The sequence below is a fragment of the Microbacterium sp. A8/3-1 genome (genome assembly GCF_040267695.1).
Taxonomy (GTDB): Bacteria; Actinomycetota; Actinomycetes; order Actinomycetales; family Microbacteriaceae; genus Microbacterium; species Microbacterium luteolum.
In genome coordinates this window covers 3,441,302-3,552,063 of the sequence record NZ_CP158357.1, presented here as the reverse complement: position 1 = coordinate 3,552,063, position 110,762 = coordinate 3,441,302, and the positions used below count along the sequence as shown (strand labels likewise).

113 protein-coding genes, 1 pseudogene and 1 riboswitch (2 of these 115 running past the window's edge) are annotated in these 110,762 nt (G+C 69.9%); of the genes and pseudogenes, 55 read left to right on the top strand and 59 right to left on the bottom strand.

What is annotated here, in order from left to right:
* Positions 1-346 carry the 3' portion of a FadR/GntR family transcriptional regulator gene (locus ABS642_RS17415; RefSeq protein WP_350351106.1) on the top strand. 332 nt of this gene lie to the left of the window's left edge, so 346 of the gene's 678 nt are visible here — the last part of the coding sequence; its start codon lies beyond the left edge, outside the window; the stop codon is at positions 344-346.
* A gap of 125 nt (positions 347-471) precedes the next feature.
* On the opposite strand, the gene ABS642_RS17410 is transcribed toward ABS642_RS17415, so the two are convergent.
* Positions 472-1,155, bottom strand: coding sequence for a transaldolase family protein (locus tag ABS642_RS17410; RefSeq protein ID WP_350351105.1), 684 nt, complete (start codon positions 1,153-1,155; stop codon positions 472-474).
* Between the two features lie 94 nt (positions 1,156-1,249).
* Here ABS642_RS17410 and ABS642_RS17405 point away from each other — a divergent pair, with 94 nt between their 5' ends.
* The 7 genes from ABS642_RS17405 (at position 1,250) to ABS642_RS17375 (ending at position 6,505) form a co-directional block, all read left to right on the top strand.
* A complete protein-coding gene (locus ABS642_RS17405; RefSeq protein ID WP_282215791.1) occupies positions 1,250-2,212 on the top strand; it encodes a ribokinase in 963 nt (320 codons plus the stop codon).
* Between the two features lie 9 nt (positions 2,213-2,221).
* Complete coding sequence (gene rbsD, locus ABS642_RS17400; protein ID WP_282215790.1) at positions 2,222-2,626, top strand: D-ribose pyranase; 405 nt, start codon at positions 2,222-2,224, stop codon at positions 2,624-2,626.
* Between the two features lies 1 nt (position 2,627).
* Positions 2,628-3,458, top strand: coding sequence for a GntR family transcriptional regulator (locus ABS642_RS17395; protein ID WP_350351104.1), 831 nt, complete (start codon positions 2,628-2,630; stop codon positions 3,456-3,458).
* A gap of 43 nt (positions 3,459-3,501) precedes the next feature.
* A complete protein-coding gene (locus ABS642_RS17390) occupies positions 3,502-3,858 on the top strand; it encodes a cytoplasmic protein (protein ID WP_350351103.1) in 357 nt (118 codons plus the stop codon).
* 146 nt (positions 3,859-4,004) lie between these two features.
* On the top strand, positions 4,005-4,760 hold the full coding sequence (locus ABS642_RS17385) for a hypothetical protein (RefSeq protein ID WP_350351102.1): 756 nt from the start codon (positions 4,005-4,007) through the stop codon (positions 4,758-4,760).
* 22 nt (positions 4,761-4,782) lie between these two features.
* Positions 4,783-5,841 carry a PLP-dependent cysteine synthase family protein gene (locus ABS642_RS17380; protein WP_350351101.1) on the top strand — a complete coding sequence of 353 codons (1,059 nt, stop codon included), beginning with the start codon at positions 4,783-4,785 and terminating at the stop codon, positions 5,839-5,841.
* Between the two features lie 148 nt (positions 5,842-5,989).
* Positions 5,990-6,505 (top strand): ACT domain-containing protein, encoded by a 516-nt coding sequence (locus ABS642_RS17375; protein WP_350351100.1) that lies wholly within the window; start codon positions 5,990-5,992, stop codon positions 6,503-6,505.
* Between the two features lie 90 nt (positions 6,506-6,595).
* Here the strand turns inward: ABS642_RS17375 and ABS642_RS17370 are convergent, their stop codons facing one another.
* Positions 6,596-7,288 (bottom strand): FCD domain-containing protein, encoded by a 693-nt coding sequence (locus ABS642_RS17370; protein WP_350351099.1) that lies wholly within the window; start codon positions 7,286-7,288, stop codon positions 6,596-6,598.
* A 166-nt stretch (positions 7,289-7,454) separates the two neighbouring features.
* On the opposite strand from ABS642_RS17370, the gene ABS642_RS17365 reads away from it, so the two are divergent.
* From ABS642_RS17365 to ABS642_RS17350, 4 genes are read left to right on the top strand one after another with little or no spacing between them, the layout of a single operon-like run.
* Positions 7,455-8,690 carry an aminotransferase class V-fold PLP-dependent enzyme gene (locus tag ABS642_RS17365; RefSeq protein WP_350351098.1) on the top strand — a complete coding sequence of 412 codons (1,236 nt, stop codon included), beginning with the start codon at positions 7,455-7,457 and terminating at the stop codon, positions 8,688-8,690.
* A gap of 57 nt (positions 8,691-8,747) precedes the next feature.
* Positions 8,748-10,058, top strand: a complete 1,311-nt coding sequence (locus tag ABS642_RS17360) for a sugar ABC transporter substrate-binding protein (protein WP_350351097.1) — start codon at positions 8,748-8,750, stop codon at positions 10,056-10,058.
* 3 nt (positions 10,059-10,061) lie between these two features.
* Positions 10,062-11,024: a sugar ABC transporter permease gene (locus ABS642_RS17355; RefSeq protein WP_350351096.1), complete on the top strand. Its 963-nt coding sequence runs from the start codon at positions 10,062-10,064 to the stop codon at positions 11,022-11,024.
* Positions 11,021-11,941 (top strand): carbohydrate ABC transporter permease, encoded by a 921-nt coding sequence (locus tag ABS642_RS17350; protein WP_350351095.1) that lies wholly within the window; start codon positions 11,021-11,023, stop codon positions 11,939-11,941. Before ABS642_RS17355 ends, ABS642_RS17350 begins: the two co-directional genes overlap by 4 nt.
* Before the next feature lie 112 nt (positions 11,942-12,053).
* On the opposite strand, the gene ABS642_RS17345 is transcribed toward ABS642_RS17350, so the two are convergent.
* Genes ABS642_RS17345 through ABS642_RS17335 form a run of 3 tightly spaced genes read right to left on the bottom strand, consistent with a single transcriptional unit; the run spans position 12,054 to position 15,125 of the window.
* Positions 12,054-13,067 (bottom strand): aldo/keto reductase family protein, encoded by a 1,014-nt coding sequence (locus tag ABS642_RS17345; protein WP_282215779.1) that lies wholly within the window; start codon positions 13,065-13,067, stop codon positions 12,054-12,056.
* Between the two features lie 54 nt (positions 13,068-13,121).
* A complete protein-coding gene (locus ABS642_RS17340; RefSeq protein WP_350351094.1) occupies positions 13,122-13,616 on the bottom strand; it encodes a hypothetical protein in 495 nt (164 codons plus the stop codon).
* 9 nt (positions 13,617-13,625) lie between these two features.
* Positions 13,626-15,125, bottom strand: a complete 1,500-nt coding sequence (locus ABS642_RS17335; RefSeq protein WP_350351093.1) for a PLP-dependent aminotransferase family protein — start codon at positions 15,123-15,125, stop codon at positions 13,626-13,628.
* A gap of 19 nt (positions 15,126-15,144) precedes the next feature.
* On the opposite strand from ABS642_RS17335, the gene ABS642_RS17330 reads away from it, so the two are divergent.
* A complete protein-coding gene (locus ABS642_RS17330) occupies positions 15,145-15,465 on the top strand; it encodes a hypothetical protein (RefSeq protein ID WP_350351092.1) in 321 nt (106 codons plus the stop codon).
* Between the two features lie 29 nt (positions 15,466-15,494).
* Here the strand turns inward: ABS642_RS17330 and ABS642_RS17325 are convergent, their stop codons facing one another.
* Positions 15,495-17,105: a DUF4407 domain-containing protein gene (locus tag ABS642_RS17325; RefSeq protein WP_350351091.1), complete on the bottom strand. Its 1,611-nt coding sequence runs from the start codon at positions 17,103-17,105 to the stop codon at positions 15,495-15,497.
* A 56-nt stretch (positions 17,106-17,161) separates the two neighbouring features.
* Positions 17,162-17,740 carry a TetR/AcrR family transcriptional regulator gene (locus tag ABS642_RS17320; RefSeq protein ID WP_350351090.1) on the bottom strand — a complete coding sequence of 193 codons (579 nt, stop codon included), beginning with the start codon at positions 17,738-17,740 and terminating at the stop codon, positions 17,162-17,164.
* Positions 17,741-17,806: 66 nt separating this feature from the next.
* Between ABS642_RS17320 and ABS642_RS17315 the strand changes: the two genes are divergently transcribed.
* Complete coding sequence (locus ABS642_RS17315; protein ID WP_350351089.1) at positions 17,807-18,379, top strand: NAD(P)H-dependent oxidoreductase; 573 nt, start codon at positions 17,807-17,809, stop codon at positions 18,377-18,379.
* A gap of 5 nt (positions 18,380-18,384) precedes the next feature.
* On the opposite strand, the gene rlmN is transcribed toward ABS642_RS17315, so the two are convergent.
* Entirely contained in the window at positions 18,385-19,686 is a 1,302-nt protein-coding gene (gene rlmN / locus ABS642_RS17310) for a 23S rRNA (adenine(2503)-C(2))-methyltransferase RlmN (protein WP_350351088.1), read from the bottom strand.
* 71 nt (positions 19,687-19,757) lie between these two features.
* Between rlmN and ABS642_RS17305 the strand changes: the two genes are divergently transcribed.
* From ABS642_RS17305 to ABS642_RS17290, 4 genes are all read left to right on the top strand, one after another.
* Complete coding sequence (locus tag ABS642_RS17305; protein WP_350351087.1) at positions 19,758-20,318, top strand: ribosomal protein L7/L12; 561 nt, start codon at positions 19,758-19,760, stop codon at positions 20,316-20,318.
* Between the two features lie 64 nt (positions 20,319-20,382).
* Positions 20,383-21,021 carry a bifunctional 4-hydroxy-2-oxoglutarate aldolase/2-dehydro-3-deoxy-phosphogluconate aldolase gene (locus tag ABS642_RS17300; protein ID WP_350351086.1) on the top strand — a complete coding sequence of 213 codons (639 nt, stop codon included), beginning with the start codon at positions 20,383-20,385 and terminating at the stop codon, positions 21,019-21,021.
* Between the two features lie 56 nt (positions 21,022-21,077).
* Positions 21,078-21,773: an ankyrin repeat domain-containing protein gene (locus ABS642_RS17295; protein ID WP_344709415.1), complete on the top strand. Its 696-nt coding sequence runs from the start codon at positions 21,078-21,080 to the stop codon at positions 21,771-21,773.
* Positions 21,770-22,519, top strand: coding sequence for a sulfite exporter TauE/SafE family protein (locus ABS642_RS17290; RefSeq protein ID WP_350351085.1), 750 nt, complete (start codon positions 21,770-21,772; stop codon positions 22,517-22,519). The genes ABS642_RS17295 and ABS642_RS17290 overlap by 4 nt, the downstream gene beginning before the upstream one ends.
* A 125-nt stretch (positions 22,520-22,644) precedes the next feature.
* Here ABS642_RS17290 and ABS642_RS17285 read toward each other — a convergent pair whose 3' ends face one another.
* Together ABS642_RS17285 and ABS642_RS17280 are read right to left on the bottom strand one after the other, a co-directional pair.
* Positions 22,645-23,478 (bottom strand): NAD(P)-dependent oxidoreductase, encoded by an 834-nt coding sequence (locus ABS642_RS17285; protein ID WP_282215767.1) that lies wholly within the window; start codon positions 23,476-23,478, stop codon positions 22,645-22,647.
* Between the two features lie 101 nt (positions 23,479-23,579).
* Positions 23,580-24,341 carry an SDR family NAD(P)-dependent oxidoreductase gene (locus ABS642_RS17280; protein WP_350351084.1) on the bottom strand — a complete coding sequence of 254 codons (762 nt, stop codon included), beginning with the start codon at positions 24,339-24,341 and terminating at the stop codon, positions 23,580-23,582.
* A 117-nt stretch (positions 24,342-24,458) separates the two neighbouring features.
* On the opposite strand from ABS642_RS17280, the gene ABS642_RS17275 reads away from it, so the two are divergent.
* Positions 24,459-25,193, top strand: a complete 735-nt coding sequence (locus tag ABS642_RS17275) for an aminoglycoside 3'-phosphotransferase (protein WP_350351083.1) — start codon at positions 24,459-24,461, stop codon at positions 25,191-25,193.
* Between the two features lie 12 nt (positions 25,194-25,205).
* On the opposite strand, the gene ABS642_RS17270 is transcribed toward ABS642_RS17275, so the two are convergent.
* The 3 genes from ABS642_RS17270 to ABS642_RS17260 form a co-directional block, all read right to left on the bottom strand.
* Entirely contained in the window at positions 25,206-25,985 is a 780-nt protein-coding gene (locus ABS642_RS17270) for an energy-coupling factor transporter transmembrane component T (protein ID WP_350351082.1), read from the bottom strand.
* Entirely contained in the window at positions 25,982-27,439 is a 1,458-nt protein-coding gene (locus tag ABS642_RS17265; protein WP_350353458.1) for an ATP-binding cassette domain-containing protein, read from the bottom strand. The genes ABS642_RS17270 and ABS642_RS17265 overlap by 4 nt, the downstream gene beginning before the upstream one ends.
* On the bottom strand, positions 27,436-28,086 hold the full coding sequence (locus ABS642_RS17260) for an ECF transporter S component (RefSeq protein WP_282215762.1): 651 nt from the start codon (positions 28,084-28,086) through the stop codon (positions 27,436-27,438). The genes ABS642_RS17265 and ABS642_RS17260 overlap by 4 nt, the downstream gene beginning before the upstream one ends.
* Positions 28,077-28,188: riboswitch (TPP riboswitch) on the bottom strand. (Overlaps the previous gene by 10 nt.)
* Positions 28,189-28,269: 81 nt before the next feature.
* Between ABS642_RS17260 and ABS642_RS17255 the strand changes: the two genes are divergently transcribed.
* Positions 28,270-30,105 (top strand): D-alanyl-D-alanine carboxypeptidase, encoded by a 1,836-nt coding sequence (locus ABS642_RS17255; protein ID WP_350351081.1) that lies wholly within the window; start codon positions 28,270-28,272, stop codon positions 30,103-30,105.
* A gap of 84 nt (positions 30,106-30,189) precedes the next feature.
* On the opposite strand, the gene ABS642_RS17250 is transcribed toward ABS642_RS17255, so the two are convergent.
* The 3 genes from ABS642_RS17250 to ABS642_RS17240 form a co-directional block, all read right to left on the bottom strand.
* Positions 30,190-32,457 (bottom strand): ABC transporter ATP-binding protein, encoded by a 2,268-nt coding sequence (locus tag ABS642_RS17250; RefSeq protein ID WP_350351080.1) that lies wholly within the window; start codon positions 32,455-32,457, stop codon positions 30,190-30,192.
* On the bottom strand, positions 32,454-34,181 hold the full coding sequence (locus ABS642_RS17245) for an ABC transporter ATP-binding protein (RefSeq protein WP_282215759.1): 1,728 nt from the start codon (positions 34,179-34,181) through the stop codon (positions 32,454-32,456). Before ABS642_RS17245 ends, ABS642_RS17250 begins: the two co-directional genes overlap by 4 nt.
* Before the next feature lie 232 nt (positions 34,182-34,413).
* Entirely contained in the window at positions 34,414-35,475 is a 1,062-nt protein-coding gene (locus tag ABS642_RS17240) for an enoyl-CoA hydratase/isomerase family protein (protein WP_350351079.1), read from the bottom strand.
* A gap of 110 nt (positions 35,476-35,585) precedes the next feature.
* On the opposite strand from ABS642_RS17240, the gene ABS642_RS17235 reads away from it, so the two are divergent.
* Positions 35,586-37,724 (top strand): ATP-binding cassette domain-containing protein, encoded by a 2,139-nt coding sequence (locus tag ABS642_RS17235; RefSeq protein ID WP_350351078.1) that lies wholly within the window; start codon positions 35,586-35,588, stop codon positions 37,722-37,724.
* A gap of 67 nt (positions 37,725-37,791) precedes the next feature.
* Here the strand turns inward: ABS642_RS17235 and ABS642_RS17230 are convergent, their stop codons facing one another.
* The 11 genes from ABS642_RS17230 to ABS642_RS17180 all read right to left on the bottom strand — a co-directional run bounded on the left by ABS642_RS17230 (position 37,792) and on the right by ABS642_RS17180 (position 46,312).
* A complete protein-coding gene (locus ABS642_RS17230) occupies positions 37,792-38,241 on the bottom strand; it encodes a hypothetical protein (protein ID WP_282215756.1) in 450 nt (149 codons plus the stop codon).
* Positions 38,242-38,424: 183 nt separating this feature from the next.
* Positions 38,425-39,747, bottom strand: coding sequence for a glutamate-1-semialdehyde 2,1-aminomutase (locus ABS642_RS17225; protein ID WP_350351077.1), 1,323 nt, complete (start codon positions 39,745-39,747; stop codon positions 38,425-38,427).
* A gap of 30 nt (positions 39,748-39,777) precedes the next feature.
* Positions 39,778-40,755, bottom strand: coding sequence for a porphobilinogen synthase (gene hemB / locus ABS642_RS17220; RefSeq protein ID WP_350351076.1), 978 nt, complete (start codon positions 40,753-40,755; stop codon positions 39,778-39,780).
* Positions 40,752-41,546, bottom strand: coding sequence for a uroporphyrinogen-III synthase (locus tag ABS642_RS17215; protein WP_282215752.1), 795 nt, complete (start codon positions 41,544-41,546; stop codon positions 40,752-40,754). The genes hemB and ABS642_RS17215 overlap by 4 nt, the downstream gene beginning before the upstream one ends.
* A complete protein-coding gene (hemC, locus tag ABS642_RS17210; RefSeq protein ID WP_350351075.1) occupies positions 41,543-42,538 on the bottom strand; it encodes a hydroxymethylbilane synthase in 996 nt (331 codons plus the stop codon). The genes ABS642_RS17215 and hemC overlap by 4 nt, the downstream gene beginning before the upstream one ends.
* An 8-nt stretch (positions 42,539-42,546) precedes the next feature.
* Positions 42,547-43,224, bottom strand: coding sequence for a hydrogen peroxide-dependent heme synthase (gene hemQ, locus ABS642_RS17205; protein ID WP_282215750.1), 678 nt, complete (start codon positions 43,222-43,224; stop codon positions 42,547-42,549).
* A 45-nt stretch (positions 43,225-43,269) separates the two neighbouring features.
* The gene (locus tag ABS642_RS17200) at positions 43,270-43,545 is read right to left on the bottom strand and encodes a hypothetical protein (protein WP_350351074.1); all 276 of its coding nucleotides are present in this window, start codon (positions 43,543-43,545) and stop codon (positions 43,270-43,272) included.
* The gene (locus tag ABS642_RS17195; protein ID WP_282215748.1) at positions 43,532-43,939 is read right to left on the bottom strand and encodes a phage holin family protein; all 408 of its coding nucleotides are present in this window, start codon (positions 43,937-43,939) and stop codon (positions 43,532-43,534) included. Before ABS642_RS17195 ends, ABS642_RS17200 begins: the two co-directional genes overlap by 14 nt.
* A 1-nt stretch (position 43,940) precedes the next feature.
* On the bottom strand, positions 43,941-44,348 hold the full coding sequence (locus ABS642_RS17190) for a hypothetical protein (RefSeq protein WP_350351073.1): 408 nt from the start codon (positions 44,346-44,348) through the stop codon (positions 43,941-43,943).
* A gap of 105 nt (positions 44,349-44,453) precedes the next feature.
* Entirely contained in the window at positions 44,454-45,953 is a 1,500-nt protein-coding gene (locus tag ABS642_RS17185; RefSeq protein ID WP_350351072.1) for an FAD-dependent oxidoreductase, read from the bottom strand.
* A gap of 26 nt (positions 45,954-45,979) precedes the next feature.
* Positions 45,980-46,312 carry a metalloregulator ArsR/SmtB family transcription factor gene (locus ABS642_RS17180; protein ID WP_282215745.1) on the bottom strand — a complete coding sequence of 111 codons (333 nt, stop codon included), beginning with the start codon at positions 46,310-46,312 and terminating at the stop codon, positions 45,980-45,982.
* Positions 46,313-46,379: 67 nt separating this feature from the next.
* Here ABS642_RS17180 and ABS642_RS17175 point away from each other — a divergent pair, with 67 nt between their 5' ends.
* Entirely contained in the window at positions 46,380-47,303 is a 924-nt protein-coding gene (locus ABS642_RS17175) for an NAD(P)H-binding protein (RefSeq protein ID WP_350351071.1), read from the top strand.
* Here the strand turns inward: ABS642_RS17175 and hemE are convergent.
* Positions 47,261-48,286 carry a uroporphyrinogen decarboxylase gene (gene hemE / locus ABS642_RS17170; protein WP_350351070.1) on the bottom strand — a complete coding sequence of 342 codons (1,026 nt, stop codon included), beginning with the start codon at positions 48,284-48,286 and terminating at the stop codon, positions 47,261-47,263. The two genes, ABS642_RS17175 and hemE, sit on opposite strands and share 43 nt — an antisense overlap.
* A gap of 72 nt (positions 48,287-48,358) precedes the next feature.
* Between hemE and ABS642_RS17165 the strand changes: the two are divergent.
* Both ABS642_RS17165 and ABS642_RS17160 read left to right on the top strand, forming a co-directional pair.
* Positions 48,359-49,378, top strand: a pseudogene (locus ABS642_RS17165) (glutamyl-tRNA reductase); the annotation flags it as partial.
* Positions 49,379-49,437: 59 nt separating this feature from the next.
* Positions 49,438-49,677: a hypothetical protein gene (locus ABS642_RS17160; RefSeq protein ID WP_350351069.1), complete on the top strand. Its 240-nt coding sequence runs from the start codon at positions 49,438-49,440 to the stop codon at positions 49,675-49,677.
* 49 nt (positions 49,678-49,726) lie between these two features.
* Here the strand turns inward: ABS642_RS17160 and ABS642_RS17155 are convergent, their stop codons facing one another.
* Positions 49,727-50,065 carry a HepT-like ribonuclease domain-containing protein gene (locus tag ABS642_RS17155; protein ID WP_350351068.1) on the bottom strand — a complete coding sequence of 113 codons (339 nt, stop codon included), beginning with the start codon at positions 50,063-50,065 and terminating at the stop codon, positions 49,727-49,729.
* Entirely contained in the window at positions 50,062-50,505 is a 444-nt protein-coding gene (locus ABS642_RS17150; RefSeq protein WP_350351067.1) for a helix-turn-helix domain-containing protein, read from the bottom strand. Before ABS642_RS17150 ends, ABS642_RS17155 begins: the two co-directional genes overlap by 4 nt.
* Before the next feature lie 73 nt (positions 50,506-50,578).
* Here ABS642_RS17150 and ABS642_RS17145 point away from each other — a divergent pair, with 73 nt between their 5' ends.
* The 3 genes from ABS642_RS17145 to ABS642_RS17135 are packed head-to-tail and all read left to right on the top strand — an operon-like array spanning position 50,579 to position 52,111.
* Entirely contained in the window at positions 50,579-51,172 is a 594-nt protein-coding gene (locus ABS642_RS17145) for an HhH-GPD-type base excision DNA repair protein (RefSeq protein WP_350351066.1), read from the top strand.
* Between the two features lies 1 nt (position 51,173).
* Complete coding sequence (locus ABS642_RS17140) at positions 51,174-51,599, top strand: DUF1801 domain-containing protein (RefSeq protein WP_282215738.1); 426 nt, start codon at positions 51,174-51,176, stop codon at positions 51,597-51,599.
* 11 nt (positions 51,600-51,610) lie between these two features.
* Positions 51,611-52,111 carry a GNAT family N-acetyltransferase gene (locus tag ABS642_RS17135; protein WP_350351065.1) on the top strand — a complete coding sequence of 167 codons (501 nt, stop codon included), beginning with the start codon at positions 51,611-51,613 and terminating at the stop codon, positions 52,109-52,111.
* A 33-nt stretch (positions 52,112-52,144) separates the two neighbouring features.
* Here ABS642_RS17135 and ABS642_RS17130 read toward each other — a convergent pair whose 3' ends face one another.
* Positions 52,145-53,296 (bottom strand): epoxide hydrolase family protein, encoded by a 1,152-nt coding sequence (locus tag ABS642_RS17130; protein ID WP_350351064.1) that lies wholly within the window; start codon positions 53,294-53,296, stop codon positions 52,145-52,147.
* Positions 53,297-53,365: 69 nt separating this feature from the next.
* Between ABS642_RS17130 and ABS642_RS17125 the strand changes: the two genes are divergently transcribed.
* The gene (locus tag ABS642_RS17125; protein WP_350351063.1) at positions 53,366-54,331 is read left to right on the top strand and encodes a WYL domain-containing protein; all 966 of its coding nucleotides are present in this window, start codon (positions 53,366-53,368) and stop codon (positions 54,329-54,331) included.
* Between the two features lie 12 nt (positions 54,332-54,343).
* Here ABS642_RS17125 and ABS642_RS17120 read toward each other — a convergent pair whose 3' ends face one another.
* Positions 54,344-54,826: a hypothetical protein gene (locus ABS642_RS17120; protein WP_350351062.1), complete on the bottom strand. Its 483-nt coding sequence runs from the start codon at positions 54,824-54,826 to the stop codon at positions 54,344-54,346.
* Between the two features lie 22 nt (positions 54,827-54,848).
* Entirely contained in the window at positions 54,849-56,234 is a 1,386-nt protein-coding gene (locus tag ABS642_RS17115; RefSeq protein WP_282215734.1) for a glycine--tRNA ligase, read from the bottom strand.
* A 125-nt stretch (positions 56,235-56,359) separates the two neighbouring features.
* On the opposite strand from ABS642_RS17115, the gene ABS642_RS17110 reads away from it, so the two are divergent.
* Positions 56,360-57,829, top strand: a complete 1,470-nt coding sequence (locus ABS642_RS17110) for a peptide MFS transporter (RefSeq protein WP_350351061.1) — start codon at positions 56,360-56,362, stop codon at positions 57,827-57,829.
* The gene (locus ABS642_RS17105) at positions 57,829-58,242 is read left to right on the top strand and encodes a VOC family protein (RefSeq protein WP_350351060.1); all 414 of its coding nucleotides are present in this window, start codon (positions 57,829-57,831) and stop codon (positions 58,240-58,242) included. The genes ABS642_RS17110 and ABS642_RS17105 overlap by 1 nt, the downstream gene beginning before the upstream one ends.
* Before the next feature lie 10 nt (positions 58,243-58,252).
* On the opposite strand, the gene ABS642_RS17100 is transcribed toward ABS642_RS17105, so the two are convergent.
* Genes ABS642_RS17100 through ABS642_RS17090 form a run of 3 tightly spaced genes read right to left on the bottom strand, consistent with a single transcriptional unit; the run spans position 58,253 to position 60,352 of the window.
* Positions 58,253-58,942, bottom strand: coding sequence for a GNAT family N-acetyltransferase (locus ABS642_RS17100; protein ID WP_350351059.1), 690 nt, complete (start codon positions 58,940-58,942; stop codon positions 58,253-58,255).
* Positions 58,943-58,991: 49 nt separating this feature from the next.
* Complete coding sequence (locus ABS642_RS17095; RefSeq protein WP_350353457.1) at positions 58,992-59,756, bottom strand: alpha-hydroxy-acid oxidizing protein; 765 nt, start codon at positions 59,754-59,756, stop codon at positions 58,992-58,994.
* Positions 59,757-59,800: 44 nt separating this feature from the next.
* The gene (locus ABS642_RS17090; RefSeq protein ID WP_350351058.1) at positions 59,801-60,352 is read right to left on the bottom strand and encodes an alpha-hydroxy-acid oxidizing protein; all 552 of its coding nucleotides are present in this window, start codon (positions 60,350-60,352) and stop codon (positions 59,801-59,803) included.
* Positions 60,353-60,413: 61 nt separating this feature from the next.
* Here ABS642_RS17090 and ABS642_RS17085 point away from each other — a divergent pair, with 61 nt between their 5' ends.
* Complete coding sequence (locus ABS642_RS17085; RefSeq protein ID WP_350351057.1) at positions 60,414-61,853, top strand: MFS transporter; 1,440 nt, start codon at positions 60,414-60,416, stop codon at positions 61,851-61,853.
* A 24-nt stretch (positions 61,854-61,877) separates the two neighbouring features.
* On the opposite strand, the gene ABS642_RS17080 is transcribed toward ABS642_RS17085, so the two are convergent.
* The 3 genes from ABS642_RS17080 to ABS642_RS17070 form a co-directional block, all read right to left on the bottom strand.
* The gene (locus tag ABS642_RS17080) at positions 61,878-62,819 is read right to left on the bottom strand and encodes a serine hydrolase (RefSeq protein WP_350351056.1); all 942 of its coding nucleotides are present in this window, start codon (positions 62,817-62,819) and stop codon (positions 61,878-61,880) included.
* A gap of 113 nt (positions 62,820-62,932) precedes the next feature.
* Positions 62,933-64,915 (bottom strand): M13-type metalloendopeptidase, encoded by a 1,983-nt coding sequence (locus tag ABS642_RS17075; protein WP_350351055.1) that lies wholly within the window; start codon positions 64,913-64,915, stop codon positions 62,933-62,935.
* Between the two features lie 25 nt (positions 64,916-64,940).
* Entirely contained in the window at positions 64,941-65,489 is a 549-nt protein-coding gene (locus tag ABS642_RS17070) for a DUF1992 domain-containing protein (protein ID WP_350351054.1), read from the bottom strand.
* A gap of 49 nt (positions 65,490-65,538) precedes the next feature.
* Here ABS642_RS17070 and ABS642_RS17065 point away from each other — a divergent pair, with 49 nt between their 5' ends.
* Positions 65,539-66,861: an MATE family efflux transporter gene (locus ABS642_RS17065; protein WP_350351053.1), complete on the top strand. Its 1,323-nt coding sequence runs from the start codon at positions 65,539-65,541 to the stop codon at positions 66,859-66,861.
* A gap of 116 nt (positions 66,862-66,977) precedes the next feature.
* Positions 66,978-67,277: a hypothetical protein gene (locus ABS642_RS17060; protein ID WP_350351052.1), complete on the top strand. Its 300-nt coding sequence runs from the start codon at positions 66,978-66,980 to the stop codon at positions 67,275-67,277.
* An 18-nt stretch (positions 67,278-67,295) separates the two neighbouring features.
* Here the strand turns inward: ABS642_RS17060 and ABS642_RS17055 are convergent, their stop codons facing one another.
* Together ABS642_RS17055 and ABS642_RS17050 are read right to left on the bottom strand one after the other, a co-directional pair.
* Positions 67,296-67,763, bottom strand: a complete 468-nt coding sequence (locus tag ABS642_RS17055) for a VOC family protein (protein WP_282215723.1) — start codon at positions 67,761-67,763, stop codon at positions 67,296-67,298.
* Positions 67,764-67,833: 70 nt separating this feature from the next.
* Positions 67,834-68,502: a TrmH family RNA methyltransferase gene (locus ABS642_RS17050; RefSeq protein ID WP_350351051.1), complete on the bottom strand. Its 669-nt coding sequence runs from the start codon at positions 68,500-68,502 to the stop codon at positions 67,834-67,836.
* A 179-nt stretch (positions 68,503-68,681) separates the two neighbouring features.
* On the opposite strand from ABS642_RS17050, the gene ABS642_RS17045 reads away from it, so the two are divergent.
* The 3 genes from ABS642_RS17045 to ABS642_RS17035 are packed head-to-tail and all read left to right on the top strand — an operon-like array spanning position 68,682 to position 70,961.
* Complete coding sequence (locus ABS642_RS17045) at positions 68,682-69,959, top strand: Nramp family divalent metal transporter (protein ID WP_350351050.1); 1,278 nt, start codon at positions 68,682-68,684, stop codon at positions 69,957-69,959.
* 36 nt (positions 69,960-69,995) lie between these two features.
* Entirely contained in the window at positions 69,996-70,295 is a 300-nt protein-coding gene (locus ABS642_RS17040; RefSeq protein WP_350351049.1) for a hypothetical protein, read from the top strand.
* A gap of 33 nt (positions 70,296-70,328) precedes the next feature.
* On the top strand, positions 70,329-70,961 hold the full coding sequence (locus tag ABS642_RS17035) for a metal-dependent transcriptional regulator (protein ID WP_350351048.1): 633 nt from the start codon (positions 70,329-70,331) through the stop codon (positions 70,959-70,961).
* Between the two features lie 37 nt (positions 70,962-70,998).
* Here ABS642_RS17035 and ABS642_RS17030 read toward each other — a convergent pair whose 3' ends face one another.
* Both ABS642_RS17030 and ABS642_RS17025 read right to left on the bottom strand, forming a co-directional pair.
* The gene (locus ABS642_RS17030; RefSeq protein WP_350351047.1) at positions 70,999-72,462 is read right to left on the bottom strand and encodes a Na+/H+ antiporter NhaC family protein; all 1,464 of its coding nucleotides are present in this window, start codon (positions 72,460-72,462) and stop codon (positions 70,999-71,001) included.
* A 16-nt stretch (positions 72,463-72,478) separates the two neighbouring features.
* Positions 72,479-74,095, bottom strand: coding sequence for an amidohydrolase (locus tag ABS642_RS17025; protein WP_350351046.1), 1,617 nt, complete (start codon positions 74,093-74,095; stop codon positions 72,479-72,481).
* A 64-nt stretch (positions 74,096-74,159) separates the two neighbouring features.
* On the opposite strand from ABS642_RS17025, the gene ABS642_RS17020 reads away from it, so the two are divergent.
* The 4 genes from ABS642_RS17020 to ABS642_RS17005 are packed head-to-tail and all read left to right on the top strand — an operon-like array spanning position 74,160 to position 76,417.
* Positions 74,160-74,846 carry a helix-turn-helix domain-containing protein gene (locus ABS642_RS17020; RefSeq protein ID WP_350351045.1) on the top strand — a complete coding sequence of 229 codons (687 nt, stop codon included), beginning with the start codon at positions 74,160-74,162 and terminating at the stop codon, positions 74,844-74,846.
* Positions 74,847-74,855: 9 nt separating this feature from the next.
* A complete protein-coding gene (locus tag ABS642_RS17015) occupies positions 74,856-75,668 on the top strand; it encodes an HAD-IIA family hydrolase (protein ID WP_350351044.1) in 813 nt (270 codons plus the stop codon).
* Positions 75,669-75,671: 3 nt separating this feature from the next.
* Positions 75,672-76,253 carry a YdeI/OmpD-associated family protein gene (locus ABS642_RS17010; RefSeq protein WP_350351043.1) on the top strand — a complete coding sequence of 194 codons (582 nt, stop codon included), beginning with the start codon at positions 75,672-75,674 and terminating at the stop codon, positions 76,251-76,253.
* On the top strand, positions 76,250-76,417 hold the full coding sequence (locus ABS642_RS17005; RefSeq protein ID WP_282215714.1) for a hypothetical protein: 168 nt from the start codon (positions 76,250-76,252) through the stop codon (positions 76,415-76,417). Before ABS642_RS17010 ends, ABS642_RS17005 begins: the two co-directional genes overlap by 4 nt.
* 9 nt (positions 76,418-76,426) lie before the next feature.
* Here ABS642_RS17005 and ABS642_RS17000 read toward each other — a convergent pair whose 3' ends face one another.
* The 9 genes from ABS642_RS17000 to ABS642_RS16960 all read right to left on the bottom strand — a co-directional run bounded on the left by ABS642_RS17000 (position 76,427) and on the right by ABS642_RS16960 (position 86,365).
* Positions 76,427-78,058, bottom strand: coding sequence for an ABC transporter ATP-binding protein (locus tag ABS642_RS17000; protein WP_350351042.1), 1,632 nt, complete (start codon positions 78,056-78,058; stop codon positions 76,427-76,429).
* A complete protein-coding gene (locus tag ABS642_RS16995; RefSeq protein WP_350351041.1) occupies positions 78,055-79,164 on the bottom strand; it encodes a serine hydrolase domain-containing protein in 1,110 nt (369 codons plus the stop codon). Before ABS642_RS16995 ends, ABS642_RS17000 begins: the two co-directional genes overlap by 4 nt.
* Positions 79,161-80,315, bottom strand: a complete 1,155-nt coding sequence (locus ABS642_RS16990; RefSeq protein ID WP_350351040.1) for an enolase C-terminal domain-like protein — start codon at positions 80,313-80,315, stop codon at positions 79,161-79,163. Before ABS642_RS16990 ends, ABS642_RS16995 begins: the two co-directional genes overlap by 4 nt.
* Positions 80,312-80,800, bottom strand: a complete 489-nt coding sequence (locus ABS642_RS16985) for a GNAT family N-acetyltransferase (RefSeq protein ID WP_350351039.1) — start codon at positions 80,798-80,800, stop codon at positions 80,312-80,314. The genes ABS642_RS16990 and ABS642_RS16985 overlap by 4 nt, the downstream gene beginning before the upstream one ends.
* On the bottom strand, positions 80,797-81,987 hold the full coding sequence (locus tag ABS642_RS16980; RefSeq protein ID WP_350351038.1) for an anhydro-N-acetylmuramic acid kinase: 1,191 nt from the start codon (positions 81,985-81,987) through the stop codon (positions 80,797-80,799). Before ABS642_RS16980 ends, ABS642_RS16985 begins: the two co-directional genes overlap by 4 nt.
* Positions 81,987-82,892 carry an N-acetylmuramic acid 6-phosphate etherase gene (gene murQ, locus ABS642_RS16975; RefSeq protein ID WP_350351037.1) on the bottom strand — a complete coding sequence of 302 codons (906 nt, stop codon included), beginning with the start codon at positions 82,890-82,892 and terminating at the stop codon, positions 81,987-81,989. The genes ABS642_RS16980 and murQ overlap by 1 nt, the downstream gene beginning before the upstream one ends.
* A complete protein-coding gene (locus tag ABS642_RS16970; protein ID WP_282215707.1) occupies positions 82,889-83,776 on the bottom strand; it encodes an ABC transporter permease in 888 nt (295 codons plus the stop codon). Before ABS642_RS16970 ends, murQ begins: the two co-directional genes overlap by 4 nt.
* Complete coding sequence (locus ABS642_RS16965) at positions 83,773-84,744, bottom strand: ABC transporter permease (protein WP_350351036.1); 972 nt, start codon at positions 84,742-84,744, stop codon at positions 83,773-83,775. Before ABS642_RS16965 ends, ABS642_RS16970 begins: the two co-directional genes overlap by 4 nt.
* A gap of 73 nt (positions 84,745-84,817) precedes the next feature.
* Positions 84,818-86,365, bottom strand: coding sequence for an ABC transporter substrate-binding protein (locus ABS642_RS16960; protein WP_282215705.1), 1,548 nt, complete (start codon positions 86,363-86,365; stop codon positions 84,818-84,820).
* Between the two features lie 168 nt (positions 86,366-86,533).
* On the opposite strand from ABS642_RS16960, the gene ABS642_RS16955 reads away from it, so the two are divergent.
* The 3 genes from ABS642_RS16955 (at position 86,534) to ABS642_RS16945 (ending at position 88,996) form a co-directional block, all read left to right on the top strand.
* Positions 86,534-87,436: a MurR/RpiR family transcriptional regulator gene (locus ABS642_RS16955; RefSeq protein WP_282215704.1), complete on the top strand. Its 903-nt coding sequence runs from the start codon at positions 86,534-86,536 to the stop codon at positions 87,434-87,436.
* Positions 87,433-88,578: a hypothetical protein gene (locus ABS642_RS16950; RefSeq protein WP_350351035.1), complete on the top strand. Its 1,146-nt coding sequence runs from the start codon at positions 87,433-87,435 to the stop codon at positions 88,576-88,578. The genes ABS642_RS16955 and ABS642_RS16950 overlap by 4 nt, the downstream gene beginning before the upstream one ends.
* Positions 88,579-88,720: 142 nt before the next feature.
* Positions 88,721-88,996: a hypothetical protein gene (locus ABS642_RS16945; RefSeq protein ID WP_350351034.1), complete on the top strand. Its 276-nt coding sequence runs from the start codon at positions 88,721-88,723 to the stop codon at positions 88,994-88,996.
* Here the strand turns inward: ABS642_RS16945 and ABS642_RS16940 are convergent.
* Positions 88,993-89,895 carry an ROK family protein gene (locus ABS642_RS16940; RefSeq protein WP_350351033.1) on the bottom strand — a complete coding sequence of 301 codons (903 nt, stop codon included), beginning with the start codon at positions 89,893-89,895 and terminating at the stop codon, positions 88,993-88,995. The genes ABS642_RS16945 and ABS642_RS16940 overlap by 4 nt on opposite strands.
* The gene (gene pyrE / locus ABS642_RS16935) at positions 89,892-90,452 is read right to left on the bottom strand and encodes an orotate phosphoribosyltransferase (RefSeq protein ID WP_136057453.1); all 561 of its coding nucleotides are present in this window, start codon (positions 90,450-90,452) and stop codon (positions 89,892-89,894) included. The genes ABS642_RS16940 and pyrE overlap by 4 nt, the downstream gene beginning before the upstream one ends.
* Positions 90,453-90,565: 113 nt before the next feature.
* Here pyrE and ABS642_RS16930 point away from each other — a divergent pair, with 113 nt between their 5' ends.
* Genes ABS642_RS16930 through ABS642_RS16915 form a run of 4 tightly spaced genes read left to right on the top strand, consistent with a single transcriptional unit; the run spans position 90,566 to position 94,894 of the window.
* Positions 90,566-90,997 (top strand): heme-binding protein, encoded by a 432-nt coding sequence (locus ABS642_RS16930; protein WP_282215700.1) that lies wholly within the window; start codon positions 90,566-90,568, stop codon positions 90,995-90,997.
* Complete coding sequence (locus ABS642_RS16925; protein WP_350351032.1) at positions 90,994-93,186, top strand: malate synthase G; 2,193 nt, start codon at positions 90,994-90,996, stop codon at positions 93,184-93,186. Before ABS642_RS16930 ends, ABS642_RS16925 begins: the two co-directional genes overlap by 4 nt.
* Positions 93,187-93,195: 9 nt before the next feature.
* Positions 93,196-94,041 (top strand): exodeoxyribonuclease III, encoded by an 846-nt coding sequence (locus tag ABS642_RS16920; protein WP_282215698.1) that lies wholly within the window; start codon positions 93,196-93,198, stop codon positions 94,039-94,041.
* Between the two features lie 49 nt (positions 94,042-94,090).
* On the top strand, positions 94,091-94,894 hold the full coding sequence (locus tag ABS642_RS16915) for a Cof-type HAD-IIB family hydrolase (protein ID WP_350351031.1): 804 nt from the start codon (positions 94,091-94,093) through the stop codon (positions 94,892-94,894).
* Positions 94,895-94,907: 13 nt separating this feature from the next.
* On the opposite strand, the gene ABS642_RS16910 is transcribed toward ABS642_RS16915, so the two are convergent.
* The 4 genes from ABS642_RS16910 to ABS642_RS16895 form a co-directional block, all read right to left on the bottom strand.
* Positions 94,908-95,315 (bottom strand): antitoxin, encoded by a 408-nt coding sequence (locus ABS642_RS16910; RefSeq protein WP_350351030.1) that lies wholly within the window; start codon positions 95,313-95,315, stop codon positions 94,908-94,910.
* A complete protein-coding gene (locus ABS642_RS16905; protein ID WP_282215695.1) occupies positions 95,312-95,779 on the bottom strand; it encodes an XRE family transcriptional regulator in 468 nt (155 codons plus the stop codon). The genes ABS642_RS16910 and ABS642_RS16905 overlap by 4 nt, the downstream gene beginning before the upstream one ends.
* Before the next feature lie 59 nt (positions 95,780-95,838).
* Positions 95,839-97,860 carry a carboxypeptidase-like regulatory domain-containing protein gene (locus tag ABS642_RS16900; protein ID WP_350351029.1) on the bottom strand — a complete coding sequence of 674 codons (2,022 nt, stop codon included), beginning with the start codon at positions 97,858-97,860 and terminating at the stop codon, positions 95,839-95,841.
* A gap of 155 nt (positions 97,861-98,015) precedes the next feature.
* Positions 98,016-98,651 (bottom strand): dihydrofolate reductase family protein, encoded by a 636-nt coding sequence (locus ABS642_RS16895; protein WP_350351028.1) that lies wholly within the window; start codon positions 98,649-98,651, stop codon positions 98,016-98,018.
* A 138-nt stretch (positions 98,652-98,789) separates the two neighbouring features.
* Here ABS642_RS16895 and ABS642_RS16890 point away from each other — a divergent pair, with 138 nt between their 5' ends.
* From ABS642_RS16890 to ABS642_RS16865, 6 genes are all read left to right on the top strand, one after another.
* Positions 98,790-100,055: a sensor histidine kinase gene (locus tag ABS642_RS16890; RefSeq protein ID WP_282215689.1), complete on the top strand. Its 1,266-nt coding sequence runs from the start codon at positions 98,790-98,792 to the stop codon at positions 100,053-100,055.
* Positions 100,052-100,729 (top strand): response regulator transcription factor, encoded by a 678-nt coding sequence (locus tag ABS642_RS16885; RefSeq protein WP_350351027.1) that lies wholly within the window; start codon positions 100,052-100,054, stop codon positions 100,727-100,729. Before ABS642_RS16890 ends, ABS642_RS16885 begins: the two co-directional genes overlap by 4 nt.
* A 70-nt stretch (positions 100,730-100,799) precedes the next feature.
* On the top strand, positions 100,800-101,372 hold the full coding sequence (locus tag ABS642_RS16880) for a class I SAM-dependent methyltransferase (RefSeq protein ID WP_350351026.1): 573 nt from the start codon (positions 100,800-100,802) through the stop codon (positions 101,370-101,372).
* Positions 101,373-101,382: 10 nt separating this feature from the next.
* Positions 101,383-102,576 carry a benzoate/H(+) symporter BenE family transporter gene (locus ABS642_RS16875; RefSeq protein ID WP_350351025.1) on the top strand — a complete coding sequence of 398 codons (1,194 nt, stop codon included), beginning with the start codon at positions 101,383-101,385 and terminating at the stop codon, positions 102,574-102,576.
* Between the two features lie 120 nt (positions 102,577-102,696).
* The gene (locus ABS642_RS16870; protein WP_282215685.1) at positions 102,697-103,590 is read left to right on the top strand and encodes an ATP-binding cassette domain-containing protein; all 894 of its coding nucleotides are present in this window, start codon (positions 102,697-102,699) and stop codon (positions 103,588-103,590) included.
* 62 nt (positions 103,591-103,652) lie between these two features.
* Positions 103,653-104,711, top strand: a complete 1,059-nt coding sequence (locus tag ABS642_RS16865; RefSeq protein WP_350353456.1) for an ABC transporter permease — start codon at positions 103,653-103,655, stop codon at positions 104,709-104,711.
* A gap of 183 nt (positions 104,712-104,894) precedes the next feature.
* On the opposite strand, the gene ABS642_RS16860 is transcribed toward ABS642_RS16865, so the two are convergent.
* Complete coding sequence (locus ABS642_RS16860) at positions 104,895-108,395, bottom strand: bifunctional proline dehydrogenase/L-glutamate gamma-semialdehyde dehydrogenase (protein ID WP_350351024.1); 3,501 nt, start codon at positions 108,393-108,395, stop codon at positions 104,895-104,897.
* 132 nt (positions 108,396-108,527) lie between these two features.
* Here ABS642_RS16860 and ABS642_RS16855 point away from each other — a divergent pair, with 132 nt between their 5' ends.
* A complete protein-coding gene (locus tag ABS642_RS16855) occupies positions 108,528-109,445 on the top strand; it encodes a LysR substrate-binding domain-containing protein (protein ID WP_350351023.1) in 918 nt (305 codons plus the stop codon).
* 81 nt (positions 109,446-109,526) lie between these two features.
* On the top strand, positions 109,527-110,762 hold the 5' portion of the coding sequence (locus ABS642_RS16850) for a glycosyltransferase (protein WP_350351022.1). The gene runs 249 nt beyond the window's last position; 1,236 of the gene's 1,485 nt are visible here — the first part of the coding sequence; the start codon lies at positions 109,527-109,529; the stop codon falls past the right edge of the window.

Here is a 110,762-nt window from a genome sequence, read left to right as displayed (position 1 = left end):
CGGCACCGATGAGGCGATCGCCGAGCTGGTGAGCGAGATCGACGGGATCGATGCCTCCGTCACGATCGAGGAGCTGGTGGAGCACGACATCCGCTTCCACCGGGAGATCGTCCGCATGGCGGGCAACGCCTACCTCGCGAGTCTGATCGAGCACCTCAGCAGCCAGACCGTGCGGGCCCGCGTCTGGCGCGGCCTCACCGAGGCCGGCGCGGTCGAGCGCACCCTGTCCGAGCATCGCGCGATCGCCGAGGCCATCGCGCAGCACGATTCCGCGCTCGCGACCTCCCTGACCACGGCGCACATCGCCGGCGTCGAACGGTGGCTGCGCCAGGCGGCATCCGCCTGAATCGAGCCTCGCGGCGCGCGGCGGCGCAACTTCTGCGGCCATCTCGAGCTTCTGCGGCCGCAATGCCCGGGATTGGCCGCAGAACTTCCGATCGGCCGCAGAACCTGCCCGCCGCCACAGGCGGCTCAGGCCCCGAGACGCCCCATCGCGGCGTCGAACTCGACGGCCGAGCGGTCGCTCACGTCGTGCAGCAGCATCCGCTCGATCACGTCGGGGGCCGCGGTGAAGTACGGCACGCCGAGCATGCGCAGTCCGACGATGTCCTCCGGCGAGCGCAGCGACGCCGCGAGCACGTCGGTACCGCTGCCGACGCAGACCTCCTGCATGCGGGCGATGACGTCTTCCGCGCCGGGGCCCGAGAAGCCGGTCTCGGCGGCGGCATCCCGCATCCGTCCGAGGTAGGGCGCGATGTACCGCACGCCGATGCTCGCGCTCACGAGCGCCTGGGCCACCGAGTAGACGGCGGTGACGAGCACGGTGGCGCCGTCGCGCACGAGAGCGGATGCCGCGGCGAAGCCGTCGGCCGTCGCCGGCACCTTGACCACGACCCGGTCTCCCAGGGTGCGGATGCCCTCGGCGTTGCGCAGGAAGGACGCGGTGTCGCCGCCCCAGGTCTGGAAGAAGATCTCCTGCGCACCTTCGGACTCCCAGCGCGCGTAGAGCTCGGGGATGTCGGCGGCTGTCCTGCCGCCGCGCTCGAGGATGGTCGGATTGGTCGTCACGCCGTGCACGACGCCCGCGGCGAGGAGCCGAGAGACGCGGTCGGTGTCGGCGCTGTCGACGTAGAGGCGGGGGGCGATCGCGGTCATCGGAGCTCCAGACACAGGAACCTGTCGTTACAGGTTCGGATTCGGCTAATGTAATGACAGCTGCAGACGCAAGTCAAAGAGGATCAGGAGCGAGATGTCCCCCGCACTTTCCGGTGATCGCTCCGGCGTCGTCATCGTCGGCAGCGTCACCGCTGATGTGACCACCTTCTCACAGCGACTCCCCGCCAGGGGCGAGACGATCCTCGGCGACGAGTTCACGCTCATGCTCGGCGGCAAGGGCGCGAATCAGGCGGTCGCCGCCGGTCGTTCCGGCGCCCGCACGAGCTTCGTGGGCTGCGTCGGCGACGACCTGTTCCACGACCTCGTGGTCGACGGCCTCGGCGAAGCGGGTGTCGACCTCACGCACCTGCGGACGGTTCCCGGCCCCACGGGCATCGCGCACATCCGGGTCGACGCCTCCGCGCAGAACGACATCGTGATGGTCCCGCTCGCCAACGCCTCGCTGAGCACCGAGCAGATCGACGCGGCGCTCGACGCGCTCGCATCGACGACCTCCGTCCTCCTCACGCAGCTCGAGACGCCGTCGGCCCTCACGGCCCACATCACGGCTCGAGGACGCGAGCACGGCATGACCGTGATCCTCGACCCGGCACCCGCGGCCGAGCTCCCGCCCGAGATCTGGCGGAGCGTCGACATCGTCACGCCGAACGAGACCGAGGCCTCGCTGATCAGCGGGATCGAGGTGACGGATGCCGCGACGGCGGAACTCGCCGGACTCTGGTTCCTCCGCCAGGGCGTCGGCGCCGCGGTGATCACGCTCGCAGGACAGGGCTCCTGCGTGGTGACCGGCGAGGGTGCGACCGTCATCCCGCCGTTCCCGGTCGAGGCGGTCGACACCACGGCCGCTGGCGACGCCTACGCCGGGTACCTCGGAGCCGCCCTCGCGAACGGCAGCACCCTGAACGAGGCCGTGCGCCTGGCGACGGCGGCCGGAGCACTGACCGTCACGAAGCAGGGCGCCTCGCCGAGCCTGCCGCACCGCGCCGAGGTCGACGCCTTCCTCGAGGCGCGGGAATCCGCGACCACCACGAACTGAGGAGAATCCATGCGCAAATCAGCGACCACGATCAATCCCGCGCTCTCGCGGGTGATCAGCGAGACCGGGCACACCGACCTGCTCGTCGTCACCGACGCGGGGCTGCCGATCCCGACCGGCTCCGAGCGCATCGACCTGGCCTACCGCCCCGGAGCACCGGCCTTCCTCGACGTGCTCGACACCGTGCTGGCCGAGCTCGTCGTCGAAGGCGCCACGGTGTCCGCCGAGGTCGCCGAGAAGAGTCCCGAAGTGCTCGACGCCCTGCGTGAGCGCTTCGCCGGGATGGGCTTCGAGATCGAGCTCGTGCCGCACGTGGAGTTCAAGAAGCTGACGCACGGCGCGCGGGCGTTCGTCCGCTCGGGAGAGTTCACTCCCTATGCGAACGTCATCCTGCACGCGGGGGTCGCGTACTGACATGACCGGCACCAGCAGCGATACCGCGACCGACGACACGATCGACCGGCACTCCGCCGCACCGATGTACGACCAGCTGCGCCAGCTGATCATCGACGGCATCGCGCGCGACGGTCTGCAACCGGGCGACCCGCTCCCCGGGGAGCACCGTCTGTGCGAGCGGTACGGCATCTCCCGCACGGTCGTGCGTCAGGCGCTCGCCCAGCTCGAGCACGAGGGGCTGGTCGAGCGGGTCAAGGGCAAGGGCACGTTCGTGTCGCGGCCGCGCACGAGCGAGAGTCTCGTGCACACGCTGGTCGGTCTGTACGACGACGTCGAGCGCCGCGGCGGGCACGTGCACAGCGATGTGCTGCGGCACGAGCGGACGACCGCCGACGACGAGATCGCCGCGGCGCTGGAGCTGCCTGCCGGGTCGCCGGTCGTCGTGCTGGAGCGTCTGCGTCATGTCGACGGCGAGCCGTGGTCGCTGTCGACGACGTGGATGCCGGATGCCGTAGGCGCCGTGACCCTCGACGCCGACCTGACCGAGGCGTCGCTGTACCGCCTCCTGGCCGACAACGGCATCGTCGCGACGCATGGCGTCCGTTCGGCGGAGGCCACGGTCGCGACCCACGAGCAGGCGCAGCTCCTCGGCGTCAGCGCGGGTTCGGCCCTGCTGCGGCTGCGCAGCGTGAGCCGCAGCGCCGACGGGACGCCGATGGAGTACTTCATCGCCTACCACCGCGGGGATCGGTCGCGTTTCGAGTTCCAGCTGCAGCAGGAGCAGTCGCAGGCATCTCTCCTGCACGTCGACGGCGACGGCGGTGCTTCTCCCGCAGGAACGGTCGGCTGAAGAGGGTCTGCCGCCGTCATCCCGCCGGGTGTACCGTCGCCGCATGATCACCGACGATCCCACCCTGACCAACCCGGATCACTACCGCACGCTCTGGGAGAACGAGCACGTCCGCGTCCTCGAGTACACCGACGAGCCCGGCGACAAGACGACGCCGCATGACCACCCGAACAGCGTGATGGTCACCCTCAGCGACTTCTCCCGTCGCCTCAGCGCCGGCGAGCGCACGTTCGACACCTCGCTGCCCTCCGGACAGGCCGTGTGGATCCCCGCGCAGCGCCATTCCGGCGAGAACACCGGGACGACCCCGACCCACACGATCCTCGTCGAGCTCAAAGGCGATGCCGCCGGGGAGCAGTCATCCGGAACCCTGGGGCCCGCGCAGCCCGCGGGCGCCTGACGATCTCTCCTGCACGTCGACGGTGCTGGCGAGATACTCCCCAGGGCACGGCCGCCTGAGCAGATCTGCCCGCACGGTCGACGACGGAAACGGCTACCTTTCGGAAAGAGGCATCCGGCAGGTGCCGTCGATCCAGGGGGAGAACGATGACAGACGAGCAGACGGGGGCAGAGCCGGACAACGTCATTCCGCCTCCACCGGCGGATGCGGGCGGCCAGGCTCCGAGTTTTCCGCCCGTCGTCCCGCTCGCGCCACCCGTGAGTGCGCCCGTTCCTCCCGCGCAGCCCGCTGCGCCCTTACCTCCCTACGCGACTGCGGGCGGCTACCCGGCTCCCGGTCCGGCATACGCAGCTCCGCCTGCCGCCAAGAGCTCGAACGCCCTCGGCATCGTGCTGGCCGTGGTCGGCGGTCTCGTCATCTTCGCGGTTGTCGGCGTGGCGCTGCTCGTCGGGTTCCTCGTCCGCGGGCCGGACGAGGCTTCACCGCCCGCCCCGGTGCCGAGTCCGAGCGCGTTCGCCGAAGACCCGGATAGGCCGTCGGACGACGGCGATGAGCCTGCCGATCCCGACGCGGACGCCTCCGGGATCGCGGATCGGCTCGAGGCGAAGATCGAGGAGTACAAGCGCCTGCGCGACTCCGGGGCGCTCTGGCAGACGATCCCGGACAACGAGTACAACCGCACCGCCGTCACGGCCTTCCTGTACCTGATGACCGACATGAAGGTCGCGACGATCTGGGGGATCGACGAGCAGCAGGCGCAGGAGTACGACGAACGGATGGCGATGCTCGAGGAGCGCCTGCTCGCGCAGCAGCCGCTCGGCGACGACATCAAGATCACCTTGGAGGACAAGGCCTTCACCTACGACGGCGAGACCGGCGAAGGCGGCTACACCGACAAGTGAGCGGGCGCGTTACGCTCGATCCGTGACCTCCTGGACCAGCACCGCGATCGCCCTGCTGGAAGCCGATGCCAATCGCAGCGCCGACACGCATCTGCATCTGTTCCCGCTGCCGCCCGAGTGGGGCATCGATCTGTACCTGAAGGACGAGTCGGTGCATCCGACCGGCTCCCTCAAGCACCGCCTCGCGCGCTCGCTCCTGCTCTACGGGCTCGTCAACGGCCGCATCCACGAGAACACGACGCTCGTCGAGTCATCCAGCGGATCGACGGCAGTGTCGGAGGCGTACTTCGCGCGGATGCTGGGACTCCCGTTCGTGACCGTCGTGCCGCGTTCCACCAGCCAGGAGAAGATCGACCTCATCGAGTTCTACGGCGGTCGCTGCCACTTCGTCGATCGCGCCGAGGACATGTCGCCCGAGGCGCAGCGCCTCGCCTCGGACTGCCACGGTCACTACCTCGACCAGTTCACGTTCGCCGAGCGCGCGACCGACTGGCGGGGCAACAACAACATCGCGGAGAGCGTCTTCAGCCAGCTCTCGCAGGAGCGGCATCCGATCCCCCGCTGGATCGTCGTGGGAGCCGGAACGGGCGGCACGAGCGCGACCTTCGGCCGGTATGTGAAGTACCGCCGCCACGAGACGCAGATCGCCGTGGTCGACCCGGAGGGCTCGGCGTTCTACGACGGCTGGGCCGGCACGGTCGACGCCCCCGCCGGACGCCCGAGCCGCATCGAGGGCATCGGACGGCCCCGCGTCGAGCCGTCGTTCGTACCGAGCGTGATCGACGAGATGATCCGCGTGCCGGATGCCGGTTCGATCGCGGCGATCCGTATGCTGCGCGCACGCACCCTGCACTGGGCGGGCGGGTCGACGGGCACGAACCTCTACGGCGCGTTCCAGCTCATCGCCCGGATGCGTGCGGCCGGCGAGACCGGCAGCGTCGTGACGCTCATCTGCGACAGCGGCGTCCGCTACGCGGGCACCTACTATTCCGACGAGTGGGTCGCAGCCCAGGGCTGGGACCTCGCCCCGCACCGCGCCCGGCTGGAGTCCTTCCTCGAGACGGGAGTCTGGGCCGACTGACGTCCGCGCCCTTGGCCCCCTGACCCGCACCCTGGGCCCCCGACCCGCAACCCTGGGTCCCTGAGCTTGTCGAAGGGCCCCACACGAGGCTTCGACAGGCTCAGCGACCCAGCCGGTCCGTGCCGGTCGACCGCGTTACGCTGGCCGCATGACAACTCTGATCCTCACCGTCGCCGGAGCAGACCGTCCCGGCCTTGTCGCCGCCGTCGCCGATGTCGTCGATGCGCACGGCGGCAACTGGGAGAACAGCTCGCTGGCCGAGCTCGCCGGCACCTTCGCCGGCGTCATCGAGGTCTCCGTCGCCGAAGACCGCGCACCCGAGCTGCAGACCGCGCTGCGAAGCCTGCAGGGTCAAGGCTTGCTGACCCTCGCCGTGCTCACCGGCACCCCAGCCGCAGACATCGAAGACGACCAGCTCCTCACGATCCGGGTGCTCGGCAACGACCGCCACGGCATCGTCCGCGAGATCTCGACCGTGCTGAGCTCGCACGCTCTGAGCATCGAGGAGCTGGCCACCGAGACCCGGGATGCCGCGATGGCCGGCGGGCGCCTGTTCGAGGCATCCGTCACGGCGCGGGTCCCGGCATCCGTCGACCTCGACGCGCTGCGCGCCGACCTCGAGCGCATCGCGGCGGAGATCCAGGTCGACATCACCCTCGCCTGATTGCCGAGCCGCCCCCTTGGGCGCGAACCGGCCCTCTGCGAACGCACAGAAGAGGCCGGTTCGTCCCTAGAGGGGCGGGTCGACGCAGAGCTACTCCGCCTGCTCCTCGACCTCGGTGTACTTGCGCACCCAGTACTCCGTGTACGCGACGTGCGATGACGCCGCCGCAGAGGCAGCGACCGGATCGGCCGCGGCGAGACCGCGCAGGATCGCCCGGTGCCCGGCATCCGAGTGCAGCTTGAGCTCCGCGGCGTCGTGCGCATCGTGGATCCGGTAGGCGCGCGAGCGCGACCGGAGCACATCGATGAGGCTGGTGAGGGCGTCGTTGCCGGCGACCTTCGAGATCGTCATGTGGAACTCATGGTCGAGCCGCGAATGATCATCGAAGTCGTCGCTCTCCTCGATCTCGCCCAGGAGCTCATCGAGCTTCTCCACCGTCTCGGCATCGATGCGTGCTGCGGCGAGCGCCGCGGCGTGCGGTTCGAGCACCCGGCGCAGCTCGGTGAGCTCGAGCACCCCCGCCATCGGCAACAGCCCGACGGTGAGCGACAGGCTCCCGATCAGGTCGGCGGCCCGCAGCTCGCTCACATAGCTGCCCGACCCGTGCCGGGTCTCGAGCACGCCGAGGGCGCCGAGCGTGCGGATCGCTTCACGCAGGGATCCGCGGGAGACGCCGAGCGTCTCGCACAGCTCGCCTTCGCTGGGCAGCCGGTCTCCCGGCCGCAGCGCACCGTCGGCGATGAGCGCCCGCAGTCCGTGCAGCGCTTTGTCCAACGCGCTCATCGTGTTCCTCTCTGGCACTCGGATCTCCTGTGAGTCTGTCGGACGCGAACGACGCGACCAAGTCGTATGACGACTTTATTAAATTATCCGTGATATCTGGTGATCTAGCCAGCGCTATGGCAAAGTTGTGCAACAACTCCCCCCCCCGACGTGTTGAAGAGGACCTATGCAGGCCACCGGTTTCCCCGCCCCGATCCGACTGAGGTCGTTCGACCGCGCGCGGAATGCCTGGCCCCTGGATCCGGCGATCATCCATCTGAACCACGGCTCGTTCGGCGCCGTCCCCACGACCGTCGTCGAACAGCAGGACGCACTCCGACGCAAGGCGGATCTCAGCCCGGTCGAGTGGTTCCCCCGCATCGCCGAACGCGTCCGCGCCGCCCGTGAGCGCACAGCTCCCTTCGTGGGCGCACGCCCCGAGGACAGCGCCTTCGTGCCGAACGCGTCCGCCGCCGCGACCGTGGTCTACAACGCCCTCCGCCTCGAGAGCGGGGACGAGATCCTCGTCACCGATCAGGGGTACGGCGCGATCACGATGGGGGCGCAGCGCCTCGCCCGTCGCTTCGGCGCGACCGTGCGGGTCGTCGAGCTTCCGCTGCTGGGTTCCGACGACGAGATCGTCGAGCGCTTCGCCGACGCACTCACCGCACGAACGAAACTCATCGTCGTCGACCAGATCACCTCCCCCACAGCCCGTCTCCTCCCGACGCGGCGCATCGCCGCACTCGCGGCCGAGCGGGGCGTGCGCACCCTCGTCGACGGCGCCCACGCGCCCGGTCTCGTCGCGGATGCCGCGGCCATCGCCGGCGGCGACTGGTGGTTCGGCAACCTGCACAAGTGGCCCTGCGCTCCGCGCGGCTCGGCCCTGCTCGTCACCGAGACCCACGACCGCGAGGAGCTCTGGCCCCTCATCGACTCGTGGGCCGCGCAGGAGTCCTTCCCGACGCGCTTCGACACGCAGGGCACGATCGACGCGACGACCTACCTCACCACCCCGGCCGCGATCGACTTCATCGAGAGCGAGTACGGCTGGCAGCGGGCGCGCGAGACGATGGCCGTCCTGGCGGATGCCGGTGCCGAGATCATCGCCGAGGGCTTCCGCCCGTACGCGGACGAAGAGCCCCTCACCCCGCTTCCCTCTCCCGTGCCGTCGATGCGGCTCGTCCGCCTTCCCCTCGGCCTCGGTGCCACGCGGGAGGAAGCCGACGCCCTGCGCATGGACCTGCTCGACGAGACCGGCGTCGAGACCGCGTTCACGAGCTTCCGCGGCATCGGCTACTTCCGCCTCTCGGCGCACCTCTACTCCGAGGCCTCCGACTTCGAGGCTTTCGTCGAGCGCTGCATCCCGCAGATCCTCCAGCGCGCCGGCATCCGGCCCGCGGCATCCGTCATCATCCCCTGACCCGCACCCCCACCCGAAACCCGCACCCCACCCGAAACACCAACTGAGAGGCACATCGTGAAGAACAAGATCTTGACGACAGCAGCAGGCATCGGCACCGTCGCCGTCCTCGCGCTCACCGGCTGCTCCGCCGGCGGCGGCCCGTCCGCCGACGGGACCGTCACCCTGCAGATGGTCGAGAGCCTGACCAACCCGGCCCGCACCGACCTCATCCGCGGGCTCCTCGACGAGTTCGAGAAGGAGAACCCGAAGATCAAGGTCAACCTGGTCTCTCCTCCCACCGAGCAGGCGGATGCGAAGATCCAGCAGATGCTGCAGTCCGGCAAGGGCGTCGACCTCCTCGAGGTGCGCGACATCACGGTCGGACCGTTCGCCAACAACGGCTGGCTGTACGACCTGGGCGACGACCTGAAGGACTGGGACGGCTGGGACGCCCTGACCGACAACGCCAAGTCCGCATCGGTCGCCGAGGACGGCAAGAGCTACTTCGTCCCCTACGGCTTCTACGGCCTGTCGCTGTTCTACCGCACCGACCTCGTCGAGAAGGCCGGGTTCGACGGCCCGCCGAAGAGCTGGGAAGACCTGCTCGAGCAGGCATCCGCGATCCAGGACCCGTCGAACAACGTCTACGGCTACGCCTTCCGCGGCGGCCCCAACGCGAACAGCAACGTGGTCGCCGCCATCGAGGCGTACACGATCGACGGCCTGAACGTCGACGATGCCTTCCTGATGAAGGACGGCTCGACGATCTTCGCCGCCCCCGAGGCGCAGGATGCCGTGGACGACTACTTCGACCTCTTCAAGGAGGCATCGCCGCCCTCGGCCGTGTCGTGGGGCTACCCCGAGATGGTGGCCGGCTTCACGAACGGAACCACGGCGTTCCTGCTGCAGGACCCCGAGGTCATCGCGACCGTGCAGGACTCGAACCTCACCGAGGACCAGTGGGACACCGCTCCCCTGCTCACCGGGCCCTCGGGCAAGGCCGCGCAGCCGCTGGCCGTGGCCGGATGGGGCGTCGCCGAGGCGAGCGAGAACAAGGAGGCGGCGGTGAAGCTCGTCGAGTTCCTCTCGTCGGCCGAGCCCGCCACCGAATTCGCGCAGGCGAACAGCCTCGTGCCGATCATCACCGACGCTGCCGACGACGAGTTCTACTCCACGGGCCCGTGGACGAGCTACGTCACCATGACGGAGAACCCCGACACCTACGTCAACGTGCGCCAGCCGCGCGGTGTCAGCTGGTGGACCGAGTGGATCCAGAAGTCCGACCAGGATGTGCAGAACGTGCTCCTCGGCAACATGTCGACCAGCGACCTGCTGGCCTCCTGGGATCAGTTCTGGACCGAGAAGTACGCCGCGGAGAAGGGCTGACCCGTGGCCCTGACCGCTCGTGAGGGAGGCTCCGCCGCCACTGCATCCGTGCAGTCGCGCGGCGGGGGCTCCCCCGGCCCTCGCCGCCGGCAGTTCCGCGGCCGGCATGCGCTGACGCTCCTGGCCTTCATGGCCCCGGCGATCGTCTTCGTGTGCTGGTTCACGTACTGGCCGATGCTGCAGGGCGCCCGCATGGCCTTCCACGACTGGAACCTCTGGGACCTCACGTCGACCCCGTTCGTCGGCTTCGACAACTTCGTCGCGGTGTTCCAGGACCCGGCGTTCCCCGTCGTCGCCTGGAACTCGATCCTCTGGGTGGTCGGGTCCCTCGTCCCGCAGCTGGTGATCGGCTTCCTCATCGCGCTCGCCCTGCGCAAGCGGTTCCGCTTCCGCGGGCTCTACCAGGCCCTCGTGTTCTTCCCGTGGGCCGTGTCGGGCTTCCTCATCGGGATGCTGTTCCGCTGGATGTTCAACGCCGAGTTCGGCGTGGTGAACGACCTGCTGATGAAGGCCGGCCTCATCGACGCGCCGCTCCCCTGGCTCGCCGACCCGAAGCTCGCGATGATCGCCGTGATCGTCGCCAACATCTGGTACGGCGTGACGTTCTTCGCGATCATGATCCTGGCCGCGCTCCAGTCCGTCCCGGACGAGATGCTGGAGGCCGCGAGCCTCGACGGCGCCGGCAAGGTGCGGCAGCTGTTCTCGATCATCATCCCGTACATCGCCGTGACGCTGCTGCTCACGATCCTGCTGCGCGTGATCTGGATCTTCAACTTCCCGGACATCATCTACGCCATGACCAACGGCGGGCCCGCGAACCAGACCCACATCATCACGACCTGGATGATCAACTACACCCAGCAGGGCAACTACGGCCTCGCGAGCGCGATCGGCCTCATCGTCGTCGCGTTCCTGTTCGTGTTCTGCGCGTTCTACCTGATGGCGATGCGGAAGGCCCAGCGATGACCGTCACCGGCACGACAGGCACGGGCAGTTCGATGACGGAGACCCGGCGTCTCACCGTCCCCGACCTGGCAAAGGCTCCGCGACAGAAGCGCCGGGTGACCGCCGGCGGAGTGGTGCGGGTCGTCGGCCTCGGGCTGTGGCTCGTGATCACCCTCTTCCCGCTGTACTGGATCGCACTGACATCGATCAAGTCGCCGGGCACGATCAACCGGTTCCCGATCGAGTACTGGCCCAGCGAGCCCTCGTTCGAGAACTACGTGAGCCTGTTCCAGCAGAGCTCGTTCGCGGTGTTCCTCGGCAACTCGGCCCTGGTGGCGATCGTCGCGGGAGCGGTGGCGACGCTGATCGCCCTGCTCTCCGCCTACGTGATCGCCCGCTTCGAGTTCCGCGGCAAGGGCGCGGTGCTGATCGCGTTCCTGCTCACGCAGATGATCCCGGCGTTCATCGCCCTGGGGCCGCTGTACTCGATGATGACCGACCTGGGCCTGGTCGACACGAAGCCCGGCCTGATCCTCGTCTACATCGCGATCTGCATCCCGTTCTCGACGGTCATGCTGCGCGGCTTCTTCGAGAACGTGCCCGACGCGCTGGAGGAGGCGGCGATGATCGACGGATGCTCCCGCCTCGGGGCCCTGTTCCGCGTGCTGGTCCCGGTCATGACGCCCGGCATCATCGCGGCGTTCATCTTCAACTTCGTGAACTGCTGGAACGAGCTGTTCCTGTCGGTCGTGCTGATGAACACCGACGCGAACCGCACTGTCCCCTCGGCGCTGAACGGCTTCATCTCGACGTTCAACATCGACTGGGGCTCCATGAGCGCCGCCGCGGTCCTCACGATCCTGCCGACCATGGCGATGTTCGCGCTCGCGAGCCGCTGGATCGTGCAGGGCCTGACCGCGGGTGCGGTGAAGGAGTAGCCCCACCTCTCCGCCGAGCCGTCCCTTGCTGTACGAACCGGCCCCTTGTGCACGCGCACAAGGGGCCGGTTCGGTCGTAAGGGGGCGGCTCGACAGAGGAGCAGAGCGGGCGTCAGGTCAGACGAGCCTTCGGCGACACCGAGTACGTGTGCTCGGCGTCGCGGTTGACCGCGTCGCCCAGCGCCGTGTCGATCGCGGCGAGGGTGTCGGCGTCGAGCTTCACACCCGAGGCCTTGACCGTCTCGGCGAGCTGCTCCGGGCGAGAGGCTCCGACCAGCGCCGCGGCGATGTTCGGGTTCTGCAGCACCCAGGCGATCGCGAGCTGCGGCATCGACAGGCCCGCCTCGTCGGCGATCGGCTTGAGCCGCTGCACGGCCGTGAGGATGTCGTCCTGCAGGAAGCTCTTGATGAAGTCGGCGCCGCTGTGCGGGTCGGTCGCGCGCGACCCCTCGGGGACCGGCTGACCGGGAAGGTACTTGCCGCTGAGCACGCCCTGCGCCATCGGCGACCAGACGATCTGCGAGATGCCGAGCTCCTCGGATGCCGGGACGACCTTGCCCTCGATGACCCGCCACAGCATCGAGTACTGCGGCTGGTTCGAGATGAGCTGCACGCCCAGCTGCTTCGCGAGCGCGTGTCCCTCGCGCAGCTGCTCGGCCGTCCACTCCGAGACGCCGATGTACAGCGCCTTGCCCTGGCGCACGACGTCGGCGAAGGCCTGGAAGGTCTCCTCGAGCGGCGTCTCGTAGTCGAAGCGGTGCGCCTGGTAGAGGTCGACGTAGTCCGTGCCGAGGCGCTTCAGCGAGCCGTTGATCGACTCGAGGATGTGCTTGCGGCTCAGGCCGGTGTCGTTCGGGCCCTTCGGACCGGTCGGGAAGTAGACCTTGGTGAAGATCTCGAGGCCCTCGCGACGCTGACCCTCGAGAGCCTTGCCGAGCACGACCTCTGCGGCCGTGTTGGCATAGGTGTCTGCCGTGTCGAACGTGGTGATGCCGGCGTCGAGTGCTGCGTGGACCGTCTTGACGGCGGCGTCGTCGCCGACCTGGGAGGCGTGGGTGACCCAGTTGCCGTAGGTGATCTCCGAGACCTTGAGACCGCTGTTTCCGAGATAGCGATAGTTGACCATGCTCCCACGCTAGTCGCTGCCGGACGGCCCGAGGGCGGGATTCCGTGACCGGTCTCAGGCCGGGGCGGTCGAGGTGCGATTCCGCGTTGCCATGGCGATCCCGCCGACGATCACGACGATCGCCGCGCCCGCGCTCACGCCGTACAGCGGCAGCGCCCAGGGCGAGTAGTCGGCACCGCTGATCCCGAACGTGTCGGCGAGGCCCATGCCGGCGGTGAACGAAGCGGCGAAGTACCCGACGACCCCGCACATGAGGAGGGCGAGGAAGGTCATCCCCGGGACGATCGGCGGCGCCTTGGCGATCATCGAGACGACAGCCACCCCGACGGCCAGCGCCACGCCGATCCCGAGGACGAAGAACACCGTCTGGTGCCCCAGACTCTCGTTCGCCGCGGCCATCTCGACGCGGATCTCCTCGAGCGTCATCCTCGGCGCCGCCGCCAACGGGTTCAGCACGAGGATCTGCACAGCGGCGAGCGCGGCATAGGCGCTGACGGCGAGCACGCCCGCGATCGAGATCCAGAGCGTGTGGCGCGGCATCCGTTTCATGCGGTCATCCTAGGAAGCACGCCCGAGAGTCTCCCGATATTCGCGCCATGCCTCCCCGAGCCGGCGGATGCCCTCGGTGAGCACGTCGTCCGGCGCGGTGAACGGGATCCGGATGTGGTCGTCGGAGGAGACGGATGCCGCGAACGCGGCGCTTCCGGCGATCGAGACGCCGTGCGTGGCCGCGATCCTCGCGAGGGCGTCGGCGGAGCCGGCGGGCAGCGCCACCCAGAGCGAGAGGCCGCCACGGGGCGGATCGACCCGCCAGTCGGACAGATGCTCGGCCATCAGACGCTGGAGGAGACCGAGGCGCTCCTGGTGGATGCGGCTGTTCGCACGCCGCAGCTCCTCGGCGTGCGCGATCAGGTCGAGCGCGATGAGCTGCCCCGGCACGCTGGTCGACTGATCGGCGAGCTGCCGTGCGCCGCGCAGCCGCCGCACGAGCACGGGGTCGGCGCGCAGCCATCCGATCCGCAGGCCCGCCCAGGCCCACTTCGACACGGACTCGACGACGATGATCGGCGCATCAGGGCGCTCGGCCGCGAGGGTGGGCGGCACGACGCCGTCGAAGGAGATGCCGGCGACGACGCGGTCCTCGATCACGGGCACGCCGTACAGCGCGGCGAGCTCGGCGATGCGATGACGCGCGGCCGCGGGCAGACGGGTGCCGGTCGGGTTCTGGTGGTGCGGGTTGAGCGCCACGAGGGCGGGCCGCAGCCGGGCCAGCGCCTGTTCGAGCGCGTCGACGTCGAGTCCGTCCGGCCCCATCGGGATGCCGTGCACCGTGCCGCCGCGCAGACCCACCGAGTCGGTCACCCCCGGCCAGGTGATCTCCTCGGCGAGCACGACGTCGCCCGGTCCGACGAGCGCGTTCACGACGAGGCTGATCGCCTGCTGCGCGCCGTGCGTCACGAGGATCTGCTCGGGAGTGGTCGGTGTGCCCTCCGCCCGGTACATCTCCGCGATGAGCTGGCGCAGGATGGGGAGTCCGGCCGGGTCCGTCTCAGGCAGCAGCGCGAGGTCGAGCCGCGGCTGGTGATCGCGGATCAGCTGCACCGCGAGCTCGGGGATCTGCGGGACGGTCCGCAGCAGGTCGATCGCGTTCGGCAGGGCAGAGAACAGCGCTTCGCCGCGACCCGGTCGGTGCACGGGGGCGACGGATGCCGCGGCCCCGGCGATGCGCGTGCCACTGCCCTGTCGCCGCTCGACGAGTCCGCTCTCGGCGAGGTCGGCGTAGGCCGCGACGACGGTGCCCCGGGACACCGAGCTGGCGGCAGCGAGCGCGCGTTCCGCAGGGAGGCGGTCTCCGGGCCGCAGCTCCCCCGTCTCGATCAGGCCGGCGATCCCCCGCGCGAGTCGGCCGGCGAGAGTGCCGTCGCCGTGCGTCCAGCGCCCCAGGCGCCCGGAGAGCCCCTCGGACGACACCTCGCCGGCCCGGACGAGCACGGTGGATGCACCCGTGTCCGATCCGTGGTCCACTGGCGCCGGATTGGCCCTGTGATCGATGCTCATGAGACCCGATTCTGGACCAATGGACACGTTCTTCGCCACCAGGTCACCGGATATCGGTCCAATCGACCCCGATTGGACCATCGACGCGCTCGTCGAATGGCTCAGCGATGACGCCCGTCAGCACGATTCGGCGCTGCGGCTCCCGCTCGCCCGGATCGAAGCAGAGCTCACCGGCGCACGCTGGACGGGGAGCCCCTCGACTGTCGCGCTGATCCGATCCATCGTCGACGCGGTGATCGGCGATCCGACGATCCGCGACATCCGCATCCGTGATCTCGGATACGCCGCCCCGGAGCCCACGGACTCGTCCTCGCCGGAGCAGCTTCTCCAGCTCGCCTGAGCGCCCGCCGGCCTGCCGGAGCTCCCGAATCAGCCGACGGTCGGTCGGACGAGCTGCTCCTGCTCCTCGAGGGTCTGCGCCTGCGCGCGCTTCTCGGCCAGTTCGCGCTCCTGCGCCTCGGCCGCCTCCGCTGCCTCGCGGCGCTCCGCGCGCGTCTGCGGTTCGCCGGAGCCGGCGGCATCCGCCTGCATCCCCTGCGACTGCGTCGTCACGATCTCGGCGCGGTCCCGGAAGCCCTCGGCCGTCACCTTGTCGAGCGCGACCTGCTTGCGGATGGCCGCGGCCTTCTCGTAGAGGTTCGGGTCGCCGTAGCTCGTCAGGACCTTCACCAGCACGGGCAGCAGCTCGATCATGAAGAACAGGGCCGCGATCAGGATGTGCGCCCACAGGATCGTCGGCTCCTTCTCGCTCAGCCGGTTGAGTCCGCTGATCTGGCTCAGCAGGCCGACCGCTCCCGCGTTGCCCTGCGCCACGGCATCCGCTCGCGCGTTGTAGGCGGCGAGAGCCTGGTCATAGGTGTCGCGCGCACCGGGCAGCTGCGACTGCGCCTGCTCACGGTTCTGCGACTCCGACGCCGACGTGTTCTCCTTGGCGGAGGTGCCCGCGGCGGCGAGCTCGTCGTTCGCGGTGCGCAGCTGCGCAGCCAGGGCGTCGTAGGTCTGCTGCGCCTCGGCGAGCTGCGCCTCGGCGGCATCCGAGCTCGCGCCCTCGCCGTTGACTCCGGTGCAGCCGGGGACCGTGCCCGCTCCCTCGCCGGTGAGCTCGCACTGGTACAGGGTGCGGGCCTGGTCGATGACCGCCTGCTGCGCGGTCATCTTGGCGGTGAGGTCGTCGACCTTCGCCTGCGCCGCGGATTCGGTCGCCGACGACGAGTCCGTGCCGGCGACGATGCCCGTCGCGGCCTGGTTCTCCAGCTCGGCGACCCGGTCGGATGCAGCATCCAGAGCGATCTTCTCCGGACCCGACTCGAGGGCCTCCTGGTCGGACTGCGACTGCGTGATGTTGGTCGAGGCGACCTCGCGCGCGATGTCGTTGTGGAAGATCTGCAGCACGAGCGGCTCGGCGACCACGAAGCCGATGATCGCTGCCATGATCACTCGCGGGATAGCGAGGCCGATGAGCTTCCAGACGTTCCGGGTCGACGCCATGGTCGAGGTCAGGAACCGGTCGAGGTTGAAGATGATGAGCGCCCACACGAGCGCGAGCGGGACGGCCAGCCACATCGCCGCCTGCACCCCGGTGGTCAGCGCGAACAGCATGGAGATCGCCGAGACCAGCGCGGTCCCGGCGAGGACGAAGAACATCTGCACGAAGCGCGGGGTCTCGCCGGGGACGCGATCGAGGATCTCGCCCTCCGCGCCACCGAGGATCGCGAGTGTCCTGGCACGGGAACCGGACGTACGCACGCGGCGCGGCTTGCGGACCCGGGGCTTGCGCGCCGGCTTCGGAGCGGGCTCCGACTGCTCCGGTGTCTCCTCCGAGGGCGCGGTGACGGACACCTCGCGGGTGACGTCGTCGGTGCCGGTGGGCTCGAACTCGCGCAGGAAGTCGAAGTCGTCCGTCTCAGCGTTCGGGTCGCTGTCGAGGATGATCCGACCCTGCGAGTCGTAGCGACCCGGTCGATGGGCGGAATAGGGCATCCCGACAATCTACGAAAGGTCGCCTGTGCATCCCGTGGAAGAAGGCTTTGAACGACTCACAGGTTCGGCTCTCCGAGGAGCCGGTCGACGGTCGCGGCATGCGCGGCGACGGCGTCGTCGAGGGTGAAGTGTCCGGCGGCGGCGAGGGTGCCCAGTCCGTGGATCAGCCCCCACAGCGCCAGCCCGTCGGCGGGGGTGTCGAGTCCGGCCGCGGAAGCCGCTTCGGCGAGCGCGTCTTCGAGACCCTGGATGAGCGGCGCCATGGTGGCGGTCGGCGATCCGGGGACGCACACCGTCGGATCGTAGACGGCGTCGAAGGCGTGCGGATGCTCCACCGCGAAGCGGATGTACGCCGAACCGCCCTCGATGAGGCGGTCGCGGGGAGTGCCTGCCGCGACAGAGGCGGCCCGCACCTGCTCGAGCAGGTCGGCCATGCTGCGCTCGGCGATGGCCTTCAGCAGCCCGAGCCGATCGGCGAAGTGGTGATAAGGGGCGTTGTGGCTGACGTTCGCGGCGCGCGCGACCTCGCGCAGGCTGATCTCGGCAGCAGGCATGCGCTCCAGCAGCTGCATCGCGGCATCCTCGAGCGCGCGGGCGAGATCGCCGTGGTGGTAGCCATCCTTCGAACTTGACATGAGCAACATTGTCTCCTATCTTGACAGTGTCCACCAGCTTGACACTGTCCAGATAGGAACCCAGCCATGCCTGCTCTCGTGATCGACGGCCACCCCGACGCCCGCTCCCTGACCGCCGCGCTCGCGCAGCGCTATGCCGAAGGACACGGCGATGCCCGCGTGCTCGCCCTTCGCGACCTCGACTTCGATCCGCATCTGCGCTTCGGGTACCGCGAGCGGATGACGCTCGAGCCCGACCTCGCCGACGCCAAGCGGGCGCTGAGCGAGGCGCACACCGTCGTTGTGACCACGCCCCTGTGGTGGGGTTCGGTGCCCGCCGTTCTGAAGGGATTCTTCGATCGGGCCCTGCTCCCGCAGCAGGAGTACCGCTACACGAAGCTCGGACTCCCGGAAGGGCTGCTTCCCGCACGTCGCGGCCGCCTGCTCCTGCTCGCGGACACCCCGTGGTACGCCGCGCCTGTGACGGGCATCCCCGCGCAGACGCATGTCGCACGCAACACGATGCGCCTGTGCGGCATCCGCTCTGTACGCACGCACCGGATGCTGGGCGTCAAGGACGCGAACGAGGCCAAGGTCACCCGCTGGCTCGAACGCGCCGAGCTCCTGGGCGCCCGCGACGCCCGTCGCTCAGCGCACTGAGCTCCTCAGGCCATTGCGGCCGAGGCCGCTTCGTCCTCGGTCGTCGCGACCAGCTGGCCGCAGGCGCCGTCGATCTCCTTGCCGCGGGTGTCGCGGAGGGTCGTCGGGATGCCGGCGTCGTTGAGCCGACGCACGAACTCGTTCGTGACGTCTCTCTCGGATGCGGTCCAGATCGAGCCGGGAGTCGGGTTCAGCGGGATCGGGTTCACGTGCACCCACCCGCGTCCGCGCTGGTTGAGCTTCTCGGCGAGGAGATCGGCCCGCCACGCGTGATCGTTCATGTCCTTGATGAGCGCGTACTCGATCGATACGCGGCGTCCGGTCTTCTCGTAATACTCGTACGCGGCGTCGAGCGCCTCGTCGACCTTCCACTTCGAGTTCACCGGGATGAGCTCGTCGCGCAGGTGGTCGTCGGGGGCGTGCAGCGAGAGGGCGAAGGTCACCGGGATGCCCTCGTCGGACAGCTTCTTGATCGCCGGGACGAGTCCGACCGTCGACACGGTGATGCCGCGGGCGCTCATGCCGAGGCCGTCGGGCTGCGGGGCGACCATCGACCGCACGGCATCCATGACGCGCTTGTAGTTGGCGAGCGGCTCGCCCATCCCCATGAAGACGATGTTCGAGACGCGCTCCATGCTGTGGTCGTCGGCCTTCTTGCCGCCGAGGCCACCCTCGGCGATCAGGCGGTTCGCGCGCACGATCTGCTCGATGATCTCGGCGGTCGACATGTTGCGGGTCAGGCCCGCCTGCCCGGTCGCGCAGAACGGGCAGTTCATGCCGCAGCCGGCCTGGCTCGACACGCAGAGCGTGATCCGGCCGGGGTAGCGCATCAGCACCGACTCGACGAGCGCGCCGTCGTGCAGGCGCCAGAGGAACTTGATCGTGTCTCCGCGGTCGGTCTCGAGCCGGCGCACCTCGGTGAGCAGCGGCGGCAGCATCCCGGCGACGAGCTGCTCCCGCGTGTCAGCCGGAAGGTCGGTCATCTGCTCGGGATCCGACGTGTAGTGCCGGAAGTAGTGCGTGGAGAGCTGCTTCGCCCGGAAACCGGGGAGCCCGAGCTCCTTGACCTTCTCGATACGCTCGGCCGGCGTGAGGTCGGCGAGGTGCACGGGCGGCTTGCCCCGCTTCGGGCTCGCGAACTGCAGGAGCGGACGCCCCTCGGCATCCTTCTGCTGCGTCCAGCCCTCGGTCGCCGGGCGCACCTGGGCAGGCTTCGTCGAGCGGACCTTGCCCTGAGCGGGTCGACCCTCGGGGGCGGACGCGGATGCTGCGGGGCGCGTCTCGCGCGTGCGGGGGTTCTCGGTCATACCTTCCAGGGTACGCGGTGGCGGGTGGGAAGGCCCTGGGGCGCGGGCCGGGGTCTCCATAGACTGACCCCATGGACATCGTCATCTGGATCATCGGGCTCGTCGCCGCCCTCATCGTGATCGTGGTGATCGTCTCCGCCGCACTCCGGGGCATGCGCCCGAAGCTGCCCGAGCCGCAGGTGTTCACTCCCTCGCCGACGACCGCCCGCTCGCTGCCGGCCTCGTCTGCGGCCACGACCGCCTCGGGCCTCACGCCGCAGGTGGTCGCCGAGATCGACCGGCTCATCGCGGCCGGTCAGAAGATCCACGCCATCAAGATGTTCCGCGACGCCACCGGCGTCGGCCTGAAAGAGGCGAAGGACCGTGTCGAGCACTGGTCCATCAGCACGACAGCCCCGCACCTCGCCGCCCGTTCGAATGCGGCAGCGGCGTACACCTCGATCACCCCGACCGCGCACACCCCCTCCTCGGTCCGCGCGTCGCTGCCGGCATCCGCCGTCTCCGAGATCGACCGGCTGGTCGTCGGCGATCAGCGGATCAACGCGATCAAGGTGCTCCGCGAGCACACCGGTCTGGGCCTCAAGGAGTCCAAGCTCCTGATCGACGCTTGGATCCCCGGCCGCACCCACTGACACGGCTTGTCATTACAGGTCCGCGTCCGCGAGAATGGGCACAACCCACCCCCGAGGAGAACCGATGCCCGACCGTCTCGACCGCGCCCGCACCACCGGCATCCTCGCCGTGCTCCGCGCTCCCTCCCCCGAGCTCGCACTGGAGGCGTCCGAGGCGATCATCCGCGGCGGCGTCACCGGCATCGAGGTGACGTTCTCGACGCCCGAAGCGCCGGCCGTGATCCGCGAGCTCATCGCCCGCCACGGCGACGCCGCGTACATCGGCGCCGGCACCGTGACCACGCCCGAGCAGGCGACCCTCGCGGCCGACGCCGGAGCCGAGTTCCTCGTCAGCCCCGGCACACTCCCCGACCTGACGCGCGCGATGCTCGACACCGGCCGCGTCGTGATGACCGGCGCGATGACGCCGACCGAGGTCATGGGCGCTCTCGCTCTCGGCGTCGATGTCGCCAAGATCTTCCCCGCCTCTCTCGGCGGCCCCTCCTACCTCGGCGCGCTGCGCGGACCGTTCCCCGACGCCCCGCTCATGCCCACCGGCGGGGTGAGCCCCGACAACCTCGCGGCCTGGTTCGCGGCCGGCGCAGTGGCGGTCGGAGCCGGCGGCGACCTGGCGAACGGCGCGTCGATCGCGGCATCCGACTGGGCGGACATCGAGCAGCGCGCGGCACGGTTCGCGGCAGCACTCGCCGCCGTGCGCGGCTGACGAGCTCGCCGAATACACATTCGGGCGCATCCAGCTTCATTTGGTATACCAGAATGATGAAGAGACGAATGCTGCTCGCGGTGACCATGGCGGTCGGCATGGCACTGACCACCACGGCATGCACCGTCTCTGCTGATCCGCCGCCGTCTTCCGAGGAGTCCTCCGTGCCCGATGCCACCCGTGACCTGCTCGATGCCGCCGGCACCGCCGACGCCGACGCCGTCGCGAAGGCGCTCGATGCCGGCGCCGACATCGAGGCGCGGGACGAGAGCGGGATGACGGCGCTCGTGATCGCCACGAAGGCGAACAACGTCGACGCCGCGCGGGTTCTCATCGAGGCCGGCGCCGACGTGAACGCGAAAGACGACATCCAGGACTCCGCCTATCTCTACGCGGGAGCTCGCGGTCACGACGAGATCCTCCGCCTCACCCTCGACAACGGCGCCGACCTGACGAGCACGAACCGCTTCGGCGGCACGGCACTGATTCCGGCATCCGAGCGCGGTCTGCTCGCCACCGTCCGGACGCTGCTGCAGGCGGGCGTCGACCCGGACCACGTGAACGACCTGAACTGGACGGCCCTGCACGAGGCGATCGTGCTCGGCGACGGGTCGCGCGCATACGTCGACGTGGTGCGTGCACTGATCGACGGCGGCGCGGACGTGACGATCCCGGACGGCGACGGCATCCTCCCCCGTGAGCTCGCCGCGAGCCGGGGCTACGACGCGATCGTCGCCGAGCTCGACCGATGATCGACCTCGATCCGTGGGCATGGGCGGCCCTCGCCGTCGCCGCCATCACGATCGGCATCTCGAAGACCGCGATCCCGGGAGGCAACATCCTGGCGATCGCACTTTTCGCCGCCGTGCTGCCCGCCCGTACCTCGACGGCGGCGATGCTGCTCCTGCTCATGGTCGGCGACGTGTTCGCGTTGATCGCGTACCGCCGTCATGCGCACTGGCCGACGCTGCTGCGTCTCGCGCCCGCCGTGATCGCGGGGCTGCTGGTCGGCTTCGCGTTCCTGGCGCTCGCCGGCGACGGGATCGTCCGGCGCGCGATCGGCGTGATCCTGCTGCTCATGATCGCCGTGACACTGTGGCGCCGGTGGCGGCAGGACAAGACGGATGCCACGGCACCCGCGCCCGGCGGCATCCTGCTCTCCGGCGTCTACGGCACGATGGGCGGCTTCACCACCATGGTCGCCAACGCGGGCGGGCCCGTGATGTCGATGTACTTCCTCGCCACGCGCACGCCCGTGCAGGTCTTCCTCGGCACCTCGGCCTGGTTCTTCGCCATCATCAACCTGGTGAAGGTGCCGTTCCTCGCCGGGCTCGGACTGTTCCACGGCCCCGTGCTGCTGATGGACGCCGTGCTCGCGCCGCTGGTCGTGATCGGCGCCCTCGCCGGCATCCGTCTCGCGAAGCGCATGGACCAGCGCCTGTTCGACCGCATCGTGATCGTGCTCACCGTCGTGGGTGCGGTGTACCTGCTGTTCTGACGGGCGCGCGTCGGACGAGCCCCTTCGACAAGCTCAGGGACCCATCCGCCTGGGTCGCTGAGCCCGTCGAAGCGCGCGGCACCCATAGTTGGGTCGCTGAGCCTGTCGAAGCGTGCTGAGCTCCCTCAGTCGAGGAAGATGTCCGGGAACAGCGCCGAGTCGGGCGTCCCCGGGATCGCGGCGTAGCCCGAGAAGTCGGTCACGCCGTCCGCCTCGAGCACATCCTCGACGATGAGCGTCTGCCCGGTGTACGACGCGGCGGGCTTGAGCAGCACCGCGTAGGCGGCATCCGCGTAGACATCGGCCGTGCGGCTCGCCGCCATGACCTTGTCGCCCCCGAGGAGGTTCTGCACCGCGGCGGTCGCGATCGTCGTGCGCGGCCAGAGCGTGTTGGCGGCGATGCCGTCGCGCGCGAACTCCGCGGCGAGGCCGAGCGTCACCATCGTCATGCCGAACTTCGCGAGCGTGTACCCGGTGTGCGCGCCGAGCCACTTCGGCGTCGGGTTGAGGGGCGGCGAGAGCGACAGGATGTGCGGGTTCTCGGCATCCTTGAGGATCGGGACAGCAGCACGCGAGAGCATGAACGTTCCGCGCACGTTGACGTCCTGCATGAGGTCGTACTTCTTGGCGCCGAGCTCGAGCGAGCGCGACAGGTCGATCACGCTGGCGTTGTTGATCACGATGTCGATGCCACCGAACTCGCCCTGCGTCTTCAGGACGGCCTCGGTGATGTCGTCGTCGTCGCGCACGTCGCCGACGATCGGCAGCGCCTGACCGCCCGCGGCCCGGATCTGCTCTGCGGCCGAGTGGACGGTGCCCTCGAGCTTCGGATGCGGGGTGTCGGTCTTCGCCAGCATCGCGATGTTCGCGCCGTCTCGCGCCGCACGCAGCGCGATCGCGAGGCCGATGCCGCGGCTTCCGCCCGACATCAGGATGGTCTTGCCTGCCAGTGTGCTCATGTCGTTCCTTCTCTGAGGTCGTTCCGGTCGCAGTTCATGCCGCCCGCGCGCCGCGGAGGCGACGGAAAGTGCGACCGGAGCGGAATCGGGATGCCGGTCGTCTACTTCGGCGCCATGCGGATGGCGCCGTCGAGACGGATGGTCTCGCCGTTGAGGTAGCCGTTGTCGACGATGTGCTCCACCAGCGCGGCGTACTCGTCGGGACGGCCGAGGCGCGACGGGAACGGCACCTGCTGACCGAGCGAATCCTGCGCCGCCTGCGGCAGCCCCATCAGCATCGGCGTCTCCATGATGCCGGGGGCGATCGTGCACACGCGGATGCCGTAGCGGGCGAGCTCGCGGGCGACCGGCAACGTCATGGCGTGCACGCCGCCCTTGGACGCGGAGTAGGCGGGCTGGCCGATCTGGCCGTCGAAGGCCGCGACGCTCGCGGTGTTCACGATGACGCCGCGATCACCGCTCTCGGTGGGCTCGTTCTTCGCGATGACGGCAGCGGCCTGCGAGGTGACGTTGAACGTGCCGACGAGGTTGATGCGGACCACGCGCTCGAAGTCGGCGAGGACGGCCGGGTTCCCCTCGCGGTCGAGCACCTTGGCGGGCGGGGCGATCCCCGCGCAGTTCACCACGACGCGCAACGGTGCGGCAGCCTGGGCTGCGGCGACGGCATCCCGGACCTCGTCGGCGCTGGTGACGTCGGCCGGCACGAAGAGCCCGCCGAGCTCCTCGGCGATCTCCGCACCCTTCGACGAGGCGAGGTCGACGATGGTGACGTGCGCCCCCGCCGACGTGAGCCGTCGTGCTGTGGCGAGTCCGAGCCCGGACGCTCCTCCGGTGATGAGAGCACCCTGTCCGCTGACCTGCATCTGTTCTCCTTCGAACCTGTGCGACTGCTGCTTCTGAAACGCAGTCTCAGCCTACGTGGTTCTCCGTGCAGTCACGAAGCCGGGCCCGGCCATCGCATCCTGCGTCAGGATGGAGGTATGTCATTTCCCACCGAACAGGTCGCCGTTCCCGAGAAGGTCCGCCAGCTCGCGCGTGGTGCCGACCTGGTCTGCGTCTGGGACAACGATTATGGCGGGCTCACCTTCCGAGCGACAGATGCGGGCGAACCGTTCTACATCAAGTGGGGTCCGCGCAACCTCGAGTTCAGTCTGCAGGACGAGGCCGAGCGGATGGCCTGGGCCTCCCGCTGGATCGCCGTGCCGACCGTGCTCGAGCAGGGCCAGGACGACACGCACGAGTGGCTGGTGACCGCGGCGATCGACGGCCTCAGCGCCGTGGACCCGCGGTGGGTGGCCGAGCCCGCGATCGCCGTGCGCGCTGTCGGCGAGGCCCTGCGGGCGATGCACGACGCCCTCCCTGTCGACGAGTGCCCCTGGGAGTGGAGCATCGCCTCCCGCATCGCGAACGCCGAACGCCGGGGAATCGAGGTGCCGGATGAGCTGCGTACCGCTCCGCCCGTCGATCGCCTCGTCGTCAGCCACGGCGACGCCTGCTGCCCGAACACTCTCGTCGGCAACGACGGGCGCTGGATCGCCCACGTCGATCTCGCGCTGCTCGGGACCGCCGACCGCTGGGCCGACATCGCGGTCGCATCGATGAGCACCGAATGGAACTACGGCACCGGCTGGGAGGACGCGCTCATCGAGGCCTACGGCATCGAACCCGACCGTGAGCGCCTCGCCTACTACCGGGATCTCTGGAACGCGACCTGACGTCGGCTCCGCTCAGCTCCAGACGAAGCGGAAGGTGCCGAGGATCACGGCGGCGGCGAGCGCGAGCGCCATGATCGCGAGGCCGCCGAGCACGGCGATCGCATCCCGCGGATGGAGGCGGGACGGCCGTGACCAGGTGCGGGGGATGCCGGAGCCGAAGCCCCGAGCCTCCATCGCCAGCGCGAGCTTCGAGCCGCGGCGCACGGCGAACACGAGCAGCACGAAGGCCATTGAGAAGAACCGTCGCAGGGCGCCGCTGTCGCCGACGCCGCGCGCCCGGCGGGCGAGACCCATGGTCCGCCAGTCGTCGAGGAAGAGTCCGAGCATCCGCGTGCCGGCGAGGATGCCGAGCACGAAGCGGCTCGGCAGCTTCGCGACCTGCGAGAGCGCATCAGCGAGCTCCGTCGGATCCGTCCCGCCGAACAGCAGGATCGTCGGGAGCCCGAGGGCGATCACGCGCAGACTGACCGCGATCGCGAGGACGATCGAGCCCTCGCTGATGGTCGCGAAGCCGAAGGTCCAGTAAATGCGACCGGCCGGCTCGGCGTAGAGCAGCATGCTGATGCCGGCGATCGGAGCGAAGATCATGATCGGCAGCAGGCGCTTCAGCACGGTCGGGAGACGCAGCCCGGTCAGCGGAAGGCACAGGAGCTGCAGGCCGATCGCGACCAGCGCGCTCGTCACGTCGATCGACGCGAACAGTGGTACGGACAGCAGTACGGCGAGCAGCAGCTTGGTCACCGGGTTGACGCCGTCGAGCCACGCCGTCCTGGCAGTCTCCGTCGTGGTCACGACACGGCTCCCAGCTCGATCCGGTGTCCGCCGAGGTGCCGGATCACCGCATCGTCGTGGGTGACCGCGACGATCGAGCGGCCGCGCGCGATCTCCTCCTGCAGCAGGGCGACCAGGGAGATCCACCCGCGGCGGTCCTGCCCGAAGGTCGGCTCGTCGAGCACGATCACCTCGGGCGCCCCCGCGAGCACGGTCGCCACCGAGAGGCGCCTCTTCTGCCCGCCCGAGAGCGAGAACGGATTGGCCAGCGCGAGAGGCGCGAGGCCGAGCCGCTCCAGGAGTTCGTCGACGACGGCATCCGTCCGCTTCTGCGTCCACCCGAGCGCACGCGGTCCGACGGCGAGCTCGTCGCGCAGGGTCTGCGCGAGGAACTGGTGCTCGGGTTCCTGGAACACCATGCCGATACGGGTGAGCAGCTCGCGCGAGGTCCAGCGGATGGGACGGACCCCGCGTCGCCCGGCGAGTTCGGGAGCGGCGCGCACCTCACCGTCGTGCTCGGGGATGAGACCGGCGAGGGTGAGCGCGAGCGTCGACTTGCCCGCGCCGTTCGGTCCGGTGATCACGGTCGCGTTCGCACGCGGAACATGGAGCTCGAGCCCTGCCTGCACCACCACGCCGGGTTCCCTGGCGACCGCGAGCCCGGATGCCGAGAGCGCGTCGGATGCCGTCACGTGCTGCAGCACGGGAAGGTCGATGCCGCGGTCGGGCACCCACACTCCGGCGTCGGCGAGCGCGGCTCCGTGATCGGCGAACACCTGATGCGGCGGGCCGTCCGCGAGCAGGCCCCCGTCGGCTGCGAGCACGATCACCCGTGACATCAGGTCGACCCAGACAGGGGTGCGGTGCTCGACCACGATCAGCGTCGCGCCGGTCGTGGCGACAGCGCGCTCGACGCTCGCCCGCACCTCGTGCACCCCCTCGGGGTCGAGGTTCGCGGTGGGTTCATCGAGCAGGAGGAGTCCGGGGCGCATGGCCAGCACGCCGGCCAGCACGAGCCGCTGCTTCTGCCCGCCCGACAGCGCCTTCGTCGCGCGGTGAAGCGGAACATCGAGGCCCACGGCATCCATCGCCTCGGCGACCCGGCCGGGGATCTCGGATGCCGCGACACCGAGGTTCTCGCAGCCGAAGGCGATGTCGTCGCCCACTTTGGACAGCACGATCCCGGCGTCCGGATCCTGGAGCACCAGGCCGACCTGTCCGCGCCGCGATTCGGGAGCGGCCCCGTCGATGAGCAGGGAACCGTTGCGCTCGCCTTCGTCGGCATCTCCGAGCACGCCGGCGAGTCCGGCGAGCAGCGTCGACTTCCCGGCACCGGAGGCACCGAGGAGGAGGACGCGCTCGCCCGGCTCGATCGTGAAGCTCACGTCGGTGACCGCCGGACGCTTACGACCGGCGTACCGCCACCCCCAGCCCGCGGCCTGCACGCGGGCCGGGGCGGCGACACTCACGCTCAGACCTCGCGCACGTGCTCTCGCCCGACGGCGAAGCGGCTCAGGGCACCGGTCACCGCCAGAGCGCGCACGAGCAGCCAGCCGAGCACACCCGCGAGGATCGCTCCCGACACGACGACGCTGACCAGGTAGATCGTGTTGAACTCGAACGACTTCAGGATGTTCGGCGAGCTGCCGTAGAAGAGCTCGAACACCCATGCGGCGGCGGCCGCACCCATGCCGGCGAGCGCGGCGACGACGATACCGAAGCGACGGTAGAAGAACAGGGCGAAGATGATCTCCGCGCCGAGCCCCTGGACGAGTCCGGAGAGGACGGTGGAGATGCCCCAGACGTTGCCGATCAGCATCGAGACGATCGCGGCGACGAGCTCGACGACCAGGGCGGCACCGGGCTTGCGGATCACGAGTCCGCCGACGACTCCGCCGAGCAGCCAGATGCCGACGGCGATGCCGCCGAGGCCCGGTGTCAGGGCGTCGGCCGCACCGAACCAGGCGTAGCCGATCGTGTTCCAGCCCCAGAAGACCAGGCCGATCGCGACGCCGAGGACGGCGGCCACGACGATGTCGACGACGCGCCAGCGGTAGAGGCCTGCGGCGGGTGTCTGACCCTGCGTCTTCGTGGACGCGGATGTGGACGTGGACGTACTCATCTGAACTCCTCCCTGCGCTGGCATGACCCAGATCAGGTTCGACGGTCGAAGCGCGATTCGCTCCCTCTCAGCCCGGCTCGCCGGACTCCCGTGGTTGTGCTGACGATCCTACCGCGTCCCGACACTCTGTTTCCTCGGGGGCGCTCCGCCGCGATCGCCGCCGGGATTGGGTACCGTAAACGAGTGACCCCTTCTGATCCCGCCGACGAGGCGACGGGCGTCCTGGGCGATGGCGTCCCCACGGACGCCTCCCCCGACGCCGATCGCGCCGCGTTCCCGTTCGGGACGGATGCCGCCACGCGCACGCCGGACCAGGCCTCGGCCTTCGCGACCGACGCCCTGTTCGCCGGGGACGCTCCGCCGCCGTCGTCGACGCACACCTCGCCCCTTGCGGCCTCTGCCGTCGCGGTCGATGCCCTGTTCACCGCGGATGCGTCGCGTCCGCGGACCAGCTCCACCGAGGCCGACGCCGAGGTCGCATCCACCGAAACCGCAGCCGCCGAGAACGTCGCGGCCGCCGAGGTCACGGCCGCCGAGAACGTCGCGGCCGACAGCACTGTCGCTGTTGCGGAACCGCCCCTCTTCAAGCCGCGCGTCGATGCGCCGACGACGACGCTCCCTGCCGAGACCGCGACAGTGCCGGAGCCTCCCGCGCAGTGGGCCGATGAGGCTGCCACCGCCACGGCCCTGACCTGGGTCGACAGTTCCGCCGTCGCGCAGCATACGACCGTGGCGACGCTCGACGAGGACGCCGAGGACGAGCAGGCGGACGGGCTGCTGCGGGACGCCAACCTGCGGCCTGCGATCGCACGTCCCGGACTGCTGGTGCCGCTCGGAGTGCTCGCCGGGGTGATCGCCGCATATGCGGGAACGACGCTGCTCTGGCCGCTGCACGAGGTTCCTCCCACGGTGCAGGCGATCGAGTTCGACACCATCCCCGCCCCGGCAGCGACTCTCACCTGGCCGGCGCAGGGCAGCGCGGCCGTCGGCGTCGCCGGTGTGAGCTCCGCCGCTTCCACTCCCGATGCTGCGAGCATCGCGAGCATCACGAAGGTCGTCACCAGTCTGATGGTGCTGGATCGGATGCCGCTCGCCGTGGGCGAGCAGGGTCCGGAGTTCTCCTTCGACAGCGACGACGAGGACGAGTACTGGGAGTACCGCAGCTCGGATCAGTCGGCCCTGGATGTGCCGGTCGACGGCGTGCTGACCGAGTATCAGATGCTGCAGGGCACGCTGATGGGCTCCGCGAACAACTACATCGACCGCCTCGCCTCCGAGATCTGGGGATCGGACGAGCAGTTCGCGAATGCCGCGGCCGTGTGGTTGCGTGAGCGCGGGCTCGGCGGCATCACCGTGGTCACGCCCTCGGGTTTCGACGAGGGCAATGTGGCGACCCCTGATGCCCTGCTCAAGCTCGGCGAGTGGGCGATGAAGAACCCCGTCTTCGCGGAGATCGTCGGCACGCCGTCGGTCGACCTGCCGGGTGCCGGCACGGTGATCAACACGAACGGGATGCTCGTCGACCCCGGTGTCGTGGGCATCAAGACCGGATCGCTGGTCGGTTGGAACCTGCTGACGGCGAAGGAGCTGGCGATCGGCGACACCACCGTGCATCTGTACGCCGCGGTGCTGAATCAGGCCGACGACGAGCAGCGCCTCGCCGCGACGCGCGCGCTCTTCGCCGAGACCGAGGCCGCACTGCAGACTCAGGCACCGGCGGTCGAGAAGGGCACGGTCGTCGGAGAGGTGACCACGCTCTGGGGCGAGAAGGTCGAGGTCGTCACCGACGATGACGCCCACGTCGTGCTCTGGAACGGGGCGCTCTCGACAGCGACCGCGGAATTCGACCTGGGCGACGAGCGCGAGGACAACGGCACCGTGGGAACACTGACCACATCGGGCCCCGTCGACTCCGTCACGACGCCGCTCGTGCTCGCGGAGGACATCGAGGGACCGAGTCCCTGGTGGCGGCTGACGCACCCGCTCCAACTGCTCGGCATCCACTCGGACAAGCCCTGAGCGGCCCTCCCGTCCTGACCTGCTTGTCACAGCACGACGCCCCACCCCGGAAGATCGGGATGGGGCGTCGTGCTGTGCGGGTGGTCAGGCTCGGCGACCGGAGCCGTCGGCACCGTCCTCCATCAGACGCTGAGCGGCCGCGGCCTCCGCGGTCGGCGACTGCGCTCCGACCGACGCACCGGACTCGGCGTCATCCGCCTCAGCCTGAGCGCTGTCGTCGGCGTCGCCCGTGACGACGACCGGGGTCGTCCCGGTGAGGGCGTCTTCTGCGTCGATGTCGGTCGCCGCCTGCTCGAACTGCGACTGGTACAGCCGCCAGTAGGCGCCCTGAGCGGTGATGAGCTCGTCGTGCGTGCCCTTCTCCACGATGTCGCCGTGCTCCATCACGAGGATGAGGTCGGCGTCGCGGATCGTCGAAAGGCGGTGCGCGATCACGAACGACGTGCGTCCCTGTCGGAGAGCGGCCATCGCGTGCTGCAGCAGCAGCTCGGTGCGGGTGTCGACAGCTGACGTCGCCTCATCGAGGATGAGGATCGACGGCTGCGCGACGAACGCCCGGGCGATGGTGATGAGCTGGCGCTCACCCGCCGAGACGTTCGACGCATCCTCGTCGAGGACCGTGTCGTACCCCTCGGGGAGGGCGTGCACGAACCGGTCGACGTACGTCGCCTTCGCGGCCTCGAGAACCTCGTCGTCGGTCGCGGTGGAGCGACCGTAGCGGATGTTCTCTCGGATGCTGCCTGCGAACAGCCACGGGTCCTGCAGCACCATGCCGGTGCGGGAGCGCAGGTCGTCGCGGGTGATCTCGGCGATGTCCTGACCGTCGAGCATGATCCGGCCACCGCTGAGCTCGTAGAACCGCATGATCAGGTTGACCAGCGTGGTCTTGCCCGCGCCGGTCGGTCCGACGATCGCGACGGTCTGCCCCGGCTCCACGCGGAAGGACAGGTCCTGGATGAGCGGGCGCTCCGGCGTGTAGGAGAACGCGACGTTCTCGAACTCGATGACGCCCTTGCCGTCGACGAGCTCGGGAGCATCCGCATCGTCCGCCTCCTGCTCGTCGGCGTCCAGCAGCTGGAAGACGCGCTCGGCCGACGCGGTGCCGGACTGCACGACCGCGGCCATGCCGCCCAGTTCGGACAGCGGCTGCGTGAACTGCTGCGAGTACTGGATGAACGCCTGCACGTCGCCGAGACGGAGCTGACCGTTCGCGACCATCAGACCTCCGAGCACCGCGATGCCCACGTAGCTGAGGCTGCCGACGAACATCATCGCCGGCATGATGATGCCGGAGAGGAACTGCGCCTTGAAGCTCGCCTGGAACAGCTCCTCGTTCTCGTCCTTGAACTTCTCCAGCGCATCGTTCTCGCGCCCGAACACCTTGACGAGGGCGTGCCCCGAGAAGGCCTCCTCGACGCGGGCGTTCAGTCGTCCGACCTTGCGCCACTGGGACCCGAAGGCCTTCTGCGAACGCGGACCGATGACGCCGAAGATCACAGCCATCAGCGGCAGCGTGATGAGGGCGACGAGCGCCAGCTGCCAGGAGATCGAGAACATCATGACGAGCACGCCGACCACGGTCAGCACCGACGTCAGGGCTCCGGAGAGCGACTGCTGCATCGTCTGCGTGATGTTGTCGATGTCGTTCGTGACGCGAGAGATCAGCTCACCACGCTGCACCTTGTCGAAGTACGACAGCGGCAGACGGTTGATCTTCGCCTCGACCGATTCCCGGAGGCGCCACATGGTGCGGACCATGATCACGTTGATGACGTAGCCCTGGATCCAGGTCAGGAATGCCGCCGCGACGTAGATCGCGAGGACAGCGGCGATGATCCACCGCAGCGCCTCGAAGTCGACGCCCTGGCCGACCGTGAAGTCGCCGAGTGCTCCGACCTGGTTGGCGAAGTCGTCCTGACCCGCGCTGCGCAGCGCTTCGACGACGACGTCCTGCGACGTGCCGGCCGGGAACCCGGGGAAGTCGCCGTTGGGCTGCCCGAGCTGGATGGAGATGAACCCCTTGTAGACGAGGTTCGTCGCCTCGCCGAGCACCTTGGGTGCGGCGACCGTGAGGACGACGCCGATCGCGCCGAGGATCGACACGAAGACGAACCAGATGGCCGAGGGCTTGAGGAGCCCGATCATGCGCGTGAAGCTCGCGCCGAAGTTGTCGGCCTTGCCCGGTGCGACGCTGTCCCAGTCGCCCGAGTTCTGGCGCGCCTGCTCGGCGAGCTCTGCCTCGTACTTCTCTTCCTCGGTCAGTTCGACCTCGGCGACGGCGGCAGCCGCCTTGCCGCGGCCTCTACGAGCCTGGGCCCCTGAGCTTGTCGAAATGTCGTTCTGCTCGCTCATGCGTCCACCCCCAGCTGCGATTCGACGATCTCTCGATAGGTCTCGCTCGTCTCGAGCAGTTCCTCGTGCGTTCCGACGCCGACCATGGTGCCGCCTTCGAGGACGACGATGCGGTCGGCATCCGTGATCGAGGAGACGCGCTGCGCGACCACGATCTTCGTGACGTGCGGCAGCTCCCGCCAGAGCGCCTGCCTCAACCTCGCGTCGGTCGTCAGATCGAGAGCCGAGAACGAGTCGTCGAAGACCAGGACCTTCGGCTGGTGCACGATCGCGCGGGCGATCGCGAGCCGCTGGCGCTGTCCGCCGGACACGTTCGTGCCGCCCTGCGCGATGCGCGACTCGAGTCCGTCGGGCATCTCCTCGACGAAGTCGCGGCCCTGCGCGATCTCGAGCGCGTGCCAGAGCTCTTCGTCCGTCGCCTCTTCGCGCCCGTAGCGCAGGTTCGAGGCGACGGTGCCGGTGAAGAGGAACGGACGCTGCGGCACGAGGCCGATGCTGTCCCAGAGCGCTTCGACGTCGGCGTCGCGCACATCCGTGCCGCCGACGTGCACGGCTCCTCCGGAGACGTCGAAGAGACGCGGGATCAGCGAGACGAGGGTCGTCTTGCCCGATCCGGTCGATCCGACGATCGCGACCGTCTCACCGGGCTGCGCACCGAAGCTGATGCCCTTGAGCACCGGGGCGTCCGCACCGGGGTACGTGAACTCGACGTCGTCGAACGCCACGGCACCGGGTGCGGGGAAGGCGGTGACGCCGTTCTCCGGACGGACCATGGTGGACTCCGAGTCGAGCACCTCGCCGATGCGCTCGGCCGAGACAGCGGCGCGCGGGATCATCATCGCCATGAAGCTGGCCATGATGACGCCGCCCATGATCTGGCCGATGTACTGCATGAACGCGAACAGCGTGCCGACCTGCACCGTGCCGTTGTTGACCTCGATGCCGCCGAACCAGATGACCGAGACGACGGTGACGTTGAGGATCAGCATGAACAGCGGGAACAGCAGCACGAACAGCGAGCCGACCTTGCGGCCGACGACCATGATGTCGGTGTTCGCGCCGCGGAAGCGCTCCTCCTCGATGCCCTCGCGCACGAAGGCCCGCACGACGCGGACGCCGGTGAGCTGCTCGCGCATGATGCGGTTGACGTTGTCGAGCTTGCCCTGGTAGCTGCGGAACAGCGGCACCATGCGCCCGATGACCAGAGCCGCGAGGATCAGGAGGGCGGGCACCGAGACGGCGATGAGCCAGCTGAGGCCGACGTTGGTCTGGACGGCGAAGATGATGCCGCCGATCGCGAGCAGCGGCGCGGTGACGAGCATGGTCGCGCCCATCATCGCGAGCATCTGCACCTGCTGCACGTCGTTCGTGTTGCGCGTGATGAGCGAGCCGGCGCCGAACACGGAGACCTCGCGCTCGGAGAAGCCGCTGACCTTGCCGAACACGTCGGCGCGGATGTCGCGACCGGCGCCCATCGCCGCGCGGGCGGCGAAGTAGGTGGCGGTGACCGAGGCGATGATCTGGCCCAGCGAGACGGCGAGCATGAACAGGCCGGTGTTCCAGATGTAGCCGGTGTCTCCCTGCGCGACGCCCTTGTCGATGATGTCGGCGTTCAGGCGCGGGAGGTAGAGGGTCGCGGCGGCGCTGGCGAGCTGGAACACCAGCACGCCGAGCAGGAGCCACCTATAGCGAGACAGATAGCGGACGAGGATTTTTCCCAGCACAGGCGGACTTTCTAGGAAGGATGGAGTGGCAGGTTTCTCGACAGACGGATGCCGACCGACAACCGGCCACAAGACAGAGTGCCACGAACCGCGGACATTCGTATCCCCCTTTGGGAGGACCTTCGCTGACAGCGAACCGCCTCCGAGCGGGGGCGCGATTTCTGAACACGGGCGAACAACGCTCGAGTTGTATTCGCGCGGATGGAGACGGTCTCCTCGCGAGGATGGAGACTCAGAAGAGCGGATGCTCCGGCACGTAGTCGCGCGCGCCGGCGCCGGCATCCGGTTCCAGCTCGGCGAGCGTGGGCGGCTGCCACTTCGGATCGCGGTCCTTGTCGACGAGCTGCGCGCGGATGCCCTCGACGAGATCCGGATGCTCGTTCACGAACCACAGCACGCGGCGGTACTCGCCTTCCAACGCCGCACGCAGGTTCGGGAAGCCCCGCGCTTCGCGCACGGCGTCGAGCGTGACGACGAGCGCGGTCGGTGCGAGCTCTTCCAGGAGGTCGGCCGTGGCGGCGGCATCCGTCGTCCCCTGTCCCCGCAGGCGCTCGACGATCTCGACCACCGTCGGCGCGGAGAACGCCTCGTCGATCCATGTGCGCGACGCGGGGAGCTGCGACGGGTCGGGCGTCTCGTCGAACAGCAGCACGATCTCGCTGGGCCCCGTGGGATCGGCGCGGTAGGCGAGCGCCTCGCGCAGGGCGTCGAGTCTCTCCGAGGGGACGAAGTGGTCGGCGAACCCGAGGAGCACGGCATCCGCCCCGTCCATCGTCGAGCCGGTGAGGGCGAAGTACTCGCCGAAGTGGCCGGGCGCACGCCCGAGCAGCCAGGTGCCGCCGACGTCGGGGGTGAATCCGATACGGGTCTCGGGCATCGCCAGCTTCGAGCGCTCGGTGACGATGCGGATCGCGGCGTGACCGGCCAGGCCGATGCCCCCGCCCATCGTGATGCCGTCCGCGATCGCGACGACGGGCTTGCGGTATTCGGCGATCAGCGCGTTCAGCGCATACTCGGCGCGGAAGAACTCGGCGGTTCGCTCGGCCTGGCCGGAGACGATCTGGCCGTGCAGGGCGCGCACGTCTCCGCCCGCGCACATCCCGCGCTCCCCCGCTCCGTCGATCAGGACGATCTGCACGTCGGTGTCGTCGATCCAGGCGGTGAGGGCCTGCGTGAGCAGCTCGATCATGCCGAGGTCGAGCGCGTTGATCGCCTCGGGGCGGTTGAGGGTGAGCCGGCCGAGCGCTCCTTCCTTGCTCATGAGGACGCGGGGCGCAGTGATGGTGTCGGTCACGCGTGCCAGGCTACTCCGTCGGCGCGGGGTCCCAATCCGCACGAAATACGCGATCCGGGCGCTTTTCCGGCAGGATAGGGGGAACTGTTCATTGCAACGAGAGGTCGCGGATGCCCGACGGACAGGTGCTCGAGTTCACGAATGTGACGAAGCGCTTCAATGAGGTGACCGCTGTCTCCGATTTCTCGGCACGAGTCGAGCCCGGCGCCGTCACCGCCTTCCTCGGTCCGAACGGGGCGGGCAAGACCACCACTCTTCGCATCCTGCTCGGTCAGATCCGAGCCACTTCCGGTACCGCCACCATCGGCGGGACCGCCTACGCAGAGCTGCGCCAGCCGCTGCGCATCATCGGCTCCGTGCTCGAGGAGACGGTCTACCGTCCGCGCCGGACCGCGAACCGGCAGCTGACCATCGCCGCGAAGGCGAACGGCATTCCGCTCGCGCGCGTCGGCGAGGTGCTCGCGATGGTGGGCCTCGAGGGCGAGGGCGATTCGCGCATCGGCGGATTCTCGCTCGGCATGCGCCAGCGGCTGAGCATCGCGAACGCCCTCCTCGGAGACCCCGGAGCCCTCGTGTTCGACGAGCCGGCGAACGGACTCGACCCCGAGGGCATCCGCTGGATGCGCCTGCTGATGCGACGCCTGGCCGACGAGGGCCGTACTGTCCTCGTGTCCTCGCACCTCCTCAGCGAGGTCGAGCAGATCGCCGACAACGTCCTCGTCCTGTCGAAGGGGCAGCTGGTGCTCGCCAGCGGCATCGAGACGCTCGCCGACCCGAAGGGCGGCTCGGTGGTCGTGGATGCCGTGGACCGCGCCGCGCTCACGGCCGCTCTGTCGACGGCAGGATTCGACGTCGAGGTGCTGCGCTCCGGACTCAACGTGCGCGGCGGAGACGCCGGAACCGTCGGCGCCGTCGCGGCTGCCGCCGGAATCGCATTGAGCACGCTCGTCCAGCGCGGTCCCACTCTGGAGGACGTGTTCATCGAGCACGTCCGGGGCGGCAGGCCCACCCTGCGTGCCGCGGGTGCTGCGTCGCAGCCCGTCACGGTGGAGAGCGCTGACGCGCCCGCTGCAGGTTTCGCGGCCGGAGCCGTCGCCGCAGGAGTCGTCGGTGTCGCGGGTGCCGCTGCTCTCGACGATGCACCCGAGACGGCGGTGGCCGAGGCAGAGGCTGCTGAGGTTTCTGCCGAGGACAGCGCGATCGAGGACAGCGTCATCGAGGACGTCACCGTCGAGGACATCGCAGTTGCGGACATCACGGTCGCGGACAGTGCCGCCGAGGACAGCGTCGTGGAAGACATCGCTGGCGAAGACAGCGCCGCCGATGACATCGCTGTTGAAGACAGCGCCGTCGAAGACAGCCCCGTCGAAAACAACCCGATCGAAGAAGGCTCGATCGAGGAGCGCCCCGTTGACGGGGAGGGCGACGAGGCTCCGGAATCCGAGACGGTCGACCAGCACGATGCTGACGGCACGTCGCCCGACGATGCCCCTCAGGACGACGCGCCTCAGGACGACGCAGCCGAGGACGCCGCGCCGACGCGCTCGTTCGACGAGATCCTGTTCGGCACGTCGACTCCGGTCGCATCCGAGACCACGGAATCCGATGACGCCGCGCAGGCCGACACCGACCAGCCGACCGACGACGCTCACGCCGGCGTCGAGTTCTTCACAGAGCTCGGCGGCGCTGATGAGACGACCGACAGCGCTTCCGACGCCACGGACACGGAGAACGAGGCCGCGTCGGACGACGAGAACGCCGACCCGGCGCACGACGCAGAGCCGGGCACCGACGCCGCCACCGAGAACGAGAACACCGAGGCGGAGAACACCGAGGCGGAGCACTCGGAGCCTGAGCACGACGAGGCGCAGTCCGGCACGGCCGACGCCGAGGGTTCCGCCGCTGACGGCGACGAGGACCCCCGGTCGGCCGCCGTCAGCTCCATGCTCGCGGCCGCCGCTCGTGCTTATTACGACGACGAGCCGAAGGACTACCCGCAGGACGAGTCCTCCGACGAGGGAACGCACTGGACGGTCGCGTCCACCGGAGTGATCGACAGCGTCCCGACCGCGGGCGAGCCCGCCCCGGAGGGCGAATCCGAGACCGCCGAGGCCGAAACCGAGGCTGCTGAGCAGGACGAGAACCACGACGAGCACGCGGAGAATCACGGCGAGCACGCGGAGAACCACGAGCACGCGGAACACCACGAGAACCACGAGCACCACGGCGACGAGCATCACCACGGCTGAGTCGCCCGCTGACGAGAAAGCCCTCCGCGCCGAAAGGTGCGGAGGGCTTTCTCGATGATCGGGTGGATCAGGCGGGACGCGGACGGATGACCGGCCGGCGGCTCCCCTTCGAGACGGGGGTCGGCGCGGTCGCGACGATCTCCTCGACGTCCGCGGGCTCGGTGGAGACGTCGAGACGGAGCGCCTGAGTGAGCGCGAGACCGTGACGTGTGCTCAGGATCAGCCGGCGGTACTGCTCGTCACCCTCGAGGTCGATCACGACACCGGGTCGTCGGCGACGGATGAGCACGAAGTCGAGGCTTCCCGCCGCCTTCCAGCTGCCAGCCGCGAGCACGCCGGGGATGTGGGTTCCGGGGTTCGGTACCCCGCGCAGCCACGTCCAGGCATCTTCCGTCAGCTGCACCTTGGTGATGGTCTCACGCACGACCTGCAGGTTGCTGCGGTGGAAGGTGGCGGCACGCTCGATCGGCGAGAGCACGACCTCCAGTTGCGTCTGGTCCAGCAGCAACGTCACCATGAACCCAGTCTGCCAGCGCGGCCCTCCCAGTTGTCTGGAAGTTGCTCACAGGAACGCAACGATCCATTGTGGGATCGGACCAGTTGACCGGGATCAGCTCGTGCGCATTCGGACATATCTTCTGACCTGAGCTCGCCCGGCCGGCCGACGCCCGTGCGCGGCCCTCGTCTCCGCTGGCGCTGCCTACGCGTGAGCCGATGCCGCGGCGGCAGCCGCAGCCGGCAGTGCGGCCTCGATGAATCCGAGCTCCTCGTCGCCGTGCGCGGCCGTGAGGAACCAGGCCTCGAAGACGCTCGGCGGCAGTGCCACACCCTGCTCGCGCATGGAGTGGAAGAACGGCGCATACCGGAACGACTCCTGAGCCTGCGCCTCGGCGTAGTCGCGCGGCGCGGTGGCGCGGAAAGACGCGTTGAACAGGTTCCCAGCCGTGGCGACGGCGTGGGTGACTCCGGCATCCGAGAGGGCGGCGTCGAGAGCCGCCACCAGACGAGCGGATGCCGCGTCCACCGTCGCGTACACTTCCGGCGTCGCGAGGCGCAGCGTGGCCAGGCCCGCCGCGACCGATAGCGGATTTCCCGAGAGCGTGCCCGCCTGGTAGACCGGCCCGAGAGGGGCGAGAAGATCCATGACCTCGGCGCGGCCACCGAGCGCGGCCAGCGGCATCCCTCCGCCGACGACCTTGCCGAAAGTGATGATGTCCGGCAGGTACTCCTCGCCTGCCGCGGCCTGCAGGCCCCAGTATCCCGCCGGGTGCACGCGGAATCCGGTGAGCACCTCGTCGAGGATCATCAGCGCCCCGTGCGCGTGCGCGGTCTCCGCGATGAGGCGGTTGAACCCGGGGAGCGGGGCGACGACACCCATGTTCGCCGCGGCGGCCTCGACGATGACGGCCGCGATGCGCGGGCCGTGCTCGGCGAACACGGCCGCCAGTGCCTCCGGGTCGTTGTATCCGATCACCAGCGTCTGGGCGGCGATCGGAGCCGGAACGCCGGCCGAACCGGGGAGCGCGAGCGTCGCGACGCCCGAGCCCGCCTCGGCGAGCAGCCCGTCGGAGTGCCCGTGGTAGTTGCCGGCGAACTTCACGAGCAGATCGCGACCCGTGGCACCACGGGCCAACCGGATCGCGGTCATGGTGGCCTCAGTACCCGTCGATACCAGACGCACGCGCTCGACCGGGCGGACGTCGCCGAAGCGCACCCGGTCGGCGATCAGCGCGGCCAGCTCGACCTCGCCCTCGGTCGGAGCGCCGAACGACAACCCGCGGGTGGCGGCCTCCTGCACGGCGGCGACGACCTCCGGGTGCGCGTGCCCGAGCAGCGCCGGACCCCACGAGGCGACGAGGTCGACATACGCGCGACCCGCGGCATCCGTAACCCGTGCACCCGAGGCCGACGCGAGGAAGCGCGGCGTGCCGCCCACCGAACCGTACGCGCGCACCGGTGAGTTGACCCCGCCGGGGATCACCGCACGGGCAGCGGAGAACAGGTCGTCATTGCGGTCGGTCATCAGGGCCCTTCGAGAGAATGCGCCGGATGCTCAGGCGCGCAGCCAACGGGCGGCTTCCGTCGCCCAGTAGGTCAGAACAGTGTCGGCTCCCGCACGGCGGATGGAGAGCAGGGACTCCAGCACGGCAGCGCGACGGTCGATCCAGCCGTTCGCGGATGCGGCCTCGATCATGGCGTACTCGCCGGAGACCTGGTATGCCCACACCGGAATATTGACGGTGTCGCGCACCTCGCGCAGCACGTCGAGGAAGGCCATCGCGGGCTTGACCATGACGATGTCCGCACCCTCGGCCTCGTCTACGACGGCCTCGCGCACGCCCTCACGACGGTTGCCGGGGTCGAGTTGGTACGTGCGGCGGTCACCCGTCAGCTGCGAGTCCACCGCCTCGCGGAACGGTCCGTAGAACGCGCTCGCGTACTTCGCCGCGTAGGCCAGCAGCAACGTGTCGGTGAAACCCTCGGCGTCCAGCGCCGCGCGGATCACGGCGACCTGGCCGTCCATCATGCCGGAGAGACCGAGCAGCTGCGACCCCGCCCTCGCCTGCGCGAGCGCCATCGACGCGTAGCGCTCGAGCGTCGCGTCGTTGTCGACCGCGCCCTCGGCGTCCAGGACACCGCAGTGCCCGTGATCGGTGAACTCGTCGAGACACAGATCCGTCTGCACGACGAGGGCGTCGCCGACCTCGGCAGCCAGAGCCTCCGTCGCGACGTTCAGGATGCCCTGCGGGTCGTCGGCTCCGGATCCGCGGGCATCTCGCACGGCGGGGACGCCGAACAGCATCACGCCGCCGACACCCGCCTCCGCGGCTTCGACAGCAGCGGCACGGAGAGAGTCGATCGAATGCTGGGCCACACCCGGCATCGATCCGATCGCCACGGGCTCCGTGAGACCCTCGCGCACGAACAGGGGCAGCACGAGCTGCCGCGGCTCCAGCGACGTCTCGCGGACCAGATCGCGGACGGCGCGCGACTGGCGCAGCCGCCTCAGGCGGACCTCGGGGAAGCTCACGGCGCGAACTCGTCGGCCGCGTGCGGAAGAGTGAAGTGCGACACCGCGTCGATGAGCGCGTCGACCGTCTGTCGGTCGGCGACGACCGACACCGGCAGGCCCGCCTTGAGGGCGTCGCGCGCCGTGCGCGGGCCGATCGCGGCGAGCAGCGTCTCGTCGGGGATCTCCGGGAACTGCTCGCGCACCTGCTCGGCGACCGAGCCGCTCGTCACGAGGATCGCGTTGATCCTGCCGTTCTCGACATCCCGGCGGATCCGCTCCGTGACCGGGACGCCGACCGTGCGGTACGCGACGACGCTCGAGACATCGTGCCCCGCGTTCGACAGCTGCACGCTGAGCACGGGCTTCGCGATCTCGCTGCGCAGCGCGAGGATACGACGAGGCTCCGTCTCCAGGGCGATCAGCTGCTCGGCCATCCCCTCGGCGGAGTTGTCCTGCGTCGGCACCAGCGCGACCTCGTAGCCGACAGCCTGCAGGGCCGCCGCGGTGGTCTCGCCGACCGCCGCGATCCGCGTCGTCGGAGGAACGACCGCGCGATGCGCGAACAGCACGTCGACGGTCGTGGCGCTCGTGACCGTCAGCCAGTCGAACGCACCGGCCGCGAGCTGCTCCAGTGCGACGTCGAGCCCCGCCTGGTCGTTGGTCGGGGCGAAGTTGATGAGGGGTGCGACGACCGGCACCGCACCCTGGGCGCGCAGGCTCGCGGCGACGCCGTCGCCCCACGGCCCGCCACGGGGCACGAGGATGCGCCAGCCGTACAGCGGTAGGTCCTGCTTGGTATCGGATGTCATGAGGATTGCTCTCGGGAGACGAGTCCAGCCGCCCCTTGATCGAGCAGCCGACGGGCAACAGTGAACCCCAGCTCGCGCGCTGCGCGCATCGGGTCTGCACCATCGGCAGCATCCGCTCCATTGCCACTGCCGTTCCGACGAATATACTCCCCGTTCAGGGCTTCGGTGACGTCGAGGCCGATCCGCCGCCCTCCATCGGGCGCGTAGACCACTGTCCTGACGCGGATCGCGGCCCCTTCGACCACCGCGTGAGCCGCCATCGGAGCCTGGCATCCGGCATCCAGTCCCTCGAGCACCGCGCGCTCCACCGTGATGGCGAGTCGGGTCGCCTCGTCGTCCAGGGCAGCGAGGGCGGCGAGCAGCTCGTCCGGAGCATCCGTCCGCGTCTCGACAGCCAGGGATCCCTGGCCCGGTGCCGTCGGCCACTCGGCGAGGCCGAGCTCCTCCCGGCGGAGGCGCGAGTCCGTCCCGAGCCGGGAGAGTCCCGCGGCGGCGAGGATCACGGCGTCCAGCTCGCCGGACGCGACCCGCGCGAGACGGGAGTCGACGTTGCCCCGGATGTCGACGACCTCGGCGTACGGCGCCCGTCGGTGCACCTGAGCGATCCGTCGAGGCGAGCCGGTGCCGACCGTGCTGCCCGAACGCAGTTCGTGCAGCGGGATGCCGAGGCGGGTCAGCACCACATCGCGCGCATCCTCGCGCTTCGGCGTCGCCGCGATCATCAGACCGTCGGGAATGGCGGTCGGCAGATCCTTGAGCGAGTGCACGAGGAAGTCGCACTCCCCCGCGAACAGCGCCTCGCGCAGTCGCGTGGCGAAGATGCCCTGGCCGCCGATCTCGGAGAGCGACGCACGGTTCGTGTCGCCTTCGCTGGTGATCGGGACGAGCTCGACCGGGCGCCCCGACACCTTCTCGAGGGCGGCGGCGACGTGACCGGACTGCGCCTGCGCGAGCGCGCTGCGCCGGGTACCCAGGCGGATCGGGGTGCTCATCGGGCGGCCTACTGCAGCACGTCCGCGATCTCGTCGAAGCGCAGACGGCGCCCGGTGTAGAAGGGCACCTCCTCCTTCACGTAGAGACGCGCGTCGGTGTAACGGAGATCGCGCATGAGGTCGACGAGCTCGGTGACGTCGTCGGCCTCGAGCGGCAGCAGCCACTCGTAGTCGCCCAGAGCGAATGCGGCGACCGTGTTCGCGATGACGCCCGTGAATGCGGCGCCCTTGCGTCCGTGGTCGGCGAGCATCTTGCGACGCTCCTCCTCGGGGGCGAGATACCACTCGGGGGTGCGCACGAACGGGTAGAGGCAGAGCCAGTCCTTCGGCTCGACGCCACGGAGGAACCCCGGCACGTGCGCGCGGTTGAACTCGGCGTCGCGGTGCACGCCCATCACGTTCCAGACCGGGAGCAGCGAGCGCAGCAGCTCCGTGCGGCGCAGGCGACGGAGCGCCTTCTGCAGCTCCTCGGCCGTCTCGCCGTGCAGCCACACCATGAGGTCGGCGTCGGCCTTCAGCCCCGAGACGTCATAGAAGCCGCGGACGGTGACACCGGAGTCCTCGACGTACGAGACGATCGTCTCGAGTTCGGTCGAGTCGGACTCGGTGACGGGGACATCGGGATTGCGTCGCCACACGGCCCAGAGGGTGAATCCGGACGGGTTCTCTTCGAGCGCTTCGGACATGTCTCCAGTCTGCCCCCTTTGCCGAGGTCCCGCGAACGCGGGGCGTCAGCGCGAGATCACGCGGGCGATGACCCAGACGAGCCCGCCGACCGCCGCCGCGATGCCGATCACGGCCGCGGCCGCGCCGATCGGGTTGCGGTCGGCGAAGACGCGCGCCTTCGCGATGCCGCGCGTCGATGCCTTCTCGATGCGACGGGGGATGTTGCCCTTGACCTCGATCGCGGCGAGCGCAGCCTTCAGCTCGGCACGCGCGGAGTCCCGCGGATCGACGATGCCCGCCGGAACGACGGTGCGCGGTACGAGCGACTCAGAATTCGTCATCGCCGGCCTCCTTCACGATTCGGATGTCCTGCGCGACCGCCTGAGCGGGATTCTGACGTCGGAGGACCTTGCGGAACTTCAGGATGCCGAGCAGAGCGAACAGCAGCACGGCGACGATCAGGATGCCGAAGACCGCCAGAGCCGACAGCCAGACCGGCCACCACGACGAGAGTCCGGCGATCGCGAAGACGAGGATGACCGGCACGGCCCAGAAGAGGAAGAAGAGCGCGACGAGGAACCAGACGGAACCGATGCCGGCGTCTTTCGCGGTCTTCGAGATCCACGCCTTGGCCGAGTCGATCTCGGCTTTGACGAGATTCGTGACGAGTTCGGGCAGATCGCCGAGCAGCGTCAGCAGACTGTCATCGGCGCGGTCCCGGTATCCGCGAGGCATCTCAGGCGCCGGGCTTCTTCGGAGCAGGCTTCTTCGCCGCCGGCTTCGCAGCGGAGGAGGACGCGTTCGCCTTCGCCTTCACTTCGTCCACGGCGTCGTCGGCGGCGTCGGCCACCTCTTCCGCGGCCTCCTTGCCGGAGGCGATCACGGCGTCGAGCTTCTGCCCGGGAGTGCCGTTGCTCTTGACGGACTTGACGACCTTCACTGCACCTGTCCACAGCGCGCCGGGAACGGCCGCAGCCTTGTCACCGACGAAGCCCTTGACCTTGTCGACCTGCTCCTGCACGGGGTCCAGGTGATAGAGCTTGAGCCACTGCGTCTTGATCTGCTCATACCGCTCGCGCCCGGCACGAGTGCCGAGGACGTAGCCGACGCCGAGTCCTACGACGAGTCCGATCTTCCCCTTCATGGGGTCTCCTCACGTTGTTCGAGTCCTGCGGGTCAGGTACACAGCGTAACCCCGTATGCCGAATTCGGCATCTAAACGACCGAGGGGTTGACACATGGTGGTTGTTCACTCCCACAACAGGGTGCGACGCAGGCGATCGGCCTCGTCCTTCGCGTCCGGGATCACCTGCGCGAGGCCGGTGCCGGCGAGCCAGGCGCCGACGACCGCGAGACCGGGAACGGCCTGCACGGCGGCGCGCGCGGCGGCCCGACGCTCGCCCGATCCGATGATCGAGGCGGGCTGCGACTGGACGTAACGCGCGCGGTGCGCGGCGAGCAGAGAACCAGGGGCGAGAGGCACGCCGAGCAGCGCGGATGCCTCGCGCAGCGCGAGTCCCGCCGCGTCGTCGTCGCTCAGATCCGCGGTCGCGGCGGGCTCGCCCTGCGCGCCGAACGAGACGCGCACGATCTCGCGATCGCCGGCGGCTTCGCGCAGCCAGCCCCACTTCGCGGTGGAGTGCGTGAGCGCCTTGGCGGTGTGGCTGGCCGGCACGGTCAGGACTCCGGTGCCGCGCGGGGCGACGCTCAGGCCCGGCGCATCGAGCAGCAGCGTCACGATCTCGATCTCCGGCGACGACGAAGGCGCAGCGTGTGCGAGGGCGGGGACGCCGGGAGTGAGCAGCGCTCGCGCCGCGGCCTCCGAGGTGGCGACGATGACGGCGTCCGCGGTGAACGAGAGGGGCTCCTCGGCTTCCTCGTCAGTGTCGGCATCGGGATCGGACTCGATCTCTGCGTCGACCGTCCAGCCGGCGTCGGTCCTCCGGACGCTCTGCACGCGCACGCCGGTGCGCACCTCGGCACCGAACCGGTCCAGATCCTCCACCAGCGCATCGACGAGAACGCTCATGCCGCCGACGAGTCCCTCGACCGCGGCGCCCGGTGCCTTCGCGGCACCGCCCGCACCGTCACGGAGCGCCTGCACGGCGCCGGAGAGCGAGCCCACGCGAGTGAGCGCGGCGTTGAGCCCCGGGGCAGCGATGTCGACATCGACATCGTCGGGTGAGGCGGAGTAGACGCCGGTCGTGACGGGGGCGACGAGACGGTCGCGGACCTTGGCGCCCATGCGCGACGCGACGAGCTTGCCGAGGCTGAGCTGATGCCCGATCGTCAGGGGCGGGCGCACCCGGTCGAGATAGGCGCGCCACGCGCCCGACCAGCCGATGACGCGACGCACGTCGTCCTGGAACGGATTCGCCGGGACGCCCAAGATGCCGCCTACCGGGAGCGGCGCGGCGCCCACGCCCGGGATGCCGGCGAGCCAGGCGCTCCCTGCCTCGGGCGCGACGATGCGATCGGTCAGGCCGAGCTCCTCCAGCAGCGCACGCACGTGGCCGCCCCTGGTCGCGAAGCTCTCGGCACCGGCATCCACCGCGACGCCGTCGAGCTGGGCCCGGCGGATCGCGCCGCCGACGGCATCCGCCTCTTCGAGCAGCGTGACCCTTATGCCCACCTTCGCGCACTCGCGCGCCGCGATGAGACCGCCGATGCCGCCGCCGACGACGAGGACGTGCCTCTCGGCGGCGCGAGCGGCGAGGGCGGCGGGGTCGCGGGAGGAGTCGACGGTCATGCCGTCAATTCTCGCATCGGCGCCGATCAGGCCTCGACGGGCGTCGCGGTGCCGCGGCCGCGCTTGCGGACCTCGCGGAGCACGATCTGCTCGGGGCACACCGTGGAGAGGAAGTCGCCGACGGAGAGCGCCAGCCGCTCGCCGACGAGCGAGTAGAGGATGCGGTTGCCGTCGCGTCGCTCGCTCACGAGGCCGGCCTGACGGAGCACGCTCAGGTGCCGGGAGATGGTCGGCCCGCTCGCCGAGAACCGCGAGGCGATCTCGCCGGCCGCGAGCTCGCCGGCTTTGAGGTCCTGCAGGATCTGCCGACGGGTGGGGTGGGCCAGCGCTGCGAAGATGTCTGACGCGCTATCTGCCATGTTTGCAATATAGCACCTTCGCTAGATACTCTTTAGCTGCATAGCTAATAAGCGAAGGAGCGACACCATGAGAGTTGCGATCACGGGCGGAAGCGGGTTCGTCGGGCGGCACCTGGCCGAGCGCTTCGACGACGCGGTGGTGATCTCTCGCCGCAACGGAGTGGAGATCACCGACGTCGACGCCCTCGCCGCCGCCTTCGAAGGGTGCGACGCCGTGGCGCACTGCGCCGGCATCAACCGCGAGATCGGGGATCAGACGTTCCGGCGGGTGCACGTCGAGGGGACGAGGGCCGTCGTCGAGACCGCGCGTCGCGCGGGCGTCCGGCGCATCGTGATGGTCAGCTTCCTGCGGGCACGCCCCGACTGCAGCTCCGGCTATCACGAGTCCAAGTGGGAGGCCGAGGAGATCGTGCGCGGCTCCGGCATCCCGCATACGATCCTGAAGTCGGGGATGATCTACGGCCCCGGCGACCACATGGTCGATCACGTCACCCGCGCCGTGCGGACTCTGCCCCTGTTCTGGACGGTCGGCTACCGCGAGCGCACCGCCCGCCCCGTGCCGATCGACGACGCGGTCGACGTGCTGGTCGCGGCTCTCGAGGGGCGCATCTCCGACCCGACGGTCGCCGTGATGGGGGTCGACGAGGTGACTCTCGGCGAGGCCATCCGCCGCATCGCGCGGGTCGCCGGGCGTCGTCCGGCGTTCCTCCCCGTTCCCGTGTGGACCGTCCGGATGCTCGCACAGCTCACGGAGTGGATCATGGTCGTCCCGCTGGTCGCGAAAGCGCAGGCGCGGATGCTGGCCGAGGGAGTGAGCGAAGCCGCCCCGCCGGCCCCGGAGGTGCCCGTCGGCCTCCGCCCTTCACGCCCGTTCAGCGACGAGCGCATCCGCGCGGCGCTCCCCGAGGGGCGCTTCGGGCTGTCCGACCTGCGGCTCGCCCGACGGATTCAGCGTTCCGCGTGGACCAGTTCGACGATGCGCGTGAGCTGATCGGGGTCGGTCTCGGGCGGAACACCGTGACCGAGGTTGAGGATGTGGGCGCGTGCGGCGCGCCCGCGCTCCAGCACGTCGCGCACGTGCGCCTCGAGCACCGACCAGGGCGCGGAGAGCAGCGCGGGGTCGATGTTCCCCTGCACCGTGACATCCGGTCCGAGGATCGCGGCGGCCTCGTCGAGCGGCTGCCGCCAGTCGACACCGACGCCGTCGGCCACACCGTCGAGGCGCATGTCGCCCAGGAACGGCCCGGTGCCGACGCCGAAGTGGATGGTCGGGATGCCGATGCCCTGAAGGGCGGCGTGCGAGTGCGGCGCGACGAAGGCGCGATAGTCGGCCGGGCTGAGCGATCCCGCCCAGCTGTCGAAGAGCTGCACTACGGATGCTCCGGCATCGCGCTGCGTCTCGAGGAAGCGGCGCGACACCCGGGCGAGCCAGCCGGCGAGGCGGTTCCACGACTCCGGGTCGGCGTGCATCATGGCCCGTGCGCGCAGGTGCTCCTTCGACGGCCCGCCCTCGACGAGGTAGGCGGCGAGCGTGAACGGTGCCCCGGCGAAGCCGATCAGCGGGGTGTCTCCCAACTCGGCCGTGACGAGGCGGACGGCCTCGGCGATGGCCGTCCCGTCCAGCGACTCCGGGTCGATGGCCGTGATCCGGTCGACGTCGGATGCCGTGCGCACCGGGTTCGCGAACACCGGTCCGCGTCCGGGCTCGATCTCGACCTCGACACCCGCGAGGCGCAGCGGGATGACGATGTCACTGAAGAACACCGCGGCGTCGACGCCGTGTCGGCGGACGGGCTGGAGGGTGATCTCGGCCGCCAGGTCGGGCGTGAGGCAGGCGTCCAGCATCCGTGTGCCGACCCGCAGCTCGCGGTACTCGGGTAGTGACCGGCCGGCCTGACGCATGAACCACACCGGGGTGTGGGCGGGGCGGTCGCCTGCGAGGGCGCGCAGCAGCGGAGCGTCGGAGAGGGCCATGACTCCATCCTCCCATCCGGTCGTTATGAGTCCGCGGAGACGTCCTGCCCCAGGCTCCGGTAGAATCGACGGGTGCTGCTGTGTGTGACGGCGAGTCACAAGACCGCCTCCTTCGAATTGCTCGAACGCCTGAGCCGCACCCCCGACGACGTCGCCTCCACTCTCGTGGACATGACACCGTGCGTGCAGGGTGCGGTCGTTCTGGCGACCTGCAATCGTTTCGAGGCGTACGTCGAGATGGATGAGCCGGTCACGGCCGCCGGCGCGATCGGCGTCGAAGCCGTGCTCGAAGCCGTCGAGTCGACGACCGGTGTCCGCGCCGCCGAGTTCGAGGGCGCCTATGCGGTGCACTCCGGCCGTCGGGTCGCGGAGCACCTCTTCTCCGTGGCATCCGGACTTGAATCCGTCGTCTCCGGCGAGGGCGAGATCGCCGGCCAGGTGCGCCGCGCGCTGAAGTCCGCGCGCAAGGACGGCACCACCTCTCCCGAGCTCGAGAGGCTGTTCCAGCGCGCGAGCCAGGCGCAGCGCAAGGTCAAGAACGTCACGGCCCTGGGTCGCGCCGGACGCTCCCTCGTGCGCCTCGCCCTGGAGTTGGCCGACAGCCGCATCGCCGACTGGTCCGCCGAGCGCGTGCTGCTCGTCGGAACCGGGGCCTACGCCGCCGTCACCCTCGCCACGCTGCGCGAACGCGGCGCCGTCGACATCTCGGTGTACTCGCCCTCCGGCCGCGCCGAGGTGTTCGCCGCGAAGCACGGCATCCGCCCCGTCGCCGCCGCCGAGTACGCCCGCGCCGCGGCGCACTCGAGCCTGCTGATCACCTGCACGACCGCGACCGAGCCCGTGCTCGGGCCGGTGCACCTGCAGCACCCGGTCGGCATCGCCGCCGTCGGATGCCCGGTCCCGCCGACGGGCTCAGGAACCCACAGCCAGCTGGTCGTCGACCTCGGCATGCCGCGCAACGTCGACCCCGCCGTCGGCGCTCTCGATGGCGTCGCCCTGCTCGATCTCGAGACGATCCGTCTGCACGCCCCGCTCGAAGAGCTCCAGGCGACGGATGCCGCGCGCAGCGTCGTGCGTGAAGCCGCCGACACGTTCCACGTCGTCGGCGCCCGGCAGAGCGTGACCCCGTCGGTGGTCGCGCTGCGCACACAATGTTCTCGCTCCTCGAGTCCGAGATCGCCCGTGCCCGCGCCCGCGGAGACGAGGACGGCCGCGTCGAGCAGGCGCTCCGTCACCTCACCGGAGTGCTCCTGCACACCCCGACCACGCGTGCGCACGAACTGGCCGCCGCCGGTCGCGCAGACGAGTTCGCCGCCGCTCTGGGGGCTCTCTACGGCATCGACCCCGTCGAACCGGCCGTCGAGCAGGGGCCCGAGTCCTCGATCGCGTAACGGTGCCGCTCTGGACCAGGGGGGGCGCAGACCTGCGGTCCCCCATCGGTCACTCGGCGAGCAACGATGCGATCGCCGCACGCACGCGGGGAAGATCGGCGTTGAGCGTGGCCCACACCGCGTCGTAATCAGTCGCCTCGTAGTGATGCGCGAGCCGATCGCGCATGCGCTTGATGCTCGACCAGGGCACCTGCGGGTTCGCGACGATCGTTTCATCGCTCAGCCGCGCGACGTTCTCACCGATCTTGATGATGATCGATTCGGCCGCAAGCCCCGGTGTGTTGAGATCATCCGAGACGTACCATTCGTGGCCTCGACCGGCGAGTCGCGTGCCGCTGTCGCACAACCGCAAGATCTCACGCAACGACCGTTCGTCCCTATCACTCACGCGGCCACCGCTGACCGGAGGATCGGATGATCAGCGGGGAGCCCTCCGTCTGTGACCACGTCGACCGCGACACCGAGCAGCTGTTCGGCGACGACGGAGAACTCGGCGATCGTCAGCAATCCCACGTGCGGTGCGCGCGTGACAAGGATATCGAGGTCGCTCTGCGTGGTGTCCGTGCCCTGCCCTGCGGAGCCGAACACGCGCACGTTACTCAATCCGTACTCCGCAGCGAGCTCTTTGAGTTCGTCACGATGCCGTTCGAGCGCTTCGTGAGGCAAGGGGCTCATGGCCGACCGCAGCCGATCGACCATCGCCGCAGACGGATTCCGCCGCCCGGACTCGTAAGCCGCGATGTTCGGCTGCGCAACGCCGCTGCGTAGCGCGAGCTGCGCTTGGCTGAGCCCAGCTCGCTCGCGTGACTCACGCAGCGTTTCACTCATATCACGATGATATCGCGCCTGCGGACTCGAGGGAAGGGCGAAAGAGGGCGGTCACCACTGGCAGACTTGCTGCATGGCCCTTCACATCACCGGAGACACCGCCGCCGACGAGCTGCTGACCGACAACCCGCTGGCTCTGCTGGTCGGGATGCTGCTGGATCAGCAGGTGCCGATGGAGACCGCGTTCGCCGGTCCGCTCAAGATCGAGCAGCGCACCGGAGCGACGGATGCCGCCGCGATCGCCGGCATGGCACCCGACGAGTTCCTCGCGGCCTTCCAGCAGACTCCCGCGGTGCACCGCTTCCCCGGTTCGATGGCGACGCGCGTGCAGACCCTGCGCCAGACGCTCGTCGATGACTGGGATGGGGATGCCAGCGCGCTCTGGACCCGCCCTTCGACGGGCTCAGGGACCCAGCCGTCTGGCGCCGAGGTGCTGAAGCGCCTCAAGTCGCTTCCCGGATTCGGCGAGCAGAAGGCCAAGATCTTCCTCGCGCTCCTCGGCAAGCAGTACGGTTTCACGGGCGAAGGCTGGCGCGAGGCAGCCGGCGCCTATGGCGAGGACGGATCGTTCCGCAGCGTCGCCGACATCGTGTCGCCCGAGTCGCTGACGAAGGTGCGGGAGCACAAGAAGGCGATGAAGGCTGCCGCGAAGGAAGCGAAGGCGTGACATGGAGCCGACCGGTACCGACGTCACGGGCCTGATCGCCCGCTCCTCCCCCGCGGTCCGTCGGCGCGATGCCGAGACGCTGACCGCCCTGATGCAGGAGATCTCGGGCCGCGAACCCGCGACCTGGGGCACGATCATCGGCTTCGGCTCCTGCCATTACCGCTACCCGACCGGCACGGAGGGCGACACCGGGCTCCTCGCCTTTGCCCCGCGCAAGGCGTCGACGACGATCTATCTGCTCGACGGCACCGATGCCCACGCCGAGGCTCTCGCGCAACTCGGACCGCACACGACCGGTGTCAGCTGCGTCTACATCAAGGACCTCGAGCAGATCGACCTCGACGTGCTCCGCGGCATCCTGCAGCGCTCGCTCGCGTGGGCGGAGTCCGGCGGCACGGACGAGGTGCAGATCGAGGTCACGAGCTGAGCGCCGTCACGGTGCGCGAAGCCACCGGCGACGACTGGCCGCAGATCTGGCCGATCATCCGCGAGGTCATCCGCGAGCAGACGACCTTCGCCTACGACCCCGGCATGGGCGAGGCCGACGCACGCCGGATGTGGATGCTGGGCGCTCCGGCGCGGACCGTCGTCGCGGTGTCCGACGATCAGGTGCTCGGCACCGCGAACATGTACCCCAATCGTCCGGGGCCGGGGTCGCATGTGGCATCCGCGAGCTTCATGGTGGACGCCGCCGCGAGAGGGCGTCGCGTGGGACGCACCCTCGTGGAGGACATGATCGACTGGGCGCGGCGCGGAGGCTTCGCGGCAGTGCAGTTCAACGCGGTGGTCGAGACGAACGTATCCGCCGTCCACCTGTACGAGGATCTCGGCTTCCGCACGATCGGCATCGCACCCGGTGCATTCCGGCATCCGATCGAAGGCGATGTGGGCCTGCGGATCATGTGGCTCGACCTTCACGACGAGGCCCCGCCCCGCTGAGATCAGCGGGGCGGGGCCTCGGGGCGGTCACGCTCAGCGCAACCCGGCGAAGAACGCGCGGATGTCGCCGGCGACGAGATCCGGACGCTCGAGGGCCGCGAAGTGCCCGCCCTCGTCGAAGCGGCTCCAGTGCACGATGTTCGAGTTGTCTCGCTCGGCGAAGACCCGGATCGTCTGGAAGTCGTCCTTGAACACGGCGACCCCGGTCGGAGCGGCGTTGATCTGCGGCGCCGCGTCCTCGCCACCGTCGGCGCGGGCGTTCTCCAGGTAGCTGCGGCTCATGCCGGATGCCGCGTTGGCGAACCAGTTGACGCTGACCTCGAGCAGGATCTGCTCGAGCGACACGAGCGAGGTGCCGTTGCCGAACGAGTTGAACAGCTCGCTGTACGCGAGCAGCCCGATCGGGGAGTCGCTGATGCCGACCGAGACGGTCTGCGGCCGCGAGGAGTTCATCGTGTTGTACCCGCCGACCGACTGGAACCACTGCATGTGCTCGAGCCCGGCGTAGTCCTGCGGCTCGAGCCGCTCGAACTCGGACGGGTCGCCCGAGGGGAACGAGAACAGCTGCAGCACGTGCAGCCCGAGGAACCCCTCCGGGTTCAGGAGACCGAGCTCGCGCGCGACCATCGCACCGTTGTCGGAGCCGTGGATGCCGTAGCTGTCGTAGCCCAGGCCGCGCATCAGCTGGTCGTACGCCTCCGCGACCTTCGCGGTCGTCCAGCCGACGGAGGCCAGCGGCTGCGAGAAGCCGTAGCCGGGAGCATCCGGGATCACCACGTCGAAGGCGTCCTCGGCGCGGCCGCCGTGCGCCACCGGGTCTACGAGCCGGTCGATCACGTCGAGGTAGTCGACCGCCGATCCCGGGTAGGTGTGCGCGAGCAGCAGCGGCGTCGCGCCCTCCTCGGCGGAGCGGACGTGGAGGAAGTGGATCGTCTGCCCGTCGATCTCGGTCGTGAAGTTCGGGACGGCGTTGATCCGCTCCTGGACGGCTGTCCAGTCGAAGGAGCGCCACGCCTCGATGGCCTCGCGGAGATAGGAGTTGGGGGTGCCGGCATCCCAGTCATCGGTGGGAGAGGGCTGGGGAAGCCGCGTGCGCGCGAGACGATCCTGCAGATCGGTGATCTCGGCGTCGGAGACCGAGACGGTGAAGGGGCGGATGCTGAGGGGAGCGGTTGTGTTGTTCATGTCTCCGACGATATTCGCCCATTAGGTAGGATATGTTCCTAATAAAAGAACCTCCTCGAAGGGATTCTCATGGCCGATCCCACCGCCCGGCTTCTCGCCCTCCTCTCGCTGCTGCAGACGGGCCCTGAGCGCTCCGGGCGCGACCTGGCGGAGCGGCTGGGTGTCTCCTCTCGCACGATCCGGCACGACGTCGATCGCCTGCGCGAGCTCGGCTATCCGGTCGACGCGACGCGGGGAGCCGTCGGCGGCTACCGGCTCGGCGCCGGAGGGAAGCTGCCCCCGCTGCTCCTCGACGATGAGGAGGCCGTGGCCGTCACCGTGGGTCTGCGCGCCGCGGCGGGCATCGCCGGCGTCGAGGAGTCCGGTGCACGCGCGCTCGCGAAGCTCGAGCAGGTGCTGCCGTCGCACCTGCGCCCCGTGGTCGACGCGCTCAAGTCGACCATCGATCGCGCCCCCGAGAACAACGACACCGACGCCCCAGACCCCGTGGTCGATGCGACCGTCCTGCGCGAGATCGCCGGCGCCATCCGCAACGAGGAATGGCTGCGCTTCGACTACCAGGACGCGCCGGTACTGGTGGAGCCCTATCGTCTGCTCACCTGGCATCGCCGGTGGTACCTGGTCGGGCGCGACCCGCAGACCGGCGAATGGCACACGTACCGGGTCGATTGGATGGAACTGCGGATGCCGACCCGACGGCGCTTCGATCCGCAGCCGCTGCCCGGCGGGGACTACACCGCGTTCATGATGCGCACGATCGCCGAGAGCGGCTGGAAGGTCCATGCGCGCCTGCGCATCGACGCATCCGCGGAGTCCGTGCTCGACCGCATCCATCCCGCGGTCGGCGTCGTGGAGCCGATCGACGAGGACCACTGCGTGCTGGTGACCGGCGCCGACAGCCTCGACACGGTTGCGGCCTACATCGGGATGCTGATGATGGACTTCACGGTGGAATCGCCGCCGGAGCTCATCCCCCGCCTGCAGGTGCTCTCGGAGCGCTACGCCCGAGCGGTCGCGGGATCCGCGGCTCCCTGAGTCGGCTCCGGTTCAGCGCAGCACTTCGACCAGCGCGACCCACGACACCACGATCGCGGAGACGATCGCCAGCAGGCAGCCGGCCGCGGCGAGGTACAGCCCCGCGGGGTGTCCGGCCCAGACCAGCGCGCCGGCGGCGAGGTAGGCGAACAGCGGCAGGAAGCCCACCAGGTACTTGAGCGGGCGGGCCTGATCGGCGGGGTCGGGGTCGGTCGCGATGAGCCGCGTCGCGTGCGCCTGGAAGATCGCCGCCAGGACCGTCACGAAGATGGTCACCACCCCGAACCAGAACCGGTCGATCCCGGGCACGAGGCTGATGGCCGAGACCGCCAGGGCGAGCACGAGCGCGGCGATACCTGCCAGCAGTCGTGCGGTGAGCGTGCGCGACTTGATGATCTCGCCGATGTTCACGCTCGAGGCGACGATCACGAGACCCACCAGGGCGGCCGTCGCACCCGCCATCGCGACGTTGAACTCGCTCCACTCCTCGATCATGCCGCCAGCATAGCGGCGGCGATCAGGCGCCCTTGAGACGCTCCGCGAGGTAGGCGTGCAGGCCGTCGATCGAGACGCGCTCCTGCGCCATCGTGTCGCGGTCGCGCACGGTGACGGCGTGGTCGTCGAGCGAGTCGAAGTCGACCGTGACACAGAACGGCGTGCCGATCTCGTCCTGGCGGCGGTAGCGGCGACCGATGGCGCCGGCGTCGTCGAAGTCGACCGCCCACGAGCTGCGGAGGGTGTCCGCGACCTCACGCGCGAGCGGCGAGAGCCGCTCGTTGCGCGACAGCGGCAGCACCGCGGCCTTGACGGGGGCGAGGCGCGGGTCGAGCTTCAGCACGGTGCGCACGTCGGAGCCGCCCTTCGCGTTCGGCACCTCCTCCTCGCGGTACGCGTCGACGAGGAACGCCATCATGGCGCGCGTGAGGCCGAACGACGGCTCGATCACGTACGGGGTGTAGCGCTCGCCCGTGGCCTGGTCGAAGTACGTCAGGCTCGTGCCGGATGCCTCGCTGTGGCTCGACAGGTCGTAGTCGGTGCGGTTGGCGACGCCCATGAGCTCGCCCCACTCCTTGCCGGTGAAGCCGAACTTGTACTCGACGTCGATGGTGCCGGCGGAGTAGTGCGCGCGGTCGTCCTCCGGCACGTCGAACTGACGCATGTTCTCGGGGTCGATGCCCAGATCGATGAACCAGTTCCAGCACGCCTCGACCCAGTGCTCGAACCACTGCTGCGCATCGGCGGGCGGCGTGAAGAACTCGATCTCCATCTGCTCGAACTCGCGGGTGCGGAAGATGAAGTTGCCGGGAGTGATCTCGTTGCGGAACGCCTTGCCGACCTGGCCGATGCCGAACGGCGGCTTCTTGCGGCTCGCGGTGAGCACGTTCGAGAAGTTCACGAAGATGCCCTGCGCGGTCTCGGGGCGCAGGAAGTACATGCCGGACTCGTCGTCCACGACGCCGAGGTACGTCTTCACGAGACCGGAGAAGGCCTTGGGCTCGGTGTACTGGCCCTTCGTGCCGCAGTTGGGGCACGGGATGTCGGCGAGGCCGTTCTCGGCCTTGCGGCCCTTGCGCGCCTCGAAGTCCTCGATGAGGTTGTCGGCACGGAAGCGCTTGTGGCACTGCAGGCACTCGACCAGCGGGTCGGTGAAGGTCGCGACGTGACCCGACGCCTCCCATACGCGCTTGGGGAGGATGATCGAGGAGTCGAGGCCGACCATGTCGCCGCGACCGCGAACGAACGTCTGCCACCACTGCCGACGGATGTTCTCCTTGAGCTCGGTGCCGAGGGGGCCGTAGTCCCACGCAGAACGGGAGCCGCCGTAGATCTCACCGGCCTGGAACACGAACCCGCGGTGGCGGGCGAGGGCGATGACCTTTTCGAGGCGGGACTGTTCGGCCATGGTGGCTCCAATGGTCGGAAGCGGGAGAACCCGTGAGCACGGGCACCTCCATTCTATCCGCCACGATGCGGGGTCCCTCGGCCGAGAACTGGGTCCCTGAGCCCGTCGAAGGGTACCGTCTTGGGATGAGCACTGCGCAGCCGACCGGTCGGACCCGCGACGACGACACCCGATTCTTCGGACAACCCTGGTCGCTGGTCCACATCTTCGGCGTGGAGATGTGGGAGCGGTTCAGCTTCTACGGCATGCAGGGCATCCTGCTCATCTACCTCTACTACTCCGCCACACAGGGCGGACTCGGCATCCCCGAAGCCGTGGCCGGTGGCATCGTCGGCGCCTACGGCGGATCGGTCTACCTCGCCACCATCCTCGGCGCCTGGCTCGCGGATCGACTGTTCGGTTCCGAGCGCGTGCTGTTCGTCAGCGCCATCGTGATCGTCGCCGGTCACATCGCACTCGCGCTGATCCCCGGCGTCCTCGGCGTCGGCGTCGGCCTGGTGCTCGTCGCCCTCGGCTCCGGTGGGCTCAAGGCGAACGCCACCTCGGTCGTCGGAACGCTCTACGCGCCGGACGACACCCGGCGCGACGCCGGCTTCTCGCTGTTCTACCTCGGGATCAACCTCGGCGGCTTCCTCGGCCCCATCCTGACCGGCATCCTGCAGTCGACCCTGGGCTTCCACTGGGGCTTCGGTCTGGCGGCTGTCGGAATGACCCTCGGCCTGGTGCAGTACTCGTTCGGCCGCCGGTCCCTGCCGGCAGCCGCACGTGTGGTGCCGAACCCGCTGCCCTCGTCGCGCTACCGTCTCGTCGTCGTGATCGCGGTCACCGCCGTCGTGCTCATCGCGGTGCTCGTGCTGCTCGGAGTCATCCGCGCCGACAACCTCGCCCCCATCGTCATCGGCGTCACGGTCGTCGCAGCGATCGCGTATTTCACGGTGATCCTGCGCAGTCCCCGCATCGACGCGACCGAGCGGTCGCGCGTATGGGGCTTCCTGCCGCTGTTCATCACCAGCGTCGCGTTCTGGTCGCTGTACCAGCAGCAGTTCACGGTGCTCACGATCTACTCCGACAAGCGCCTGGACCGCTCGCCCTTCGGCTGGGAGATGCCGGTCTCGTGGGTGCAGTCGATCAACCCGGTCTTCATCATCATCCTGTCCGGCGTCTTCGCCGCCCTGTGGACCAGGCTGGGCAAGCGCCAGCCCTCGACGCCGGTGAAGTTCGGTCTCGCCGCGATCATCATGGGCTCGGCATTCCTGCTGTTCCTCCCGTTCGCGGGCGGAGGAGAGAACACCACACCGGTGCTGGCGATCGTCGGCATCCTGTTCGTGTTCACCGTCGCCGAGCTGCTGCTCTCGCCCGTCGGGCTGTCGGCGAGCACGAAGCTCGCTCCGGCCGTGTTCCAGACGCAGATGGTGGCCCTGTTCTTCCTCTCGGTCGCGCTGGGCACCGCGATCTCCGGGCAGCTCGTGGCCTTCTACGACCCGGAGAACGAGGTGCCGTACTTCTCGATCCTCGGCGTCATCGCCATCGTCGTCGGCGTCGGCCTGCTGCTGGCCGTGAAGCCGGTCCTGAAGCTCATGAAGGGCGTGCGCTGATGGAACAGCGCATGAGCTTCCTCACCCTCGCCGTCTCGGATCTGGCACGCAGTCGCGAGTTCTACGTCGACGGTCTCGGCTGGGAGCCGATCTTCTCCGGGGACGACGTGATCATGTTCCCGGTCGCCGACCGGATGATCCTGTCCCTGTGGTCGATCGAGGGGTTCACGGCCGAGATCGGTGAAGCTCCGGCATCCGGGGTCGCGCCGATCACCCTCGCGCACAACCTCGCGACGCCCGCCGAGGTGGATGCCGTGCTGTCCGAAGCCGCGCAGCTGGGCGCACCGGTCGTCTCTGCGCAGCGCCGCGAGTGGGGCGGCTACTCGGGCTATTTCAGCGATCCCGACGGATTCCGTTGGGAGATCGCGGTGAATCCGGGCGAAACCGGAGACTTCGTGCTGCCTCCGCGCTGAGAGCCCTGCGTCACTCGGTGAAGAGGTAGCCCCGCTCGACGTCGAACCCGGCGATGCGGAGGCCGCGACCGAGCAGCCCTTCCATCTCGCCCCGCAGACGCATGCGCCATTCGTGGGCGGCGTCGGGGTCGGAGACGCGCAGCGACTCGATGTCCGCGGGGATCTCGAGGGTCTGGACGACCGTGTCGGATGCCGGGGGCTTCGCGATGTCGGCGAGCGCCCACTCGACGTCGAGGCGGTCGCTCTCGTCGCCCGCGTCGCCGCCGCCGAAGATGCCGTAGCGGTTGACCGAGTATCCGGTGGCCCTGGCTCCCAGCACCGAGAAGAAGAAGTGCGCGTTGCGCGCCACGAGCGGATCGAACGTCCATGTGATGCGGCCGACGTCGCGCGAGAACGCCCACTGCCGCTGGTGCTCCTTGAGCTCGCGGCCCCAGCCGCGGCCGCGGTACTCGGGCAGCAGCGCGGTGATGTGCGAGTGCATCGCACGCCGGGCGGGCTCTCCGAAGAAGGCGATGGATGCGCCGACCATGCGCTCGTCGTCGCCCTCGCCGTCGAAGAAGCCGACGACGTAGTTCCCGGACTGCTGCAGGGCGCGCAGGGTGCCGGCATCGACGACGCGCTGCGGACCCCTGATGGAGTCGAGCAGACCCTGCGCGTCGAGGATGAGTTCAACGGTGTCGAGATCGCGGATGGTTCGCACGAACCCAGTCTGCCCCTCCTCGGCCGGTTCGAGGAATCGGAACCCGCGATCACACCTCGCGCAGTGCGTTCCGATCGAGCTGCGCCACAGAGGTCAGGCCCGCGAGACCCAGGGTGATGTCGAGTTCGGCGAGCAGGTTGCGCACGACCTCGCGCACTCCCGTCTCCCCCGCGATGCCGAGGCCGTAGGCGTAAGGGCGCCCGAGGGCGACGACCGTGGCACCCAGCGCGAGGGCGATGGCGGCATCCGCCCCTCCCCGCACGCCGGAGTCGAAGACGATCGGCACCCGCCCGGCCACGCGTTCGGCGATCTCGGGCAGCACCGCGAGCGTCGGCACCGACTGATCGATCTGTCGGCCGCCGTGGTTGGAGATCCAGATGCCGTCCATCCCGGCATCCAGAGCGCTCTGCGCGTCGTCGGGGTGCACGATGCCCTTGAGGATGATCGGCAGGCTCGTCCATTCCCGCGCCTTCGCCAGATCGTCCCAGGTGACCGCCGGGGTCGAGAACACGTCGAGGAAGGTCTCGACCGCGGCCCGCGGCAGCGGTGACCGCAGGTTGTCGCGCAGCGAGCCGCCTCCGGTGAGCGGCGCGCCCTTCCTCGCGATCGTGAGTGCAGCGGCGACAGCTTTCGGCGTGACCTTCACGGCTGCGGCATCCGCCTTCGGCACCGACGCGCGTTCGCGGACGAGCTGCTGGAAGACCGGGTCGCTCGCGGACTGGGCGATCCCCATCCCCCGAGTGAACGGCAGGTACGCGAGATCGAGATCGCGCGTGCGCCAGCCCAGCAGGTGCGTGTCGAGAGTGACGACGATCGCCTCGCAGCCCGAGGCCTCGGCTCGGGCGAGCAGCGAGCGGTTCAGGAGGCCTCGGCTCGGGCGAGCAGCGAGCGGTTCAGGTCGTCGGACGCCGACCAGTACAGCTGGAACAGGCGGGAGCCCTGCGGCGCAGCATCCGCCACCTGCTCCATCGGGAACGACGCCTGGTTCGAGAGCGTGTACGGGACGCCGACGGATGCCGCTGCCCTGGCCACAGCGAGATCCGCGTCGCCGTGCGCCATCTCCATGACTCCGAGGGGCGCGAGCAGGAGCGGCGTCGGACGCCTCTTGCCGAGGAAGTCGACGCCGAGATCGCGCTCGGAGACGTCGCGCAGCGGACGCGGCCACACCTGCCACCGCCCGAAGGCCGCGCGGTTCGCCGCCATGGTGCGCTCGGCGCCCGCCCCGCCCGCGATGTACGCGAAGGCCTCGGCGCTCAGCGCCTTGCGGGCCGCGGACTCCAGCGCCGCGGAAGCGACGGGCACCGCCGGCTTCGTTCCGCTGATGCCGGCGCGGTAGATGTCGGACTGGGTACGCCGGGAGATGCCGCGGCCGGCGGCGGGATCGTCCGGAGCGACGCTGCTCGTGACCATGACCACATGTTAGTCACGGCCGTTCGACCCCACCGCTCGGGAGCGCCGATAGCCTTGGTCGGTGGGTGCGAACGAGGACAAGGCCAGAAGACGTCTCTCGAGAACCCCGCCGAAGTGGGCGATCGTCGCGGTCCTCGCCTTCGCCGGACTCTGCTCGTCGTTCATGTTCACGCTCGTGGTGCCGCTGCAGGCGGAGCTCCCGCAGCTGCTGAACGCCTCGCGCGAGGACACCACCTGGGTCGTCACGATCACGCTCCTGGTCGCCGCCGTGGCCACTCCGATCTCCGGACGCCTCGGCGACATGTACGGCAAGCGCCGCGTCGTGATCGTGCTGCTCGCCCTCCTCATCGCGGGCTCCCTCATCGCGGCGCTCTCGGGATCGATCGTCGGCGTCATCATCGGACGAGCGCTGCAGGGCGCGGTGACGGGCGTCGTGCCGCTCGGCATCGCCATCATGCGCGACGTCCTCCCGCCCGCACGCCTCGGCACCGCCGTCGCGCTGATGAGCGCCACGATGGGGGTCGGCGGCGCGATCGGGCTCCCGGTCGCCGCGCTGCTCGCCGAGCACGCCGACTGGCACATGCTCTTCTGGCTCGCCGCCGCGCTCGGCGTGGTGGGACTCGCGCTCGTGCTGTTCGTCATCCCGGAGGACGTGCTGCGCTCTCCCGGTCGCCTCGACGTGCTCGGAGCGATCGGCCTCGCGATCGGCCTCACCGGGATCCTCCTCTTCGTCTCCCGCGGCGCGGAATGGGGCTGGACGTCACCCGTGACGCTCGCGTGCATCATCGGCGGCGTCATCGTGCTGCTCGTCTGGGGCTGGTACCAGCTGCGCACGAAGGACCCGCTGCTCGACCTGCGGGTCGCCGCACGGCCCGCCGTGCTCTTCACGAACATCGCCGCGATCGGGATGGGCTTCGCGCTGTTCGGATCGAACATCACGTTCCCACAGCTGCTCGAGATGCCCGCCTCGAGCTCGGGGTTCGGCCTCGACATGGTCGGAGCCTCGCTCATCGTGATGCCCGCGGGCCTGGTGATGATGGTCATCTCGCCGCTCTCCGGTCGGCTGGAGCGCACGGTCGGTCCCCGCCCGCTCTTCACGATCGGCGCCACCGCGATCGTGCTCTCCTACCTGTTCGTGCTGCTGTGGTCGAGCGAGGTCTGGCACATCTTCGTCGCCAACATCCTCATCGGCGTGGGTATCGGCTTCAGCTTCGCGGCCATGCCGATGATCATCATGCGGTCGGTCCCCGCGAACGAGACCGGCGCCTCGAACGGCCTGAACGCCCTGTTCCGCTCGATCGGCACCTCCAGCGCGTCAGCCGTGATGGGCGGGATCCTCGCGGCGATGAGCGTGGATGCCGGCGGGGTCGCCGTGCCCACGCGCGCCGCCTTCGACGTGTGCTTCTGGCTCGCGATCGCCGCAGGCCTCGTCGCCGTGGTGCTGTCGCTGTTCATCCCGCGCCAGCGCAGCGCCGAGCAGCATCCGTCGCTGCCGAGCTGATGCTCCGGCCGAGAGCGACCGCTCTCAGTGCGTGTACTCCATGAGCTCGACGCCGAGCACCCGGAACGCGTCATGGGCGCGCAGGCGGTGCGTGATGGAGAGATCGTCGAAGCAGACGATGAGCGAGTAGGCGATGCCGGCGCGCGGGCCTGCGAGCACGCCGGCCTCGGCGCGCACGCCGCGGTCGCGGCCCGTCTTGTTGATGAAGAGCAGACCGTGCGCATCGTGGTCGTGCGCGAACGGGTCGAGACCCGTGGATGCCGCCACGAGGCTCAGATCCTGGTTGAGGCTGAGCCATTCCGAGACCTGCGCGCTGACGGCGGCGTCGACGACCTGCGAGTTCACGAGCGCTGAGAAGAGACCGGCGAATTCACGGGCCGACCCCACGGCGACCTGAGGAGCGTCATCCGGTCCGCGCTGGTCGCGGAAGCGGTCGAGGAGAGCGGTGCGGCGCAGCCCGAGCGACTCGATGCGCTGACGCACACGGTCGTGGCCGACCCGCTGCAGCAGCGCGTTCACCGCGATCGGGTCGCCGGCGGTCGCGGCCAGCACGGCGAGATCTTCGAGGGGCAGCGCGGGTGCATGCAGGTTCCGCCACAGCCCCGACGTCTCCACAGCTTCCACGACCGTCCGGTCGACGATCTCGAGCGGATCCAGCGTGCCGTTCTCGAAGCCTGCCGCGACCTCGATCAGCAGCGGCACCACGCCGAGTCCCGCGACCGGCATGGTGACATGGTCGTCGCCGGAGAGCACGTGCACATGGTTGTCGAGGTCGACGACATGCACCGAGACCTGCGCCCCGGCATCCGCCAGCTCCTCCAGCGACCGCAGGGTCGAGGTGAACGAGCGGCGCCCGACGGCGGCCCGGCGCGGGAGGCGCCTGCTGGCGCGCTGCGAGCGGCGTCCACCGGCTGAGGCCGGGGCCGAGGAGTTGCGGAACCCTTCGAAAGGCTCGGGAGCGCCCACGCGTGATCCTTAGGGGGGATGGGGATTGCGGGATACCGAGAGGATGCGCTCCCCAGCGGCAGGGATATCGTAACCCCGCCGCCGGGAAGATCGTCACAGACTGCGGTGATCGGTCACCAGATGGTCACCCGGGACTCCTGCGGCAGCCAGAGGGCATCGGCGTCGCTCACGTCGAATGCGGCGTAGAAGGCGTCGATGTTGCGCACGATCTGGTTGCAGCGGAACTCGTTCGGCGAGTGCGGGTCGATCGTGAGGAGCCGCAGGGTCTCGGCGTCGCGACTCTTCTGCTGCCAGACCTGCGCCCAGGAGAGCAGCAGGCGCTGCACGCCCGTGAGCCCGTCGATCACGGGCCCTTCAACGGTCCCTGAGCCCGACGAAGGGTCGAGCGACAGCTCATAGGCCTTCAGCGCGATGCCCAGGCCGCCGAGGTCGCCGATGTTCTCACCGATCGTCAGGGCGCCGTTGACGTGATGCTCCGCGTCGAGCCCCTCGGGCACGAGCTCGTCGTACTGCGCGATGAGCGCCTTGGTGCGCTCTTCGAACGCCGCACGATCGGCATCCGTCCACCAGTCCTGGAGCCGCCCGGAACCGTCGTAACGGCTGCCCTGATCGTCGAAGCCGTGGCCGATCTCGTGGCCGATGACCGCGCCGATGCCGCCGTAGTTCGCCGCGGCGTCTCGCCCTGCGTCGAAGAACGGGTACTGGAGGATCGCGGCGGGGAACACGATCTCGTTCATCGAGGGGTTGTAGTACGCGTTCACCATCTGCGGCGGCATGTGCCACTCGTCGCGGTCGATCGGCTTCCCGACCTTGTCGACGTGGCGGTCGTGCTCGAAGATCGCCGCGCGGCGGACATTGCCGAACAGGTCGTCCCGATCGATCGTGAGGCTCGAGTAGTCGCGCCACACGGCCGGGTGGCCGATCTTGGGGGTGAAGGAGTCGAGCTTGGCCAGCGCGCGCTCGCGCGTCTCGGCGGTCATCCACTCGAGGTCCGTGATGCTCTGCCGGTACGCCTCGATGAGGTTCGCGACGAGTTCGTCCATCGCGGCCTTCGCCGTCGGCGGGTAGTGGCGCTCGACGTAGACCTTGCCGATCGCCTCACTAAGGGCGCCCTCGGTCACCGAGACGCCGCGCTTCCAGCGCTCGCGGATCGTCGGGACGCCGGTGAGCTCGGTCCCGTAGAACGAGAAGTTCTCCTGCACGAAGTCGTCGGTCAGGTACGGGGCCGCGGCATGCACGACCTGCGCGCGCAGCCACGCCTTCCAGTCGTCGAGGCGCTCGGCGGTGAGAAGCGTGCCGAGGCCCTCGAGGTAGCTCGGCTGGGAGACGACGGCCTCGTCGAAGGCTCGCGGGTTGGACGGGGCGACCGCCTCGCGCCAGGGGGCGAGGTCGACGCCGGCGAGCTCCTGGATCTCGGTCCAGTTCTTCAGGTTGTAGGTCGCGACCGCGTCGCGGCTCTTCACGTTGTCCCAGTGGTGGCCGGCCAGCTCGGTCTCGAGCGTGATCGCGCGGTCGGCCTCGGCGGCGGCGTCCGCGATTCCGGCGAGCGCGAGCAGACGCTCGAGGTGCGTGCGGTACTTGGCCCTCGTCTCCTCGAACGTGGCGAGGCGGAAGTAGCTCTCGTCGGGGAGCGACAGGCCCGACTGCACGATGACGGGCACGTAGCGCTCCGGGTCGCCCGGGTCGCCGTCGACGTAGAACCCGATCAGGTGCGCGCGACCGTCGCGGTCGTAGGTGCCGACCGTGCGCAGGAACGAGGGGATGCTGTCGATCGCGTCGATCTCGGCGAGCGTGTCGGCGAGCGGAGCCGTGCCGGCCGCCTCGATGCGCGCGGTGTCCATGAAGCTCGCGAAGAGGTCGCCGATCTTGCGGGCGAGGGTGCCGTCCTCGGCATCCTGCGACTCCTCGATGATCGTCCTGACGTCTTTCTCGGCCTGCTCCGCGAGCAGGTGGAAGGAACCCCAGCGGGCCTTGTCGCCCGGGATCTCGGTGCGAGCGAGCCAGGCGCCGTTCACGTGGCGGTACAGGTCGTCCTGCGGGCGGATGTCGGAGCTGAACTCGTCAAGGGCGAGGCCCACGGGAAGAACGTCAGTCATGCGAACAGCCTATGACGAGCCTCCGTCATTCGGCCCTGCGTATCCCCCAGCGACGGCGGCGACGCTCCGGCTCGGGGGCGGCTGCCGCGGGCCGGGCGGCGCGGCGCTCGCGCCAGGCCGCCACCGCCGCGTCGATGTCGCGCGGCGCCGTGACGACCGGCGGCCCGCCCTGGAGTTGGCGCCGCGCCTCGATCACACGCCGGTTGAAGTCGGCCAGCACATCGCGCACGTCGGACTCCCGACCGAGCAGGTCGAGCTGATCGTCGAGTTCGCGGTCCTCATTGCGCAGCAGGATGGCGGGTGGGCCGAGCCCGGTGAGGTTCTCGGTCTCGATCTTGCGGCGGATCCACCAGTCCGGGTCGTGGTGGGTGCCGAGGCCCTCCAGCGGCTTGCCGGCACCCGGCAGGTCGTCGAACTCGCCGCGGCGGATCGCCACCTGGATCGCGGTCTCGATGAAGGCCGCCCGATCGACGGCGGCCGCGGCGCCCGGGGCGACGCCCTCGTCGTCGTCATCCGTCGAGCCCTGCTGCTGCCGCGCCCGATATCGCGCCGCACTCTCGCGTGGATCCGTCATGATGCACCTCCGCAGCATCCGCGTTCCCTCCCCACCCTAAGCTCGGAGGATGACCGCGCGCCCCTCCCTCAACCGAGAGATCCTGCGGCTCGCCGTTCCCGCGCTGGGCGCGCTGATCGCGGAGCCCGCCTTCCTCATCGTCGACGCGGCTCTGGTCGGGCACCTGGGCACGACGCCGCTCGCCGGACTCGGCATCGCCGGTGCCGTGCTGCAGACGATCGTCGGTCTGATGGTCTTCCTCGCCTACTCGACCACCCCGGCGGTCGCTCGTCGCTTCGGTGCCGGACGGCCGGGCGAAGCCGTGACGGTGGGCGTGAACGGGATGTGGCTCGCTCTCGCGCTGGGTGCGGCGCTCGCGGTCGTCGGCACCGTCGCGTCGCCGTGGCTCGTCTCACTGTTCGGAGCGGGGGAAGCGGTCGCCGAACAGGCGAACGCCTACCTCGTCATCTCGATGTGGGGGCTGCCGGCGATGCTGATCGTGTTCGCCGCGACGGGTCTGCTGCGCGGGATGCAGGACACCGTGACGCCGCTGTGGATCGCCGGGCTCGGCTTCGGTGCCAACGCGCTCCTCAACTGGCTCTTCATCTACGGACTCGGGTGGGGCATCGCCGGATCCGCCGCGGGCACCGTGGCCGCGCAGTGGGGCATGGTCGCCGCGTATGTGCTGGTGGTGCGTCGGCTCGCCACCCGGCACAGCGCGTCTCTCCGCGCGCAGCGGGCAGGCATGCGCAGCACCGCCACCTCGGGCGGCTGGCTGTTCCTGCGCACCGTGAGCCTGCGCGTCGCCCTCCTCGCGACGGTCGCCGTCGCCACGGGCATCGGGACAGAGGAGCTCGCCGGCTGGCAGATCGTCTTCACGATCTTCTCGGCCGCGGCCTTCGCGCTCGATGCGCTCGCGATCGCCGCCCAGGCGCTGATCGGCAAGGAGCTCGGCGCCGGCGACGAGAAGCAGGTGCACCGCGTGCTCGGCCGCACCGTGGCCTGGGGTGCGTGGTTCGGCCTCGCCGTCGGCGCGCTGATCGCCGCGACCTCGGGCGTGCTCGGCATCGTCTTCACCGGCGACCCGGAGATCGCGGCGCTCGTGCAGCCGGCGCTCATCCTGCTGGCCGCCGCACAGCCCGTCGCCGGAATCGTGTTCGTGCTCGACGGCGTGCTGATGGGGGCGAACGACGCGCGGTACCTCGCGATCGCCGGCGCGCTGAACCTCGTGCCGTTCCTGCCCGCGCTGTGGATCATCGCCGCGGTCGGCGTCGATGGCCGTGCCGGCCTCGTCTGGCTCGCGCTCGCGTTCTTCGGCGTGTATCTGCTGGCGCGGCTCGCGACGCTGGGTTGGCGCGTGCGGTCAGGACGCTGGCTCGCCGCCACCGTCTAGTACTGCACCGGAGCGGCTGAAACCGGGTTATTCACAGCCTCCGGCTCCGCGATATACAGCGCTTCCGGCCCCTGGCATCCTCGAATCACGGGAGTCACAATGGGGGGATGCTGGGGATGAATGAACCACAGATCTGGACGCTGATCGGCGTCTTCGCCGCAGGGATGTTCGGCACGATCACGCTGATGTCGACCATGTTCGTGCGCATGATGCAGAACGGGTTCGACGGCGTGAGGAAAGAGTTCAAGAGCGAGTTCGCGGGCGTGCGGACCGAGTTCGCAAATGTGCGAACGGAGTTCAGAAGCGAGTTCGCCGCGGTGCGGACGGAGATCAAGGCCGTGCACGCACGCATCGATCACCTGGACCGCGACGTCAACGCGATCTATCGCCACCTCTTCGGCATCGATCGCGGATGAGCGACCACCCGAAGCGAGTCAGGCGATCTCCAGCTCCGAGATCACGATCTTCTTCATGTGCATGAGCGCCTGGATCTGCTCCGGACGCTGCTGCAGCAGATCGAGTCCGGCCGGGACCACCTGCCAGCTCACGCCGAACCGGTCCTTGCACCACCCGCACGCCTCCGCCTCCGGCACCGCGGACAGCGCCTGCCAGTAGTGGTCGATCTCGGCCTGGTCGGCGCACTCGATCACGAAGGAGACGGCCTCGTTGAACGTGAAGACGGGTCCCCCGTCGATGCAGCCGAACCGCGTGCCGTTCAGGGTGAACTCGCCGTTGATGACCTTCCCGCCCATGCCCTCGAAGTGCTCGCTGAGGTTCTCGTCGGGGTAGAGCGTCACCTGGTCGATCGACGAGTTCGGGAACACCGAGACGTAGTACTCCATCGCCTCCTGCGCGGAGTCGTGGAACCAGAGATACGGACGGATGGGTGTAGGACCTGCCACGTCGGCCTCCTCGATCGGCACTCACGCTACGCCCGCGGGCACCGCGTGTCGAGGGGGTTCCGCCACGCGATCAGTCGGCGTATCTCCGGCACCACTCGTACATGATCACGGCCGCCGCTGCACTGGCGTTGATCGAGCGCGTCGAGCCGTACTGCGTGATCTCGATATGGGCGGATGCCGCGGCGAGCGCCTCCGCCGACAGTCCGGGTCCCTCCTGACCGAACAGCAGCACGCACGTCTGCGGAAGGTCGGCGCGATCCACCGGCACCGCCCCCTCGACGTTGTCGACCGCGATGATCGGGATGCCCTGCTCGGCGGCCCACGCCGCGAACGTCTCGACGTCCTCATGGTGCACGACGTGCTGGTAGCGGTCCGTGACCATGGCGCCGCGCTTGTTCCACCGGCGGCGACCGATGATGTGCACGGTGTCGGCGAGGAACGCATTGGCGCTGCGCACGATCGAGCCGATGTTCATATCGTGCTGCCAGTTCTCGATCGCGACGTGGAACGGATGCCGCTGGGTGTCGAGATCCGCGACGATCGCCTCCATGCGCCAGTAGCGGTAGCGGTCGATGACGTTGCGGGTGTCCCCCGCCGCCAGCAGGTCGGGGTCGTAGTGGTCGTCGACCGGCCAGGCATCCGGCCCACCCGGCCAGGGTCCGACGCCGTACCCGGGCTGCGCCACCGAACCGGTGTGCGAGGTCGGTTCGGCATCCGGTGCGGCCGTCTGCTCATCCATCACGCCAGGCTATCCGCCGCTACAGATGTCGGCCGAAACGCCAGATGTCGGACGCCATCGCCGATTCGGTCCGACATCTGGCGTGTCGCCCGACAAGTGAACCCAGATAGGCACCGTTCCCACTTTTAGGCACACCGAAAACACGCTATGGTTTCGGTGTGCCTAAAACTCCTCCGTCAGTGCTGACACCGTCCGTCCGCACCGCTCCCCGCACCACCGCGCCCCGCAGCCTGTGGCTCCTCGGTCCCGCCCTCGTCGCGGGCGTCGCGTACCTCGACCCCGGCAACGTCGCGAGCAACATGACGGCGGGCGCCCAGTACGGCTACCTCCTGGTTTGGGTCGTGGTCGCCGGCAACGTGATGGCCTGGCTGATCCAGTACCTCTCCGCGAAACTCGGCGTCGTCACGGGCCAGAGCCTGCCCGAGGTGCTGGGAACCCGGCTGCGGCGACCGTGGGCCCGTCGCGCGTACTGGCTGCAGGCCGAGCTGGTGGCAATGGCGACAGACCTCGCCGAGGTCATCGGCGGCGCGGTCGCGCTGTACCTGCTCTTCGACATCCCGCTGCTGCTGGGCGGCGTCATCACGGGTGCCGTGTCGATGATCCTGCTGGCCGTGCAGAGCCGTCGCGGCGCGCGCCCCTTCGAGTTCGTGATCATCGGGCTGATGGTCATCATCACGGTGGGCTTCGTGGCGGGTGTCTTCGTGGCCCCGCCGGACCCCGCGGGCGTCGTCGGCGGCCTCGTGCCCCGCTTCGAGGGGACGGGATCCGTGCTGCTCGCGGCATCCATCCTGGGCGCGACGATCATGCCGCACGCGATCTACGCGCACTCCTCCCTCGCCCGCGACCGCTTCGGCGCGACGACCGCGCACGCGGGCGACGAAGCGGTGCGCACCGAGACCTCGCGCATCCGCCGCCTCCTCACCGCGACCCGCTGGGACGTCTCGATCGCCATGGTCATCGCGGGCTCCGTGAACCTCGGCATCCTGCTGCTGGCCGCGGCGAACCTCGCCGGTGTCGAGGGCACCGATTCGCTGGAGGGCGCGCACGCGGCCCTCGCCGCCGGTCTCGGTCCCGTCGTCGCCACCTTCTTCGCCGTGGGCCTGCTCGCCTCCGGCCTGGCATCGACCTCGGTCGGCGCGTACGCGGGCGCCGAGATCATGCACGGCCTGCTCCACGTGCGCATCCCCCTGCTCGCCCGCCGTCTGGTGACCCTGATCCCGGCGCTCGTGATCCTCGGGATCGGCGTGGATCCGACCCTCGCCCTCGTCCTCAGCCAGGTGGTGCTGTCGTTCGGCATCCCGTTCGCGCTCATCCCCCTGGTGGCGCTCACGGCGCAGCGCCGCACCCTCGGCGCCTGGGCCAACAGGGTGTGGACGACGGCAGCCGGCATCGTGGCATCCGTCCTGCTGATCGCGCTGAACGGCGCGCTGCTCTGGCTGGTGCTCACCGGCGCTTGAGAAAGCGCGGTCCGCGGCGCGGATAGGCTCGATGTCATGTCTGCCGACACCGCCCGCCGCAACGTCCGCCTCCTCAGCTGGAGCGGACTCGCCGCCGGTGTCATCGGCGGCCTGCTGATCGCGTTCCCGCAGGTGCTGCCGGTCGGCGGCCCGTGGGTGCAGCTCGCGCTCGGCATCGCGACGCTCGTGCTGTCGTTCCGCGCCCGTCGGGTCGGCATCGCCGAGGTCCCCGACTACGACGGACGCCTGTCGTTGGCCGCGGCCCTCCTCGGATTCCTCGTCATCTTCTTCGCGGGGCAGGTCGCCTGGGGCGTGCTGGTCGCGGTCGCGAACTGAGCGCCGCCCCCACCCTCATTTAGACTGGCTCCCGTGGCTTCCCCCGCAGCAGACGACTACCTGAAGACCGTCTACGCCCACACCGAATGGCAGGACGCGCCGATCACCCCGTCGGTCCTCGCCGGGAAGCTCGGCATCGCCCCCTCCTCGGTCACCGAGATGGTGAAGAAGCTCGCGGCCGCAGGCCTCGTCTCGCACGTGCCCTACGGCGCGGTGCGGCTGACGGATGCCGGGACGCAGCGGGCCCTCGCGATGGTGCGTCGCCACCGCCTGATCGAGACGTGGCTCGTGCGCGAGTTCGACTACGGCTGGGACGAGGTGCACGACGAGGCCGAGGTGCTCGAGCACACGATCAGCGACCGGCTGCTGGAGGGCATCGACGAGCGACTGGGCCGCCCGCGGTTCGACCCGCACGGCGACGCGATCCCCGACGCCTCCGGAGTGGTCGAGCGCGAGCCCTTCGTGCTGCTGGCGGATGCCCCGGCCGGCCACGTGGGCCACGTGCTCCGGGTGGACGACCGGGATCCGGATCTCCTCCGCGCCCTGGAGGGCGCGGGAGTGGAGATCGGGACCACCCTCGCCGTGACCGCCGACGGCGTGCGCCTGGGCGAGACGGACACCGTGCTTCCGGACGGCAGCGACGACGTGGTCTGGCTCTCGGCCTAGAACGACGTCCGGCGGTCGGCCGCCGGGTCGGCCGCGCTCAGGCTCCGATCACGCCGACGATGAGGTACATCACGAACGACAGGCCCGCCGCGATGCCCGCGTACGGCAGGATCGCGAGCATGAGGTTGTGCGGCTTGATGCCGATCGAGCGCGACGCGAGGATGATCCCGTCCCCGTAGAGGCAGGTCGTGCTGCCCAGTGCGGCACCGGAGAACACGGCAGCACCGGCGAGGATCGGGTCGGCGCCGAGCGCGATCGCCAGTGGCAGCACGACCGGGGTGATGACGGCCGCGAGGTCCCAGAACGAGCCGGTCGCGTACGCGTAGATCCCGCAGACGGCGAACACGATCGCGGGAAGCAACGCCGGTGTGAGCACGGGCTCCGTGACCGCGATGACCCAGTCGGCGAGGTGGAGGGACATGTTCATCTCCTGCACCATGAAGGCGAGCACCGTGAGCACGGCGACGAACAGCATGCTCTCGATGCCGGCGAGCGCTGATTCGAGCACCTCGCGGATCCGCAGGCGTCGCTGGATGAGCGTGATCACGATCGTGACGACGAGGGCGGCGGCCGTGCCCTTCACGACGTTCGCCTCGGTCAGGATCGTGACCCCGACGAGGGTGACCATCGCCAGGAGGAACGGCCAGGCCTGCGGGCGCTTCACCTCGACCTCGGTCTCTAGGGCCGCCGCGACACGCTGAGCGGTCGAGCCGTCGGCATCCGTCGCTCGGATCTCCTGGAGGAGGACCGCCCCCTCGGCCTCGCGCTCCTCCGCGGTCGTGCCGAGCGGGAACACGTCGCCGTCGCGTTCGGCGCGCACGGCGTCGCGCTTGATCGCGCCGATCCGCGGAAGCCACCCCGCGCTCATCAGAAAAGCCACCACGATCGCGATCCAGCCGAAGAAGATGTACGGGATCGCCTGCAGATACGCACCGAAGCCGGATCCCCCGACGGTCACGCCCTGCGCCTCGAAGAGGCCGGAGAAGAACAGCGCCCAGGTCGAGAACGGCACGATCACGGCGATCGGCGCCGCCGTCAGCTTCATGATCGAGCCGAGCTGCGTGCGGGGGACGGCGTAGCGGTCGGTGAGGGACTTCAGCGATGTGCCGACGGTGAGGACGTTCAGGTAGTCGTCGACGAAGAGGACCACGGAGAGGAAGAACGTCAGCAGGGTCGACTTGCGCCGCGAGTTCACGAACCGCTCGGTCCAGCGGGCGAAGTCCGAGACGATGCCGGAGCGCTCGAACAGCGTGATCAGGATGCCGAACAGCACCACGATCAGCAGGAGCCACTGCGCCGTCTCGTTCGCGAGCGACTTGCCGAAGTACTCGACCCAGGTGTCGAAGGCGCCCCAGCCGGTCAGCAGCAGCGCACCGACGAGGGTGCCGCAGAACAGCGCGAAGAGCGTCCTGCGCGTCAGCACGGCGACGAGCAGGATGACCAGGATGGGAAGGAGTACGAAGCCGCCGACGGCGGGGAGTGTTGTCGCCTCAGCGAACATGTTCACCTCGTTGTGATCAGGAGACGACGAGGCCGCCGACGGCGGTCTCGGATACGGGAACGTCGACGAGTTCGTCGGCGGAGACCTGGAGCGGATCGGCATCCCACACCGCATAGTCGGCGCGGTACCCGGGGGCGAGCCGACCGAGATCGACGTCGCCCTGTGCGCGCGCCGCACCGACGGTGTAGCCGTGCAGCGCCTGGTAGGCGGTGAGGCGCTGCTCCGGTTCGAACACCGGAGCGTCGGGAGCGCCGGGCCGTCGACGCAGCATCGCCCAGGCGAGGCCGATCCTCGCGTCGTTCTGCGCGATCGGCCAGTCCGAGCCGAGGGCGACCGCGGCGCCGGCGTCCCAGAAGTCGCGCACCCGCCACGCGCGTGCCGTGCGCTCGGGGCCCAGGCGGTGCGCCCAGTCGTCCCCCGCGTCGGCCTTGCGCCACTGCAGGTGCAGGGGCTGCATCGAGGCGGTGATACCGGCGGCGGCGATGCGCGCCAGGTCGCGATCGGCCGTGGTCTCGAGGTGCTCGATGCGGTGCGGCGCCCCGTTCGCTGCTCTCGGCCCGGCCTGAAGATACGCGTCGACGGCGCTGCCGATGGCGCGGTCGCCGATCGCGTGCGTCGCCACCTGGAATCCGGCCCTGGCGTACGCGTCGACGGTGCGGGCGTAGGCCGCGTGGTCCTTCCAGAACGGCTCGAGGCCTGCTCCCGCGGTGTCCGGCTCGTAGAGCCAGGCGGTTCCGGTCTCGACGACACCGTCGGCGTAGAGCTTCACGAGTCCACCGCGCCAGTGCGCGCCGCCGAGGTCGCGCACTGCGAGGTTCGCCGCCATCCGCTCGGCATCGAACGACGGCTCGTGGTCGACGGCCGACACGATGCGGATGGGGAGGCGCCCGCTCTCGTCGAGCTCGCGCAGCAGGTCGAGGGTGCCGAAGGATCCGTCCATGATGCATCCGCCGGTGAGGCCCGACGAGCCGAGGCCGCGCAGCAGCTGATGCGTCGCGTCGAGGGTCTGCTCGCGGCTGAGCGCGGGGGCGGCGAGGCGGACGGGCTCGTAGGCCGACATCTCGCGGAGCTCGCCCGTGGGCGCGCCGTGGGCGTCGACGACGATGACCGAGGTGTCGGCGAAGTCGCGCGCGCCGGTGATCCCCCCGCGGATGAGACCGGCGGAGCTCGCGAGGGCGGTGTGTCCGTCGTACATCACCAGCAGCGCGGGCAGGCCGCGCACCGCGTCGTCGATCGCGGCCGCCGTGCAGGGCAGCGCGTGGAACACGTCGTAGTCGAGATTCCAGCCGCGCACCCACGGGTCCGCGTCCTCGGCCAGCGCGCGGTCCGCCTCGGCGCGGAGGGCGGCGAGGAGGGCGCGCGCCTCGGTGATCCCGCCGAGATCGGCTCCGACCGCGAGCTCGAGCCCCTGGATCGGATGCAGATGCGCGTCGATGAGCCCGGGCGTCAGCGTCTTCCCACGGTGGTCTCGCACCTCGGTGCCCGCACCGCGGAACTCGGCGACTGTCGCATCGTCGCCCACGGCGAGGATGCGTCCGTCCCGCACCGCGAGCGCGGAGGCGAGCGGGCGACGCGGATCCATGGTGACGATCCGCGCTCCTGTGATGATCACGTCAGCGGCGACAATGGTCATGGCGGGGGCTCCCGGCAGAGGGTTTAATTGAATGAGTTTCAATAAAGTAGCAGAGAACGGGTCCATGACAAAGCAGCAGCGCAGCGCCGGTCGCCCGAGCGCCACCGTCCTGACCGAGGAGAAGATCCTCAAGGCGGCGTTCCGCGTGGCGGGATCGCGCGGACCCGCGCAGTTCACCATGACCGCGCTCGCCGCAGCGCTCGGCGTGCGGACCTCGGCTCTGTACCACCACTACGCGAACCGCGATGCGGTGATCCGCGGGATGCGGGCGCGCATCGGCCGCCTCACCGATCTCGCGCCGCTGCAGGATGCCGATGCCGTGGAGGCGCTGTTCGGATGGGGCGTCAGCTATCGCGAGGCCCTGCTCACCGCACCGGGGGCGATCGTGCTCCTGGCCACGCTTCCGATCGACGCGGATCGGGAGTCCTTCGTGCAGTACGAGGCGGTCACCGATCGACTGCTCGCTGCCGGCTGGCCTTCGGCGCGGACCCTCGACACGATCGTCGCCCTCGAGTCGTTCATCATCGGCTCCGCCCTCGACGCGCTCGCCCCCGGGGACAACATGTCTCCCGGTGCACTGGCCGACGAGTTCCCCCGCTACGCCGAGTCCGAACGCCTCCGCGCGGCGGCCGGCGACGACCCCGCCGCGGCGACCTTCCGCATCGGCTTGCGTGCCCTCATCACCGGCCTCGCCGCCTGGGCCGTCCCGCCCGCGGACATCAGACCTCCGGCGGTCACCCCGTCCCTCTAGGCTGTGCACATGGCCCAACGAGACGACATCGAATGCTGGCTCACCGACATGGACGGCGTGCTCGTCCATGAGAACGACGCCATCCCCGGAGCATCCGAGCTGCTCGCCGGCTGGGAGACCGCCGGCATCCCGTACCTGGTGCTCACCAACAACTCGATCTTCACCGCCCGCGACCTGTCCGCACGCCTCCGCACGAGCGGACTGCACGTGCCGGAGGAGCGGATCTGGACCGCGGCCCTCGCCACCGCATCGTTCCTGCAGCAGCAGCTCCCCGGCGGCTCGGCGTTCGTGATCGGCGAGGCCGGCATCCTCACCGCCCTGCACGACGCCGGTTTCATCATGACCGAGACGAACCCCGACTTCGTCGTCGTCGGCGAGACGCGCAACTACTCGTTCGAGGCCATCACCAAGGCCATCCGCCTCATCATCGGCGGCGCGCGCTTCATCGTCACGAACCCCGACGCGACCGGACCGAGCGCCGACGGCCCGCTGCCGGCGACGGGGGCGATCGCCGCCCTCATCACGAAGGCCACGGGCAAGGAGCCGTACGTCGTCGGCAAGCCGAACCCGATGATGTTCCGCTCCGCTCTGAACAAGATCGGCGCGCACTCGAAGCGCACCGGCATGATCGGCGACCGCATGGACACCGACGTGGTCGCCGGCATCGAGGCGGGCCTGCACACCGTGCTCGTGCTCACCGGCATCAGCGACCAGGCCGAGATCGAGAAGTACCCGTTCCGGCCCGACGAGATCGTGCAGTCGGTCGCCGACCTGCTGCCGCGGATCACCGACACGATCACGACGGTCAAGACGAAGAAGTGACCTGTGGGCGTGCTTGACGAGGGCGAGCGGATCCGCGCGGCGGATGCCGCGGCATGGCGCGCCTGGCTCGAGGAGAACCACGAACGCGCGGCCGGCGTCTGGCTCCTGAGCGTGCGTGGCACGGACGCCGGCGGAGTCGGCTACGAGGACGCCGTGCGGCAGGCGCTCTGCTTCGGATGGATCGACGGCCCGGTGCGCGTCTTCGACGAGGGAAGCGACGACCGCGCCAACGGACAGTGGTTCTCGCCGCGCCGCCCCGGCAGCGGATGGGCCGCGACGAACAAGGCGCGCATCGCCCTGCTCGAGGCGGAAGGGCTGCTCGCGCCGGCCGGCATCCGGGTGCTGGAGGTCGCGAAGGCCAACGGGTCCTGGACGGTGCTCGACGGACCGGAGGCCGGGATCGAGCCCGACGAGTTCGCCGCAGCGCTCGACGCGGTGCCCGCGGCGCGGGAGAACTGGGACGCGTTCCCCAAGTCGGTCAAGAAGTTCGGACTCACGCACATCGCGATGGCGAAGCGGCCCGATACGCGGTCGGCGCGCATCGCGAAGATCGTGGCGGATGCCGCGGAGGGGAAACGCCCATGAACCAGAGCGACGTGCTGTTCCTCGTCGTCTTCCTGATCCTGCTCAGCTCGCTGACGGTGATCATCGTGCAGTTCGTGCGCTCCCGCCGACGCGGCGGCCAGGGCGACGGCCGCGGCGGCAACTGGTGGGAGGGCCCCTGGGACGAGGACGACCCGAAGCGCTGACCGCAGCGCTCAGGACGCCAGCGAGGCCCCCGGGATCGCCGCCAGCAGCTCCTTCGTGTACGGATGCTGCGGATCGTCGAAGATGCGCTCCGGCGTTCCGCTCTCCACGACGACGCCCCGCTGCATGACGTGCACCTCGTCGGAGATCATCCGCACGACCGCGAGGTCATGGCTGATGAACAGGTAGCTGAGCCCGAGACGTCGCTGGAGGTCGGCGAGCAGGTCGAGGATCTGCGCCTGCACCAGCACGTCGAGGGCCGACACCGCCTCGTCGAGGACCACGAGCTCCGGCTCGAGGGCGAGCGCCCTGGCGATGGCCACGCGCTGCCGCTGCCCGCCCGAGAGCTCGTGCGGCAGGCGCTCGGCCATGGCCGCGGGAAGAGCGACCTGCTCCAGGAGCTCCAGGACGCGGGCGTGCCGGGTGGTCGCGGTGCCGATGCGGTGCACCCGCAGGGGCTCCGCGATCGACTGCTCGACCGTGTAGCGCGGGTCGAGCGAGGCGTAGGGGTTCTGGAACACCGGCTGGACCCTCCGGCGCAGCGCGAAGAGCTCCTTGCGGCGGAGTCCGGTCAGATCGAGGCCGTCGAACAGGATGGATCCCGATGTGACGTCCTCGAGGCCCAGCACCATGTTCGCGGTCGTCGACTTGCCCGAGCCCGACTCCCCCACGATCGACACGGTCGTGCCGCGACGGATCGAGAAGCTCACGCCGTCGACGGCGGTGAAGCTCTGCGCCTCGCCCGGCTTCGGCGAGCGCAGCGCGAACTCCTTGCGGAGGTCCCGCACCTCGACGAACGGCGTCTCCGACGCGACGGACTCGCGCTGCGGCAGCGGGTCGCGACGGGACGCGAGGCTGGGCGCGGCCGCGAGCAGCTGCCGGGTGTACTCGTGCTGAGGGTTGCCCAGCACCTCGGCCGAGGTGCCCTCTTCGACGATCTTGCCGCGGAACATCACGACGATGCGGTCGGCGCGCTCCGCGGCGAGCGCCAGGTCGTGCGTGATGAGGAAGACCGCGGTGCCGAGCTGGTCGGTCAGCTCGTCGAGCTGATCGAGGATGCGGCGCTGCACCGTGACGTCGAGAGCCGAGGTCGGCTCGTCGGCGATGAGCAGCCGCGGCGTGCACGCGAGCCCCATGGCGATCAGCACGCGCTGGCGCATGCCTCCGGAGAACTCGTGCGGGTACTGACGGGCGCGGTTGGCGGCATCCGCGATCCCGACCATCTCGAGCAGCTCGACGACCCGTGCCGTCGTGGCGTCGCCCGTGGTGCGGCCGTGCACCTCGAGGGCTTCGCCGATCTGGTCGCCGACGCGCATGAGCGGGTCGAGGTTCGACATCGGGTCCTGCGGCACGAGCCCGATGCCGGCGCCGCGTAGCGAGATCATCGCGTTCTCGCCCAGCTCGGTGACCTCGCGTCCGTCGAAGCGGATGCTGCCGGCGGTGATCACACCGTTCTCCGGGAGGAGTCGGTTGACCGCCGCGGCCGTGGTGGACTTGCCGGATCCGGACTCGCCGACCACGGCGACCGTCTCCCCCGCGGCGACGTCGATGCTGACGTCGCTGATCGCGGTGACCAGCTCGGAGCCGGTCCGGAAGGCGACCGCGAGGCCGGTGATGCTCAGCACGGGCTCGGTGATGCTCATGGTGTTCTCGTTCCTTCGGTTTCACGGGAAGTCGCGGTGTCACGGGATGTCTGGTCGCCCAGGAGTGCGGGGAGAGCTGATCGCCACAGGGTCTCCGTCAGGACCGGTTCGGCGGCGAGGAGGCGGTTGCCGAGCATCACGACGGCGGTGTCTGCGCCCGGGATGATGCCGAGGGCGCAGCCGGTGAAGCCGGGGTGCCACAGCATCCGCTGTTCGTGGGCGTCGACCCGGACCGTGTCGCTGCGCCAGCCGAGCGCCTGGCCGGGGTCGGGCCCGTCGCGGAACAGCTCGGCGACGGCATCCGGATTCCACAGGTCGGTGTGCTGCTCGGGTGCGGCGAGCGCCGTGCCGAGCGTGAGCAGGTCGTCGGCGGTGCTGAACAGTCCGGCGTGCCCGGCGATCCCGCCGAACGCATGGAAGCAGTTGCCGTCGTTCGCCGTCCCGGTGATCTCCTCCTCGCGCCAGGCGAAGTGGCGTCGGGAGGTGAGGATCGGATAGGGCTCGCCCGTGGCCACCATGCGGCGCTCCGCGATGTCGCCGACCGCGGTCGATGCGACCGGGGGCGCCACGGGCCCGAAGCCCGTGCGATCGAGTCCGAGCGGTGCGGTCACGAGCTCGCGGACCGCGGCATCCAGCGGAATGCCAGCGACGGCGGCGACGATGCGGCCGAGCAGCAGGAAGCCGAGATCGGAGTAGTGGCGCCCCTCGTCGAGTGCGTAGCGCAGGGGCAGGGCGTCCATCGCGGCGACCGGGTCGCGCGGGTCCAGATACAGCGGCTGCCATTCCCAGAGACCGGCGCGATGCTGCAGCAGGTGGCGGAGCGTCGTCGGCGGCGCGCACGCGGTGCCGGGAAGGAAGCGTGAGACGAGGTCGTCGAACCGGAGGTCGCCACGGCCGACCAGGGCGAGCACAGCCGTCGTCGTCGCGGCCACCTTGGTCACGGAGGCGATGTCGAACGCGGTCTTCACCGTCATCGGCGTTCCCGCGACGTCGGCGTGACCGCCGGCGGCCACGTCGCGTCCGGACGGCGACGCGATGCCGACCACGACCCCCGCCGGAGCGGAAGACCCTGCCAACACGGCCTCGACAGCCTGCGCGGCGCTCATGCGCGCACCTCCTCGCGGAGTCGGCTGTGAGCGGGCCGGATGTCCGCGAGCACTTCGGCGTCGACGTCGGGCGCGAGCGCATCGATGCCGAATCCCAGGCCGGCGCCGAGCTCGAGCACGTCGCCCTCGGAGCGGATGCCGCCGGTCACGGGCGACCGCCGGAGCCAGAGCGCCGCGTCCAGATCGTGCACCTCGTCGGGGGCCAGGGCCGCCGCGAGATGCGCCGTGGCGGTGACCCCGACCGGAGACTCCATCATGCAGCCGAACACGATGCCGAGCCCGGCTTCACGGGCCGCACGGGCCGCCGCGACGGCCTCGGTCGGACCGCCGGTCTTCGCCAGCTTGATGTTCACGAGGTCGGCGGCCCCGCGGTCCGCGATCGCCCGGACGTCGCGTTCGGTGCGCACGGACTCGTCGGCCATGATCGGGGTGCCGACGGCCGCCGTGACGTTCGCCAGTCCGTCGAGGTCGGATGCCGCGACGGGCTGCTCGACCAGCTCGATGTCGAGCCCTTCGTCTTCGCAGCTGCGGATGACGCGGATCGCCGTGTCGACGTCCCACGCCTGGTTCGCGTCGATCCGCAGCGTGATCGCGGGGCCGATCGCTGCGCGCACCGTGCGGACCCCTGCGACCGTGTCGTGCGCGGCGGAGGCCTTGATCTTGAGGCAGCCGAATCCGGCCGCGACGTGCGCGATCGCCTGTTCCGCCAACTCCGTCGGAGACGCGGTCGAAAGCGTCATGTCCGTGCGCAGGCGCGACGGCGCCGTCGCGCCTGTCCCCAGAAGCGCCTTCGCGACGGACAGCCCCCGCTGTCGCGCGGCGAGATCCGCCACCGCGCACGCGACCGCGCTGCGAGCGGCCGCATTCCCCCAGATCGACCCGGCGATGTCGCCGTCCAGCACAGGGTCGCCGGCTTCCCTTCCGGCGACCGCGGCACCGAGCGGTCCGGTCACCGCGGCGGCGACGCTCTGCGGGCTCTCCCCCGTGACCCGCCAGCTCACCGCCGCCTCGCCCCAGCCGACGCGGCCGTCCGCATCGGTCGCCTCGACGAGCACCACGTCGAGGCGATCCGTGCGGCGCACCGCCGTGACGAAGGGCCGCACCAGCGGCGACGACACCCGCAGCACGCGCATCCGCTCCACGACGCTCATGCCCACTCCCTGCGCATCCGCTGCTCCGGCTCGCCGAAGTCGGACTGGGTGCGGGTCGCTCCGTCGGCCTGCCAGCCGCGGGACTCGTAGAAGCCGATGGAGGGCGCGTTGGCCGCGAAGACCCAGAGCGTGGCGGCATCCGCCCCCGCCGCGCGGAGAGCCTCGGCGGCCGTCGACAGCAGGGCGGTGCCGACCCCGCCGCCGTGCGTGCGCGGCGAGACGTACAGCGAGTGCACTGCCCCCTCGCCGTCGCTCGCGGCGTAGCGGGTGAGGCCGACGACCTCGCCGTCGCGCTCGGCGACCAGCACCTCGCCGACCGGGTCGGCCAGCACACGTCGCCACAGGCCCTCGGCGCGCTCATCGGTCATCGCGTCGATCGCGGATGCGGGCAGGATGCCGCGGTAGCTCTCCCGCCAGCATCCCAGGAACACGCCGAGCACCCCGGACAGGTCGTCCGGGGTCGCAGGGCGCACCTCGATGTTCACGATGCCGCGGCCTCCGCGAGCGTGAGGGAGTCGATGCCGGACACGGGATGCGGCATCACGAGCGGACCGGCACCCGGGGTGATCGTGCCGAGGATGCGCGGCTCCCTCGCCCCGGTCCCGCCGGGGACGATGGCCGAGACGCCGTGCATCGTGCACCAGCCGATCAGCGCGAGGAGGATCGCCTCCTTGCTGTCCGCCGGGGCGCCGAGCTCATCGGCGAGGACGACCCGCGTGCCCGGCAGGGCTGCGCGCAGTCCGTCGAGGATCAGCGGATTGCGGCATCCGCCTCCCGACACCGCGAGGAACTCGATGCCGGCCGTCGCCACATCGCGCGCTACGGTCTGCACCGTGAGCTCGGTGAGCGTGCGCACGACGTCTTCGACCGGGATCTCGCGCCCCTGCGCCGCGAGGTGCTCGTGCACGTAGCCGAGGTGGAAGTGCTCCTTGCCCGTGCTCTTCGGCGGGGTCAGCGCGTAGTACGGGTCGGCGAGCAGCGCCGCGAGCAGCGCGTCGTCGACGTGCCCCGTGCGCGCGATCCTGGCGTCGTCGTCGTACCCGAGCGGGTTGAGACCCTGCTCCACGATGACCGCGTCGACGAGCGCGTTCGCCGGGCCGATGTCGTACGCGACGAGGCCGTCGGGTCGCACGACCGTCATGTTCGAGATGCCGCCCAGGTTCAGGGCCGCCGAGACGCCGGCGTGCGTGCGCAGCAGCAGCTCGTCGAGGAACGAGACCAGGGGTGCGCCGTGCCCGCCCGCCGTGATGTCGCGGATGCGGATGTCGGAGACGACCGGGGCGCCGACGCGCTCGGCGATCCAGGCGGGCTGCCCGATCTGCAGCGTTCCGAGCGCGTGCGCGCCGTCGACCCAGTGGTAGACGGTCTGTCCGTGCGAGCAGATCGCGTCGACGCCGCCGACCTCGGCGGAGATGTCGGCCGCGACCTCGGCGAACGCCTGCCCGATGAGCGTGTCGAGCTCGGCGACCTCGGCGAGCGTGGTCTGCGCGGGCGGGAGCGCGGCGATCAGCCTGGCGCGCAGCTCGGGGGCGTACGGCACGCTCGTCGCGGCGAGGACGGTACCCTGCAGAGCGACACCGGATGCCGAGGGGGCGTCGTTCGCCGTGAAGTCCACGACGGCCGCATCGATCCCGTCGTGCGAGGTGCCGGAGATGACTCCCAGGACGCGCATCAGTTCTCCTCCAGTGCTGTCCGCAGCCGGCCGTCGGCGGCGGTGATCCGTGCGGTGGCCGCGGCGAGGTCCTCGCCGCGGCGGAGCATGATCGACGCGATCTTCACGTCGTAGCCCGCCGTCTCGAGGGCGCCGATCGCGGCTTCCCGATCGACGGCGGCGATCGACTGCACCATGCGGGTGGCGCGCTCGCGGAGCTTGTGGTTGGTCGCCTTCAAGTCGACCATCAGGTTGCCGTAGGCCTTGCCGCCTCGCACCATGACGATGGTCGAGAACATGTTGAGCACCAGCTTCTGCGCGGTGCCCGACTTGAGGCGCGTCGAGCCGGAGAGCACCTCGGGGCCGACCTCGACCTCGATCCCGTGCTCCGCCGCCGCACTGAGCACGGTGGCCGTGTTGCAGGACAGCCCGACAGTCAGTGCGCCGCGCTCCCGCGCACGCCGGATCGCGGCCACGACGTAGGGCGTGCGTCCGCTGGAGGCGATGCCGATCACGGTATCGAGCGGGCCGATGCCCGCCTCGTCGATGGCGTTCGCACCGGCATCGGCGTCGTCCTCGGCACCCTCGACCGGATTCACGATCGCTCCGGGGCCGCCGGCCATGATCGCGAAGACCAGCTCCGGCGGAGTGCTGAACGTCGGCGGGCACTCCGAGGCGTCGACGACCCCGATGCGTCCCGGCGTCCCCGCGCCCACGTAGACGAGCCGCCCGCCGCGAGCCATGCGCTCGGAGGTCGCCTCGATGGCCGGGACGATCTGCGGGAGCGCCCGCTGCACGGCACCGGGCACCGTGGCATCCGCGTCGTTCATCGTCTGCGCGAGCTGGGCGACGCTCATCAGGTCGAGTTCCGCATAGCGCGGGTCGCTCGCCTCGGTGGCGAGTCCGCCGAGATCCTCCATCGTCATCGCTTGCCCCTGTTCCGCGGGTCGAGACTGTCGCGCAGTCCGTCGCCGAGCAGGTTCAGGCCCACCACGAGGAGGACCACGATCACGCCGGGGGCGATCATCGTCCAGGGGGCGATGGTCACGAGCGTGCGCGCCTCGAAGATCATCGATCCGAGCGACGGCGCCGGCGGCGGCGTCCCCAGGCCGAGGAAGCTCAGCGACGCCTCGGTGAGCACGGCCCACGACAGCGAGAGCGTCACCTGCACGATGATGATCGACGTGATGTTGGGCAGCACATGGCGGAACATGGTCGCCATGCGGCTCTGCCCGGTGCTCTTCGCGGCCTTGACGTACTCGACCTCGCGGAGCGACAGCACAGGACCGCGGGTCACCCGGATGAAGATCGGCACGTAGACGATCGCGATGGCCACGGCGATAGTGAACCAGTTGCGCTCGAAGACCGAGGCCAGCGAGAGGGCGAGCAGCAGCGGCGGGAACGCGAAGAGCACGTTCGTGACCGCCGTGATCGCGCCGTCGGAGAAGCCGCGGTAGAAGCCGGCGATCAGACCGCACACCGTGCCGACGACCGTGGCGAAGGCGACGGCGACGAGTGAGATCAGGGCGGAGTTCGCGACGCCGGCGGCCACGCGGGAGAACACATCGCGGCCGAACTGGTCGGTGCCGAACCAGTGCGCACCCGACGGCGGCTGCAGGCGCGACGGCGGGTCCTGAGCGAGTGGATCGAACGGCAGCAGCCCGAACGCCGAGACGATGCTGAGCACACCGAGGAGGACGACGATGACGAGTCCGGTGAGACCGCTCCTGCTGCGCAGCAGCAGCCGCACGCGCTCCATCGTGCGTCCGCCGCCGGGGGCGAGAGCAGGGGTCTGAGAGATGTCGGTCATGCGGCACGCACCCGAGGATCGATGACCCGGTACAGCATGTCGGTGAGCAGGTTGACGATGACGAACGCGAGCGCGATCACCAGCACGGTGCTCTGCACGAGCGCGTACTCCTTCTGCTGGATGCCGAGGAGCACCTGGCGGCCGATGCCGGGGAGCGAGAAGATCTGCTCCACCACGACCGCACCGCCGAGGAGGTAGCCGAACTGCAGGCCCGTCATGGTGACGATCGGCACGAGCGCATTGCGCAGCACGTGCCGGATCTGCAGGCGACGCGGTGGCACGCCCTTCGCGCGCGCCGTGCGGATGAAGTCGTTGGCGCGGATCTCCAGCACGGCGGTGCGCGTGGTCCGCATGATCGGGGCGGCGATGCCGAAGCCGAGGACGATCGACGGGAGCAGCATCTGCTGGAGGTTCAGCAGCGGGTCCTGGAAGAGCGTGGCGAAGCCCTGACCGTTCGGGTTGAACCCGAACGAGGAGGCCAGGATCGCGAGCAGCGCGGTGCCGAGCAGGAACGCGGGGATCGAGAGCCCGGCGAGCCCGACGACCTGGCCGAAGCCGTCGCGGACCGAGTCGGGCTTCGAGGCGGAGAGCATGCCGAGCGGGATGCCGATGGCGAGGGCGATCACGATCGAGAAGATCGCGAGCTCGAAGGTCACCGGCAGGGCGGCGAGGGTGAGGTCGAGCACGCTGGTCTGCGCCCGCGAGGAGAAGCCGAGGTTGCCCGTGAAGATGTTGCCGAGCCACGAGAAGAACTGCACGAACAGCGGCTGGTCGAGACCGTAGTAGGCCTCGAGAGCGGCGCGCTGCGCGGGCGTCAGGGCGGCGGCCTCGGTGCCGAGGCCCGAGCTGATCTGGTCGCCGGGGATGGCGCGCAGCATCAGGAAGACGAAGACGGCCACGCCGAGGAGCGTGCCGAGGGCTGCGAGGATGCGGCGCAGCACGGTGTTGCGGAGGATCTGTCTGAACATGCGAGTGTGAGGCTGCCTGTCGTCGGGGAGGAGGCGGCGCCGGCCGGTCGCGCACCGGCGCCGCATCCGTCCGCTACTTGATGGAGGTCGTCCGCAGGTACTGGAGCGAGCCGTTCACCATCGGAACGAAGCCGTCGACGGACGACGCCGTCGCGGTGTAGGTGTAGCTGGTGAACAGCCAGATCCACGCGGCGTTGTCCTCGAGGTTCTCGGAGACCTGCGCGTAGATGTCCTTGCGCTCATCGGCATCCGCCGTCTGACGGCCCTCGGCGAACAGCGCGTCGAGCTCGGGCGAGGAGTAGCCGGCGACCTTGTTCAGGTTTCCGGTGCTGGTGAAGTACCGGCCGTACATGCCGTCGGGGTCGGGGCGTCCGCCGTTGAGGGCGACCGCGGCATCGAAGTCCGCGGCGATCCAGCGGTCGACGAACGCGCCGGACTCGAGCACCTCGATCTCGAGGGTGATGTCGGCGTCGGCGAGCTGGGCCTTGAGGTTCTGGGCCTCGTTCACCGAGGTGGCGTACTCGCCCTGCGAGACGATCGCGTTGATCGTGACGCCGTCCTCCTTGCCCGCCTTCTTCAGGTACTCGGCCGCCTTGTCGAGATCGCGCTCCGGGCACGGGCGCGCATCGGGGTCGGACTTGTACGCCGGCGACGTGATCGGCCCGGTGACCTCGCCCTCGCCGAGGGCGGCGGTGTCGAGGACTTCCTGACGGTCGATCGCGCACTGGATGGCGAGACGCACGTTGACGTCGGCGAGGTCGCCGCGCGTCGCGTTCAGCTGCAGGGCGTGGTAGCTCAGCTGCGGGGTCGTCGCGACCTCGACGTTCGCGCCCTCGGCGGTCTGGGCGACCAGCGGGTCATCGAACACGGCGAGCTGGACGTTGCCGGACTGCATCGCCGAGACGATCGAGGACTCGTCGGGGATGACGCGGAACTCGACCGTGTCGAGCAGCGCGGTGTCGCCCCAGTAGTCGTCGTTCTTCGCGAGCGTGAGCGACTGGCTCGGCGAACGGTCCTCGAGGACGAAGGGTCCGGTGCCGTTCGGCGTGGTGTTCAGCGCCTCCTCGGTGTCGTCCGAGGAGAGCATCGCCATGTTGATCACGGCGAGGTTGGCGGGAAGCGCGGCGTCGGGGGCGCTGAGCGTGAGCGTCACGGTCGACTCGTCGGTCGCCTCGACGGCCGTGACCGACGCGAGCGAACTGCGTGCGACGGCGGCGGTGGCCTCGAGGGCGATCGCGTCGAGCGAGTACTTCACGTCCTCGGATCCGAACGTGCTGCCATCGGCGAAGGTCACGCCCTCACGAAGCTTGAGGGTGACGGTGAGCCCGTCCTCCGAGACGTCCCAGGACTCGGCCAGCCCGGGGACGACGTTGAGCTCCTCGTCGAACTCGGTGAGGGTGCCGTAGAGGTTCTGCAGCACGTTGACGGCCTGGAACTGCGTGGCCTTCCAGGGGAACAGGGTGTCGGGGTCGCTGGTGACGCCGATGACGAGATCGCCGCCTGCGGTGCCCTCCGAGGGGGACGGATCGGATGCCGGGGCGGAGCACCCGGTCATGACGAGGGCCAAGATGGCGCCCGTCGCGGTGAGAGCGCCCAGTGACGCCCGCCGTGCTGTGCTCATTGCTGATTCCTCCTGCTGGCTGGGACGCGTCGCCGTGGCGTCGGGGAGGCGCTTGCGCCTGCTCGCCCGCGAACATCGTCGGTCTTGGTGGTACCAAAAGTACACGAAAGTCACTTCTTATGTAACAGAAGTTCCTCTAGTGTTATGAAACATCGATCGGAGATCTCCATGCCCCATCACGCCGCCCTCGACGACGCCGGCGGGCACCCTGTTCTCGTGCGCATGCGCGCGATCCGCCCTGAGCTGCGCCCCAGCGAGCAGCGGATCGCCGATCTCTTCCTCGCGAGCCCCGCCGAGACGGCAGGGCTGTCCATCGCCGAGCTGGCGCAGCGGTGCGACACCTCGACCACCTCCGTCGTGCGCTTCTGCAAGCGGCTCGGCTACGACCACGTGCGCGAGCTGCGCAACCACGTCCTGCGCGACGTGGAGCGCGAGACCTTCGACACCGCGGCCCTCCCCGACGTCTCCGGCGACATCGACCGCAACGACACCCTCGCCGACATCGTCGCGAAGGTGTCGCTCGCCGAGACCCTGTCCCTGGCCGACACCGCCAAGGTGCTCGACACCGACGCGCTGCGCGCGACCGTCGACGCGATCAACTCCACGTCGAGGGTCGACATCTTCGGCGTCGGCGCGAGCTCGATCGTCGGGCTCGACCTGCAGCGCAAGCTCACCCGCATCGGCCGCACCGCCCTGGACTGGTCCGATCCGCATGCCGCGTGGACGTCGGCGGCCACCCTCGGCCCCGGCAACGTCGCCATCGCAGTCTCGCACAGCGGCGCGACAACCGACACGATCGAGTTCCTCCTGCTGGCCCGCCGCGCGGGAGCCACCACGATCGCGATCACCAACCACGCCGGAGCCCCGCTCGCCGACCAGGCCGACATCGTGCTCACCACGGCAGCCAGGGAGACCGGGTTCCGTTCGGGGGCCCTCGGCAGCCGGATCGCCCAGCTCATGGTCGTCGACTGCATCTTCATCGGCGTCGCCCAGTCGAACTACGACCGCTCGATGGAGGCGCTGCGCGACACCTACGCCGCCGTGCACCGCGTCAGAGCGGGCGGCGCGTGACGAGCAGCCGCAACCGCACGGGGCTCTTCGCCGCCTTCGCGAGCCTCGGCGTGACCGCGGCGTTCATCCCCGCGGTGCTGCCGTCGGCGGAGCGGATGCTGTCGGCCGAGCTCAGCGCCGCCGTGCCGGCGCTGTTCGCCGGGCTCCTCGTCGGCGTGCTGCTCTCCGGACCGCTGCTCGTGCGGCGCCCTGCGCGAGTGACGCTGATCCTCGGCAGCGCGCTCCAGGCGGTCGCGCTCGTCGCCGCCGCATGGGCGGGCGACCCCGTGCTCTTCATCGCCGCGGCCGCGCTGGCAGGACTCGGGTTCGGGCTCGTCGAGGCTGCGGGTTCCGTCGCCGCCAAAGCCGCGGCGACCGGCAGCGCGACCGGGCTGCTCAGCGCGCTCATGGGCACCGTGGCCGTCTGCGCCGCGCTCACGCCGCTCGCGGTGGCCGCCGGAGCTGCGGCGCTGCCCGCGCTCAGCATCCTCGCCGTCGTCCCCCTCGGAACCATCGTCCTGCTCGCGGGAGGGCACGAGCCGTCGGCATCCGCGTCCGATGCGCCTGCGCGACGCGAGGTGCGGGCGCTGCTCCCGCTTCTGCCGTTCGCGATCGCCCTGCCGCTGTACGTCGGCGTCGAGACCGTGCTGTCCGGATGGTCGGCGGTCATCCCGGCGCGAGCACTCACCCTCGACCCTGCCGCCGCCGCCCTCGGGACCTCCGCCTTCCGGGCGCTGATGGCCGTCGGCCGGTTCGGGGCCGCCGGGCTCCGACGCCGCGCGGTGTCGCCGATCGCGATCCTCGCCGTCGGTACCATCGGCGCCGCCTGTCTGATGACTGCCGCGGGGCTGCTGGTGAACGATGCGCCCGCGGGCGCACTCGTCGCCCTCGCGGCATCCGTGGTCCTCCTGGCTCCGAGTTACGGCCTCATCCTCGGACTCGCACTCGACCGTCTCGACGCCGCGCGCAGCGCCGCCGTGACGGGCACCCTGGTGGCGTGCGGAGCCGTGGGCGGCACGTTTGTCCCGAGCCTCGTGCTGCTGATCGGCCGCGACCCGGCATCGAGCACGACACTGATCGTCTCGGCCGCGCTGTGCGCCGTCGTGCCGGTGCTCGTGCTGATCGCGGCACGGGCGCGGCAGAGGACCTCCACGACGAGCTGACCGGCGCGACTTCTCCTCCACAGCGCGGCGCAATGGTCACTTCGTCCACCATCGCTGAACACGTATTTTCCTGGTCACAGAGAATATTGGTTTCTTCGATAACCTGCTGGCGTATCCCGAACCTGAGCCGCAGAATGGGAGCGTGTACGTGTCCGCAGAGACCTTGACGATCGTCATCAGCGCGATCGGCATCGTGCTGACCCTCGGGGCGAGCCTGTTCGCGGGTTTCGCCTGGATGGTGCGCCACATCGACGAGCGCATCGACGCCGTCGACAAGAAGCTCAGCGCCCGCATCGACTCCGTCGAGGAGAAGCTCGGCGCCCGCATCGACGCCCTGGCCGACGAGGTCACCGGAGTGAAGATCGCGATCGCGAGGCTCGAAGGACCGCCCCGCCACCTCGTCACCGCGAGCAGCTAGCGCAGGACGAGGGCCGCAGCGCCGATGAGCGGACCTTCGTCGCCCAGTCCCGACCGCACCACGCGCGCCTTGCGCGAGTATTCGTGGGCGGCGCTCGCGCTGAGCGCCTGCTGCACGAGGTCGATGTAGTCGTCGGAGACGCGGGAGAACCCCCCGCCGATGGCGACCGTGTCGAGGTCGACGAGGGTCGCGGCATCCGCCAGCGCCTCGCCGACGGCCTTCGCCGAGCGCTCGATCGCGGCGCGCGCGACAGCGACGCCGGCTGCCGCATCCCGGGCGAGATCCTCGCCGGTCGCGCCGTTCCAGCCCTGCTGCTGCGCCCAGGCCGCACTCGCGGGGCCGGAGGCGATCTCCTCGAGCGTCAGTCCGCCCTCACGGCGCACCTGGCCCAGATGGCCGGCATTGCCGGTGGCACCGGGGATGTAGGCGCCGTTCACGACGAACCCGCCGCCCACACCCGTCGACACGACGATCGACAGGGACGCACCGGCATCCTGCGTGGCACCGAGCCACGATTCGGCGAGCGCGAGGGCTCCGCCGTCGTGCCCGAGCACGGTCGGCACCTCGCGCCCCACGCCGGCGGACGCCGCCTCGCGCACTGCCGCGGCCAGACCGAAACCCTGCGCCAGAGGCATGTTCACGGGCATGATCGCGCCTGCGACGCGGTCGATGGGTCCGGCGCTTCCCGCTCCGGCGCCGACGATCTCGGCACCGTCGGGCAGGGCGGCGAGCGCGTGAGCGACGATCGCCTGCACGGCGGCGGTCAGCGACTCGAAGGTCGCTTCGCGGCCGGTCGCCTGCCTGCTGCGACTGCCCACGACGAGCGCGCCGTCTTCGCCGACGAGCGCGGCCTCCATCTTCGTGCCGCCCACATCGACGGCCAGGGCGTAGCGCGTCACTGCGGGTCGAGTCCGAGGTCGTCGAGGTCGAAGGCGGCACGCCACTCGAGGCCCTCGGCTTCGATCGCGGCCTGGGCGCCGGTCTTGCGGTCGACGATGACGGCGACGGCGACGATCTCGGCGCCTTCGCGACGGAGGGCCTCCACGGCCTTGAGGGCGGACTGGCCGGTCGTGGAGGTGTCCTCCAGCACGACGACGCGCTTGCCCTTGACGTCGGCACCCTCGATCTGACGGCCGCGGCCGTGGTCCTTCGGCTCCTTGCGCACGACGAACGCGTCGAGGGGGCGGTCGGCGGCGACCGAGGCGTGCAGCACCGAGTTCGCGATCGGGTCGGCGCCGAGCGTGAGCCCGCCGACGGCGACGATGTCGAGGTCGCCGATGAGGTCGAGCATGATGCGCCCGATCGCGGGAGCGGCCCGGTGATCGAGGGTGAGCTTGCGCATGTCGACGTAGTACGTCGCCTTCTTGCCGCTGGAGAGGGTGAAGTCGCCGTGGAACACCGCCTCGTCCTTGATCAGGTCGAGAAGCGTCTGGCGGTCTGCGTCGAGTGCGGTCACGGCATCCAGTGTAGAAGCACGGTTGAACCGGCCGAGCCGGGTGGCATATGATTCCGTCATACGGAAGTTAGCGTTCGCTGTGTGAATAGTTGAGATCGAGAAGAGGAGACATCGTGTCTACCCACCGCCAGATCGCCGCGATCAACTACGAGACGGCCGTCCGCGCCGTCGCCATCGCGATGGAGGTGGGAGAGAGCCACGGCGTCAAGACCGTCGTCGCCGTCGCCGATCCCTCGATGACGCTCATCGCCTACGGCATGACCGATGGAGCCACCCCGCACAGCGCCGAGACCAGCCGCCGCAAGGCCGCGACCTCGGCATCCACTCGTCGTCGCACCGGGATGATCCCGGAAGCGCTCAGCATCACCCTGCCGCTCGCCACCGGCGGTACCCTCACGACCGTCGACGGCGGTGTGCCGATCTTCTTCGGCGACGTGCACGTCGGCGGGCTGGGTGTGGCCGGAGGAACGCCCGTGCAGGATGCGGAGATCGCCCTCGAGACCCTGCAGCGCCTCGGCGCCCGAAGAGAAGGAATGCCCGCATGACCTCGTATCTCACCCGAGCAGACCTCTCGGTGGCCGCGCCGATCGTCGAGTTCGCCGAGGCCTCGCTCGCCGACGCCGGGCGCGACTCCGAGGCCTTCTGGCGCGAGGCCAGTGCGATCATCCACGACCTCGGTCCTCGGAACGCGCAGCTGCTGCAGCGACGTGCCGAGCTGCAGCAGCGCATCGACGACTTCCACCGCGCGAACCCCGGCGCCCCCGATCGGGACGCGTACCGGGCTCTGCTCACCGAGATCGGCTATCTCGTCCCGGTTCCGGATGCCGTCTCCGTGACGACCGAGGACGTCGACGCGGAGATCGCGACGATGGCCGGCCCGCAGCTGGTCGTGCCGCTGCTGAACGCCCGGTTCGCGCTGAACGCCGCCAACGCCCGCTGGGGCTCCCTGTACGACGCGCTGTACGGCACCGACGCCGTCGACCAGACCGGCGACCTGGCTCCCGGCGACCAGCACAACCCGGTCCGCGCCGCCGCGGTCGTCGCCCGCGGACGGAACCTGCTCGACGAGATCGCCCCGCTGGCTGCGGGTTCGCACCGCGACGCGACGGGCTACCGCGTGGACGCGGACGGCCTCGCGGTCCAGACGCCCGGAGGCGACCGCCGCCTCGCCACCCCGGAGGGCTTCGTCGGCTTCACGGGAGAAGCCGCCGCCCCGACCGCCGTGCTGCTGCATCACCACGGCCTGCACGCCGAGATCGTGATCAACCACGAGGGCTCGATCGGGCGCACCGAGGAGGCGGGCGTGCAGGACATCCTCCTCGAGTCCGCTCTCACCGCGATCCTCGATCTGGAGGACTCGGTCGCCGCCGTCGACGCCGACGACAAGGCCCTCGGCTACCGCAACTGGCGCGGGTTCATGGACGGCACGCTCACCGAATCCGTCACCAAGGCCGGACGCACGTTCCTCCGCGAGCTCGCCCCCGACCGCACCTACCGCACGCCCGGCGGAGACGAGCTGACACTGCCGGGACGAGCGGTCCTCTTCGTCCGCAACGTCGGCCACCTCATGCGCACCGACGCCGTGCTCGACCGCGACGGCGAGCAGACCTTCGAGGGGATGCTCGACGCGATCATGACAGCCCTCGGCGCCCTCCCCGAGCTGGACGGGCCGAACCGCGGACGCAACTCGCGCACGGGCTCGATGTACATCGTCAAGCCGAAGATGCACGGTCCGGAGGAGGTTGCGTTCACGGCAGAGCTCTTCGGCCGCGTGGAGCAGCTGCTCGGCCTGCCGGAGCGCACCATGAAGATCGGGATCATGGATGAGGAGCGCCGCACCTCGGTGAACCTCGCGGCGTGCATCGCCGCAGCATCCGATCGCGTCGTCTTCATCAACACCGGATTCCTGGACCGCACGGGCGACGAGATCCACACGTCGCTGCATGCGGGTCCCTTCCTGCCGAAGGCCGGGATCAAGGCACAGCCGTTCATGACGGCCTACGAGGCCCGCAACGTCGCGATCGGACTCGCCGCCGGACTCGGCGGTCGCGCGCAGATCGGCAAGGGCATGTGGGCGGAGCCCGACCTCATGCACGACATGCTCGAGAAGAAGATCGCGCATGTGCGGTCCGGGGCATCCACCGCCTGGGTCCCCTCGCCGACAGCGGCGACCCTGCACGCGCTGCACTACCACCAGGTCGATGCATTCGCCGTGCGGGAGACGTTGCCCGCCGTCGACGAGACCTCCCTGGACGTGCTGCTCACGCCGCCACTCGCCGGAGACGGCGACCTCACGGCCGAGGTCGTCGCCGATGAGATCGACAACAACGTGCAGTCGATCCTCGGCTACGTCGTGCGGTGGATCGACCAGGGCATCGGCGTCTCGAAGGTGCCCGACATCCGCGGCGTCGGGCTCATGGAAGACAGGGCGACTCTGCGCATCTCCAGCCAGCTGCTGGCCAACTGGCTCCAGCACGGGGTCATCACCGAGGCGCAGATAGACGACAGCCTGCGCCGTCTGGCGCCCGTCGTCGACGCGCAGAACGCCGGCGACGCCGCGTACGAGCCGCTCGCCTTCCCCGAAGGCGGCCGGCCCGGAATCGCGTACACCGCGGCCCGGCGTCTGATCGTCGAGGGTGCGGCGCAGCCGAGCGGATACACCGAGCCGCTGCTGCACGGCCTCCGCCGGGAGAAGAAGGCGGAGAAGGCGGCTGCTGTCGGAGCCCGCAACTAGGCTGGTCGCATGCGCTTGGCCACCTGGAACGTCAACTCCATCCGCACCCGCGTCACCCGCACCGTCGAATTCGCCGTCCGCGAAGACATCGACGTGCTGGCGATGCAGGAGATCAAGTGCAAGCCGGAGCAGTTCCCGTACGGCCCGTTCGAAGAGGCCGGGTACCACGTCGAGGTGCACGGCCTGAATCAATGGAACGGCGTCGCGATCGCGAGCCGCCTGCCGATCACCGACGTGCGCACCGCGTTCGAGGGGATGCCGGGCTTCGCGAAGGGCCATGAGGGTCCGGATGCTCCGCTCGAGGCCCGCGCGCTGGGCGTCCTGGTCGACGGCGTGCGGGTGTGGAGCCTGTACGTGCCGAACGGACGCTCGCTCGACGATCCGCACCTCGCGTACAAGCTGCACTGGCTCGAGGCGCTGCGGAACTCCACCGCGGCCGAGCTCGCGGCGAACCCCGAGCTGCCGCTCGCACTGGTCGGCGACTTCAACATCATCCCCTTCGACCACGACAACGGCGATCCCGACATCGTGGTCGGCCGCTCCACGCACGTCTCGCCGCCGGAGCGCGCCGCCTTCTTCGCGTTCGAAGACGCCGGTGTGACCGACGTCGTGCGCCCGCTCCTCCCCGAGGGGTACACGTACTGGGACTACCAGCGGCTCAAGTTCCCGCGCAATGAGGGCATCCGCATCGACTTCGTGCTCGGTTCGCGCACGTTCGCCGATGCCGTCACCGGCGCCTCGATCCACCGCAACGAGCGCAAGGGCGAGCAGCCCAGCGACCATGTGCCCGTCGTGGTCGACCTCGATCTCGGCAAGGCCGAAGACGACGACGACCTGCCGATGATCTTCTCCTGACGCCGCACGGTCGTTGAGCGAGCGAAGCGAGACGAAACGCCATGACGAAATGCGCCTGATCGCCACCGACCTCGACGGCACACTTCTCGATTCGTCATCCCACGTCTCCCCGCGCACGCGCGCGGCGCTGGATGCGGCCCGTGAGCGCGGCATCCACGTCGTTCCGGTGACCGCACGCCAGCCGATCGGCCTGCGCGCGATCGCGGCCGATGCGGCGTTCGACGGGTGGGCGCTCTGCAGCAACGGGGCGTATGCCGTGCACCTGACCGACGGACGGATGCTGTTCGCCGAGGAGCTCCCCGCCGACACGATCCGCACGCTCGCCGAGGCGCTGCGCGCCAGCATCCCCGGTCTGCTGTTCGCGAGCGTGCGCGATGCCGGGGAGACGTTCGTGGCGCAGCACGGCTACGCCGAGATCGCCGACCTCTCCGACCACAAGCGCGACCCGAAGACGATGGGCGGCGTGCCGCTGGAGCAGGTGCTGGACGCGCCGAGCCTGAAGTTCGTGATCCGGCATCCGGAGCTCGCCCCCGCCGCGCTGTTCGACTCCCTGCGCTCCCTCGGCCTCACCGGTTTCGAGGCGACGCTGTCGGGTGCGCCGTTCGTCGAGGTCATGGCCGAGGGCGTCACGAAGGCCACGGGTCTCGCCCGCCTGTGCGCGCACCTCGGCATCGACCGCGCCGACGTCGTGGCGTTCGGCGATGCGCTCAACGACGTCGAGATGCTCCGCTGGGCAGGGCACGGCGTCGCGATGGCCGGAGCAGAGGCCGTCGTGCAGGACGCCGCCGACGAGACGACCGCGTCGAACGACGACGACGGGGTGGCGCAGGTGATCGAGCGGATGCTCGGCTGAGGCCCGCGCGACCTCAGTGCTCGGCGTCACGCAGACGTTCGAGAAGTGGCGGCAGGTCGACGTCGATCGTCCGCCAGAACAGCTGGTCATCCATGGCGACGTAGCCCGCATGAGCCACGATGTTGCGGGTGGCGATGACGCCCCGACGTGCACCGTCGGGCACGCTGTCCAGGTAGACAGCGAAGTCGTCGTTCTCGAACAGGGACGCCACACGCACGATCGCCAGACTCGCCGCCGCGTAGCGCGCAGTGCGCGGCTCGAACTCGTCTGGTCCCCCACGCCTCGCTACAGCCAGATAGCTGTCGATGTCTTCGAGGCTGTCGAGGAATCTGGCGCGTGCGCTCTCGCGCCGATCGACCTCCAGCTCGCCACGGGACGATCGCGGGAAACGCGGAGCCCCATCGTCAGGCTGGTCGCTCACAGAGGCACCAGCTGATCGTCGGTGAGGAACGCCGGGCGGCTCGGGCCGTCGACCACGATGTCGACGGGGAACCCCGTCAGCGCCTCGACATCGGCGACGAATCCTCCGATGTCGAAGTACGAACGATTCGGTTCCACGTCGACGAGCAGATCGATGTCCGACCCGTAGTGATCGGATCCCCGCGAGACGGACCCGAACACTCGGATGTTCGAGATGCCGTACTGCGCGCCGAGGCGCCTGATCGGCGCATCGAACCGCGCCAGGGCGATACCCGGCCGGTAGTCCGCCGCGCGCAGGATCCGCTCCAGCAGCTCCGCAGAGGGCTGACGCTTGCCTCGCTCGATCGCCGCGATGCTCGGCTGGCTCGTCGCCGCGAGTTCAGCGAGCTTCGCCTGCGTCAACGCCGCATCGCGGCGTGCGTCGAGGAGAAGCGCGCCAGCATCCGCCGTGTCGAAGGTCTTCATTATTCGACGATGATATATCCGATCGGCGGCAGAGCGGTCGAGGAATCACATGTCCTCTCTCAGGCCTTCGCGCGACGGCGACGAACCAGCGTCAGGCCGGCGAACAGCAGCAGGAGCGCAGCGGTCGCCGCGACGACCGGCGCGTCCGATCCCGTAGTGGCGAGGGCGCCGGCAGCGCCTCCCGCGCCAGCAGAACCGGATCCGGTACCACCCGCACCCGCTGCCGTGACAGTGAGCGTTGCGCTCGAAATCACGGTGGTCCCGGAAAGCGCGACCAGCGTGTGGGTGCCGGCCGGAGCGCTGGCCGGGATCGTGAACGAGCCCTTCAGCACGCCTCCCGCGTCAGCCGTCAGCGTGCCGAGCACGATCGGGTCCGAGTGGAGTTCGAACGTGATCTCCTGGTCGGGCGTGAAGCCGGTTCCCGAGACGGCGATGCTGCCTCCGGCCTGCACCGTGCCGGACGAAAGTGTGAGCTTCGGCTTCACGGCAGGGCAATCGACCGTCATCGTCGCATCGATCCCCGTGACCACCTGTCCCGCCGCGACCTCGAAAGTCTCCGCGTCGTCCAGCGAGGACGCCCCGCCGTAGTACTGCGTGCAGTAGCCCTCCTTCTCGAACCGCAGCGTGTACGTGCCGGCCGGCAGGGACCCGCCGACGGTGCCGGGCTCGAGGTACCCGGCGAACGAGAAGTCGCCTTCCGTGCCGAGGAATGTGATCTCGTTCCAGGCGTCGTCGCCGAGGAGGTACGCCGTGACCGTCGTGTAGCCGCCCGCGCCGTCTGCGGTGACCGATCCCTGGATGTCACCGCCGAGCGACAGGTCGAAGTCCACGCCCGCGCGGTCCGCGCCCGCGGTGAGGGTGATCGGGGTGGCCTCGGCGGCCGAGGCGACACCGTCGAAGTACTCGGGGGCGTAGATCTGCTCGTACACGTTCGCCGTGGCCCGCAGCGTGTAGGTGCCGGCGGGGGCCTGCACCACGAACGACCCGTCGTCCGCGGTGTACGCCATGGTGACGTACAGACCGTCGCGGAAGACCTCGACGTACGCGTCGCCGGACGGCACGCCCAGCACGCTCACCGTGCCGGTGATCGCCGCGGCACTGTCGAGTTCTGCATCGATCCCCGTGAGCGCCTGACCGGCAGTCACGGTGATCGGCGTGGCGTCTGTCTCCGCGGTCGCGTCCTCCCAGTACTCCGCGATCGCACGTCCGCCCGACGGGGCGAAGCGCACCAGGTAGGCACCCGCGGGGACGGCAGCCGTGTAGGTGCCATCCGGGTTGATCGAGACGGACGTCGGGATGGCGATGGAGCCGGGGCTGGAGAACTGGACTGTTCCGGCGACCGGCGACCCATCCGCGGCGAGAGTCACCTGTCCGCTGACCGTGCCCATCCCGACGAGGGAGGCGTCGATGCCGGCGACCTCGCCCCCCGAAGTGACCTGCACGCGCGTCGCACTGAAGGAGTCGCGAGCGCCGTCCCAGTATTCGGATGCGAGCGAGCCGTCCGGCGACGCGAAGGCCACGGTGTAGCTGCCGGGAATCAGGCCCGCGAAGCGGTACCGGCCCTCGGAGTCCGTCGTCGCGAGTCCGGGAGTGCCCACCAGCGTTCCGGTGTTCGCGTGCACCAGCGCGCCGGCGATCGGCGATCCGTCGCTCTCGCGCGTCACCACGCCGGTGATCGCCCCACCGAGATCCAGGGTGGCGTCGATGCCTGAGATGGTCTCGCCGCCGACAGCAGTGATCCGCTGCGCGCTGTTCCGGTTCGTCGCACCATCCCAGTACTCGGTGACGAAGTCCGTGTCCGAGGTGTCGAAGCGGACGGTGTACTCACCCGCGGGCAGCCCCTCGACCCGATACGTGCCATCGGCTTCCACGAAAGCGAACCCGTTCTGCGAGAAGTCCTCGCTGTTGACGAAGACGCTCGCCGCCGTGACCGGTGATCCGTCCGCCGCCGATGTCACCGTCCCGGTGATCGTCGTCGTCTCCGGATCGGCCGCAGCCGCGGTCGTCGCACCGCCCAGGGCGAGCGCGAACGCCGCCATTCCGCCGAGTATCGCCCGCATCGTCCCGCGTCGTCGCGTCATCGTCCCACCCCGTGAAGGAGGTCGTGCGCGCAACGTTCACGCTGTCCCGCTCGGCCCTCGTACCTCTGCCGAAAATGCGGCAACGGATCGAATCTAGAGGATGCCGGCGGAGGAAGGGAATAGTCGATTCGCCGGACGAACTGGAGCGGAGCCTCTCACTCGTACGTCCCGACCTCCGGCACCTTCTCCGTGCGCCCGTAGCGCAGCAGCGTCACGCCGCCGTCGTCGGTCTTCGCCGGCTCGAGCAGCTCAAGGACCGAAGGCAGTGCACCGTCGTCGAATACCTTCTTGCCGGCGCCAAGGAGGATCGGGTACACCCAGAGGTTCAACTCGTCGAACAGCCCTTCGGCGAGCAGGGTGTGCACGAAGTCGACGCTGCCGATGACGTGCACCTCGCGGTGGTTCTCGCGCATGGCGGCGATCTCCGCGGCGAGGTCGTTGCCGACGCGAGCGCTGCCCTCCCAGTCGAGCGCGAAGCCGGCATCCCGTGTCGCCACATACTTGGGCACGCGGTTGAAGAGCGTGCCGATCTCACCGGATTCACCCTCGGTGTGGTGCGGCCAGTACGACGCGAAGATGTCGTAGGTGCGTCGGCCGAGCAGCAGCGCGTCGAGCTGCCGCATGCCCTTCTCGACCTCGGGCCCGACGCCCGACGAGGGGTGTCCGGCCTGCCAGCCGCTGAACCGGAAGCCGCCCGAGGTGTCCTCGTCGGTGCCACCCGGCCCCTGCGCGACACCGTCGAGAGTCATGAAGAGGTCGATCAGGATGCGACCGGATGCTGCCGTGCTCATGTCGTGCTCCGTACTGTCGGTGCGGCGAATCAGGACTCCGAGACGAACGCTACGCACCCTCGGTCGCACTGTCGATGGGCTTACCGGATCCGCCGCGCGGGGGATGCCACGGCATCCGCTCCCCCATACGGTGGGAGGATGCCCGCCGTCCCCTTCACCCGCACGCCGACCGCCCGAGAGCACCGCAGCGATCTGCTGCTCGCCGGCGTGCTGTTCGTCGGCGCCGTCCTGAGCGCCGGGCTCTCGTCGATCGCTCAGATCTACGGCGATCAGCAGGCCGAACTGTGGACGGCCGTCGTCTACGCCGTGGTCGTCACCGCGCCGCTCGCGTTCCGCCGCCGATGGCCCGGCATCGTCGCGGTCGTCACCGCGACGGCCTACTTCGTCGCGGTGACCGTGAAGATCCCCGAACTCTACGTCGGCAACATCGCGATGTTCATCGGCCTGTACTCGGTGGGCGCGTGGATGAACGACCGCCGACGCGCCATGATCGTGCGCATCGCGATCATCGTCGGCATGTTCGCCTGGCTGCTGATCACGATGTACTACGAGGCGATCAAGCAGGCCGACGAGGCCGATGTCGTCGCGGGCGCCTTCTCGCCCTACATCGCCTTCATGATGATCCAGATCCTGTTGAACGCGCTCTACTTCGGCGGGGCGTACTACTTCGGCGAGCGCGCCTGGCACTCGGCGGCCGAACGCGAGGTGCTCGAGCAGCGCACGAGCGAGCTGGAGCGCGAGCGCGAGGTCACCGCGGCGCAGGCCGTCGCGCTCGACAGGGTGCGCATCGCCCGCGAGCTGCACGACGTCGTCGCGCATCACGTATCGGTCATGGGCGTGCAGGCGGGGGCCGCACGACTCGTGATCGACCAGGATCCGGCGCAGTCCGCGCGCATCCTCGCCGGCGTCGAGGGGTCGGCGCGCGACGCCATCAGTGAGCTGCGGCAGCTGCTCGAGACGCTGCGCACCCCCGGCGGCGACACGGCCGAACCGGCATCCACTCTCACGCTCGATGACATCGCCGAGCTCGCGGCCGCGTCGACCGATGCCGGCCTTCCGACCGAATACGCCGTGATCGGGGAGCCCGCCGCCGTCCCCTCGCTCATCGCCGTGAACCTGTACCGCATCGCGCAGGAGTCGCTCACGAACGCCCGCCGCCACGCGGGCGCCGGAGCGACGGCCGACGTGCGCGTGCGCTACGACGAGGACGGCGTCGAGGTCGAGATCGTGAACACCGGACGCGCGGTCGCCCAGCTGCGACCCGGCCTCGGTCAGCTCGGCATGCGCGAGCGCGCCGCGGCATCCGGAGGCAGCCTCGAGGTGACGCCACGCCCCCTCGGCGGTCTGCGCGTGCGCGCCCGCGTGCCCCTGCCGGCGACGGCCGATGCGAGGAGCACCCGATGACAGACCCGCAGATCCGCGTCCTCCTCGTCGACGACCACTCGATGCTGCGCGCGGGCTTCCGCACGATCCTCGACATCCAGCCCGACATCACGGTGGTCGGCGAAGCGGCGACGGGGGCCGAGGCCGTCGCCCAGGCATCCGCCCTCCTCCCCGACGTCATCACGATGGACGTGCAGATGCCCGACATGGACGGCATCGAGGCGACCCGTCGCATCGTCGCCGATCCCGCCGTCGGAGCGGCGATCGCGATCGTCACCACGTTCGACCAGGACGACTACCTCTATCAGGCGCTGGATGCCGGAGCCAGCGGCTTCCTGCTGAAGAACGCCGCCGCAGAAGACCTGATCGCCGCCGTGCGCGCCCTGGCCGCCGGCGACGGGATGCTGGCGCCCGAGGTCACGCGCCGGGTACTGGCGCGGTTCGCCGGAGCATCCTCCCCTGCGCCTGCGGCCGCCCGACCTCGGAGCGCGACCCCGCTGGCCGAGCCGCTCACCGACCGCGAGGCGGAGGTACTCGCTCTGCTCGCCGACGCGCGCACCAACGCCGAGATCGCGACCGCGCTGTTCATCGGCGAGGCCACGGTGAAGACGCACGTCTCCCGCATCCTGCAGAAGCTGGGCGCGCGCGACCGGGTGCAGGCCGTCGTGCTGGCGCATCGGATGGGTATCGCCTGAGGCGACCGTGGTCGAGTACTGGAATCACAACACCGCGTACCACCCGTGGATCATCGGGAAGGTGTCCGGCATGCGCGCACCCGATGTGCTCGATGTGGGATGCGGCGAGGGGCTGCTGCTGCAGAGGCTCGCGCCTCTGTGCGCCACGGTGACGGGCATCGAGCCCGACCCGGGAGCGGCCGAGCGCGCGAGTGCTCGCGTGCAGCACACGCCGAACGCATCCGTCACGACATCCGACTTCCTGGCCTTCGACGCCGGCGACCGCCTCTTCGACGTCATCACCTTCGTCGCCGCGCTCCATCACATGGACACGCGATCGTCTCTGGCGAAGGCCAGGGCGCTCCTCCGCCCCGGCGGGAAGCTGCTCGTCGTCGGGCTGGCCGCCAACCGGACGTTCGCGGACTGGGTGCTCTCGGCCTTCGCGCTGCCCTGGGTGCGGCTCGGATCGATGCTCCACCGGGAGTCGCGCGACATCGGCGTCCCCACGGCAGAGTCCACGGAGAGTGTGGCGGAGATCCGCGCCATCGCTCATGAGTCGCTCCCCGGCGCACAGCTCAGACGCGGCCTCTACTACCGCTACATGCTGTCCTGGACGAAGCCGACCGCGGAGGCCGACGGCGCTGTCGCCGACCCTCCGCGATAACCTCGTACGCATGCCCGGCGCCGCTCCCCTGTCCCGCCCGATCCTGGCGGGCGTGGTGACCGCGCTGGTCGGGTTCACCAGCTCGTTCGCTGTCGTGCTGACCGGACTCGACGCGGTCGGGGCGACTCCCGCGCAGGCGGCGAGCGGACTGCTCGCGGTCAGCCTCACCATGGGGCTCGCCTGCATCGTGCTCGCGTGGCGCTATCGGATGCCGATCACCGTCGCGTGGTCCACTCCCGGTGCGGCGCTGCTCGCGGCGACCGGCGCCGTCGAAGGAGGATGGTCGGCGGCGGTCGGCGCGTTCCTCGTCACGGCCGCGCTGATCCTGCTGACGGCGCTCTGGCCCACGCTCGGTGCGCTCATCGCCCGCATCCCGCCGTCGATCGCACAGGCGATGCTCGCCGGCGTGCTCCTGCCCCTGTGCCTCGCTCCGATCACCGGCATCGTCGCGAACCCGTGGGGCGTCGTCCCCGTCGTGCTCACCTGGCTGGTGTTCGCGCGCCTCGCGCCGCGCTGGGCCGTGCCCCTCGCGTTCGTCGCCGCAGCCGTCGTGGTCGCCGTGTCGCTGGTCGGGGAGAAGGCGGCGTTCGATCCGGCCGTCCTGCTGCCGCACGTCGAGCTCACCGCGCCGACGTTCACGATCGGCGCGCTCGTCGGCCTCGCGCTGCCGCTGTTCATCGTGACCATGGCGTCTCAGAACGTGCCGGGCATCGCGATCATGCGCAGCTTCGGATACGAGGTGCCCTGGCGTCCGGCGATGCTCGTGACCGGGCTCGGCACCGCGCTCGGCGCCACCGCGGGCGGCCATGCGATCAACCTCGCCGCCATCAGTGCGGCTCTCGCCGCGTCTCCGGATGCCGACCCCGACCCGAAGCGCCGCTGGCTCGCCGGCGTCTCGACCGGGGCGTCCTACCTCGTGCTCGGCGGCTTCTCGGCCGCCTTCGCCGCCCTGGTGACGCTCGCACCAGAGGCGGTGATCCCCGCCGTGGCCGGCCTCGCGCTGTTCGCCGCGTTCGGCGCCGCCGTGCAGCAGGCCATCGACGACCCGGGCGAGCGGATCCCCGCCGTCGTGACCTTCCTCGTCGCGGCATCCGGCATCTCGGTGCTCGGCGTCAGCGCCGCCTTCTGGGCACTCGTCGCCGGGCTGGTCGTGCGCGCGGCGCTCACCCTTCGACGAGCTCAGGGCCCCAGACCAAAGGGCTGACCCTTCGACAAGCTCAGGGACCCAGACCACAGCGCTGACCGCGATCCGCCGTCGGGATGACATCCGACTGTCCGCCGCGCGGGGGATGTCCCGGCATCCGCCTGTCCCTAGCGTGGAGACATGACAGGCAAACTCGAACTCGCGGGCATCACCAAGAGCTACGGCTCGCGGCGAGTGCTCGATGACGTGTCCTTCACGGTCTCGCCCGGGCGGCTGACCGGTTTCGTCGGCGGCAACGGCGCCGGCAAGACCACCACGATGCGGATCGTCCTCGGGCTGCTCTCGTCCGACGGCGGCACCGTCGACCTCGACGGCGCGCCCCTGACCGCCGCCGACCGCCGCCTTTTCGGCTACATGCCGGAGGAGCGCGGGCTCTATCCGAAGATGAAGGTGCTCGAGCAGATCGTGTATCTGGCCCGCCTGCACGGCTACGGCAAGGCCGAGTCGACGGCGCGTGCGACCGAGCTGCTCACCGAGCTGGGCCTGGGCGAGCGGCTGAACGACACGATCGAGTCGCTCTCGCTCGGCAACCAGCAGCGCGCGCAGATCGCCGCGTCGCTGGTGCACGACCCCGAGGTGCTGATCCTCGATGAGCCGTTCTCGGGCCTCGACCCGCTCGCGGTCGACGTGGTCGCCGGCGTCCTGCAGGCGAGCGCGGCGAAGGGGGCGTCGATCCTCTTCTCCTCGCATCAGCTCGATGTCGTCGAGCGCCTGTGCGACGACCTGGTGATCCTCGCCGGCGGAACGGTCCGCGCCTCCGGCTCCCGCGACGGCCTCCGCGCCGAGCATGCCCGCGACCGCTACGAACTCGTCTCCACGGGCGACGCCGGCTGGCTGCGCACCGAACCGGGTGTCACGGTCGTCGACTTCGAGGGCGGCTACGCGCTCTTCGACGCCGACGGACCCGAGACCGCACAGCGCGTGCTGCGCTCCGCCGTGGAGCGCGGAGACGTCGCGAGCTTCGCCCCCAAGCATCCGTCCCTCGCGCAGATCTTCAAGGAGGTCATCCAGTGAGCACTCCCACCAGCCCTTCGACAAGCTCAGGGACCCACGGCACACCCACCGTCGCGAACGGCATCTGGCTCGTCGCCGAGCGGGAGATCGGTTCCAAGCTCCGCAGCAAGGCCTTCCTCATCTCCACCGGCATCCTGCTGCTGCTGGCCCTCGCCGGCATCGTGATCGGCGGATTCGCGAGCAAGAACGCCGCCACCGAGACGATGCCGGTCGCCGTCACGTCGCAGACCTCCGCCGCCGTCTCGGCCCTGCCGAACGTCACGGTCACCGAGGTCTCCGATCAGGCCGAGGCCGAGAAGCTCGTCCGCGACGAGAAGGTCGACGCCGCCGTGCTTCCGGGCACCGGCGCCTCCGACTTCACGATCGTCGCGCTGAAGGATGCGCCGGGCGACCTCGTCGCAGCGCTGTCGCAGGCGCCCGAGGTCCAGATCCTGGAGCCTGCGACCACCAACCCTCTGCTGCGCTACTTCATCGCGATCGCGTTCGGCATCGTGTTCATGGGCGCCGCGGCCACGTTCGGCGGCACGATCGCCCAGAGCATCGTCGAGGAGAAGCAGACACGCGTGGTCGAGGTGCTGTTGTCGGCCATCCCTGCCCGCACGCTGCTGGCGGGCAAGGTGATCGGCAACACGATCCTCGCGATGGGGCAGATCCTCGCGCTCGCGGCGATCGCCACGATCGGCCTGATCGTCACCGGTCAGCGCGAGGTGCTCTCCACACTCGGGTCGCCCATCATCTGGTTCGCGGTATTCTTCCTGTTCGGGTTCATCCTGCTCGCCGCCCTGTTCGCGGCGGCGGCCTCGATGGTGTCGCGTCAGGAGGACATCGGGTCGACCACGACCCCGATCACGATGCTCATCATGGCGCCGTACGTGCTGGTCATCATCTTCAACGACAACCCGCTGGTGCTGACGATCATGTCGTACGTGCCGTTCTCGGCTCCGGTCGGGATGCCGATGCGGCTGTTCGTCGGCGAGGCGCAGTGGTGGGAGCCCCTGCTGAGCCTCGTGATCCTGCTCGCGAGCTGCGTGGCGGCGATCGTGATCGGCGCGAAGATCTACGAGAACTCGCTCCTCAAGATGGGATCCCGCGTCAAGCTCGGCGAGGCCCTGCGCGGCTGACTCCCTCCCGACACGACCTTCCGACACGACCTACCGACACGACTTCGGATGCCGCGGCCGACACGCCGCGGCATCCGTCGTATCAGACGCCGTGTCGCGATCGATCTCCGAACTTGTGTCGGCGGACGGGAGTCGGCCGGGCTGCCTCCGAACTTGTGTCGGCGAGGGGGACCCGGGCTGCCGTCAGATCACGCCGTCCGTGAGCGTGGTCGGGTTGCCGAAGCGGTGGTTCGTGATCGACACGGCCTGCTCGTGCAGGAAGGGCAGGATCTCGACGCGACCCGCACCCGTGACGGCGTGCGACCAGACGGCGACATCCGGGCTGCCGTCCAGGGCATCGAACAGAACCGACGCGTCGCCGCCGACGAGCCGCAGGCGCTGCCAGGAGCGCTGCGCCTTGGCGTAGCGCTTCGTCCATGCGGCATCCGTCTCGTGCTTCACGGTCACGCCGTGCGCGCGCAGCGTCTTCTCGACGCGCGACGGCAGCGCGGGTGCCGACACCGTGAACGGGCTTCCGCTGCGGAGCGCTGCGGCGAGCACGCGGATGCCGTCGACCAGAGGCGCCTGCTCCGCGATGCGCACGTCGACCGCGACCGGACGGTACCGGAAGAGGTTGCGCTCGACCCCGAGGCCCGACTTGTCGGTGACGGCGCCGAACTCGTCGACCCAGGCCCGCTCGTCGGATGCCGCGGCGCGATGCACCCAGGCGGACTCGACGGGGTCCAGGTCGGGGGTGGCGGCCGCGAGGAGGGCGTCGACCGCCGGCAGGACGGCTGCGTCCGCAGCCGCTGCCGGGAGCTCGGCCGCGACCCACTCGCCCAGGCCGAAGAGGTAGTTCGGTCCGCCGGCCTTGGCCCCGGCACCCACCGCGGAGCGCTTCCAGCCGCCGAAGGGCTGGCGCTGCACGATCGCGCCGGTGATGCCGCGGTTCACGTAGAGGTTGCCCGCCTCGACACGGTCGAGCCAGGTCGAGACCTCGTCGGAGTCGAGCGAGTGAAGCCCTGCCGTGAGACCGTAGTCCACCGCGTTCTGCAGACGGATGGCCTCGTCGAGGTCCTTCGCGTGCATCACGCCGAGGACCGGGCCGAAGAACTCGGTCAGGTGGAAGTACGAGCCCTCGCGCACCCCGGTCTTCACACCGGGAGTCCACTGCTTGCCCTCGGCGTCGAGCTTGCGCGGCTCGACGAGCCAGCGCTCGCCCTTCTCGAGTTTCGTGAGCGCCGTCAGCAGCTTGCCGTTCGCGGGCTCGATGATCGGTCCCATCTGGGTGGCGGGATCGTCGGGCAGGCCCACACGCATCGACCTCACGGCATCCACGAGCTGACGCTCGAACCTCTTCGACTCGGCGACCGACCCGACGAGGATCACGAGGGAGGCCGCGGAGCACTTCTGCCCCGCGTGCCCGAACGCGCTCTTGGCGACGTCGGCCGCAGCCAGGTCGAGGTCGGCCGACGGCGTGACGATGATCGCGTTCTTGCCACTGGTCTCGGCGAGCAGCGGAAGGTCGGAGCGGAAGGAGCGGAACAGCTGCGCGGTCTCGTAGGCCCCCGTGAGGATCACCCGGTCGACCGCGGGGCTCGCGACCAGACGCGTGCCCAGGTCGCGCGAGGCCAGATCGACGAGCGCGAGCAGGTCGCGCGGCACGCCGGCGGCCCACAGCGCCTCGACCATGACGGCGCCGCAGCGCTGCGTGAGCTTGGCTGGCTTGATGATGACGCCCGAGCCCGAGGCCAGGCCGGCGAGCACACCGCCGGCGGGGATCGCGACCGGGAAGTTCCACGGCGGCGTGACGACCGTGACCTTCGACGGCACGAACTCGGCACCCGAGACGGCCTCGAGGTCGAGCGCGCGCTCGGCGTAGTAGTGCGCGAAGTCGATCGCCTCACTGATCTCCGGATCGGCTTCCGCGATCGTCTTGCCGGCCTCGTGGGCCATGATCTCGATCAGCTGACCGCGGCGGGCCGCGAGCTCGTCGCCGGCGCGGTGCAGCACGGCGGCGCGCTCGGCGGCGGGCCGAGCCGCCCACCTCTCGGCGGCGGCGGTCGCGGCGGCGAAGACATCGTCGAGCTCGGCATCCGTCTCGACCTTGGCGATCGCGATGGAGTCGAGACCCAGAGTCGAGCTCACCGACCGGCCGAGGATCTCGCGCCCCCAGGTGCGGTTGGCGGCGAGGGCGGGGTCGGTGTCGGGCTGATTGTCGAAGCCGGTGGTGCCGGCTTCGGCTGCGTTCTCAACCTGCCGGTTCTGCACGCGGTGGGATGCCGGCACCGAGCGGTCGGCCTCGAGACCCGCGAGCGAGCGTTCGAACCGCTCCCGCTCGCGCGTGAGCAGAGTCGGGTTCGAGGCGAGCTCGAACACGGCGGACATGAAGTTCTCCGGGCTCGCGTTCTCCTCGAGACGGCGCACGAGGTACGCGATCGCGACGTCGAACTCGGCCGGGTTGACGACCGGCGTGTAGAGGAGGAGGCGCCCGACGTCCTTGCGGACGGCCGCGGCCTGACCGGTCGCCATGCCGAGGAGCATCTCGTACTCGACGAGGGGCTCCGCGTCGGCCTGGGCCCCTGAGCCTGTCGAAGGGCCGGCCACGCCCCGCGCCTGCGCGAGCAGCCAGGTGTAGGCGATGTCGAAGAGGTTGTGCCCCGCGACGCCGATGCGCACGGCATCCAGGCGCTCCGGCGTCATCGCCCAGTCGAGCACGCGCTTGTAGTTGGTGTCGGAGTCCTGCTTCGTGCCGTAGGTCGCGAGCGGCCAGCCGTGGATCGCGGCGTCGACCTCTTCCATCGCGAGGTTGGCGCCCTTCACGACGCGCACCTTGATCGGCGCTCCGCCCTTGGCGCGGCGGGCCGCTGCCCACTCCTGCAGGTGCTGCATGGCTCCGAGCGCGTCGGGCAGGTAGGCCTGCAGCACGATGCCGGCCTCGAGGTTCTCCAGCCCCGGCTGGTCGAGGATGCTCGTGAAGGCCGCGATCGTCAGGTCGAGGTCGCGGTACTCCTCCATGTCGAGGTTGATGAACTTCGCCTTGCCCGCAGCCTCCGAGCGCGCCGCGAGCTGGTACAGCGGGGTGAGCTTGGCGACGACATCCGCCACCGCCTCGTCGAACGACCACATCGACAGCTGGCTGACGACGCTCGACACCTTGATCGACACGTAGTCGACGTCGTTGCGGGCGAGGAAGTCGCTGGTTCCCTGCAGGCGGCGGCCTGCCTCGCGTTCGCCGAGCACAGCCTCGCCGAGGAGGTTCAGGTTGAGCCGGTTGCCGGTCTTGCGCAGCTTCGCGATCGCGGGACCGAGCTTCGAGGGAGTCGCGTCGAGCACGAGGTGCCCGACCATCGCGCGCAGCACGCGGCGCGAGATCGGGACGACGATTCCGGGCAGCTTCGGCGCCCAGAATCCGCCGGTCTTGATGGCGGCCCGCAGGTAGCCGGGCAGCAGGGTCGGGGTGATCTCCGAGATCTCGGCGAGCTTGCGACCGGCGACGCGCAGATCCTCGGGACGCATCACGCCGTCGACGAAGCCGACGGTGAAGGCCAGGCCGTTCGGATCCTTGAGCACCTCGGACAGCCGCTGGGCGGCGGGCTCGACGGGGTAGGACTCGCTCTCGGCGAGCCAGCGCTGCACGAGGGCGGCCACCTCTTCGGTACGCGGGGTATCGGTGCGCGGGGCGGTGTCGACGTCGACGGTCATGGCGGGCCTTCCGGAGTGAGCGCACACCCGGGGTCGTGTGCGGCTGGATCATTGTCCGTCCGCTCGGTAGGCTCCGTCTATCAACCGAATTGCGTGAATTCTGTTCACTCAAGCTGAACGAACGGATCGGCCATGCTCGACGTCAATCGTCTGCGGATGCTGGTGGAGCTCTCGCGTCGCGGCACGCTCTCCGCCGTCGCCGACGCCTTGTCCTACAGCAAGGCCTCGGTGTCGCAGCAGCTCAGCGCCCTGGAGCGCGACGTCGGCGTCCCGCTCCTGCGCCGCGTGGGCCGCGGAGTGCAGTTCACACCGCAGGGGAACGTGCTCGTCGCCCAGGCCATCGGCATCCTCGACCAGCTGGAGCACGCCGAGGTCGCGGTCGCGGAATCGCTCACCGAGGTCACCGGAACCGTGCACATCGCCGTGTTCCAGTCGACCGCCCACTCGCTCCTCCCCCAGGCGCTCGAGGCGCTCAAGGATCGACACCCAGCGTTGCGTGTGCAGGTCACCGAGAGCGACCCCGAGACCGGCCTCGTCGGCGTCTCGAGTCGCGACTTCGACCTGATCCTCGCCGAGCAGTACCCGGGGCGCACGCGCCCGATCCATGCCGACCTCGACCGCGTGCTGCTGGCGCACGACGCGATCGCGCTGGCCCGCCGACCCGGCAGCGCGGCGAGTGCGGAGCGCACGGATGCCGTCGCCGCCCTGTGGTCCACCCGCGCCGAGCCGTGGGTGCTCGAGCCGGAGGGCACGGCCTCTCGCGCCTGGGCCGAGCAGCTCTGCCGCACCGCGGGCTTCGAGCCCGACGTGCGCTTCGAGATCGCCGACCTCACCGCGCACGTGCGCCTGATCCATGCCGGGCTTGCGGTCGGCCTGCTGCCCGAGCTCGTGTGGGCGGGCGACACCCCGACGGTCGACCTGACGCCGCTGCCCGAAGACCCGCGTCGCGAGATCTTCTCCTCAGCACGGCGGGTTTCGGCGGCGGCGCCGTCGATCAGGGCCGTCCGCAGCGCCCTCGCGGATGCGGCCTCGCACAACCTGCCGGAGTAGCCGGCATCCGCTCCCCGCTCCTCGGCAGGGACACAGCCGACGCACAGTCGCCGCCACGACAGCAGGCCTATCGTTGCTCGAGTGCTCCGCTCCCCGCTCCGTCTCCCACCCGCACGGTATTTCGCCCTGACGTGGGGTTTCGCGGACCAGCACGGCGGGATGACGGCCGCCATGCTGCGCCGCTCGCGCTCCTTCCGGCAGATCGGCGGGGTGGATGTCGACATCCTCACGCTGGACGACCGCCCCGACTACCCGGAGTACGCGGAGCGCCTCCGTGCGTCGGGTGAGCTCATCGACGGACTGAGGATCCGCAACCTCTGGGACGAGCTGCGGGAGAAGCTGCCCGCCCCGCGCGGAGCGATGCCGCCGGTCCCGGAGCTGCTGCGCCCCGAAGACGGCGACGTCGTGGCGTCGCACGGCGGCACGGTCCTGAGCCGGGTGCGGCGCGGTGCGGACGGCAGGCTCGTCGCGGTCGACCGGTTCCGCCGCGACGGCTCGCTGCTCGCCACCGAGCGCTCGGACGCCGACCGGAAGATCGTGCTGTACGCCGTCGACGGCACCCCGATCCGGTCGTGGAAGACGAGCTGGGGACTGTACCGCTGGTGGTTCGACCGTCTCACCGGCGGCAAGCCGAGCTTCCTCCTGGTCGACTCGAAGACGGCGGCACGGTCGGTCGCCGGCTACCGGCGAGACAACGTCACGACCGTCCACATCGTCCACGCCTCGCACCGCCAGGGCGGGCGGGCGGGAGAGCTGCGGCCGACGCGCGAGTACGTCATGCGCCGCGCGGGCGAGTTCGACGCGATCGTCGTGCTCACCACCCGGCAGCAGGCGGATCTCGCGGACGACCTCGTCGGCGTCGAGGCGAGGATACGCACGATCCCGAACGGCGTGGACCTTCCCACGGACGTCGACATCGCCCGCGAGGCCGGGCACGGCGTCGTCGTGGCCTCCTTGAACACCCGGAAGCGCCTCACCCATGCCGTCGAGGCGCTCGCCGCCGCGCACGCCGCGGATCCGCGGGTCGAGGCGGACATCTTCGGCGAGGGTCCGCGCGAAGCCGTGATCCGGCGGCGCATCCGTCGGCTCGGCGTCGAGGATGATGTGCGCCTGCGCGGTCACGATCCGGCCGCGCGCCTGTCGTTCCGCACCGCCAGCTTCAGCCTGCTGACGTCCACCTCGGAGGGTCTGCCGCTCGTGCTCGTCGAGAGCATGGCCGCCGGATGCATCCCGATCGCCTACGACATCCGTTACGGCCCGGCAGACATGATCCGCGACGGAGTCGACGGCTTCCTCATCCCCGAGGGGGACATCGAT

Bases quoted from the DNA above. Each gene is read 5' to 3' on its own strand.
- ABS642_RS17345 (WP_282215779.1), bottom strand. From the start codon at position 13,067: ATGGTCAACTATCGCTATCTCGGAAACAGCGGTCTCAAGGTCTCGGAG.
- ABS642_RS17225 (WP_350351077.1), bottom strand. From the start codon at position 39,747: ATGACCGACCGCAATGACGACCTGTTCTCCGCTGCCCGTGCGGTGATC.
- ABS642_RS16925 (WP_350351032.1), top strand. From the start codon at position 90,994: ATGACCTCGTATCTCACCCGAGCAGACCTCTCGGTGGCCGCGCCGATC.
- ABS642_RS16915 (WP_350351031.1), top strand. From the start codon at position 94,091: ATGCGCCTGATCGCCACCGACCTCGACGGCACACTTCTCGATTCGTCA.
- rbsD (WP_282215790.1), top strand. From the start codon at position 2,222: ATGCGCAAATCAGCGACCACGATCAATCCCGCGCTCTCGCGGGTGATC.
- ABS642_RS16960 (WP_282215705.1), bottom strand. From the start codon at position 86,365: ATGAGCACAGCACGGCGGGCGTCACTGGGCGCTCTCACCGCGACGGGC.
- rlmN (WP_350351088.1), bottom strand. From the start codon at position 19,686: ATGACCGAGAACCCCCGCACGCGCGAGACGCGCCCCGCAGCATCCGCG.
- ABS642_RS17190 (WP_350351073.1), bottom strand. From the start codon at position 44,348: ATGAAGGGGAAGATCGGACTCGTCGTAGGACTCGGCGTCGGCTACGTC.
- ABS642_RS17395 (WP_350351104.1), top strand. From the start codon at position 2,628: ATGACCGGCACCAGCAGCGATACCGCGACCGACGACACGATCGACCGG.
- ABS642_RS17040 (WP_350351049.1), top strand. From the start codon at position 69,996: ATGTCTGCCGACACCGCCCGCCGCAACGTCCGCCTCCTCAGCTGGAGC.
- ABS642_RS17200 (WP_350351074.1), bottom strand. From the start codon at position 43,545: ATGACGAATTCTGAGTCGCTCGTACCGCGCACCGTCGTTCCGGCGGGC.
- ABS642_RS16920 (WP_282215698.1), top strand. From the start codon at position 93,196: ATGCGCTTGGCCACCTGGAACGTCAACTCCATCCGCACCCGCGTCACC.
- ABS642_RS17410 (WP_350351105.1), bottom strand. From the start codon at position 1,155: ATGACCGCGATCGCCCCCCGCCTCTACGTCGACAGCGCCGACACCGAC.
- ABS642_RS17030 (WP_350351047.1), bottom strand. From the start codon at position 72,462: ATGTTCGCTGAGGCGACAACACTCCCCGCCGTCGGCGGCTTCGTACTC.
- ABS642_RS17390 (WP_350351103.1), top strand. From the start codon at position 3,502: ATGATCACCGACGATCCCACCCTGACCAACCCGGATCACTACCGCACG.
- ABS642_RS16900 (WP_350351029.1), bottom strand. From the start codon at position 97,860: ATGACGCGACGACGCGGGACGATGCGGGCGATACTCGGCGGAATGGCG.
- ABS642_RS17215 (WP_282215752.1), bottom strand. From the start codon at position 41,546: ATGACATCCGATACCAAGCAGGACCTACCGCTGTACGGCTGGCGCATC.
- ABS642_RS17230 (WP_282215756.1), bottom strand. From the start codon at position 38,241: ATGGTGACGTTGCTGCTGGACCAGACGCAACTGGAGGTCGTGCTCTCG.
- ABS642_RS17070 (WP_350351054.1), bottom strand. From the start codon at position 65,489: ATGACGGATCCACGCGAGAGTGCGGCGCGATATCGGGCGCGGCAGCAG.
- ABS642_RS17025 (WP_350351046.1), bottom strand. From the start codon at position 74,095: ATGACCATTGTCGCCGCTGACGTGATCATCACAGGAGCGCGGATCGTC.
- ABS642_RS16860 (WP_350351024.1), bottom strand. From the start codon at position 108,395: ATGACCGTCGACGTCGACACCGCCCCGCGCACCGATACCCCGCGTACC.
- ABS642_RS16890 (WP_282215689.1), top strand. From the start codon at position 98,790: ATGCCCGCCGTCCCCTTCACCCGCACGCCGACCGCCCGAGAGCACCGC.
- ABS642_RS17150 (WP_350351067.1), bottom strand. From the start codon at position 50,505: ATGAGTGAAACGCTGCGTGAGTCACGCGAGCGAGCTGGGCTCAGCCAA.
- ABS642_RS17090 (WP_350351058.1), bottom strand. From the start codon at position 60,352: ATGGTCACGAGCAGCGTCGCTCCGGACGATCCCGCCGCCGGCCGCGGC.
- hemQ (WP_282215750.1), bottom strand. From the start codon at position 43,224: ATGTCCGAAGCGCTCGAAGAGAACCCGTCCGGATTCACCCTCTGGGCC.
- ABS642_RS17140 (WP_282215738.1), top strand. From the start codon at position 51,174: ATGGAGCCGACCGGTACCGACGTCACGGGCCTGATCGCCCGCTCCTCC.
- ABS642_RS17305 (WP_350351087.1), top strand. From the start codon at position 19,758: ATGGACATCGTCATCTGGATCATCGGGCTCGTCGCCGCCCTCATCGTG.
- ABS642_RS17285 (WP_282215767.1), bottom strand. From the start codon at position 23,478: ATGAGCACACTGGCAGGCAAGACCATCCTGATGTCGGGCGGAAGCCGC.
- ABS642_RS17375 (WP_350351100.1), top strand. From the start codon at position 5,990: ATGACAACTCTGATCCTCACCGTCGCCGGAGCAGACCGTCCCGGCCTT.
- ABS642_RS17365 (WP_350351098.1), top strand. From the start codon at position 7,455: ATGCAGGCCACCGGTTTCCCCGCCCCGATCCGACTGAGGTCGTTCGAC.
- ABS642_RS17130 (WP_350351064.1), bottom strand. From the start codon at position 53,296: ATGAACAACACAACCGCTCCCCTCAGCATCCGCCCCTTCACCGTCTCG.
- ABS642_RS16965 (WP_350351036.1), bottom strand. From the start codon at position 84,744: ATGTTCAGACAGATCCTCCGCAACACCGTGCTGCGCCGCATCCTCGCA.
- ABS642_RS17195 (WP_282215748.1), bottom strand. From the start codon at position 43,939: ATGCCTCGCGGATACCGGGACCGCGCCGATGACAGTCTGCTGACGCTG.
- ABS642_RS17300 (WP_350351086.1), top strand. From the start codon at position 20,383: ATGCCCGACCGTCTCGACCGCGCCCGCACCACCGGCATCCTCGCCGTG.
- ABS642_RS16880 (WP_350351026.1), top strand. From the start codon at position 100,800: ATGCGCGCACCCGATGTGCTCGATGTGGGATGCGGCGAGGGGCTGCTG.
- ABS642_RS17290 (WP_350351085.1), top strand. From the start codon at position 21,770: ATGATCGACCTCGATCCGTGGGCATGGGCGGCCCTCGCCGTCGCCGCC.
- ABS642_RS17235 (WP_350351078.1), top strand. From the start codon at position 35,586: ATGCCCGACGGACAGGTGCTCGAGTTCACGAATGTGACGAAGCGCTTC.
- hemE (WP_350351070.1), bottom strand. From the start codon at position 48,286: ATGGCCCTCTCCGACGCTCCGCTGCTGCGCGCCCTCGCAGGCGACCGC.
- ABS642_RS17325 (WP_350351091.1), bottom strand. From the start codon at position 17,105: ATGCCCTATTCCGCCCATCGACCGGGTCGCTACGACTCGCAGGGTCGG.
- ABS642_RS17160 (WP_350351069.1), top strand. From the start codon at position 49,438: ATGTTCTCGCTCCTCGAGTCCGAGATCGCCCGTGCCCGCGCCCGCGGA.
- ABS642_RS16995 (WP_350351041.1), bottom strand. From the start codon at position 79,164: ATGAGCGCCGCGCAGGCTGTCGAGGCCGTGTTGGCAGGGTCTTCCGCT.
- ABS642_RS17340 (WP_350351094.1), bottom strand. From the start codon at position 13,616: ATGAAACGGATGCCGCGCCACACGCTCTGGATCTCGATCGCGGGCGTG.
- ABS642_RS16875 (WP_350351025.1), top strand. From the start codon at position 101,383: ATGCCCGGCGCCGCTCCCCTGTCCCGCCCGATCCTGGCGGGCGTGGTG.
- ABS642_RS17315 (WP_350351089.1), top strand. From the start codon at position 17,807: ATGCCTGCTCTCGTGATCGACGGCCACCCCGACGCCCGCTCCCTGACC.
- ABS642_RS17350 (WP_350351095.1), top strand. From the start codon at position 11,021: ATGACCGTCACCGGCACGACAGGCACGGGCAGTTCGATGACGGAGACC.
- murQ (WP_350351037.1), bottom strand. From the start codon at position 82,892: ATGACGATGGAGGATCTCGGCGGACTCGCCACCGAGGCGAGCGACCCG.
- ABS642_RS17120 (WP_350351062.1), bottom strand. From the start codon at position 54,826: ATGATCGAGGAGTGGAGCGAGTTCAACGTCGCGATGGCGGGTGCGACG.
- ABS642_RS17280 (WP_350351084.1), bottom strand. From the start codon at position 24,341: ATGCAGGTCAGCGGACAGGGTGCTCTCATCACCGGAGGAGCGTCCGGG.
- ABS642_RS17295 (WP_344709415.1), top strand. From the start codon at position 21,078: ATGAAGAGACGAATGCTGCTCGCGGTGACCATGGCGGTCGGCATGGCA.
- ABS642_RS17075 (WP_350351055.1), bottom strand. From the start codon at position 64,915: ATGACTGACGTTCTTCCCGTGGGCCTCGCCCTTGACGAGTTCAGCTCC.
- ABS642_RS17180 (WP_282215745.1), bottom strand. From the start codon at position 46,312: ATGGCAGATAGCGCGTCAGACATCTTCGCAGCGCTGGCCCACCCCACC.
- ABS642_RS17065 (WP_350351053.1), top strand. From the start codon at position 65,539: ATGACCGCGCGCCCCTCCCTCAACCGAGAGATCCTGCGGCTCGCCGTT.
- ABS642_RS16855 (WP_350351023.1), top strand. From the start codon at position 108,528: ATGCTCGACGTCAATCGTCTGCGGATGCTGGTGGAGCTCTCGCGTCGC.
- ABS642_RS16955 (WP_282215704.1), top strand. From the start codon at position 86,534: ATGCCCCATCACGCCGCCCTCGACGACGCCGGCGGGCACCCTGTTCTC.
- ABS642_RS17105 (WP_350351060.1), top strand. From the start codon at position 57,829: ATGGAACAGCGCATGAGCTTCCTCACCCTCGCCGTCTCGGATCTGGCA.
- ABS642_RS17330 (WP_350351092.1), top strand. From the start codon at position 15,145: ATGGACACGTTCTTCGCCACCAGGTCACCGGATATCGGTCCAATCGAC.
- ABS642_RS17175 (WP_350351071.1), top strand. From the start codon at position 46,380: ATGAGAGTTGCGATCACGGGCGGAAGCGGGTTCGTCGGGCGGCACCTG.
- ABS642_RS16990 (WP_350351040.1), bottom strand. From the start codon at position 80,315: ATGAGCGTCGTGGAGCGGATGCGCGTGCTGCGGGTGTCGTCGCCGCTG.
- ABS642_RS17125 (WP_350351063.1), top strand. From the start codon at position 53,366: ATGGCCGATCCCACCGCCCGGCTTCTCGCCCTCCTCTCGCTGCTGCAG.
- ABS642_RS17320 (WP_350351090.1), bottom strand. From the start codon at position 17,740: ATGTCAAGTTCGAAGGATGGCTACCACCACGGCGATCTCGCCCGCGCG.
- ABS642_RS16885 (WP_350351027.1), top strand. From the start codon at position 100,052: ATGACAGACCCGCAGATCCGCGTCCTCCTCGTCGACGACCACTCGATG.
- hemC (WP_350351075.1), bottom strand. From the start codon at position 42,538: ATGAGCACCCCGATCCGCCTGGGTACCCGGCGCAGCGCGCTCGCGCAG.
- ABS642_RS17275 (WP_350351083.1), top strand. From the start codon at position 24,459: ATGTCATTTCCCACCGAACAGGTCGCCGTTCCCGAGAAGGTCCGCCAG.
- ABS642_RS17115 (WP_282215734.1), bottom strand. From the start codon at position 56,234: ATGGCCGAACAGTCCCGCCTCGAAAAGGTCATCGCCCTCGCCCGCCAC.
- ABS642_RS16970 (WP_282215707.1), bottom strand. From the start codon at position 83,776: ATGACCGACATCTCTCAGACCCCTGCTCTCGCCCCCGGCGGCGGACGC.
- ABS642_RS17260 (WP_282215762.1), bottom strand. From the start codon at position 28,086: ATGAGTACGTCCACGTCCACATCCGCGTCCACGAAGACGCAGGGTCAG.
- ABS642_RS17000 (WP_350351042.1), bottom strand. From the start codon at position 78,058: ATGAGCATCACCGAGCCCGTGCTGAGCATCACCGGCCTCGCGGTCGCC.
- ABS642_RS17385 (WP_350351102.1), top strand. From the start codon at position 4,005: ATGACAGACGAGCAGACGGGGGCAGAGCCGGACAACGTCATTCCGCCT.
- ABS642_RS17185 (WP_350351072.1), bottom strand. From the start codon at position 45,953: ATGACCGTCGACTCCTCCCGCGACCCCGCCGCCCTCGCCGCTCGCGCC.
- ABS642_RS17020 (WP_350351045.1), top strand. From the start codon at position 74,160: ATGACAAAGCAGCAGCGCAGCGCCGGTCGCCCGAGCGCCACCGTCCTG.
- ABS642_RS17370 (WP_350351099.1), bottom strand. From the start codon at position 7,288: ATGAGCGCGTTGGACAAAGCGCTGCACGGACTGCGGGCGCTCATCGCC.
- ABS642_RS17110 (WP_350351061.1), top strand. From the start codon at position 56,360: ATGAGCACTGCGCAGCCGACCGGTCGGACCCGCGACGACGACACCCGA.
- ABS642_RS17405 (WP_282215791.1), top strand. From the start codon at position 1,250: ATGTCCCCCGCACTTTCCGGTGATCGCTCCGGCGTCGTCATCGTCGGC.
- ABS642_RS17145 (WP_350351066.1), top strand. From the start codon at position 50,579: ATGGCCCTTCACATCACCGGAGACACCGCCGCCGACGAGCTGCTGACC.
- ABS642_RS17335 (WP_350351093.1), bottom strand. From the start codon at position 15,125: ATGAGCATCGATCACAGGGCCAATCCGGCGCCAGTGGACCACGGATCG.
- ABS642_RS16980 (WP_350351038.1), bottom strand. From the start codon at position 81,987: ATGCGCGTCCTGGGAGTCATCTCCGGCACCTCGCACGACGGGATCGAT.
- ABS642_RS17060 (WP_350351052.1), top strand. From the start codon at position 66,978: ATGAATGAACCACAGATCTGGACGCTGATCGGCGTCTTCGCCGCAGGG.
- ABS642_RS16895 (WP_350351028.1), bottom strand. From the start codon at position 98,651: ATGAGCACGGCAGCATCCGGTCGCATCCTGATCGACCTCTTCATGACT.
- ABS642_RS17005 (WP_282215714.1), top strand. From the start codon at position 76,250: ATGAACCAGAGCGACGTGCTGTTCCTCGTCGTCTTCCTGATCCTGCTC.
- ABS642_RS17050 (WP_350351051.1), bottom strand. From the start codon at position 68,502: ATGGATGAGCAGACGGCCGCACCGGATGCCGAACCGACCTCGCACACC.
- ABS642_RS17250 (WP_350351080.1), bottom strand. From the start codon at position 32,457: ATGAGCGAGCAGAACGACATTTCGACAAGCTCAGGGGCCCAGGCTCGT.
- ABS642_RS16905 (WP_282215695.1), bottom strand. From the start codon at position 95,779: ATGAAGACCTTCGACACGGCGGATGCTGGCGCGCTTCTCCTCGACGCA.
- ABS642_RS17015 (WP_350351044.1), top strand. From the start codon at position 74,856: ATGGCCCAACGAGACGACATCGAATGCTGGCTCACCGACATGGACGGC.
- ABS642_RS16870 (WP_282215685.1), top strand. From the start codon at position 102,697: ATGACAGGCAAACTCGAACTCGCGGGCATCACCAAGAGCTACGGCTCG.